Origin of the sequence: Oceanobacter sp. 1_MG-2023 (genome assembly GCF_030689025.1) — a bacterium.
Lineage (GTDB): Bacteria > Pseudomonadota > Gammaproteobacteria > Pseudomonadales > Oceanobacteraceae > Oceanobacter.
Map to the genome: position 1 here is coordinate 57,672 of NZ_JAUYWA010000001.1, position 115,343 is coordinate 173,014.

The 115,343-nt window shown below is 52.8% G+C and carries 97 protein-coding genes (1 of these 97 only partly in view); 44 read left to right on the forward strand and 53 right to left on the reverse strand.

The features are described from left to right. A protein-coding gene (locus tag Q8W22_RS00220) for a NahK/ErcS family hybrid sensor histidine kinase/response regulator (RefSeq protein ID WP_305414867.1) crosses the window boundary here: on the forward strand, positions 1-1,710 show its 3' portion. It extends 36 nt beyond the left edge of the window; 1,710 of the gene's 1,746 nt are visible here — the last part of the coding sequence; the start codon falls outside the window, past its left edge; its stop codon occupies positions 1,708-1,710. A gap of 55 nt (positions 1,711-1,765) precedes the next feature. On the opposite strand, the gene bioA is transcribed toward Q8W22_RS00220, so the two are convergent. Then, a complete protein-coding gene (bioA, locus tag Q8W22_RS00225; RefSeq protein WP_370694154.1) occupies positions 1,766-3,121 on the reverse strand; it encodes an adenosylmethionine--8-amino-7-oxononanoate transaminase in 1,356 nt (451 codons plus the stop codon). A gap of 254 nt (positions 3,122-3,375) precedes the next feature. Here bioA and bioF point away from each other — a divergent pair, with 254 nt between their 5' ends. From bioF to Q8W22_RS00250, 5 genes are all read left to right on the forward strand, one after another. After that, a complete protein-coding gene (bioF, locus tag Q8W22_RS00230) occupies positions 3,376-4,641 on the forward strand; it encodes an 8-amino-7-oxononanoate synthase (RefSeq protein WP_305451301.1) in 1,266 nt (421 codons plus the stop codon). Further along, the gene (locus Q8W22_RS00235) at positions 4,638-5,465 is read left to right on the forward strand and encodes a hypothetical protein (protein WP_305451302.1); all 828 of its coding nucleotides are present in this window, start codon (positions 4,638-4,640) and stop codon (positions 5,463-5,465) included. The genes bioF and Q8W22_RS00235 overlap by 4 nt, the downstream gene beginning before the upstream one ends. Continuing rightward, positions 5,462-6,343 carry a methyltransferase domain-containing protein gene (locus tag Q8W22_RS00240; protein WP_303433984.1) on the forward strand — a complete coding sequence of 294 codons (882 nt, stop codon included), beginning with the start codon at positions 5,462-5,464 and terminating at the stop codon, positions 6,341-6,343. Before Q8W22_RS00235 ends, Q8W22_RS00240 begins: the two co-directional genes overlap by 4 nt. Positions 6,344-6,347: 4 nt before the next feature. Further along, complete coding sequence (bioD, locus tag Q8W22_RS00245) at positions 6,348-7,175, forward strand: dethiobiotin synthase (protein WP_305451303.1); 828 nt, start codon at positions 6,348-6,350, stop codon at positions 7,173-7,175. Positions 7,176-7,490: 315 nt separating this feature from the next. Continuing rightward, positions 7,491-7,952: a cytochrome c gene (locus Q8W22_RS00250; protein WP_303433986.1), complete on the forward strand. Its 462-nt coding sequence runs from the start codon at positions 7,491-7,493 to the stop codon at positions 7,950-7,952. Between the two features lie 156 nt (positions 7,953-8,108). On the opposite strand, the gene Q8W22_RS00255 is transcribed toward Q8W22_RS00250, so the two are convergent. Then, positions 8,109-8,762, reverse strand: a complete 654-nt coding sequence (locus Q8W22_RS00255) for a cytochrome b/b6 domain-containing protein (RefSeq protein ID WP_305451304.1) — start codon at positions 8,760-8,762, stop codon at positions 8,109-8,111. 284 nt (positions 8,763-9,046) lie between these two features. Here Q8W22_RS00255 and Q8W22_RS00260 point away from each other — a divergent pair, with 284 nt between their 5' ends. After that, on the forward strand, positions 9,047-9,598 hold the full coding sequence (locus tag Q8W22_RS00260; protein ID WP_303433988.1) for a hypothetical protein: 552 nt from the start codon (positions 9,047-9,049) through the stop codon (positions 9,596-9,598). 210 nt (positions 9,599-9,808) lie between these two features. On the opposite strand, the gene Q8W22_RS00265 is transcribed toward Q8W22_RS00260, so the two are convergent. The 18 genes from Q8W22_RS00265 to pedF all read right to left on the reverse strand — a co-directional run bounded on the left by Q8W22_RS00265 (position 9,809) and on the right by pedF (position 33,678). Then, positions 9,809-11,848: a S9 family peptidase gene (locus Q8W22_RS00265; protein WP_305451305.1), complete on the reverse strand. Its 2,040-nt coding sequence runs from the start codon at positions 11,846-11,848 to the stop codon at positions 9,809-9,811. After that, positions 11,845-13,038, reverse strand: a complete 1,194-nt coding sequence (pqqE, locus tag Q8W22_RS00270) for a pyrroloquinoline quinone biosynthesis protein PqqE (protein ID WP_303433990.1) — start codon at positions 13,036-13,038, stop codon at positions 11,845-11,847. Before pqqE ends, Q8W22_RS00265 begins: the two co-directional genes overlap by 4 nt. Then, entirely contained in the window at positions 13,010-13,255 is a 246-nt protein-coding gene (pqqD, locus tag Q8W22_RS00275) for a pyrroloquinoline quinone biosynthesis peptide chaperone PqqD (protein ID WP_303433991.1), read from the reverse strand. The genes pqqE and pqqD overlap by 29 nt, the downstream gene beginning before the upstream one ends. A gap of 23 nt (positions 13,256-13,278) precedes the next feature. After that, positions 13,279-14,058 (reverse strand): pyrroloquinoline-quinone synthase PqqC, encoded by a 780-nt coding sequence (gene pqqC / locus Q8W22_RS00280; protein ID WP_305451307.1) that lies wholly within the window; start codon positions 14,056-14,058, stop codon positions 13,279-13,281. Positions 14,059-14,240: 182 nt separating this feature from the next. Then, positions 14,241-15,155 carry a pyrroloquinoline quinone biosynthesis protein PqqB gene (pqqB, locus tag Q8W22_RS00285; protein WP_305451308.1) on the reverse strand — a complete coding sequence of 305 codons (915 nt, stop codon included), beginning with the start codon at positions 15,153-15,155 and terminating at the stop codon, positions 14,241-14,243. A gap of 211 nt (positions 15,156-15,366) precedes the next feature. Further along, on the reverse strand, positions 15,367-15,438 hold the full coding sequence (gene pqqA, locus Q8W22_RS00290) for a pyrroloquinoline quinone precursor peptide PqqA (protein ID WP_283171941.1): 72 nt from the start codon (positions 15,436-15,438) through the stop codon (positions 15,367-15,369). A 365-nt stretch (positions 15,439-15,803) separates the two neighbouring features. Then, positions 15,804-19,055: a type I restriction endonuclease subunit R gene (locus tag Q8W22_RS00295; protein WP_305451309.1), complete on the reverse strand. Its 3,252-nt coding sequence runs from the start codon at positions 19,053-19,055 to the stop codon at positions 15,804-15,806. Positions 19,056-19,091: 36 nt separating this feature from the next. After that, positions 19,092-21,173, reverse strand: a complete 2,082-nt coding sequence (locus Q8W22_RS00300) for a DUF262 domain-containing protein (protein WP_305451310.1) — start codon at positions 21,171-21,173, stop codon at positions 19,092-19,094. Further along, positions 21,166-22,821, reverse strand: coding sequence for a DUF262 domain-containing protein (locus tag Q8W22_RS00305; RefSeq protein ID WP_305451311.1), 1,656 nt, complete (start codon positions 22,819-22,821; stop codon positions 21,166-21,168). The genes Q8W22_RS00300 and Q8W22_RS00305 overlap by 8 nt, the downstream gene beginning before the upstream one ends. Next, positions 22,818-23,033, reverse strand: coding sequence for a hypothetical protein (locus Q8W22_RS00310; RefSeq protein ID WP_305414853.1), 216 nt, complete (start codon positions 23,031-23,033; stop codon positions 22,818-22,820). Before Q8W22_RS00310 ends, Q8W22_RS00305 begins: the two co-directional genes overlap by 4 nt. 119 nt (positions 23,034-23,152) lie before the next feature. Further along, on the reverse strand, positions 23,153-24,019 hold the full coding sequence (locus Q8W22_RS00315; protein WP_305451312.1) for a DUF5655 domain-containing protein: 867 nt from the start codon (positions 24,017-24,019) through the stop codon (positions 23,153-23,155). 101 nt (positions 24,020-24,120) lie between these two features. Then, a complete protein-coding gene (locus tag Q8W22_RS00320) occupies positions 24,121-25,494 on the reverse strand; it encodes a restriction endonuclease subunit S (RefSeq protein ID WP_305451313.1) in 1,374 nt (457 codons plus the stop codon). After that, positions 25,494-27,872, reverse strand: a complete 2,379-nt coding sequence (locus tag Q8W22_RS00325) for a class I SAM-dependent DNA methyltransferase (protein WP_305451314.1) — start codon at positions 27,870-27,872, stop codon at positions 25,494-25,496. The genes Q8W22_RS00320 and Q8W22_RS00325 overlap by 1 nt, the downstream gene beginning before the upstream one ends. 180 nt (positions 27,873-28,052) lie before the next feature. After that, positions 28,053-29,372, reverse strand: a complete 1,320-nt coding sequence (locus tag Q8W22_RS00330) for a type II toxin-antitoxin system HipA family toxin (protein WP_303433998.1) — start codon at positions 29,370-29,372, stop codon at positions 28,053-28,055. Beyond that, a complete protein-coding gene (locus tag Q8W22_RS00335) occupies positions 29,366-29,689 on the reverse strand; it encodes a helix-turn-helix transcriptional regulator (protein WP_305451315.1) in 324 nt (107 codons plus the stop codon). The genes Q8W22_RS00330 and Q8W22_RS00335 overlap by 7 nt, the downstream gene beginning before the upstream one ends. A 320-nt stretch (positions 29,690-30,009) precedes the next feature. After that, positions 30,010-32,013 carry an ATP-dependent DNA helicase RecQ gene (locus Q8W22_RS00340; protein ID WP_305451316.1) on the reverse strand — a complete coding sequence of 668 codons (2,004 nt, stop codon included), beginning with the start codon at positions 32,011-32,013 and terminating at the stop codon, positions 30,010-30,012. A 269-nt stretch (positions 32,014-32,282) separates the two neighbouring features. Then, positions 32,283-33,245, reverse strand: coding sequence for a transporter substrate-binding domain-containing protein (locus Q8W22_RS00345; RefSeq protein ID WP_305451317.1), 963 nt, complete (start codon positions 33,243-33,245; stop codon positions 32,283-32,285). A gap of 4 nt (positions 33,246-33,249) precedes the next feature. Continuing rightward, positions 33,250-33,678 carry a cytochrome c-550 PedF gene (pedF, locus tag Q8W22_RS00350; RefSeq protein ID WP_303434003.1) on the reverse strand — a complete coding sequence of 143 codons (429 nt, stop codon included), beginning with the start codon at positions 33,676-33,678 and terminating at the stop codon, positions 33,250-33,252. A 634-nt stretch (positions 33,679-34,312) separates the two neighbouring features. Here pedF and Q8W22_RS00355 point away from each other — a divergent pair. The 5 genes from Q8W22_RS00355 (at position 34,313) to Q8W22_RS00375 (ending at position 39,636) form a co-directional block, all read left to right on the forward strand. Further along, the gene (locus Q8W22_RS00355) at positions 34,313-35,485 is read left to right on the forward strand and encodes an ABC transporter substrate-binding protein (protein WP_305414842.1); all 1,173 of its coding nucleotides are present in this window, start codon (positions 34,313-34,315) and stop codon (positions 35,483-35,485) included. 46 nt (positions 35,486-35,531) lie between these two features. Continuing rightward, positions 35,532-36,515 carry a YVTN family beta-propeller repeat protein gene (locus Q8W22_RS00360; protein WP_305414841.1) on the forward strand — a complete coding sequence of 328 codons (984 nt, stop codon included), beginning with the start codon at positions 35,532-35,534 and terminating at the stop codon, positions 36,513-36,515. A gap of 3 nt (positions 36,516-36,518) precedes the next feature. Beyond that, positions 36,519-37,283 carry an ATP-binding cassette domain-containing protein gene (locus Q8W22_RS00365; protein WP_305451318.1) on the forward strand — a complete coding sequence of 255 codons (765 nt, stop codon included), beginning with the start codon at positions 36,519-36,521 and terminating at the stop codon, positions 37,281-37,283. Then, on the forward strand, positions 37,280-38,083 hold the full coding sequence (locus Q8W22_RS00370; protein ID WP_368501390.1) for an ABC transporter permease: 804 nt from the start codon (positions 37,280-37,282) through the stop codon (positions 38,081-38,083). Before Q8W22_RS00365 ends, Q8W22_RS00370 begins: the two co-directional genes overlap by 4 nt. Positions 38,084-39,195: 1,112 nt before the next feature. Next, entirely contained in the window at positions 39,196-39,636 is a 441-nt protein-coding gene (locus Q8W22_RS00375) for a hypothetical protein (RefSeq protein WP_303434007.1), read from the forward strand. Between the two features lie 256 nt (positions 39,637-39,892). Here the strand turns inward: Q8W22_RS00375 and fabG are convergent, their stop codons facing one another. Continuing rightward, complete coding sequence (fabG, locus tag Q8W22_RS00380) at positions 39,893-40,672, reverse strand: 3-oxoacyl-ACP reductase FabG (protein WP_305414838.1); 780 nt, start codon at positions 40,670-40,672, stop codon at positions 39,893-39,895. A gap of 144 nt (positions 40,673-40,816) precedes the next feature. Between fabG and Q8W22_RS00385 the strand changes: the two genes are divergently transcribed. Together Q8W22_RS00385 and Q8W22_RS00390 are read left to right on the forward strand one after the other, a co-directional pair. After that, positions 40,817-41,821: a phosphotransferase enzyme family protein gene (locus Q8W22_RS00385; protein WP_305451319.1), complete on the forward strand. Its 1,005-nt coding sequence runs from the start codon at positions 40,817-40,819 to the stop codon at positions 41,819-41,821. Then, complete coding sequence (locus Q8W22_RS00390) at positions 41,818-43,146, forward strand: aspartate aminotransferase family protein (protein WP_305451320.1); 1,329 nt, start codon at positions 41,818-41,820, stop codon at positions 43,144-43,146. The genes Q8W22_RS00385 and Q8W22_RS00390 overlap by 4 nt, the downstream gene beginning before the upstream one ends. Before the next feature lie 14 nt (positions 43,147-43,160). Here Q8W22_RS00390 and Q8W22_RS00395 read toward each other — a convergent pair whose 3' ends face one another. The 4 genes from Q8W22_RS00395 to Q8W22_RS00410 form a co-directional block, all read right to left on the reverse strand. Continuing rightward, the gene (locus Q8W22_RS00395) at positions 43,161-43,940 is read right to left on the reverse strand and encodes a DeoR/GlpR family DNA-binding transcription regulator (protein ID WP_303434011.1); all 780 of its coding nucleotides are present in this window, start codon (positions 43,938-43,940) and stop codon (positions 43,161-43,163) included. A 276-nt stretch (positions 43,941-44,216) separates the two neighbouring features. After that, positions 44,217-44,954, reverse strand: a complete 738-nt coding sequence (nfsA, locus tag Q8W22_RS00400) for an oxygen-insensitive NADPH nitroreductase (protein ID WP_303434012.1) — start codon at positions 44,952-44,954, stop codon at positions 44,217-44,219. A 186-nt stretch (positions 44,955-45,140) separates the two neighbouring features. After that, positions 45,141-45,821, reverse strand: coding sequence for a haloacid dehalogenase type II (locus Q8W22_RS00405; protein ID WP_305451321.1), 681 nt, complete (start codon positions 45,819-45,821; stop codon positions 45,141-45,143). Between the two features lie 152 nt (positions 45,822-45,973). After that, positions 45,974-50,878, reverse strand: coding sequence for an NAD-glutamate dehydrogenase (locus Q8W22_RS00410; protein ID WP_305451322.1), 4,905 nt, complete (start codon positions 50,876-50,878; stop codon positions 45,974-45,976). A 221-nt stretch (positions 50,879-51,099) separates the two neighbouring features. On the opposite strand from Q8W22_RS00410, the gene Q8W22_RS00415 reads away from it, so the two are divergent. From Q8W22_RS00415 to Q8W22_RS00440, 6 genes are read left to right on the forward strand one after another with little or no spacing between them, the layout of a single operon-like run. Continuing rightward, a complete protein-coding gene (locus Q8W22_RS00415; RefSeq protein ID WP_305414835.1) occupies positions 51,100-52,059 on the forward strand; it encodes a MoxR family ATPase in 960 nt (319 codons plus the stop codon). A gap of 13 nt (positions 52,060-52,072) precedes the next feature. Beyond that, the gene (locus Q8W22_RS00420; RefSeq protein ID WP_303434016.1) at positions 52,073-53,050 is read left to right on the forward strand and encodes a DUF58 domain-containing protein; all 978 of its coding nucleotides are present in this window, start codon (positions 52,073-52,075) and stop codon (positions 53,048-53,050) included. 2 nt (positions 53,051-53,052) lie between these two features. Continuing rightward, positions 53,053-53,697 carry a DUF4381 domain-containing protein gene (locus tag Q8W22_RS00425; protein WP_305451323.1) on the forward strand — a complete coding sequence of 215 codons (645 nt, stop codon included), beginning with the start codon at positions 53,053-53,055 and terminating at the stop codon, positions 53,695-53,697. Continuing rightward, the gene (locus Q8W22_RS00430; RefSeq protein ID WP_305451324.1) at positions 53,694-54,752 is read left to right on the forward strand and encodes a VWA domain-containing protein; all 1,059 of its coding nucleotides are present in this window, start codon (positions 53,694-53,696) and stop codon (positions 54,750-54,752) included. Before Q8W22_RS00425 ends, Q8W22_RS00430 begins: the two co-directional genes overlap by 4 nt. Before the next feature lie 23 nt (positions 54,753-54,775). Further along, on the forward strand, positions 54,776-56,773 hold the full coding sequence (locus Q8W22_RS00435) for a VWA domain-containing protein (protein WP_305451325.1): 1,998 nt from the start codon (positions 54,776-54,778) through the stop codon (positions 56,771-56,773). Continuing rightward, positions 56,767-58,620, forward strand: a complete 1,854-nt coding sequence (locus tag Q8W22_RS00440) for a BatD family protein (RefSeq protein WP_305451326.1) — start codon at positions 56,767-56,769, stop codon at positions 58,618-58,620. Before Q8W22_RS00435 ends, Q8W22_RS00440 begins: the two co-directional genes overlap by 7 nt. 111 nt (positions 58,621-58,731) lie before the next feature. Here the strand turns inward: Q8W22_RS00440 and ligA are convergent, their stop codons facing one another. The 4 genes from ligA to Q8W22_RS00460 all read right to left on the reverse strand — a co-directional run bounded on the left by ligA (position 58,732) and on the right by Q8W22_RS00460 (position 66,492). Next, positions 58,732-60,804 (reverse strand): NAD-dependent DNA ligase LigA, encoded by a 2,073-nt coding sequence (gene ligA / locus Q8W22_RS00445; protein WP_303434021.1) that lies wholly within the window; start codon positions 60,802-60,804, stop codon positions 58,732-58,734. Between the two features lie 72 nt (positions 60,805-60,876). Continuing rightward, on the reverse strand, positions 60,877-62,091 hold the full coding sequence (locus Q8W22_RS00450; RefSeq protein ID WP_305451327.1) for a cell division protein ZipA C-terminal FtsZ-binding domain-containing protein: 1,215 nt from the start codon (positions 62,089-62,091) through the stop codon (positions 60,877-60,879). Between the two features lie 122 nt (positions 62,092-62,213). Continuing rightward, positions 62,214-65,726: a chromosome segregation protein SMC gene (gene smc / locus Q8W22_RS00455; RefSeq protein WP_305451328.1), complete on the reverse strand. Its 3,513-nt coding sequence runs from the start codon at positions 65,724-65,726 to the stop codon at positions 62,214-62,216. Positions 65,727-65,817: 91 nt separating this feature from the next. After that, positions 65,818-66,492: a GntR family transcriptional regulator gene (locus Q8W22_RS00460; protein ID WP_303434024.1), complete on the reverse strand. Its 675-nt coding sequence runs from the start codon at positions 66,490-66,492 to the stop codon at positions 65,818-65,820. A gap of 666 nt (positions 66,493-67,158) precedes the next feature. Between Q8W22_RS00460 and Q8W22_RS00465 the strand changes: the two genes are divergently transcribed. After that, on the forward strand, positions 67,159-67,839 hold the full coding sequence (locus Q8W22_RS00465) for a S24 family peptidase (protein WP_303434025.1): 681 nt from the start codon (positions 67,159-67,161) through the stop codon (positions 67,837-67,839). A 34-nt stretch (positions 67,840-67,873) separates the two neighbouring features. Here Q8W22_RS00465 and Q8W22_RS00470 read toward each other — a convergent pair whose 3' ends face one another. After that, positions 67,874-68,731 carry a DMT family transporter gene (locus Q8W22_RS00470; protein WP_303434026.1) on the reverse strand — a complete coding sequence of 286 codons (858 nt, stop codon included), beginning with the start codon at positions 68,729-68,731 and terminating at the stop codon, positions 67,874-67,876. Between the two features lie 665 nt (positions 68,732-69,396). On the opposite strand from Q8W22_RS00470, the gene Q8W22_RS00475 reads away from it, so the two are divergent. Next, positions 69,397-70,134 (forward strand): carbonic anhydrase, encoded by a 738-nt coding sequence (locus Q8W22_RS00475; protein WP_305451329.1) that lies wholly within the window; start codon positions 69,397-69,399, stop codon positions 70,132-70,134. 192 nt (positions 70,135-70,326) lie between these two features. Here Q8W22_RS00475 and fadA read toward each other — a convergent pair whose 3' ends face one another. Both fadA and fadB read right to left on the reverse strand, forming a co-directional pair. Next, positions 70,327-71,511, reverse strand: coding sequence for an acetyl-CoA C-acyltransferase FadA (gene fadA, locus Q8W22_RS00480; RefSeq protein WP_303434028.1), 1,185 nt, complete (start codon positions 71,509-71,511; stop codon positions 70,327-70,329). Between the two features lie 20 nt (positions 71,512-71,531). Further along, positions 71,532-73,706 carry a fatty acid oxidation complex subunit alpha FadB gene (gene fadB / locus Q8W22_RS00485; RefSeq protein ID WP_303434029.1) on the reverse strand — a complete coding sequence of 725 codons (2,175 nt, stop codon included), beginning with the start codon at positions 73,704-73,706 and terminating at the stop codon, positions 71,532-71,534. Positions 73,707-74,293: 587 nt separating this feature from the next. On the opposite strand from fadB, the gene Q8W22_RS00490 reads away from it, so the two are divergent. Beyond that, on the forward strand, positions 74,294-75,088 hold the full coding sequence (locus Q8W22_RS00490; protein ID WP_303434030.1) for a hypothetical protein: 795 nt from the start codon (positions 74,294-74,296) through the stop codon (positions 75,086-75,088). A gap of 402 nt (positions 75,089-75,490) precedes the next feature. Beyond that, complete coding sequence (locus Q8W22_RS00495; RefSeq protein WP_303434031.1) at positions 75,491-75,997, forward strand: NlpC/P60 family protein; 507 nt, start codon at positions 75,491-75,493, stop codon at positions 75,995-75,997. A gap of 33 nt (positions 75,998-76,030) precedes the next feature. On the opposite strand, the gene Q8W22_RS00500 is transcribed toward Q8W22_RS00495, so the two are convergent. The 3 genes from Q8W22_RS00500 to Q8W22_RS00510 all read right to left on the reverse strand — a co-directional run bounded on the left by Q8W22_RS00500 (position 76,031) and on the right by Q8W22_RS00510 (position 78,135). Continuing rightward, entirely contained in the window at positions 76,031-76,201 is a 171-nt protein-coding gene (locus Q8W22_RS00500) for a hypothetical protein (RefSeq protein ID WP_305451330.1), read from the reverse strand. A 357-nt stretch (positions 76,202-76,558) separates the two neighbouring features. Beyond that, positions 76,559-76,897 carry a YkvA family protein gene (locus Q8W22_RS00505; RefSeq protein WP_305451331.1) on the reverse strand — a complete coding sequence of 113 codons (339 nt, stop codon included), beginning with the start codon at positions 76,895-76,897 and terminating at the stop codon, positions 76,559-76,561. 593 nt (positions 76,898-77,490) lie between these two features. Continuing rightward, positions 77,491-78,135 carry a DUF938 domain-containing protein gene (locus Q8W22_RS00510; protein ID WP_303434033.1) on the reverse strand — a complete coding sequence of 215 codons (645 nt, stop codon included), beginning with the start codon at positions 78,133-78,135 and terminating at the stop codon, positions 77,491-77,493. Between the two features lie 227 nt (positions 78,136-78,362). Here Q8W22_RS00510 and Q8W22_RS00515 point away from each other — a divergent pair, with 227 nt between their 5' ends. The 6 genes from Q8W22_RS00515 to Q8W22_RS00540 all read left to right on the forward strand — a co-directional run bounded on the left by Q8W22_RS00515 (position 78,363) and on the right by Q8W22_RS00540 (position 84,759). Next, on the forward strand, positions 78,363-80,093 hold the full coding sequence (locus Q8W22_RS00515; RefSeq protein WP_305451332.1) for a proline--tRNA ligase: 1,731 nt from the start codon (positions 78,363-78,365) through the stop codon (positions 80,091-80,093). 20 nt (positions 80,094-80,113) lie between these two features. Continuing rightward, the gene (locus tag Q8W22_RS00520; RefSeq protein ID WP_303434035.1) at positions 80,114-80,683 is read left to right on the forward strand and encodes a lytic transglycosylase domain-containing protein; all 570 of its coding nucleotides are present in this window, start codon (positions 80,114-80,116) and stop codon (positions 80,681-80,683) included. 461 nt (positions 80,684-81,144) lie between these two features. After that, positions 81,145-82,410, forward strand: a complete 1,266-nt coding sequence (locus Q8W22_RS00525) for a dicarboxylate/amino acid:cation symporter (RefSeq protein ID WP_305451333.1) — start codon at positions 81,145-81,147, stop codon at positions 82,408-82,410. Between the two features lie 110 nt (positions 82,411-82,520). Next, positions 82,521-82,787, forward strand: a complete 267-nt coding sequence (locus Q8W22_RS00530) for a PGPGW domain-containing protein (RefSeq protein WP_303434037.1) — start codon at positions 82,521-82,523, stop codon at positions 82,785-82,787. A gap of 37 nt (positions 82,788-82,824) precedes the next feature. Further along, on the forward strand, positions 82,825-83,433 hold the full coding sequence (locus Q8W22_RS00535; RefSeq protein ID WP_303434038.1) for a DNA-J related domain-containing protein: 609 nt from the start codon (positions 82,825-82,827) through the stop codon (positions 83,431-83,433). A gap of 291 nt (positions 83,434-83,724) precedes the next feature. Continuing rightward, positions 83,725-84,759 carry a polysaccharide deacetylase family protein gene (locus Q8W22_RS00540; RefSeq protein WP_305451334.1) on the forward strand — a complete coding sequence of 345 codons (1,035 nt, stop codon included), beginning with the start codon at positions 83,725-83,727 and terminating at the stop codon, positions 84,757-84,759. Here Q8W22_RS00540 and Q8W22_RS00545 read toward each other — a convergent pair. Further along, a complete protein-coding gene (locus Q8W22_RS00545; RefSeq protein ID WP_305413708.1) occupies positions 84,734-85,438 on the reverse strand; it encodes a M48 family metallopeptidase in 705 nt (234 codons plus the stop codon). The two genes, Q8W22_RS00540 and Q8W22_RS00545, sit on opposite strands and share 26 nt — an antisense overlap. Positions 85,439-85,477: 39 nt before the next feature. On the opposite strand from Q8W22_RS00545, the gene Q8W22_RS00550 reads away from it, so the two are divergent. Next, on the forward strand, positions 85,478-86,053 hold the full coding sequence (locus tag Q8W22_RS00550) for a YecA family protein (protein WP_303434597.1): 576 nt from the start codon (positions 85,478-85,480) through the stop codon (positions 86,051-86,053). A gap of 99 nt (positions 86,054-86,152) precedes the next feature. Here the strand turns inward: Q8W22_RS00550 and Q8W22_RS00555 are convergent, their stop codons facing one another. Together Q8W22_RS00555 and Q8W22_RS00560 are read right to left on the reverse strand one after the other, a co-directional pair. Next, the gene (locus Q8W22_RS00555; RefSeq protein WP_303434598.1) at positions 86,153-87,517 is read right to left on the reverse strand and encodes a phosphate ABC transporter substrate-binding/OmpA family protein; all 1,365 of its coding nucleotides are present in this window, start codon (positions 87,515-87,517) and stop codon (positions 86,153-86,155) included. A gap of 277 nt (positions 87,518-87,794) precedes the next feature. After that, a complete protein-coding gene (locus Q8W22_RS00560; protein WP_303434599.1) occupies positions 87,795-88,106 on the reverse strand; it encodes a BolA family transcriptional regulator in 312 nt (103 codons plus the stop codon). A 100-nt stretch (positions 88,107-88,206) separates the two neighbouring features. Between Q8W22_RS00560 and Q8W22_RS00565 the strand changes: the two genes are divergently transcribed. After that, a complete protein-coding gene (locus Q8W22_RS00565; protein WP_303434600.1) occupies positions 88,207-88,731 on the forward strand; it encodes a hypothetical protein in 525 nt (174 codons plus the stop codon). Between the two features lie 38 nt (positions 88,732-88,769). Here Q8W22_RS00565 and Q8W22_RS00570 read toward each other — a convergent pair whose 3' ends face one another. After that, positions 88,770-88,961 carry a hypothetical protein gene (locus Q8W22_RS00570; RefSeq protein WP_303434601.1) on the reverse strand — a complete coding sequence of 64 codons (192 nt, stop codon included), beginning with the start codon at positions 88,959-88,961 and terminating at the stop codon, positions 88,770-88,772. Positions 88,962-89,130: 169 nt separating this feature from the next. On the opposite strand from Q8W22_RS00570, the gene ylqF reads away from it, so the two are divergent. Continuing rightward, a complete protein-coding gene (gene ylqF / locus Q8W22_RS00575) occupies positions 89,131-90,099 on the forward strand; it encodes a ribosome biogenesis GTPase YlqF (protein ID WP_305451335.1) in 969 nt (322 codons plus the stop codon). A 133-nt stretch (positions 90,100-90,232) separates the two neighbouring features. Here ylqF and Q8W22_RS00580 read toward each other — a convergent pair whose 3' ends face one another. Then, positions 90,233-91,090 carry an MBL fold metallo-hydrolase gene (locus Q8W22_RS00580; RefSeq protein WP_305451336.1) on the reverse strand — a complete coding sequence of 286 codons (858 nt, stop codon included), beginning with the start codon at positions 91,088-91,090 and terminating at the stop codon, positions 90,233-90,235. Between the two features lie 122 nt (positions 91,091-91,212). Here Q8W22_RS00580 and Q8W22_RS00585 point away from each other — a divergent pair, with 122 nt between their 5' ends. The 7 genes from Q8W22_RS00585 to Q8W22_RS00615 all read left to right on the forward strand — a co-directional run bounded on the left by Q8W22_RS00585 (position 91,213) and on the right by Q8W22_RS00615 (position 97,438). Continuing rightward, entirely contained in the window at positions 91,213-91,518 is a 306-nt protein-coding gene (locus Q8W22_RS00585) for a helix-turn-helix transcriptional regulator (RefSeq protein ID WP_303434604.1), read from the forward strand. Next, entirely contained in the window at positions 91,511-93,193 is a 1,683-nt protein-coding gene (locus tag Q8W22_RS00590; RefSeq protein WP_305413712.1) for a SulP family inorganic anion transporter, read from the forward strand. The genes Q8W22_RS00585 and Q8W22_RS00590 overlap by 8 nt, the downstream gene beginning before the upstream one ends. Before the next feature lie 313 nt (positions 93,194-93,506). Further along, positions 93,507-93,983 (forward strand): DUF2489 domain-containing protein, encoded by a 477-nt coding sequence (locus Q8W22_RS00595; RefSeq protein WP_305413713.1) that lies wholly within the window; start codon positions 93,507-93,509, stop codon positions 93,981-93,983. Positions 93,984-94,184: 201 nt separating this feature from the next. Continuing rightward, entirely contained in the window at positions 94,185-94,760 is a 576-nt protein-coding gene (locus Q8W22_RS00600) for a YceI family protein (protein WP_303434607.1), read from the forward strand. A gap of 148 nt (positions 94,761-94,908) precedes the next feature. Beyond that, positions 94,909-95,769 (forward strand): glutamate racemase, encoded by an 861-nt coding sequence (gene murI, locus Q8W22_RS00605; RefSeq protein ID WP_305413715.1) that lies wholly within the window; start codon positions 94,909-94,911, stop codon positions 95,767-95,769. 53 nt (positions 95,770-95,822) lie between these two features. Continuing rightward, positions 95,823-96,374, forward strand: coding sequence for a GTP cyclohydrolase I FolE (folE, locus tag Q8W22_RS00610; RefSeq protein WP_303434609.1), 552 nt, complete (start codon positions 95,823-95,825; stop codon positions 96,372-96,374). 476 nt (positions 96,375-96,850) lie between these two features. Continuing rightward, positions 96,851-97,438 (forward strand): chalcone isomerase family protein, encoded by a 588-nt coding sequence (locus Q8W22_RS00615; protein WP_305451337.1) that lies wholly within the window; start codon positions 96,851-96,853, stop codon positions 97,436-97,438. A 121-nt stretch (positions 97,439-97,559) separates the two neighbouring features. On the opposite strand, the gene Q8W22_RS00620 is transcribed toward Q8W22_RS00615, so the two are convergent. Further along, positions 97,560-98,192, reverse strand: coding sequence for an OmpW family protein (locus tag Q8W22_RS00620; protein WP_305413716.1), 633 nt, complete (start codon positions 98,190-98,192; stop codon positions 97,560-97,562). A gap of 389 nt (positions 98,193-98,581) precedes the next feature. Here Q8W22_RS00620 and Q8W22_RS00625 point away from each other — a divergent pair, with 389 nt between their 5' ends. Beyond that, entirely contained in the window at positions 98,582-100,351 is a 1,770-nt protein-coding gene (locus tag Q8W22_RS00625; RefSeq protein ID WP_305451338.1) for a hypothetical protein, read from the forward strand. Between the two features lie 103 nt (positions 100,352-100,454). Then, positions 100,455-100,958: a hypothetical protein gene (locus Q8W22_RS00630; protein ID WP_303434613.1), complete on the forward strand. Its 504-nt coding sequence runs from the start codon at positions 100,455-100,457 to the stop codon at positions 100,956-100,958. Between the two features lie 158 nt (positions 100,959-101,116). Here the strand turns inward: Q8W22_RS00630 and metE are convergent, their stop codons facing one another. From metE to Q8W22_RS00660, 6 genes are all read right to left on the reverse strand, one after another. Beyond that, the gene (metE, locus tag Q8W22_RS00635) at positions 101,117-103,504 is read right to left on the reverse strand and encodes a 5-methyltetrahydropteroyltriglutamate--homocysteine S-methyltransferase (RefSeq protein WP_305451339.1); all 2,388 of its coding nucleotides are present in this window, start codon (positions 103,502-103,504) and stop codon (positions 101,117-101,119) included. 257 nt (positions 103,505-103,761) lie between these two features. After that, positions 103,762-104,418, reverse strand: a complete 657-nt coding sequence (locus Q8W22_RS00640) for an MHYT domain-containing protein (protein ID WP_303434615.1) — start codon at positions 104,416-104,418, stop codon at positions 103,762-103,764. A 683-nt stretch (positions 104,419-105,101) separates the two neighbouring features. Further along, complete coding sequence (locus tag Q8W22_RS00645) at positions 105,102-107,147, reverse strand: NADPH-dependent 2,4-dienoyl-CoA reductase (RefSeq protein ID WP_305451340.1); 2,046 nt, start codon at positions 107,145-107,147, stop codon at positions 105,102-105,104. Positions 107,148-107,463: 316 nt separating this feature from the next. Continuing rightward, the gene (locus tag Q8W22_RS00650; RefSeq protein ID WP_305451341.1) at positions 107,464-107,706 is read right to left on the reverse strand and encodes an Rpn family recombination-promoting nuclease/putative transposase; all 243 of its coding nucleotides are present in this window, start codon (positions 107,704-107,706) and stop codon (positions 107,464-107,466) included. A gap of 106 nt (positions 107,707-107,812) precedes the next feature. Further along, on the reverse strand, positions 107,813-108,421 hold the full coding sequence (locus tag Q8W22_RS00655; protein ID WP_303434617.1) for a TMEM165/GDT1 family protein: 609 nt from the start codon (positions 108,419-108,421) through the stop codon (positions 107,813-107,815). 250 nt (positions 108,422-108,671) lie between these two features. Beyond that, on the reverse strand, positions 108,672-108,929 hold the full coding sequence (locus Q8W22_RS00660; RefSeq protein ID WP_303434618.1) for a helix-turn-helix domain-containing protein: 258 nt from the start codon (positions 108,927-108,929) through the stop codon (positions 108,672-108,674). Positions 108,930-109,191: 262 nt separating this feature from the next. Between Q8W22_RS00660 and Q8W22_RS00665 the strand changes: the two genes are divergently transcribed. Beyond that, positions 109,192-109,740: a YaeQ family protein gene (locus tag Q8W22_RS00665; RefSeq protein WP_305413723.1), complete on the forward strand. Its 549-nt coding sequence runs from the start codon at positions 109,192-109,194 to the stop codon at positions 109,738-109,740. Between the two features lie 39 nt (positions 109,741-109,779). Here Q8W22_RS00665 and Q8W22_RS00670 read toward each other — a convergent pair whose 3' ends face one another. The 4 genes from Q8W22_RS00670 to Q8W22_RS00685 form a co-directional block, all read right to left on the reverse strand. Continuing rightward, the gene (locus tag Q8W22_RS00670; protein ID WP_305451342.1) at positions 109,780-111,036 is read right to left on the reverse strand and encodes a permease; all 1,257 of its coding nucleotides are present in this window, start codon (positions 111,034-111,036) and stop codon (positions 109,780-109,782) included. A 257-nt stretch (positions 111,037-111,293) separates the two neighbouring features. Continuing rightward, positions 111,294-112,517, reverse strand: coding sequence for a formate-dependent phosphoribosylglycinamide formyltransferase (purT, locus tag Q8W22_RS00675; protein ID WP_305451343.1), 1,224 nt, complete (start codon positions 112,515-112,517; stop codon positions 111,294-111,296). Positions 112,518-112,654: 137 nt separating this feature from the next. Next, entirely contained in the window at positions 112,655-112,885 is a 231-nt protein-coding gene (locus Q8W22_RS00680) for a DUF1289 domain-containing protein (RefSeq protein WP_303434622.1), read from the reverse strand. A 72-nt stretch (positions 112,886-112,957) separates the two neighbouring features. Next, on the reverse strand, positions 112,958-113,569 hold the full coding sequence (locus tag Q8W22_RS00685; RefSeq protein ID WP_303434623.1) for a CoA pyrophosphatase: 612 nt from the start codon (positions 113,567-113,569) through the stop codon (positions 112,958-112,960). A gap of 355 nt (positions 113,570-113,924) precedes the next feature. Between Q8W22_RS00685 and Q8W22_RS00690 the strand changes: the two genes are divergently transcribed. After that, complete coding sequence (locus Q8W22_RS00690; protein WP_303434624.1) at positions 113,925-114,473, forward strand: NUDIX hydrolase; 549 nt, start codon at positions 113,925-113,927, stop codon at positions 114,471-114,473. 21 nt (positions 114,474-114,494) lie between these two features. Here the strand turns inward: Q8W22_RS00690 and Q8W22_RS00695 are convergent, their stop codons facing one another. Both Q8W22_RS00695 and Q8W22_RS00700 read right to left on the reverse strand, forming a co-directional pair. Beyond that, positions 114,495-114,818, reverse strand: a complete 324-nt coding sequence (locus tag Q8W22_RS00695; RefSeq protein ID WP_305451344.1) for an NGG1p interacting factor NIF3 — start codon at positions 114,816-114,818, stop codon at positions 114,495-114,497. Between the two features lie 23 nt (positions 114,819-114,841). Further along, positions 114,842-115,096: a YkgJ family cysteine cluster protein gene (locus tag Q8W22_RS00700; protein WP_303434626.1), complete on the reverse strand. Its 255-nt coding sequence runs from the start codon at positions 115,094-115,096 to the stop codon at positions 114,842-114,844. Positions 115,097-115,343: the final 247 nt, after the last annotated feature.

Below are 115,343 nucleotides of genomic sequence, written 5' to 3' on the forward strand. Positions count from 1 at the left end.
AACGAGCCGCAAAACAGCAACGAGCACAATGCAGAAGACCAGGCCCTGGTACAAAACCTGATTGGCCTTGGAGCCTTCTCGGCGCGCAAAAGCTACTACCCGGAATTGCTGCAAAAGATTGATGAGCTGGAAAGCGAAAAAGAACGCTATCAATGGCTGTTCGAAAACGCCCTGCACGGCATCTTCCAGGCCAGAGCCAGTGGCGGTATCAGTGGTGCCAACCCGGCCATCGCCCGTATGTGTGGCTATCGGGATGCCACCGAATTCCGCTACTCCGTCACCTCCTTGCGCCACGACCTGTTCCACGACCCGCAAGACCTGGACACACTGATGCAACAGGTGAATCAGCTCGGTCGCCAGCAATCATTCGAAACCCGCTTCAAGCGCAAACTGGGCATGGAACCAGTCGCGGTGTCGATCAACGTGCTGCTGAAAGACCCGCAACAGGGCCTGATCGAAGTCTTCGTGCATGATATTACCGAACGCAAACGCGCCCAGGCCGCCATGGCCCGTATCAATAACGAGCTGGAACAGCGTGTCGAAGTCCGCACCCGGGAACTACAGGCCGCCAAGCAGGAAGCCGAAGCCGCCAACGCCAGCAAAGACAAATACCTTGCCGCCGCCAGCCACGACCTGTTGCAGCCAATGAACGCTGCCCGCCTGCTGGTTGCCACATTGCAAGAACGCACACTGGATAACGACAACCGGGTTCTGGTTGAACGTATTCACACCGCCCTGACCGGTGCCGAAGAACTGCTGGCCGACCTGCTGGATATTTCCCGCCTCGATGCCAATGCCGTAACCCCCGATCATGAAGAGTTTGCCGTCAACGACCTGCTCAAAACCCTGTACAGCGAATTCCAGACCCAGGCCCATCAGGCCAATCTCGAATTGCATATGGTACCCAGCAGCCTGCGTATCCGCAGCGACCCGCGCTTATTAATGCGCATCCTGCGCAACTTCGTCAGCAATGCCATTCGCTATACCCCCACCGGGCGGGTACTGATAGGTTGTCGCCGCCGTGGCGACCAGCTGCAACTGATGATTTGTGACTCCGGGCCGGGGATTGCCGAACACCAGCGTACAGAGATTTTTCGGGAATTCCGCCAGCTCGACAACGCCAACCAGGGGCGCAGCAAAGGCGTTGGCCTCGGCCTCGCCATTGTTGAACGTATCGCCCGAATGATGGATCACCCGGTGGCCATTCATTCACGGGTTGGGATTGGCAGCTGTTTCTCCGTCACCGTGCCACAGGCAAGTGTTGATGACCCACAAGGCCGCCACTCCGCCAATCGTGCCGACACCGTGCCGGAAGGTCTGGCCGCCAGTGCTCGTCTTAATCGGGTGCGGGTACTGGTGATCGATAACGAGGAAACCATTCGTCTCAGTATGAAAAGCCTGTTGCAGGCCTGGGGGTGTAACGTGATTACCGCCAGTAATGGCGAAGTCGCCCAGGATGCCTGGCACAACTTCTGTCCGGATATTGTACTGGCGGACTATCATCTGGATCACGATGAAACCGGCACCGGCGTGATACGCACTCTGGCAGCCGCCGACAGCAACGTTATGGCAACTCCCCTGATCGTTATTACCGCTGACCGCAGCGATACCGTGCGTCAGGAAATCACCCGACTGGGAGCCACCCGTCTGAACAAGCCGGTCAAACCGGCCAAGCTCCGCGCCCTGATGGCCTATTTACTGGAACAATAACCCGAAAAACCCGTAAACCCGGAGCAAACACGTCAGGCCCCTTGTCTGGCGTGCCTTACGAACCAGCCAGATATTGCCCCAGAGCCGTCTGGATGCCCGTTGTCAGCGTTGCCAGATCGTCATTGCTCATCACAAATGGCGGCATCACATAAACACAATCGGCAAACGGCCGCACCCAGATCCCCTGCGCTACACACAAGGGCTGCAGTTCTGCCACATTGGCCGACTGCTCCAGCTGCACCACACCAATCGCTCCAAGCACCCGGACATCACGAATACCGGCCTGGCCTCGCAACGGCGACAAGCCCTGCTCCAACTGCTGTTCGATACGCTGTACCTGAGCCTGCCAATCCGAATCCAGCAACAAGTCGATGCTTTCACAAGCCACCCGGCATGCCAGCGGATTCCCCATAAAGGTCGGGCCGTGCATAAAACAGCCAGCTTCTCCCTGGCTGATGGTAGTGGCAATTTCGGTGGTTGCCAGTGTGGCAGACAGCGTCATATAACCACCGGTCAGAGCCTTGCCCACACACAGGATATCTGGCGAAATAGCGGCATGTTCACAGGCAAACAGCTTGCCGGTACGGCCAAACCCCGTGGCGATTTCATCGGCAATCAACAGCACATCAAACTCATCACACAAACGTCGGGCGGCGCGCAAATAGTCGGGATGATAAAAACGCATCCCCCCCGCCCCCTGCACAACAGGCTCCAGAATCAGCGCGGCCAGCTCCTGGTGACAGCTCTCCAGCTTCTGGCGCAACCCGGCAATGTCCGCCGCCAGTACCGATGCATCTTGCGGCTGGTCAGCCTTGGGGTAAACAGCCTGCGGTTCAGGGACAAAGTGCTGGGCCGTCAGGACTCCGGCAAACAGATGGTGCATTCCCCGACGTGGGTCACACACCGACATCGCCCCCATGGTATCGCCATGATAACCACGCTCCAGCGCCAGCAGTCGTTGCTTGGCCGGTTTTCCCCGCGCCTGCTGGTACTGGATGGCCATTTTCATGGCCACTTCAACCGCCACCGAGCCGGAATCGGCCAGAAAGACCTTGTCCAGCCCCGCTGGTGTCAGGGCCACCAGCCGCCGCCCCAGCTCAATCGCCGGGCCATGGGTCAGACCGCCAAACATCACATGGGACATGTTCTCCAGCTGCTCGGTGGCAGCCTGATTCAGACGCGGGTGATTGTAACCATGTACCGCACACCACCAGGAGGCCATGCCATCGATCAGCTCGCGACCATCGCTCAGGCGTAACCGTACACCACTGGCAGAAGCCACCTGCCATACCGGAGCCGGGGTGGTCATCGAACTGTAGGGGTGCCATAAATGCTGGTGGTCAAATTCGGTATCGCTTAACGCCGGGTTTGACCAGGGTTTGGCGCTGGAGTGGTCATGGCCTGTCATCATCTGCTCTCACTGAAATCAATGACAGAAAGGTTAACGGATTTCAGCCATTAACTCCGCTACAACCCGATAACAGATCGATTCAACGGCGTGATTTCCTCTTTTGAGCTAAACAGTCGGAGCCAGCCTCACCATTAGTAAACCAAACCGGGCTGACCGTATTGACCTGTTCTGTCACCGTCTTATTGTCAAGCAACCCAATACTGCCTTTTAATCGCCACCTGACCGCCACCTCATCAACAGGTTAATCCGCTCCCATGCCCAATTCCTGCTCCACGCCCTGGCAACGTCGTCTCAATCACGCCAGTCAACAGCGCCGCCAACTCGACCAATGGCGTCAGCGTTCAACCCTCAATAGCCAGCAAGGGCCAGTGGTTCAACGCAATGGGCAGCCGCTGATCAATTTTTGCAGCAATGATTATCTTGGGCTGGCGATGGGTGGTGCCAACGCCCTGGCGCAAAGCGCCCAGCGCTGGGGCCTGGGAAGCGGCTCGTCACATCTGGTATGTGGCCATTCCAGCGCCCACGACGAACTGGAACGAGCGCTGGCCAGGCACACTGGCTATCCGGCCGCGTTGCTGTTTTCCACCGGCTATATGGCCAATGTCGGCTGCATCAATGCCCTGACCCAACGTGGCGACCTGATTCTGCAAGACAAGCTGAACCATGCTTCACTGATCGATGGGGCGTTACTCAGCCGCGCCGATTTTCTGCGTTACCGCCATCTGGATTACGATCAGCTGCAACAACGGCTGATACAGCGCCAACCGCTGATGCAACAAGCGCAACAAGAGATAGCAAAACAACCACTGACACTGGTGGTCAGCGACAGTATTTTCAGCATGGATGGCGACCTCGCCGATGTCGCCCGGCTCAGCCAGATTTGCCAGCAGCAACAGGCCTTGTTGATGGTTGATGACGCTCACGGACTGGGGATTATTGGCAAACAAGGTGCCGGGGTGCGTTCGGCCTTTGATCTCAGCAGCGAACAACTGCCGGTGTACATAGGCACATTGGGTAAAGCTCTTGGCGGCTTTGGTGCCTTTGTCGCCGGTGATCAGGCACTGATCGATTATCTGGTGCAGTTTGCTCGCCCCTATATTTACACGACCGCGTTACCGCCAGCGGTGGCCGAAGCCATGCTGTCGAACCTCGAACGCCTGCAAGACGATAGCTTGCGACACACATTACACCAGCATATTGGCTATTTTCGCCAACGTGCCAGCCAGCTCGGGCTCGCCCTGATGCCGTCAGAATCCCCGATTCAACCCTTGATGATTGGCGACGAAGCCAGCGCCATGGCCATCAGTACCGAACTGCAGCAGCGTGGCCTATGGGTAACAGCCATTCGACCACCGACCGTTCCCAATGGCAGCAGCCGTCTACGTATCACCCTGACTGCAGCCCATACCACCGCCCAGATTGACCAGTTACTGACAGCACTGGATGAGCTGATACCAGAGTCACTGCGCCTCCCCGCAGCCGACATCCGGTCATCAGACCCTCAGGGAGAGACATTGTGAACCCGGCCGATATCTGGCAACCACTGGCCGCCGCCCATTCACAATCCAGTGCGGATACCGGCCCCGTATGGTACTGGCTCCCCGGCTGGGGATTCAAAGCCACCGTATTTGAGCCATTACTGAGTCGGTTGCCCGGTGTGCACCTGGGCCTCGACTATCCGGTGTTTTATCAACAACTGACCCGGTTCAACAGCACACCGGTATGCAGCGATGCCACTCGCCTGCTGCAACAATCCGCGACGGCCGATGCGATCTGGGTCGGCTGGTCGTTGGGCGGCGCACTGGCCCATGCCGCATTAAGCCAACCGTCGGCCCAGCAAACCAAACCGGCCATCAGCGCACGGGCATTGTGCACCATGGCCACGGGCCATCATTTCTTGAGCCAGCCAACAGCCCCGCAGCAGGGTATGGATGCCGCGGCCTTTACCGGCTTCCGCAACAGCCTTGAGCGCTTCCCGGCCAAAACCCTGAAACGCTTCCTGGCGTTATGTTGCCAGGGAGCGGAGCAAGCGCGCAGTAATATGACCACCCTTGCCAACGCCCAACTCGACAGCACCCAGGCCGCACTGCTCGCCACCTCGCTGGACTGGTTAACCCAATATCAGCTGGACGATGCACAGCTCGACAAGCAGCAACCCGGCATGCCCCGACTGGCCTGTTACAGCCAGCAGGATGCCTTACGCCCAGCCGGATTAACCTCCAGCCACGGCTTGCTGGCGGAGGCCGGCCAGAGCCACGCACTGCTGGTGGAAGAAACGACGATTCCTTCCCTGCAAAACGCCCTGCTCCAACTGCTTGATCACAGCGCTGGAACACCACAATGAAGCCACCCCTGATGCGTAATAAACGCCAGGTCAGCCAGCAGTTCAGCCGCGCCGCCAATAGCTATGACCAGGCCGCCACGGTGCAGCAATGGGCACAACAGCAATTAATGCACTACCTGCAACAACAGCAACCGGAAGGCCTGCACGGACACTGGCTTGATATCGGTTGTGGTACCGGTACCGCCTTTGAGCCGCTGTCGACTCTGGGGGCCGAGCATATTACCGCGATCGATATGGCCGCAGGCATGCTGACGGTTGCCCGCCAGCGACCGCTTTACCCCCATGCCGCAGCCACTGGTGAGCTGACTTCCCGCACCCTGCTACTGGCCGATGCAGACCAACTCCCGCTGCCTGACGGCCGTTACCGGAATACCGCCGCGAATGCCAGCACCGATGCAAGCCAGCAGCCCCCTTGTGGTGCCATCTCCAGCCTGATGCTGCAATGGAGCGAACACCCGCAGCAGACCCTGACCGAGTGGTATCGGGTACTGGCACCGGGGGCCACGCTGGCCATCGCCACACTGTTACCCGGCACCCACGCCGAAATTGCCGCCACCTGGCAACACATTGATCATTTCCGCCATATCAATCACTTTACCAGTGACACAGAGCTGGCCAGGGCGCTATTACAGGCCGGTTTTATTATTCAGCAACAACGCCAGAGCTGTTATCAGGAGCATTACCCGGACACTCTCAGCCTGTTAAAAGCGTTAAAAGCCATTGGTGCCACCAACGTCAACAGTGACCGTCGCCCTGGTCTGGGCGGTCGCCAGCTCATTCGCTTGTTTGACCAGTACTACCCCAAAGCGGCCAACGGCCAGTGTCCCCTGAGTTACCAACTGGGCTGGATACTGGCCACCAAACCCGATCACGGATAACCCCATGACCCATACGACTCCCCCTTCCGCCACCGGGCCAGCCCTGCCTCCGCGCCGCCTTTTTATTACCGGCACCGACACCGATGTGGGTAAAACGCTGGTATCTGCCGCCTTGCTGGCTGCCGCGACCAGAGCCGGTTATCGCACTTTTGGGCTGAAACCCGTTGCCGCGGGATGCACATGGATGGCCAGCCCGGACCAACCGCAGCAACCACAATGGTGTAATGACGATGCGCTGCTGTTACAGCGTTTCAGTAGCGTCGAGCAGCCCTATACCAGTCATAACCCGGTTGCCTTCCAGGCTGCCATAGCCCCTCATATTGCTGCCCGCCAGGAACAGCGGCCACTACATCTGGATCAGCTGACCCAGGCCTGTATAAACTCTCTCGACAGTGCCGGAGCCAATTTTGAATTGATCGAAGGTGCCGGAGGTTGGCTGGTGCCGATCAACACCAGCCATTCACTCGCGGATCTCGCCGTTGCCATCGACCGCAGCGCTGACCGTCAGCCACTGGAAGTGATTCTGGTGGTGGGTTTACGGCTGGGTTGTATCAACCATGCCTTACTCAGTGTTGAAGCCATTCGCGCCCGGGGCCTGACGCTCACAGGCTGGATAGCCAACAGCCTGAATCCCTCCATGGTGGTGGAGCAGGATAATCTCGACTATCTAACCGAGGTACTGAGCCAGCAATGTATCCCCTTGCTGGGCCATGTGCCTTACCAGAGCACTCTGGCCAGTCCAGATGATCTTTCAATCCAGCAGGCTGTCGATACCAAAGCCGAAGCCGCAGTGATGGCCAGCCAGTCACTGGCTGCCATGTTCCGGGAATAACCACCAGCCTGCTACACAAGACCGGCGTCCGGCATCATCTCCCCCTGGATCAGGTGATGCCGCCAACGCAATGCCGTGAAAGTCAACAAATGTAAAAGATCTCACAAATCGGTCGGATTCTTGCCAGCATGCTGACCATCCAACACTATGTTGTCGTATATTAGCCACATAATACGGGTGTAATAGCTACTTGGCCTGACTAACAGCCTGACCAATAGCCTGGCTGATAGCCTGAGCAGTTCTGCCATCCAAAGACAGAATCGACGGCTTAATCCCTATAACAATTCCCAATAGCAACCAATAGAAGGACTCTTGATGAATATCATTAGCAAACAACTTATGGCCATCTCTCTTGCCTCTGCCTGTACTTTCAGTGCAGTCGCACACGGCAACGACGAAGTTGAAGACGCCATTGAATACCGCCAGGCAGTATTCCACCTGGTCGCTGCGCATTTTGGTCAAATGGGTGACATGATCAAAGGCAAAAAAGACTTTGACGCCGTGGAATTCCAATACCGCGCCAACAGCCTGGATGCACTGTCAAAAATGCCGATGGAAGGTTTTACCGTACCTGGCTCAGATAAAGGCGATACCAAAGCCAAACCGGCAGTCTGGGAAAAACCGGCACTGTTCGAAGAAAAAATGACCAAGTTCCAGAAAGACTCAAGCGCATTGGCAAAAGCAGCACAATCCGGCGACATGGACACTATCAAGCCTGTCTTTATGGAAGCAGCCAAAAACTGCAAAAGCTGCCACACCGACTTTAAAAACCGCTAGTAGCTGATTCCGGGCCTGACCACGTCAGGCCGGTATGACTCAACCCGCCGACATGGCCAAACCCTGTGTCGTCGGGGACTGCGGCGGGGACTGCCCTGTTACCCGCCGCTCTGTTACATCAACATCTCACCAATATCACATCAACTTTCTGTCGACTTACCAAATCCACCAGCTGCCCACAATCAGACGGTTACTCACCACCCACAACAGCAAAAATACCACCCAGGCACGCCATGCAGGTACCAGAGTCGGTGCTTCGGCTGCGCTCAAATCGTTCCGTTTGCCGATAATCATGGCCTGCACCAGAGGCTCACCACGCCATTGATGAAACACCACCGCAGCAACATGCAAAACCACCAGCACAACAATCAGATCAAAATTCAGATGATGCCATTGGGTCAACAGTGTCGCGGTATCTGCAGAGACCATCTCAACCAGAGGTCCTTCGGTAAAAATTTCATCCGTTGCAAAGAGTCCACTGCCCCATTGCGCAGCAATCAACAGCATCAGCGCCACCACCATCAAGGCACCCAGCGGATTATGTCCGGCATGCCGTGGCATTTCCTTGCCGGTCAGCATAGTGCGGGAAAAACGGATCACAGCTTGCGGCCCCGGCACAAACTGGCTGAAACGGGCATTGGAAGAACCAAACAATCCCCACCCCAACCGCGTGATCCAGAGCGCCACCAGACACGATGCCAGGCTCATATGCCAGCCCATTTCACCTTCTTCTGCGGTCCACCAACATCCCGCCAGTAACATCACCTGCAACCAGTGATACCCACGAACAAAACTGTCCCAAACCTTCATAATCACCTTTCTCCTGTCACACCCTGTACTGTATTGCCACAATGGACTGCGGTCAGTTGTACTATCATGTTATGAAATACCGGCTCTTGCACAACACAAGAGCGCTGATTGCTATCTTGATTTGACAGATTTATCCATAATCATGGCCCTGCTGTTGCCCATAACCTGTCAATGACTGGCATAATAAACCTTATGCATGTTGAATGCTGATCGGCAATACAGGCGATCTGGCAACATGCTGATATTTTAAATGTACTGATCAAGGTTACGACATGAGGATTTTCATGAGAACAATCGTCTCGGCAAGCTGCCTTTTACTGCTGACTGCCTGTAGCCATCAATCATATATTCCGTTTACCCAAGAGTTACGTTACAGCGAAGGCTTTAATAACGCCGACCTGCAACAACTGCAGTATTATGTTTGTCCGCCCTTCCGGGCTGAACGCCAGTTCAGAATGGTCGAAAAAAACATATCCAGCGGCAAACTGATTCGTCGTCAAGGACAACTGGTGCATGAAGTGGTAGTACCATCCTGGACTCCCGGCGTTGCTGTTCAGGTCGACGAGAACTTTATGGCGGTCAGCTTTGAAGAAGGTACAGCCCTTACCTTTGGTGTCGAGCAAGGTGTTGCTCAGGGAGATTACACCTCGCTTGGGCGTAATAAAGACAATCACTTCCAGGTGTATTACGACGGTGAGTGGTACTACACCGTGGATAATCAGGCCACAGAATGTGAAGGCCAGCTCTATTCGCAACCACGGTTATGGATAGACGCCGATTCCCTGAAAGAAAAGACCACCGAACGCAAGGTTCTTCAAGGTCGCCGTATCGAATAACACGTTAGGGGTGGCACTGGCTCTTGCCGTGACGATGCCTGGTTATTGTTTTGCCTGAATAACCTGGCGTCGTCACCAGAACCGGCTTTTGCTTTTCTTTGGTTCTGGTTCTGGTTCTGGTTCTGGTATCAATCTTTTTATTACCGCTGGTTTTCTTTCTGCTGTTTTTTCTGTTGTTTTTTTCTGCTGGTTTTTCCCCGCTGTTACTGTTCAGCCCAGCCCGTCGGCATCAGCCCCCAATAACTGCTGATAAAACGCATATTCCCGTTGCAATACCATCGCCCGGTTTTTTTGCTGGCGAAAACCATGGCCTTCCCCCTTGAACAACACATAATCGGTAATGACCGAGCGCGCTTGCAAAGCCTCAAACAACTGCCGCGTCTGCGGCGGCGGAACAACACGATCCTGCTGTCCCTGAAAAAAGATCACCGGCAGCCGAAAGTGATCCAACCGGAAAATCGGTGAACGCTGGCGATAACGCTGTGCATCCATAACCGGGTCGCCGATCAACCAATGCAGATAGCGGGATTCAAATTTGTGCGTGTGGGCATTTAACAGAGCCAGATCGCTGATTCCATACAGACTGGCACCGCCTCCGATGCCAGCCGCTGCGGCACGGTCATCCGACAAGACCCGCAACACGGTATAGCCACCGGCACTGTTGCCCCGCACCAGTATTCTGCCCGGGTGTGCCCAGCCCTGAGCCTGGGCGTACTGACAGGCCAACAGCACATCGTCCACGTCTGTCAGCCCCCACTGACCGGCCAAGGCCTGTCGATAACGACGACCAAACCCACTGCTGCCGCGATAATTCAGCATCAGCAGACCATAACCACGATCACACCAAAACTGCTTTTGTGGATCAAAGCTGCTGTCCGCCATGGCCGTTGGCCCACCATGCAACTGGATAATCAAGCCCGGTTGATACGCGTTACCGGATACGTCGGTTGCAGCGGTTGGAGGGTAATACCAGCCAAACAGCGTTTGCTCCGCTGCCGCGGGAGCCGGGATCATGCACCGCTGCGGGCGCGTCAGCGTTTGCGGCATTGGGCCGATATCCAGACGGATAAGGCCTTCAGCGGTTCGATCCTCACCAGCAACAGACAAGTCCCAGCTCACCAGTTGCGTGGGAGAATCCCAGCACTCCCGCAAGGCGTAATAGCGGCCGCTGTGGGTATTCCAGCACAGGCTGTGGTAACGGGCCGTTGCCTTGTGATCCGGTGATAAGAGGGATTCAAAAACACCGCTGCGACGGTTGAGCCAACCGATGCCAGCCTCTCCTTGTTGGAAAAAGCTGGCCACCACCCCATCGGCTCCTGCCACCCAGTGACGTAACCCCAGTTGCCATTGCGCCGTTGCAAATTCAGCCGCCTGGGCATGTACCACTTCGGCGACAGGAGGTGCTGTAAGAGATGTTGCAGGAGATGCCACAGAGGGCGCACAAAGATAACGGTATAAGTTCCAATAGGATTCATCCTCGGGCTTGCCAGACAGCGCAACGTCACCGGGCTGATCCGACACCGCCCACAACTCATCCCCCAGAAAACCCGGCTGGCACAAGGAAACCTCGGCCTGTTGCGGATTGGCGACCGTCTCGACCGCCAGCAAGGCACCGGCGTTGTCCAGTTCGCCCCGTTGTAACGTGGTCGACAACCAGGGCTGATGAGGGTGATTCCAGCACAGCCAGGCCAGATAACGGCCATCGGGTGCAGGCGTCGGGCTGGCATAAAAGTCCCAGCCTTCCGCCAGCAGATGCCGCTCAGCCCGTACTGGCTGACCCGGCAGCGTGACCAATGCCAGCGCCACCAGACGATTGACCGGTTCTTGCGTGGTGCTCGAATGCGCCTCCTCAACCGCCAGCACCCGCTGGTGAAGCTCATCCCACACCAGGTCGCCATAGCGGCAGCCCGGCTGCACAAACAACCGCTGCGGAACCGGCACAGCCTGCAAATCCCCGGTCAGCGTAACCAGGTACAAGCCCTGATCGGTTTCATTCACAAAGATCAGCCCATTGGCAAACAAACACCAGCTGCCACCGCCATATTCATGCACCCGGCTACGGGCAGACATCCCTGCCGGGCTGACCACCACAGGAACTAACGGCTGTTCGTCCAGCGCAGCAACCAGCACCTGATTGGTGGCTGTTGCCGGATCAAACTCAAGCCAGCCCAGCCAGCTGCCGGCGCTGCGCAGTTCCGCCCATTGCTTGCCCTGGGCAGCAGCCTGTTGGGCACTGATGGCCGTCATCATCCGCGGGCAATAATATCGACAGCCGCCTGCTGGTTGCGTTTATTACGCGCCAGCAACGGTGACGACGGCGCGACGCCAGCCGCCAACTGCTCCGCCTCGGTACGGGCGGCCACGATCTTGCCGTGGTGCGCCGACTTGCTGCAAACCGGATCGGCATTGGCAGCATCACCAGTAAGCTTGAAAGCCTGACAGCGGCAACCACCAAAATCTTTCTCTTTTTCGTCGCAGGAGCGGCACGGCTCCTTCATCCATTCATAACCCCGAAAATGGTTAAAACCGGTCGAGCGATACCAGATATCCGCCAGCGCTTCATCCTTGACGTTCGGAAACTGTATGGGCAATTCACGGGCGCTGTGACACGGCAATGCCGTACCGTCCGGAGCAATGGTCAGAAAAATATTTCCCCAGCCATTCATACAGCCCTTGGGGCGCTCTTCGTAATAATCCGGGGTGACAAAAATCAGCTTCGGGCCACGGCCATCCAGTTGATCCCGATATTGATTGGTAATGGCTTCAGCCTTGATCAGCTGCGCCTTGGTGGGCAACAAGTGCGCACGATTAATAAAAGCCCAGCCGTAATACTGGGCAATGGCCAGCTCGACAAAGTCGGCCTGCAACTCGATCGACAGCTCGATGATTTTGTCGATCTGCTCAATATTGTCGCGATGGATCACAAAGTTCAGCACCATCGGGTAGCCCTGGGCTTTCACCTCCCGCGCCATGGCCAACTTCTGGGCAAAGGCTTTCTGACTCCCGGCGAGTTGATTGTTCAACTCTTCGGTACTGGCCTGAAAACTGACCTGGATATGATCCAGCCCGGCATCACGAAAATCCGACACCCGGCGATCATCCATCCCCAGACCCGAGGTAATCAGGTTGGTGTAATAGCCCATCTGGCGGGCTTCACGAATCAGCACTTCCAGATCTCGCCGCAGCAACGGCTCGCCACCAGAAAAGCCCAGTTGCGCCGCTCCCATTTTGCGGCCCTGCTCAAACACACTGAGCCACTGGTCGGTGGTGAGTTCGGTGCCACTGCCACTCAGATCAAGCGGGTTGGAGCAATAACTGCACTGCAACGGGCATTTATAGGTCAGCTCGGCCAGCAGCCAGAAAGGGCGGCCCGCAGCGTGGGGGTTATCCGCCGATGGCTGAATAACCGGGCTAGTCAAAGGTGATCCAGTTGTGCTCATGGGCAACTCCCAGAAATTCGATAATATCAGCGCCCAGATCACCGGCTTCCGGGAATTTCTGTTCCAGCGCCGCAATAATATCAGCCCCGGAACGGGTGCCATCCACCAGCGCCATGATTTCTCCAGCACTGCCATTCAGTTGCACCATACCTTCCGGGTACAACAACACATGGGATTGCTGGCTTTCTTCCCATTGCATCCGGTACAGGCGGTTCATAACCGGTATTTGCTCTGCCCTGATCATCGGTACGCCCCTTTGTGATAACGCACCGGATTGCCCATGCCATCGGCTTCGATATTGTGATACGGCGCGCGCTGGTAATCGTAAGCCATGGTCATCGCATCCAGCATGGTCCAGAGAATATCGAGTTTGAACTGCAGGATATCCAGCGCCTGCTGCTGCTGCTGCTGAGTGACAAAATGATCCAGCGTGACCCGCAAGCCATGCTCAACATCACGGCGGGCTTCGCTCAACCGCCCCCGGAAATACTGCAAGCCTTGAGCATCAATCCAGGGGTAATTCTGTGGCCAGGTATCCAGCCGCGACTGATGGATTTCCGGCGCAAACATTTCGGTCAGCGAAGAACAGGCCGCTTCTTCCCAGCTGGCCCGCCGGGCAAAATTGACATAGGCATCCACCGCAAAACGGACACCCGGCAACACCAGCTCTTGCGACAACATGGTCTCGCGATCAATACCCACCGCTTCGCCAAGCATCAACCAGGCTTCGATCCCGCCATGGGCACCGTCAAAACCATCGTGATCCAGAATCCGTTGCACCCACATGCGGCGCTCATCCCGGTCGCGACAGTTGGCCAGAATATTGGCGTCTTTCACCGGAATATTGATCTGATAATAAAAACGATTGGCGACCCAGCCACGAATTTGCGCTTCGTTGCATTCGCCGTGATGCATCGCCTGATGATAAGGGTGGTGAATATGATAAAGCGCCCCTTTGGCACGCAGGCGTTGTTCAAATTCTTCGCGGGACCAGGGCTGCTTGTTGCTGTGTTCTGTCATGGTATGTCTCCACCTCAGGGAGGTTACTGGTTGGGGATATTGTTATTGTTCTGCGCTTCCCCTACTCACCGGATTTTTACCGCTTGCCGGTGGATATTCTTCTTTTAATGTTCTTTTTATATGTTCTGTTGTAAATATTCTGTTTTTCTTTTGATTCACGCTCTTTTAACAGCTAACAGCAGTTAGATGTCGATTTCCATACCGTCCCAGGAGATCTCAACCCCCTGTTCCTCAACAATGGCGCGCTCGGCGGATTCTTCATTCAGGATCGGATTGGTGTTGTTGATATGAATCAGCACTTTACGCTTGTCCGGGTACTGGGCCAGTACATCCAGCATGCCGCCGTCCCCGGACTGCGCCAGATGCCCCATCATTTGCCCGGTCGACTGACTCAGACCCATATTGATCATTTCATCATCCGTCCACAGCGTGCCGTCCACCAGCAGACAGTCGGCTTGCGCCATCCAGGGCAACAGATGATCTTCAATCACCCCCAACCCCGGAGCATAAAACAGCTTGCCGCCGGTGAGAGTATCCTCAATAAACACCCCGATATTATCCCCCGGCATCGGATTACCACGGCGGGGAGAATACGGCGGAGCATTACTATCAAGCGGCATGGCAGTGATTTTCAAAGCTTCCATACCAGGAATGGAGAACGAACGGCCATCCAGCGGAATATCATGATGCCGCGGGCCACCGTTCCATTTTTTCAACATGGTAAACAAGGGAAACCCCGTGCTCAGATCCTCATGCACCGGAGCCGTGGTGTACACGTCGAGCGGCAGACCTTCCCGCAGCATCAGCAAGCCGGTGGAATGATCGATCTGGGCATCCATCAGCACAATGGCATGAATCCCGGTATCGCGATCCTGACGAGCCGGTTGTAATGGCGCAAACGAGGCCAGCTGGGCACGAATATCCGGCGACGTATTGAATAACAGCCAGCGTTCACCATCCGCAGACACACAAATAGAAGACTGGGTACGGGCGGTCGCCTTGATCGTGCCATCCCGATAACCCTTGCAGTTAACGCAATTACAGTTCCACTGCGGGAAACCGCCACCGGCAGCAGAGCCGAGAACATGAATTTTCATGAGTAAGCCTGTTTATTGTTTTTGTTAGAAACGCACCGCGCATTGTTACCGAGGCTATCGCAGCATTAAAAATGCCCGAAAAAATGCCCGAAAAAAATGCCCGAAAAAAATGCCCGAAATAGCAACTACCCCGGGCACTTTCAGCCCGCAGCGTACTCGGGCAATCAGGAGTAAACTCCCGTCTTCCAGAGCGTTACCGCTCCGGCAGACATTAGCGGTGGCTGAAGTACATGGTTACTTCGAAGCCGATACGCAGGTCGTTGTAGGCTGGTTTAGTCCACATAGTTGTTTCCTCTTATTGTTATGAAACAGGATTATTCCTGCTCCCTGAACAGCTTCCCAAAGGTGTTTGGTGTTCACCAGAGCACCTTGGGTCTATGGATACACACCGGAGGTCGTACACCCCCTGAATGGGGAATTCCGATGATGGCCACCACCAGCCTTGCAGCACACCGGCACAACGGCCAGTGACCCTTACTGATGATAGAGTCAGTGTCGGCCACCTGCCGGACAGAAAAAAGTCTACTTTAGCGCTCTGAATATAGGCCCAAAGTATTGGTTTTTGACATGCTAAAGATCCCCACAAGAACCGCTGGCCAACACCCGGGCAAAACCTCGCCCCCTATCAACCCAGCAGAACCTGCACACCTATTTTTGTTGGTTCGCCAATAAATCAAACACCACCCGTGCAAACCCTTGGGCCACTTGTGGATTACTCAGGATCTGCATCATCTGGTTCCGATGTGCGTCAGAGCTGTCCATCACCGCATCATCAACCGCCTGCGGAAAATCGCCGAGAAAGGCCTGCTCCGAGGAGTTGTTGCGAATCTGGTGCATGACCCTATCATTTTCACCCACCTTGTCCGCTACGGTGCGGGCATAGTTGAGCATGTCATCATCGGTCAGGTTATCGGTAACAAACAACTCGTTCAGGCGCTGCAGAATAACCGACAAAAGCTCCTCTTTTTTATCTTTGGCTTTGGCAGAACCAACATCGGTATTGGGGTCAAGCGTGTAATCCGGCGCATCGTCTTTCAGCTGGAGATCCTGCTGGCGAATCTTCGACAGGCGGTAATGGCTCAGGGCGACATTAGTCAGATCGACATCATCATCGTCACTGACTTTTTCCCGCAACATGGGCCGAAGGTGGCGCGCATACAGGCTGAGTTTTTCCAGCTCTTTATCGTCATAATCGACGATCTGTGACATAAACTCATAAAAACGAACAAAGCTGCCCAGATCTTTCTTGAATATCTCCAGTGCGTCTTTTTCCTGCTTGCATTCTTTAAAGCTGTTTTCCGCATTGGCAATCAGCACCGCATCACCAGACGCCTTGCAGCGCTCAAACATCTCTTTTGCTGTTTTATAGGCATCAATAGCCAAGGCGTAACGTTTTTGCCAGCGTTCAACGGCCGGTTTACAGATATTACTGATGGCCGCATTGCTCTTGTTGGGAACAAAAAAAGCCGTACAAAACTGTTCGACCTCACACCAGGTAAAAACACCCTGCGCTTTAAGCTTCTCACACAGGTCATAAACCAGATTGGGATCAGAAACATCGGTAAGTTCAGCGGTTTGATAATAGGGCTGAAAGGCGTCGAGAATATCCTGGGGATCGTTAAAAAAATCCAGTACAAAGGTGCCTGATTCGGCTTTGCCCGGATAGGTTCGATTCAGTCGGGAGAGAGTCTGGACACATTCAACACCACCCAATTTTTTGTCCACGTACATGGCGCACAGCTTGGGTTGGTCAAACCCTGTCTGAAACTTGTTGGCAACCAGCATCACCTGATAATCGTCAGAATCAAAGGCTTTACGCATATCACGCCCTTTGAGCGCGGGATTCATATTGTTTTCGGTAAACTTCTCACCAATAAGCCCAGTGGCGTTAGGGTCATCCTCGTTAAACTCAACCTCAGCAGAGAAAGCCACCATCGCAGTGATATTCTGGTATTTATTTTCGGCCACATACTTGTCAAACGCCAATTTGTAGCGCACCGCTTCTTTACGGGAACTGGTCACCACCATCGCTTTTGCCTGGCCGCCCAACAGCCCCATCACATTGGTTTTAAAGTGCTCGATAATCACCTGCACTTTTTGCGCAATATTGTAATCATGCAACCGCACCCATTGGTTCAGTTTGACCTTGGCCCGTTTGCTATCCACCTCCTTGTCTTGCTCTCGGGCTTTTTCCGCCAGGTTATACGCCACCTTGTAACTGGTATAGTTTTTCAGCACATCGAGGATAAAGCCCTCCTCAATCGCCTGGCGCATACTGTAAACATGATAAGCCTCAGGCTTATTGGTGGATGAAGCCGGCAAATCGGGATCAGGCAAGCGGCCAAACAGTTCCAGGGTTTTCGATTTGGGGGTGGCGGTAAAGGCAAAATAACTGAGGTTTTGTGAGCCTTTTCGGGCGCTGATGGTAGCGTCCAGAATATCTTCTGATGTTAACTCATCCTCAACCGGATCGGTCGAATCGGTCATCAACACTTCTTTCAGCTGCCGCGCAGTCGAGCCTGACTGGGATGAATGGGCCTCATCGGCAATCACCGCATAGTTACGTGTTTTCAGACTGACGCTGTTCTCAATCGCTTTCAGCACAAAAGGAAAAGTCTGGATAGTCACAATAATAATCGGCTGAGCATTTTCCAGCGCAGTGGCCAGTTTTTCTGATTTGGAACCCTGGCCCTCTTTGTTATTGATTCGCCCCACCACACCATCGGCATGTTCAAACTGATAGATGGTGTCCTGTAGCTGATCATCGAGTACGGTACGGTCGGTGACCACAATCACCGAATGAAAGCGTTTATCCCCCCTGGCATCATACAGTGAGGCGAGTTGGTGAGCGGTCCAGGCGATAGAGTTTGATTTACCCGAGCCGGCACTATGCTGCACCAGGTATTTATGGCCAGGGCCATTGTCACGAGCATCCCCGACCAGTTTATTAACGACATCCCACTGATGATAACGGGGGAAGATCATGGTTTCTTTCTTGCTCTTTTTACCCTGCCAGTCTTCTTTATCTTCGATTTGCAGATGAACAAACTTCGCCAGAATTTTCAGCAGATTATCGGGAGCCAGCACCTCATGCCACAGATAAGCCGTGGCATATTCATTCGGATCAGCAGGAACATCATTACCCGCCGCACCCTCGGCAGTGCCTTTGTTGAACGGCAGGAAGAAAGTGTTCTCTCCTTCCAGTTTTGTCGCCATATACACTTCGTATTGGCTGACCGCAAAATGCACCAACGCGCCGCGTTTAAAGGTAAGCAGTGGTTCAGGTTTATTCGTGATGGGGTCTTTCGGCAGGCGGGTCAGTTTGTATTGCTTGATCGCATTATTAACCGCCTGCTTGAACTCGGATTTCAGTTCCAGCGTGGCGACAGGCAAACCATTAAGAAACAACACCAGGTCGATGCGCCATTTTTTGGCCTGTTTGCCTGTTTCAGCCAGATGCGCCTCGGTGGCATAAGGGCTATACACCAATTCAGGCACCACCCGCAGACGGTTCTTCTGGTAGCGCACCAAGGTATCTGGGTTGAGATTATGATCCGGCCTGAACTGACAGAGACGGAAACGAGTGCCGCGATCTTTCAGCTCATTACGCAGCACACCCAGCGTGCCAAAGGTGCGCAGATCCTTGCTGGCGGCATTCGGGTCTGCCTTGGATAACTGAGCAGCCACCCGTTCCAAAAAGTGTTGTTCAGGGTTTTGCGGATAGAGTTTGCCGTATTTTTGCCATTGTTCTGGCTGAGTCTCTTGTACAAAACCGAGCAAGTCCTCTTCATACAGCGCCAGCTTGCGGTTATAGCCCGAGGGCTGACCAAGCAACCAGCCGTTAGCGATTAGCTGTTTGATGATGTCGTTTTGAAAAGTTGACTCGTTAGCTTTACCCATATCCCGATAATCCCTTACAGAGTAATTACTTAAAACCTATAGCGTGCTGTTATTGAACGCCGAACCTTCGTCATGAAACGCTGTTAATACATCGAGCATCTTTTGTTCATGTTGCGCCATAGCCTCATTTGTCCAATCGGAGGAATCAGTCTCAAATGTAGAAAAAATATGCGCTAACTTTAATGATTGAATTAACCCCTTTTTCAAGTGAGACACAAAAATCCCTCTTTTGGTCAGAGGGTCGGCATCACTATAGGTTGAGTTTTCGCTGATCGAAATTAAAGCAAGATTGCCAAAGCGATCAAGCATAGCCGCATCGACTTCGCCATTATTCTGGCTTTGCGGACTAATATGTTCAACCGAGTTTACCGAGCGCATACGAAAGGTCAATTGCGGGGCTGAAAGGTTGTCCGGTTTAGGGCAGAGAGTACTCTTATCGCCTGCGGATGAGTTATACCATAGCTGCCATAAACAGTATTCTAACTTATAAAACCAATAATGATGAACCTGAGTTCCCAGCGCGTTCCCCTCACTTGCCCCCAATGCACTGCTTAAGGATTGACCATTTAATATGGAGTTGGCATAGGCCTTATCATGCAGCTGCAAGGTCGCTAAAAAGCTCTGCGCAAATGCATCAGTACCGGGCGCATTTTGTTGAGCGATTAACGCGCTGAGTACAGGGGATAGCCATGTTGTCCGTTGGCCGCCATTCATCGGACTAAAATGCATCATCGATTGCAACATTTGGATAGATTTCCATACCTCTCCGGTAAACTTAGCCGGCGACTTTCTACAGGGATCTGCTAACCGTGACGAAATTTTCCAATCAGCATAGGCATTAGCAGTATCCGTATGACCTTTGATAATAAAGTTATCCAGCAATAGCCTGCATTTCAGTAAACACTCGATAAAAGCCACCCGTAGGCTTTTATCACTGTTTTCAAACACGGGTTTAAATGTTTCGATTAGCTTTTTACCGTCAAGCGAAACTGTTTTCTGTTTAACCGGCAAGTCTGAATTTTCTTTAAGGAAAATACTCAATACATGCAATAAAAAAACAGGAAAAGACACGGGACTTTTAACCGCAGGGGGCGCACTTTGTTGCGTATCAACCACCACAGATAATGAAAACTCAGGAGCTAAAATAGCCTCTAAACTCAAATCCCCCGTGAGCGCATCCCTATTGTCCGCAACTTCTACTATTTTACACGCAGAAAACAGGTCGTTTTTTTCCATGTTATGTAGCGGAGCAAAGCCAAAGTTCACTGCGGTTTGTAGTTCACTGGGTAAGTAACCATGAATATCTGCACATAAATCCCACACCCGTGCGTAAGCGACCCGTTCGTCATCATTTAAACCGGTCAGCATTAGCGCCTTCAATATTTCATGTTTTTCTAGCTGGATTCCCCGGCTATTCATGGTATCGAAAAAGCGCTCCTTATCCGTATGAGTATCAAGCTGCGTAATAACGAAGGTCGCCTTTGCCCAAATATAATCACTAAAGGCCTGCAACCTGTCATGATTCCAATCGTTAGCTCTAGCAGAGAAAAAATTAGCAATCACAGTGCGGGCATTAATCATAGCCGTATTGCTTAACCACTGTTGATTATTGGCGCTATAACGCCCTTCCTTATCTTGCCCAACATTTTGTATGAAGGTGTTAAACGATTTTATATCCGCTTCTCGCCCAGAGAATACTAATCGGGACTGCTGAGCCAAGGCAATAAATTGCTGCCATTGTGAGCGCCTTTCCAGTTCGAGTTCAGATTTAGTGACCAGCACTGATGCCAACAGCCATAATGTTGTTAAACGTTGTTGGCCATCAATCAGTTCTAACAGCACTTGACCTTCAACCGTCTCACGGGTGACGACTAAGGCACCTATAAAATACTCTTTTTGTTGATTCAGAGGCACACCGTATCGAAAGGCATCCCATAAATCATCCAACAAGCCCTGTACGTGCTCAGTTTCCCAACTATATAAACGCTGGTAGATAGGAATCAAAAAGGGTATATCCGATAGCTCAGCCGCTAGACAACCATGCCCACTCACCATAACCTTAGGGCTGAATTTAGCTGTTGTAAGCGAAGCAGGCTGCTCAGTGACGGGATTATTCACTCGGCGACTTCCTCTTTTTATGTTTCAACAGTAAGCGGGTTAACCCGTTATCAGGGTAACGAAGTGCATCACTGCTTTTATCTTCATGCCAATAAAACAGCTTGATGTAGTTTGCACTTATGCCTTTAATTCCTTCCATTAAGCGTTCGTTTAACACCTTATCAGTCGATCGTTTTTCAATAAGCTTTCGTAGCAAATTAATCGCTTGAGACGAGGTTGCCAATTGAGCAAATATTAAAAACAGTTCATCACTGCGTAACGACTTTTCAATCGAAACGCGAGACAATCGAGCCATAGCAATGCGTAAACTAAACACATATTGATCACTCAATTGTACAAAGGTGTCTAAATTCTTATCCTGCCCAAATCGGTCCACATAAAAAATAACTAATGATTGCCACACTTGAATCAAACGGGGATAGCCTAAACCTTGCCTGGCTTCAAGCCCGCGATGTAGCTGCAAATAACGCTCTTGCATGCTAACCACCTCCCCGTTGTCAGTTGCAGATTGAGTATTGATGTCAGAAGCAAATAACTGCTTATACAGTGCCACATATTTGGCAATAAAAATGAAAAACTGCTCACCGCCAATCAATGGCTGATTTAACTGTAAAGGCAGTAGGCTCACATCCTCTACATCATGGGAAATTTTCTCCCCATGCAGCGACAATTGATGGGTAAATGTAAAGGGAAAACTGTCTCTTTTCTCCGCATTATACTCAACCTGCCAATCACGACAAAAAGGCGAGTTAGTCAGCCCAGACAAGACTACTGTCGGCGTGTGCTGATGTGTTGCAGATGACGTGATCGATTGCGTAGATACAGGGTATTCAGCGTCTAGTTGTAACGTATCCACGGGTTTGCCCCGTTGCCGCTGGCGTGTGTATCCCAATAATTGCTTGGTCAAATAGTAAGCGACGGAATAGTTACGACAGCTGTTAAGCTTGAGTAATTCATACTCTTCCCAAATACGAGAGCAACCAATGCCTACGGATGGGTGAGAAACAATGCCACGCAGGTGACGTGCTTTAAGCAGATCAAACTCAGATAAACGTTTGCCTGAGCTATTTTGACTATCAAAAAAAGCAAACGCCTGATCGATGGAGTGAATCGTGATCACCACGCATTCAATACCTGCGAGCATCTGGGCTAGCTTTTCTTGATTGTTCGCCCAAGCGGCATTGTTAATATGCTGCTCTATCTGTTTAAAATTAAGTGCCAATTGCTGCTGCGCCTGATTGTGGCTAAACCTAGCGTTTAATAAACCAGGCTGCTCGATGCCCGCTAACTGATAAACATCAATGCCGTTGTTTAATCGGTTGTTATAACGATGCAGCGCAATGAGCAATAAACTCAGAGTTAGTGCCCGCTGTTGGCCATCCACTAAGTTATTACGTAGTTTAACGTCACCCTCCTGGTGCAAAATCACTGTGCCTAAAAAGAGCGGCACTTGATACTGCGCCTCCTCTCCCCCTTTGTCTCGCAATAAGCTATCAATATCCCCTAACAGTGCCGCTACTTGTGGCTCACCCCAGCAGTAACGCCGCTGATACGGAGGCAGTATCAAATTAAGCTGGAGTAACTGTGCCAACGTCTGCTTATTAACATAAACATCGGTTGGATTATCTATATGAGTCGTTATATTCATGCTTTAACCATCATGGTCTGATGAAATACAGCCCTAATGAGCACGGTCAAGATCGATAGGCTGTACTGAAACCTGTCATCAAAACCGAGCAAGTCCTCTTCATACAGCGCCAGCTTGCGGTTATAGCCAGAGGGCTGACCAAGCAACCAGCCGTTAGCGATTAGCTGTTTGATGATGTCGTTTTGAAAATAAACTTCCTTGGCACTGCTCATCTGGTTTTGTATCCCTACGGACGTTGTATTCATGCATCATAAAAAACATATCTATCCATTGCCAGCGCACGGGTTAGATGCGCTATGACACAAACGGTAACGGGCTCGCTTTCTTAAACTCAGTTGGCCTGATAACTTTGTGAAATCAATTCAAAGGCTGTGTCGAGTTCAGCGGTGCTACGCAGATTCAGCTCAATATTTCCTGTACCCCAATGGCCAATATTCGATACATCCCGTATAAACTCAGGATCATGTGGTTTGCCTGTTGGGTTAAGATTTAATAGATCATCAGTAGGTGGTAGCTTGAGGAATAACTGGATTCTGGGGTCTTTATTCTGCGGCAACACAAGAACACTGACGAAGTTCTTAATCCGCTTAAAGGCGGTGTAGAGTTTAAGCTCTTTTCGCTGCACTTCATCACCAAGGCCGCTCGCGTATTCACAGACCTGATTGTACAGGCTGATAAGCTCGGGGGATGATTCAGCCAGTCGCTCTTCATGAGTTTTATCTGCCGACTTGCTTTTGCCACCTGCTGCTGATTTGGTTGTGCTGCTTTGCGTAATCTTTTTAGGGGCACTGGTCTCAACGGTTTGGGCATTAACCAATTCCAGTAACAGCAGATCATTACCAAAATAGCGATAGCGCATCAGTTCGATATTACGATTGATCTGCTGTACCGCATGTTCATCATAACGGTTGAAATCGGCGGCGATACAGATCAGCCGAGTGCCGCCCCACTCGATGGATTCGGTTAGCTCTTTATCCAGCTGTTTCATCACCAACAGCTGGAATTCCGCCTGATGATCCAGCAACCAATCGAGGTAGAACAATCCCTGATTAATCACGTTCTCATTACTATGGCGTTTATATTCGATGATCACGGGACAGTTGTTTTCATCTAACCCCAATGAATCGATTCGACCTTTGTGTGTTTTGCCTGTGCTGTATTCACTGGCGAGAAAACGCACCCCCAAAAAGGTTTCCAATTGGCCTTCGATCAGGTTTTGCAGATCTTTTTCCAGCAGTGCGCTATGGCCTGAGAGTTCATCAACGCTATCGGCATTGATTGAGAAAAGTTTGATATCGCTCATGCGGTCGCTTCCATGCTGGATTTGGATTTTTTGGGCTGCCAGTTGCGAACGTCTATTTTTCCTGTGACAGCGGCAGAGATTAAGGCTGTGCGGCGTTCTTTTAGTAATTCTTGAGACTCTTGAGATTTACTAAGGAGCACTGCTAACGAATCAAGTTTTTTATTTACTTCTTCAGTAATACTAACTTGCTCCTTTAGCGGGGGTATTGTTGCAGTAAAACTCAACATATCTGAAATATTTAGGCTAGCTTGATTCGCTGTACCATGCGCATGCAGATCTAAATGATCACGATAGCGACTGGTTTGAAGTAATAAAAATAAGTAACCATTCTCAAGTCGATTATCAGTACAGTCGAAGACAACTGTATTTTGATTTAAAAGACACCCTGCTAATGAATTAGGAACTTTTCCAATTTGGCCAACTGCGCTATTTTTCACATCTGGTGTGCTCCCTACAGTACTCAAAACAATCTCTGAAGCTTTTAGAATAGCTTTTGGGTACTTGGAAATATAACCTATCGGCAAAGATATTTCTGGATCACGTATAGTGAGGTTTTTTATATCACTAGCTTTAGCGACAAGAACACCTTCATCGCAGAAGTCACTTGATTTAAAAGCGACACCTTTTCTGGTTTCTATATAGCCTTTCAGTAGCCTTGATTCCCAATGCTCTGGCACTTCGCCCAACCACTCAACACCTGAATCTTTCATCGGGGCGTCGGGGTTTAGGCCTTTGGTGACAGCATGGCTGATCACCGCCTGACGCTTCTCTTTCAGCAGTTTGATCAGTTGCTGTTGCTTGTCGATCAGGGTGTCGATCTTGGCGGTTTCGTGGTCGAGGAAGTTGGCGATTTGTTGTTGCTCACTGACATTAGGAAGAACAAGTGAAATAGCCCCGAATTGATCAAAAGTAATTGATTTTCCATCTCTCAAACTGTCAGTAGTAGCCTGTAAAGCTGCTATATAAGGCTTACTCTTAAACAGGTAACGATAAAAGCTTGGTTCAACTTCTTTAATAGCAGATAGCACTGTATATGCTGGTGATACACAGCCAACATAATTACTATGTTCTATTCCCCCCTCAAAACTTCTTAAACTAATAACAAAGTCATTTTTTTCAACATGACGAAATGAATTTGTACCTTTTAATGCCAACATCACTTTTGAATCATTTAATTTCATCATAAGCGATTGAGGTATAACACCGTGTTGTTGACTTGCAGCTAATTGCTCATCAGAAACTAAAGATAATTCACGGCGATTTTTAAAAAGGCGCTTTCCATCGTAAACATCCCACCCTGAAGGTATATCTCTGAGCCACTGAGTACCAGAGTCTTTATACTCAGGATAAGTTTGGTACTTACTGGACATCACGAATGAACCTCCCGCAGCAGCTCCATAATCTCTGCACTTACCTTATCCAACTCGGCATCAATCTCTTCCAGGCTGCGCGGTGGCTGATAGACATAAAAATGCCGATTAAAGGGGATCTCATAGCCGACAATACCGATCTCTTCATCTTTGGTATCCCGCTTATTGGCATCGATCCAGGCATCGGGCACATGGGGGGCCACTTCACGGTCGAAGTAGCTTTCGATCAGGGTTTCGGTGGGTTGTGACGGATCGAGGGGGACGTTTTCGTTATCCCGCAAGTCGCCATCAGGCTGGTATTCCACCACCGCGGGTTTGCCATTAACGGTTGTTTCAAATGCACCGTACTTTTTACCCTGAAGGCTGGCCTGAGCCGACCCTTTCAGCACTTTCTTGATAACGGGTTGTGCCGCTGGGTTTTTCCAGCTAATGGCATCCAGCAGTTGTTTCTTCTCTTTGACATCCAGCTTGATGCCGGTCTGCCTGATGGCGAGTTTCAGCGCATCTTCAAAGTGGTTAAAGTCATCGCAGGGTTGGTCAATAATCCTGTCTGACCCCATTGATGCGCCCAATGCCGCTTGTAGCTGATGGCCTTTATCCAGCAGGGCTTGTTGGCTCAACCAGAGTTTGCTATCCAGCAGCTCCTTGATCTGCTTCTCTTTCAGTTCAGGGTAGCTGGCCTTGAGTTCGGCCCTGATTTCGATCACAACGTCGGCAAGCTGGCCGTAATTCGTCTCATCCCAGTCGCCACCATAGGCCTGCCAGATCCACTGCATCGGCGCATTAAAGGGTTTGGGGGCAAAACGCAGTGCTTCCAGGCGTTCATCACTGAGCTGTACGGATAACCGTAATGGCCGCTCGATGGTAATACGGCGATAACCAAAATCGGTGGTATTAAATATTTTACTGGCGAAGGTTTTGGCTGTTTCTGGTTTGGGGTTGGCCGCTTGGCGACCCCGGCTGCTTTTTTGCTCGGCAGGTTTATCCAGCGACTGGTTGTCGATGGCTTCAAAACCACCAAAACAGCGGGTGATCATGCGGATATCGTCTGCGCTCATCTCGTTACGTTTGGAGCCTAGCGATTTACGCATCTTGCCGCAGAGGTTAACGGCGTTAATCAGCTGTACCTTGCCTTTGCGTTCGGCTGATTTCTTGTTCGACAGTACCCAAACATACGTCGCGATGCCGGTGTTGTAGAACATATCATTCGGCAAGGCGATAATTGCTTCCAGCAGGTCGGCTTCGAGGATATAACGGCGAATCTCGCTCTCTCCGCTTCCTGCGCCGCCGGTAAACAAAGGCGAGCCGTTGAGGATAATGCCGATACGGCCACCGCCTTCAGCAACACCTGACTCGTTTATCGAGGTATCGCGCAGCTTGCTGATCAGGTGCAGCAGAAACAGCAGCGAGCCATCCGACACCCGTGGCAGCCCAGGCCCAAAACGGCCATCATAGCCCTTCAGGGTATGTTCATCCTTAATGTCGCCCTCGACCTTTTTCCAGTCCACTCCAAACGGTGGATTAGACAGCATGTAGTCGAATTTATCGGCGTAGAGTTGATCGTTTGACAGCGTGTTGCCCAGTTTAATACGGCTAACATCCTGCCCTTTAATCAGCATATCCGCTTTACAGATAGCGTAAGACTCGGGGTTCAACTCTTGCCCAAAGGCACGCATGACCGCATTGGCATTGAGCTCATGCACATATTCCATACCACTCGACAGGAAGCCGCCTGTCCCTGCGGTGGGGTCATAGATGGTGCGGATAATGCCGTCTTTCGTCAGCGCGTCGTCATCTTCCATAAACACCAGTGAGGTGGTCAGGCGGACGATATCCCGTGGGGTAAAGTGTTCCCCTGCGGTTTCATTCGAACTCTCCGCAAAACGGCGGATCAGCTCTTCAAACACCAGGCCCATTTCGTGGTTAGAAATGGCGTCGGGGCTCAGGTCGGTATTGGCAAACTTCTGCACCACTTTGTAGAGCAGGTTGGCATCACTCAGCAGGCCGACAAACTCATCAAACTTGAAGTATTCAAAAATCTCCCGGGCATCTTTGGAAAAGCATTGAACATAGTTTTCGAGGTTGTCTTTAATGCCTGTTTCACCCAGTTTATCGAGCGACATGGGGGATGTGTTAAAGAAGTTTTGGCTGGTTGCCCGCAGAATCAGTTTCTCCGTGGCTTCCGCGGGCAGGTGCATGCCTTGTACTTTTTCGCATTCGCTCAAAACCGCTGTTTTATCTGCCTCCAGTACGCATTCCAGACGACGCAACAAGGTAAAAGGCAGAATTACCCGCCCGTATTGGCTTTGTTTGAAATCACCACGCAGAAGATCGGCCACAGACCAGATAAATGCAGCTGTTTGAGAGAAGTCAGTCATGAAATAGCTTTGCCTTATAAAACGTATTAGCAGAGCCAGCGGGGAAAGAGATGAAGCGTCCGCTGCCTCTTTTTGGTTGAAAATCAGTGTACTATAGAGAACGGCTGTTAGGTATATTTTGCGGGTAAATGAGTTACCGCAAGGCCATGACGTTTGCCTGGCTGGCCAGGCAGATCAACATCACTCAAGATCGAGGCGCAAGTTTTCTTGTATTTCATCTATCAGTGTTTTTGGTACTTCCTGTTCCTGCGCAAGCTGACGCCAGGTTGATACGTGTTCAATGGTTGTATCAATAATATCGTCGATTTTTCTTTTGTTAAAAATCGGGCTGAGTTTTTCCAGGCTATGGAAATCACTTCGTGTAAAGTGATCTCTTTTACCATTCAGGCTCATCCAGTGGCTGTTCACCCATTGACTGCCTGGTTTGTAGCTGTAGGCCAAATCATAAGCCGGTGCGAGAGACCATTTGTCTTTTTTCAGCATAAAAGCAACGTTTTTTGAGTGGTCGTCATGGTTTCTCGCAATGATGTTAAAGGTCATGCGCTTGAAAAGTTGCTCAGCGTCAAGAGCGGATAGTTTCAGCTGTCTGGCTATGCCAAATAATTCGGCGTAAGAAAATGAACCCGGTTTTTTATAGTCAACGTGGGCAAGGCCGTTAAGCGTTTGTACGTGTACCTTGCTGTTGTTAATTCGGTCAAATCGCTGGGTAATGAAGTGTCGTCGCTTGCCTTCATCGAGCAAGCGGCATGGCATCATATCGACACCGCATTTTTGGGCCATTAAATAATAAACAAACTCCATGGCACCATAACCTGATGGATCACCGAAGGTTTCTTGATGTTTGTTATGCTCACTCACGCCATCAAATTTCATCAGGTAATGAGTAAAACCGTTGGGTACGTTGGCTTGGCCAGAGCGAACCTGAGTAAAATCTTTGTTAAATGCCAGTACTGCTTTTGGTCTTGCTCCTCCTGCACTCATGCCTACAGATAACAAAGACATCATTGCTTCTCTGTCATCCTGGCCATTTTGTTTGAGTGCTACGGCAAAATCATTTCGTGAGTTGAGTATTTCCTGTGCAATTGCAACGAGCGATTGGATTTCTACCTGTTGTGACGCATTCAAGCTTCGTAGCTGTGTCGCTGGTGCATATTCCAGTGCGCCCATGCCTCGCTTTCCTGTGTATTGAAGGCGTTGCAGTGGCGTAATTTCGTTTGGTGAATGGCCTTGTCCTGCAACCCATGCGTTGAGCACTGCGTTGCCAAAATCATCCGGTAATGAATCGGCAATTAATCCGGGCAGTCCTTTAAACGTATTGAAACCCAGCTCAGGAAAGCTATAAATGCGGCCCGATAATGGCATTTTGATTGGGGACAGTTCGACGCCATTTTTTACGAAGCCAGGGTCGTATTCAAATGAGCCGAACCCCTTTTCAGTGTTAAAACTCACTGCGCCAACCAATTCGTCCTGGTAAGTTATTCTGATGGCTTCCATTACCATTCTGGCGTTTCCTCATTTTTATTGCTGCGTTGGCCAGAGGCTCTCTGCCTTTTTTTGCCGTGTAGTTTGGCCAGTTGCAGGGGAGATATTTCTTGCTGAGGGAGGAAGAGATCAATCTGTTCTGTGAGATCCAGTGCCATTAATATCGCGATCATGGTATCGAGCTGCACTTTTCCTTTTTCTGCATTCAGAACCGTTTTGCGGGCTATGCCAGCAAGCGCTGCCACTTCGGATTGGGTGAGGTCCCGGTTGAGTCGGGCTTGCTTCAACCTGTCGCCGATCTCTTCTGCCAGTGCTGTAGCGGTCTCGACTTTCATTTCAAAGTCCCGTTTTGGTTACTTTAAATCTGGTTTATTTGCTTAATGTTCTTAATTTAGGACTTTATAAAAAACCTGTCAAATATATCTTTTAATGTGCTTGATTGGTTGCATTAACTGGGTTTTTATCACCTAAAGTAACTTTTCAGGGACTTTGTACTTTTCTTGCACTTTGTTTGTACTTTATTCGTACTTTGCTTGTATTCTGCTCATACTTTGCTTGTAGTCTGTTTAACAGGGGCTGGATAACAGAAACCTGGGGGCTGGGTGGCTGGTGAATATAGCTGCCATCAACACAAAGCGGTGCAGTTCAATATTTTCTATATCTCCGGCACGACTCGGGCAGATTCCAGCCAGCGAGATACTTCAGCGTATGGCACATGCTCCAGCTGGCCAAAACCGGGCAACTGTCGAGCACGCACCTTGGATAACCAGGGCACCTGGATACCGCATAAAAAACGCGTCAGTAATTCCAGCGATGCGGCCCGGCCAAACTGTTGCTGTATTTTCTGTTGTAACGGAGCGACCAGGGTTGCTGCATCCAGCGCGGCCAATGACGCACCACTCCGGGTTGGTAGCCACTCTTTAAACTGCCCCCGGCAGACGGAGCAGATACCGCAGTCTTGCGGCATCCGTTCACCAAAGTAGGCGGCCAGCCGCCGCGATACGCAATCAGGCTGACGAAACAGGTTGAGCATATTGTGGATGCGGTTGATCTCGTTGGCCTGCTTCTGCAAAAAATGCTGATACAGGGATTCTGCCAGGCCAGGCTCGGCGAGTGCCTGTTCATTCACCCGGTACACATCCGTCATTTGTTTGCTTTCGAGCTGTAACCAGCCTCTTTCCTGACAGAATTCCAGCGCGTTTAATGCCCGTACCCGGGTTGGTCTGTCTCCGTTGCTGGCCTGCGCCCCTAACGACTGTTCCAGAGCATCCAGATTGAGGGTGTACCAGCTGCGGCCTTTGTTGCTGGTATTCAGTACCGTGGCCAAAAACTGCTGGCGTTCGCCGTTGAAGTGGCTTAATAACGCTGTTTCGGTCTGTTCGAGCTTGTAACGATATTCGGCAAAATAGCTGTATTGCGATGTCAGTACGCCACGCATCTCAAGGTTGACCAGCAGGGTTTTCAGCGGCAGCAAGCGAATATTCGAGAGACTGGATAACGGCGTCATCAGGACCTCCCACTGTCCCGCTTCTAGCTGACCGGCGACCGACTGAATCACCTGTTGAATGCTGTGTAATTCCGGCCCATCGCCGTAAACGAAGTTTTCCAACACCGTCAGCCCGCTGTCATCGGCCAGCATAATACAGTCCGATGCCTTGCCGTCACGTCCGGCGCGGCCAATTTCCTGGCTGTAATTTTCTATCGATTTGGGCAGGTCGTAATGCATGACCTGACGGATATTGCTTTTGTCCACGCCCATGCCAAAGGCGATGGTTGCCACAATCACCGGTATTTGCCCCGACATAAACTGCTGCTGGATGCTGTCGCGCTGCTCATGGCTCAAACCGGCATGGTAAGCCCGCACCGGAAACGGCACTTGCCGGGCCAGCTGTTGAGCCACGTCTTCTGCGGTATGTTGCAGGGTGACGTAAATGATGGCTGCAAAATCCTGCTGTTTTTGTGCCGATTTACGCGCCAGATGCTGTAACCAGAGGGCGCATTGGGCCACTCGTTCGGAGGTGGCGGTTGGCTGCACTAACAGGCGTAAGTTGGGACGGTGAAAACCGGTTGTGACGACATCCTCTGCATCCAGGGCAAAATGCGTTTGCATGTCTTCGATCACTGCCTGGGTCGCTGTAGCGGTTAACAGCAGCACCTGTGGCACGTTAAATTCACGGCAATAAGCGGGTAATTTCAGATAGTCCGGGCGGAAGTTATGCCCCCACTCGGAGATGCAGTGTGCTTCGTCGACGACCAATAACGAAATCGGCACCTGGGCTATAAATTGGCGGAAGCGCTCGTTTTTCAGTCGCTCCACCGACACCATCAGGATTTTGATTGTGCCGCTGCGCACTCCGTTCATAACATCCTGGGCTTCATCGCGGCTCTGGGTTGAGTCGATGGTGGCCGCGGCGATACCTCGGGATTTCAGAAACTGTACCTGATCCTGCATCAGGGCCAGCAATGGTGAAATCACCAGGGTCAGGTGCGGCAAGATCAGGGCTGGTAGCTGATAACAGAGCGACTTGCCCGAGCCAGTCGGAAAAATCGCCGCACTGGAACGCCCGGCCAGAATCGCCTCGATCACCGGCTGCTGACCAGGACGTAGCGCATCAAAACCAAAATAGTGCTGTAGTGGCTGCTGCCAGGATGATGTCATAAACCTGTTCCCTGTTGGCGTTATCCGGATAGGCCAAACAGTGTAGCGGAAAGCATCAGCGGCATGACAAGGATATGGCAATGGCGAGAATAAAGATGGCAAGAATAAAGATTGCAAGGATAGAGGTGGCAAGGATAAAGACATCCGTTGCGAACAGCGGATATATTGGCAGTCACTGTTGGTGCCAGTAAATCAGCCGGGGCTGTGTCTTGCTGGCTGGTGTCTTGCTGGCAAGCTGACGCTGCACCGGGGCAGCCGAATCAGGCTGATTATTCAGCCTGTTCCTGCACCAGATACTGCTCGGTTTTAAGGTATTCCACCCCGTATTGCGCCATCAGCCGGGTCATGTCACCACTGTTGATCATTGCTGTCACCACGTCTTCCAGCGCATACCCCAGCGCCCGATGATCGTTTTTGACTGCCATACCCACTTCCCAATAACGACTCACCAGATTCGGCATTGGTATATCGGCCAGTTGGTAACGTTCGGCCTGACTGGCACCCAGCTGTTGCATGCCCCACTCCAGCTGTGACTTCATGCCCATAACGCCGGCAACCTCTCCTTCTTTCAGGGCAGCAATGGCGTCAGCGGTGGTCGTGAAGTGCACCACATTATTACGGACTTTGCCGCGAAAGGCGCTGGTCAGGTAGAAATCCGGCAGTGAGTCTATTTCGACACCCACCTTGTCGTACATAAAGGTGGCCAGGTTTTCGATCGTTGCCAGTTGCTGGCGATCGATCAACAGTTCCCAGCGCTCCCGCTGATAAGGGGCAAAGAAATGCACCAGATCGTTGATGACTCGCCCATCCGGGTCGACCTTGAAGGCAAATTCACGGTCGTACGGTGCCCGTAGCATCACATCTGCGACGTCACGCCGTAACATGGGTTCGTCTTCGATCCGGGCCAGATAATGGCCTTTCCAGACATGGTTACGCAGGTCGTCATCCAGGTTTTCATCCGGGATCATCCAATGCAGATGCAGCTTGACGCCCAGCCCTTTGGCCAGTGCCCGTGCAATCTCCACGTCAAATCCCATGGCCTTGCCGTCCACTTCCCAGGAGTACGGCGGGAAATCACGATATACCGCCACACTGAGTTCACCGCTCTCTTGCACATCTTCCAGAGAGCGGGCACTGGCATTGCTACTCGCTAACACCCATGCCAGCAGCAAAACCCGCCACCAGGCGGGTTTCAGCAGCATACCGGATGCTTTCGCCGTCAGGGAAAACAAGGGATTACTCGTCTGCAGGACGGGTTTCGAGCCATGCCCGGATGGCCCAGAGACCTTCCTGACTGAGGAAGTCGGCCATTTTCGGCATATACGGCACGCCATTACGTACCGCGCCGTTACGTACCCGATAAACGAACCATTCATCGCCATCAAGGCCTGGCTCCAGCATCCGCAGATCCGGTGCAATACCGCCGGAAATGGCATCAAGACCATGACAACGGGCACAGTTCTGAGCGTATGCCGATGCGCCAATTTCGATAGCGCGTGGATTACCACGGTATGGGTTTTCTTCGCGCCATTCGTCGCCAAGCTTCTCAAGACCACTGACGTCAATCGCCTGAGGTGTCACATCTCCGTGCGCCCAGACAGTACCCGACGCTGCCATAAAACCAGCTAATGCGATGCCATGAAGGACAGAACTGAATTTTTTCATTATGAGTACCCGTTTGTTATTTTCTTTGAGCTTATTCTAGGTACGAGTAAAAACGGGCCACAGAACACTTTGGTAGCCGATTTTCAGTACCTTGGTACTAGGAGGGTATTGCCAATAACGGCGGTCTTCAGGGGGAGGCGGCTGGCACTGGGTTGCCATTCATCATAAAACCAGAAGGGAAAGGTGCTGCAATCATCACCGGATAACCACCGACACGACCCGGTAAAATCCAACCGTGGCCGCTATCTGACGGCGTTATAACAGCCTCTGGGGTAAAACCGGGTTCCATTCCGGCAATAACGGCCGCGGCATGGCAACAGTACCCGCGCTGCATCACATAGTACGAGAGGCGTAAATGTTGGGTACTTAATGCCTATACCTGTCTCTTGTCGGGTTGCGTAATCTCGTTGAAATAACAGTCCCGCCGATAACAATCAGGCTTTATCCGGGCTTTATTACCATAACAACAATAATCATTTTGCAACGGCGGGATACTATGACAAACGCCCGATTTCATCAGGCTTATGCCTTTTGCCTCTCTCTTTGGTCAATCTGCTCAACCAGGTCAGTCTGCTCAACCGGCTTGACCTGCCTAATATCGGGGCAAAGGTCTGCCCCCACAGGATTACCAACCTTGCTGCTCAGTTGCTGGCTGCTGTCCGTCACCACGATGGTCAACGCCGCGACTCCGGCAGCCGATACCCAATCCATCCAGATTGGTTATCTTGAATTGCAGCACGAGACCCCACCGCTGCTTTCCAATGTTTTGCCCGACCCGCAAGACAATGCCCTGCAAGGGGCGTTGTTGGGTATCAGCGATAACAACGCCGGTGGCCGCTTTCTTGGTCTCGCCTACTCTCTGGAGCAGGCCCGCAGCTATGATGAGGCTGAACTCCTGGCCGCACTCCATCGCTTTCAGCAACAGGGCATCCAGTTGTTGCTGGTGAATGCTCCGGCCCAGACCCTGACAACGATGGCCAACCAGTACCCCGAGCTGCTGTTTTTTAATGTGGGGAGTTACGACGATTCATTACGTCTCAATCAGTGTGTGGCCAATGTGCTGCACACTTTGCCCAGCCGCGCCATGCTCACCGATGCCATGGCCCAGTGGCTGATCAGGAAGAAACTGAAAAAATGGTTGCTGATCAGCGGCACTCGTCCGGAAGACAAGGACTACGCCAATGCTGTCCGGCGCTCAGCCAAACGTTTTGGGGGCAAAATTGTCGCCGCAAAAGACTGGACCTTTGATTCTGACCTGCGTCGGTCTGCCCAAACCGAGGTGCCACTATTTACCCAGACCAAAGAGTACGATGCGGTTGTGGTGGCCGATGAAGTTGGCGATTTTGGCGAATTCCTGCTTTATAACACCTGGTACCCACGTCCTGTCACCGGAACCCAGGGGCTGAAGCCCGTGGGCTGGCATCGTGTTATTGAACAATGGGGAGCGGCACAGCTGCAAAGCCGCTTTGACCGGCAAGCCAGCCGCTGGATGACCGACAAGGATTATGCTGCCTGGGCTGCCATTCGTTCCATTGGCGAATCCCTGTCCCATCAGATTCCTTATTCCGCCACTGATATTCGTAGCCATTTGCTCAGTAGCCGGTTTGAACTGGCGGGCTTCAAGGGCCGCAAGCTGACCTACCGGCACTGGAATGGCCAGCTGCGCCAACCGATTGCGCTGGTGCATCCACGGGCGCTGGTATCCCAGTCGCCGCAGGAAGGTTATCTGCACCCTTATACCGAACTTGACACCCTGGGTTTTGACCAGCCCGAGAGCCAGTGCCGACTGGTCGATCAAGCTGATTAAACCGGCCGCCACTATCTGCACCTGCCCAAATCCGAGGAGCCACAGGATGAATTCCCCTTTTAAACAGCTGTTAGTCTCTGCAGCACTGATCACCCCATTATTGCTGCCGGTCAGCGCCCAGGCGGCGCTGGCTTATGTTTCCAATGAGAAAGACAATTCGCTTTCCATTATTGATCTGGACAGTTTTGCCGTGGTTGACACCATCGAGGTCGGCCAGCGCCCCCGTGGTATCACCTTTAACCATGACTATTCGTTGCTGTATATCTGTGCCAGTGACGATGACACCGTGCAGGTGATGGACGTTGCCACACAACGTATCGTCGCCAGTCTGCCTTCCGGTGAAGACCCGGAGCAGTTTGCCCTTCACCCCGATGGCGACCGCTTGTATATCTCCAACGAAGACAGTGCTCTGGTGACTGTGGTGAACCCGTTAACCCATCTGGTCACCGGCCAGATTGATGTCGGTGTTGAGCCGGAGGGCATGGCCGTCAGCCCGGATGGCAAGTTGGTGGTCAATACCTCCGAAACCACCAGCATGCTGCACTGGATCGATACCAGTACCAACCAACTGATACACAATACCAAGGTCGACCAGCGCCCCCGTTATGTCCAGTTCAGCAAGGATGGCAACCGCCTCTGGGCCAGTGCCGAGATTGGTGGCACGGTATCGGTGATCGATGTTGCCAGTAAGGAAGAGCTCCACAAGATCCGCTTCAATATCCGCGGGATTCATCGTGACAAGGTGCAGCCCGTTGGCGTCAAGCTGACCTCTGACGGCCGTTATGCCTTTGTTGCCCTCGGCCCGGCCAATCATGTCGCGGTGGTGGATGCCAACACCTGGGAAGTGCTCGACTATTTGCTGGTCGGCCGCCGGGTCTGGCATATGGCACTGACGCCCGATGAAAAATTCCTGCTCACGACCAACGGTATCAGTGGCGATGTCTCGGTGATTGATATCGAACGGATGAAGGTCACCAAATCCATCAAGGTAGGACGCTACCCCTGGGGGCTGGCCATCAAGCCAGACTGAGTTATGACACATTCATCACAGCCGTTAGTGGAAGTCGATCAGCTGGGGCACTGCTACCCTGGCAAACAAGCACTGAAGCAGGTGTCGTTCAATATTCAGGCCGGTCAGTTTCATGCTCTGCTCGGCCCCAACGGCGCGGGTAAAAGTACGCTGTTTGCGCTGATCAGCCGCTTGTTTCAGGTGCAACAGGGTGACATCCGGGTGAATGGCCACAGCTTGCGTCATGCCCCGGCTGCCCTGCTGGGTAATATTGGTATGGTGTTCCAGCAAAGTACTCTCGATCTCGATCTTAGCGTCGAACAGAATCTCGACTACCACGGCTGCCTGCACGGCCTGTCGACGCGCTTGCGCCAGCAGCGTATCGAGGAAGAGCTGGCCCGGGTGGAATTACTCGATGCCCGGCACAAAAAAGTCCGGGCGCTAAACGGCGGCCATCGTCGCCGGGTGGAAATCGCCCGAGCGCTCCTGCATCACCCCAGTTTGCTGTTACTGGACGAAGCCACGGTTGGCCTCGACCCGCACACCCGCGCCAGTCTCAATCGCCATGTCCGTTCGCTGTGTGAACAGCGGCAGGTCACCGTGCTGTGGGCCACCCATCTGATTGAAGAAATATTGCCCATCGATCCCGTCACGCTGCTGCATCAGGGCAGTGTACTGGCCAGTACCTCGGCCCATGCCCTGTGCCAGCAAACCGGTACGACCTCCCTGGTGGAGGCTTTTGAGCAGCTGACCTCCCGCCCACCGCCAACGGATGGAACCAACCTATGAGCCTGGCCAGTTACTGGTATGCCTTTAGTGGCATTCTCAAACGTGAAAGCTTGCGTTTTATTCATCAGCGCAGTCGCTTTTTCAGTTCATTGGTGCGGCCATTGTTGTGGCTGGCGGTTTTTGCCGCCGGTTTTCGGGCGGCGCTAGGGATTTCCATTATCGAGCCTTACGACACTTACATCACTTATGAGGTGTATATCGTCCCCGGACTGGTGGCGATGATTTTGCTGTTTAATGCCATGCAAAGCTCGCTGTCGATGGTATATGACCGTGAAATGGGCAGTATGCGAGTGTTGTTGATGAGTCCGCTGCCCCGCTGGTATTTGCTACTCAGCAAGCTGGTTGCCAGCACTCTGGTCGCCATTCCACAGGTATATGCCTTTCTTGCAATTGCCTGGTTATTCGACGTTGAAGTGCCACAGGTTGGTCTGTTGTGGGTTGCTCCCGCGGTGATACTGACCGGTGTATTACTCGGGGCCATCGGGCTGTTTATATCCAGCTTTATCCGCCAGCTGGAGAATTTTGCCGGAGTGATGAATTTTGTTATTTTCCCGATGTTTTTTATGTCGTCGGCTTTATACCCGCTCTGGAAAATGCAGGAATCCAGTGAATGGCTTTATTGGCTGTGCCGCATGAATCCTTTCTCTTTTTGTGTCGAGCTGATTCGCCATGCGCTGTACGGTAAATTGAACGCTGACGCGCTGTTGGTGGTCAGTGGCTGCCTGGTGGTGTTTACCTTGCTGGCGGTGCTGACGTTTAACCCGGAACGCGGTCAGATCGGCAAACCCAACCAGCGCTGATCAATACAGACCAACATCTGTCAGTCAGTACCGGATTAATCATGCATCATGCCCTGTCATGCCTGTGACAGGGTCATACGGGTAATCTTGCGCCTCTTCGCGGCACAGCCTCTGTATGCCGTTACCTGCTGTTCTATCAGCCCTTCACAACCCTGTCACAACCGCTCTCACAATCCCTGTCACGACCTCTCTCACAACCGCTTCACAACCGCTCTCACGACCCGCCAGCTTGCTCCAGCTGACTTGCTCCAGTCGGCTTGCAGGCCCGGTGATGATCTCCCTGTATCAAACCTGGTCCTGCTGTATCGCTTCCTGCTGTATCACTTCCTGCTGTATCGCTGCTCTGGCTCTGTCGGCTCTGTCACCCGACGCCCGGAGTCCAGTAGATACTGGTCGTGGCGATTCAGGTGAACACTGCGGGTAAGAATTGAATAACAGGCACCCAGACCGATAATCAGGCATTACGGTTATAAACAGCTCATAAAAACAACTGCCATATTATAAAACCAACGATGCACATGCTGACCATGACGATGGTGTATCACCTTGACCTGCTATTTCCGATGAATAAATCAACGGCTCTTTAACCTGTCCAACGGGTCAGATAAGGGCACTTTTACTTTGGTCGTATTGGTTTCGTCAATCAACGGCAATGCTATTTGCTCCTACCATAAGCAGCCAGCGGGCCGGTCTTTACTGCATATTTTTCATAATTTACATATCCTTGCATTATTCTCACCTCTCAGATTAATGCACCTGAGTGCATATTACTGTTCCACTATTCTGGTTAAAAAATCGACGCAAGTGCAATGAAGCCATTATCCATCCCTGCTACTCACCATGTCGTTGGCGGTTTGTTGCCCCAAAACACTCACGACTTCATGTTTTTTAATACTGCTATCTTGGAACATTGGTGAACTCTGTGCTATACAGTAATCATCAGGAACACCTGAGAGTCTTGCATCTGCTCCTACAGCATAAAAAACCAACAAGGATTGCGTGTTATTGTTTATACACTACGCATTTCTTTGTTTTTTTTCTGTGTCTTTTTGCATGTGCAACATTTTTGGTTTTACCTGCCCATATTCACCATTAAACCATCAGAGGTTTGAATGACCGTATCCATTCTCGAAACTAATATCGATGAGCTGATTGAAGCCGAGCAAAAGAAACTTGCCGAATTAATTCAGGCCAAAGCCGATCAGCAAAAAAAATACGCTGCTCTGAATGACATCGCAGAAGCCTTTCAATCAGCATTAACGCAGCACGGTGTTTCCGAGAAAGAGTATTACCAGTACATTGCATCAGATCTGGAAAACTGGATTAAAAGCAATCCAGAAAGCGCTCTGTATGAATCACTGCAAAAACACTTCACCAAAGCGGCGTTAAAGGTACAGAAGACCTCCAGCCTGCCCCTGCCGAAGCTGAAAGTCGGCAAATACCGCAATCCGGCTACCCAGGAAGTTGTGGAGAAGATCAAACGCTCTCCCAAGCTGCTGGATCAATGGATTGAAGAATACGGGTTTGCTGTTGTAAGAACCTGGAAAGAGTAGTCATAACCATACACAGCCGGTAAACCTGCGGGTTGCCGCTGTGTGTGTTTTACTCTCAACAATAGCAGCAGATGTTGTATCCTCTGCTGCTATTGTCTGTTTTAGTACTTGCCCGGTACTTGTCCAGTACTGGTTGTTGAGCCTGTTATGTTGTCTATGTTGTCTGTTGTCTATGCTGTCTGTTGTTATTCCAGACGGTATTAAGCTTATGAGCTGTTGCCAATAACCTTAAATCACAGCACTTGAATCCCGACACTTAAATCTCAGCGATGGCATCCAGACTTTCTGGCAAGATCTGCCCACCATCCACAACAATTTGCTGGCCGGTGATATACGATGCTTCATCCGAGGCAAAAAACAATGCGGCATTACCAATATCTTCAACCGCGCCCAGGCGTTTAAGCGGAATGGATGATGCCATACTGTTCAAATACTCTTCTCCCAGATCCGCCAATCCTTCCGTCATAATATTGCCCGGCATAACGGCATTCATCGTCGTGTTGTAACGCGCCAGTTCCATCGCTGCGGTTTTCAGAAAACCCAATTGACCCGCTTTTGATGCACCATAATGTGACCAGCCAGGATAACCGGTTATTGGGCCAGTAATGGATGACGTCACAATAACCCGACCTTTCCCCGCTGCTTCAAAGGATGGAATACAGGCTTTTACGCACAGGAATGTACTTTTAAGGTTGGTGTCCATTACCTTGTCCCAATCGTCTGGCTCCAGATCGATCAGTTTGGTCTGTGGGAATATACCGGCATTGGCACACAATATATCAATCTTGCCAAATATATCCGTGGTGGCTGCCACCATTTCCTGTACCGATTGCCAATCGGCTACATCACACTGGCAGAAGGCGGCGATTCCGCCTTCTGCCTCGATTTCAGCAACCGTCCGCTGGGCTTCCTCCTCGCCCCGCGCAGCAATCATTACCTTGGCCCCCTGACGGGCAAAAATCTGCGCAATACCCTTGCCGATACCTTTGGAGCCACCGGTCACGATCACGACTTTGTCTTTGATGGAACTGAACATGATTTTCCCTCGATTTACAGTGAGTTGATACAGCACATCATCTCGGTATACTTTTGCTCTTGCAACATTTTAATTTGCAAGATAAAGATTTTGTCGATCTAATAACCCGACACCTTGGACATTTCCCGTATCAGAGAGCACACCATGACAGGTATTTACGACGATCAGTTTGTTAATCGGCTACAACAGGGCGTACTACAACTGGCGCCGCGCTGGGGTGCCGGAGCAGAGGCCAGCGTGCGCCTGCTCACCTTGTCGGAAAACGCTACCTTTCTGCTGGAGCAACCAGGCAAAGAGCCGTTGGTGATTCGGGTACACCGCCCGGATTATCACTCCCGTGCTGAAATTGCCTCCGAACTGAACTGGATTCAAACCCTGAGAGATAATCAGGTCGTCACGACACCAGCCCTGATACCACTGGATGACGGCTCTTTTATCGCCAGCTTTGATGATCAGGGCCAGACCCGTTACGTCGTTGCCTTTGCCTTTATGCCAGGTACAGAACCAGATGCCGATGCCAACCTGATTCCCGGTTTTGAACTGCTGGGAGCCACCTCTGCCCGTCTGCATCAGCAAGCCAGTGCCTGGACATTACCACCTGCATTCCAGCGCAAAACCTGGAATTTCGACAGTGCCTTTGGGGCACAACCGCTCTGGGGAGACTGGCGCGCCGCGCCGGGCTTGACGCCTGCAGGTCAAGATACGCTGGAGCGGCTGTGTCAGCGCTTGCAACAACGGCTGGCCAACTATGGAGAAACACCCGACCGCTTCGGGCTGGTACATGCCGATTTGCGGCTGGCCAATCTGCTGGTTAATGACAAGCAGCTGGCGGTTATTGACTTTGATGACTGCGGCTTCAGCTGGTTTATGTACGACTTTGCTGCTGCCATCTCGTTTTATGAAACCTCACCACTGGTACCGGAGCTGCAACAAGCCTGGCTGCGCGGCTACTGTTCCGTACAGCCGTTAGCCGATGAACATATCCAGATGATTCCGGATTTTATTCTGTTTCGTCGTTTGTTACTGACGGCCTGGATCGCCAGCCACCCGGAAACCGAGACCGCTGCCTCTGCCGGACACGAAACCTATACCCAGGGTACCGTCGAACTGGCACAGCAATGGCTGAACCAACAGGAGACCAACCAATGAATCAGACGGATTCTGCGGTACGCCCGATTCTCGATATGAATGCCTTTGACAGCAGCCAGGCGTCTGCCAACCCCGGTGTTAATCGGCGTTTGAACAATCTGGGAGCGGCTTCGGTACTGTTTTACCGCCAGCCGATTGAACTGGTCTCGGCCCAGGGGTGCTGGATGACGGCCGCTGATGGCCGCCGTTATCTTGATTTTTACAACAATGTGCCCAGTGTCGGCCATAGCCACCCTGCGGTGCTTGAGGCGGTCACCCAACAGCTTTCACGGCTGAATACCAACACCCGCTATCTGGTCGCCGCGGTGGATGATTACCTCGATGCCCTCAAGGCCAGGCTGCCCGGTGATTTATCCAATGTTGTCATGACTTGCTCGGGCAGCGAGGCCAATGACCTCGCCATGCGTGTTGCCCGCAAGGTCAGCGGCGGCAGTGGTTTTATCGTGACCGAAGCGGCTTATCACGGTAATACGGCTCTGGTAACGGAAGTATCCCCGTCGGCTTTTCGCCATGCATCGCTACCCGACCATGTTATAGCGATTGCTCCGCCTTCAACACAAGCATACGGCGACGACATTGCCACCGGTTTTGCCAACGCCGTACGTGATGCAATCCGGACTCTGACACAGCGTGGACATCCACCGGCGGCGTTGCTGGTTGATTCAATCTTTTCTTCGGATGGTGTGTTTGCCCAACCTGCCGGCTTTTTACAAGCCGCCGTTGAGGTTATCCACCAAGCCGGGGGCTTGTATATTGCCGATGAAGTACAGCCGGGTTTTGGCCGCCTTGGTGCTGCCTTCTGGGGCTTTGATTACCATGGCGTCCAGCCAGATCTGGTTACCATGGGCAAACCGATGGGCAATGGCTTTCCGATGGCGGCCATGGCGACTCGACCGGATTATCTGGCAGCTTTCTGTGAGGACACCGGTTACTTCAACACTTTTGGTGGCAACCCGGTAGCGGCGGCGGCGGGACTGGCGGTGTTAAATGTGCTGGATCAGGAGGGGCTGCAACATAATGCCCTGGATACCGGCCACTGGTTGCAGCAGCAGTTAACCCAGCTGGCCAACGGGCACGACCGTATAACGGATGTTCGCGGCAGTGGTTTGTTTATTGGTGTGGATATTGGCAGCGTCGATCATCCCGGCCAGCCGGACCCGACGCACACCGTCCAGATCATTAACCGGATGCGTGATGCCGGTGTACTGATTGGTGCCGCCGGTAAACATGCCTCGACCCTGAAAGTGCGCCCACCCTTGTGCCTGACACGCCCGGAAGCGCAGCAATTTGTCGATGCCCTGGCACTGGCTCTCAGTACCGACTGACAGCGGGCAACCGGCTACGAGCGCCGGACTGGTTTGGCCAGCTGGATATCAACACCACCGCTGGCCAATGCCTGGTCAAGCGGGCCTTGCGGGGCGATATCCGTCACCAGTACGTCAATATCGGCCCACTGTGAAAAACGCGCCGTGGCCATACGGTCAAATTTGGAGTGATCTGCCACAATCATATGGCGGCTGCTCTGCCGCAACATACCGGCATACACTTCGGCAGCATCCATCAGGGCATCGGTTGGCCCTGCCGGAGAAATGCCACTGGCCCCGAGAATGGCCCAGTCGACATTATAATCGAGCAGGAATCTCAACGTCTGGGCACCGTGAACGGCCCCTTCTCCGGCATGATAAACCCCCGGCGCCAATATCACTTCAATGGTCGGATTCAGTGACAAGGCGGTCGCAACGCCAAATGAGTGGGTGATCACGGTGATATTGTTCATCTCAAATGCGATCCGTTTGGCTACCTGTACCGTGGTAGCCCCCGACCCCATCATCAGCACGCTGGCACCTTTTAATAACGGCGCGGCGGCCTTGCCAATAACAGCGCGCTCCTCAACGTTGGCCTTATGTCGCTCCGACAATGCGGGTTCAGCCGGCTGGCGCAGCAAGGCACCGCCATAGGTACGGCTGATCAGCTGTTGCGCTGCCAGTTCTTCCAGGTCGCGCCGGATCGTTTCGGTGGTTACTCCCAGAGCGCCGGATAACTCACTGACCCGCATTGACGGATTGATCGTCAGCTGGTCAATAATGGCCTTGTGGCGGGTGGTTTTCTTGCGCGACATATGGCGTTCCGTGGTTCGGGCGATCAAAAGTTGATTAACAAACAGCATCAACAAACAATAACAATCAACAAACAGACACTATCAATAAACAATAACGCCCAACAAATAACGACCAACAAACGATAGCTATCAATAAATAATAACTATCAACAAACAGGCAACATCGGTTAACAGGCACTATTAACAAACAATAACGGCCAACCTCTGGAGGCCGCCACTGCGATCAGAGCGGCCTCATAGCATACAACCCAAGCAGCGTTTGCTGATGAGCCGTGATTATTTCATTTCAAAGCCTTTGGAGAATAAAAAATCTTTCATATGGGGCCGTAGTTTCTGGCTGAACATCGGCCGTAATTGCTCCGACCAGTTGGTGATTTTCTTATTACCGGTGCGCTGCTGATAATAGGCTTCCATCGCCGCATCAAATTCAGCTATCTGGGCTTCATCCTGGCTGTCATCGTAATAATCCTGCTTCAGGATACTCGCCAATGGTAAACGGGGTTTGACTTCCGGGTTCTGGGCCGGATACCCCAAACACACACCAAACACCGGGTAGACATGCGCCGGCAATTTCAATAGCTCGCTCACTTCGGCCGGGTTATTACGCAAACCACCGATATAACAGATACCCAATCCTTCAGACTCAGCCGCTACCACCAGATTCTGGGCAATCAATGCTGCGTCCGTTGTGGCAACCAGTAACTGTTCTGTCATACCGGTGACGACTTCGGCCCCGGCTCGCTCTGCCGCTCCGAACGCCCGTTTCATATCGGCGCAAAACACCAGAAACTCAGCACAGCTGGCCACATAGGGCTGGCCACCCGATAACGTCACCAGCTGCTCACGATTGGCGCGATCCACTACCCGCACAATGGCATAGGCCTGTACGTGATTGGAGGTCGCGGCGGCCTGGCCTGCTTCGACCAGCGTCTGCAATAATTCATCACTGATGGGCTGATCGGTAAATTTACGAATGGAACGATGGGACTTGAGTAAATCGATAACCGCGTTCATACAACCTCGTGTCGTGTATTGAATACAAAAAATGGACAAGACCAGTACGCAGTTGAACAAATAACGCCATCATTTGCCAATACTGTTGATATCACTTGCCATCACAAAAATAGCGAGACAGTAGCCAGGCGTCCAGCCAGAAGCCGCAATATACGGCCCTCTGCGCTGTTTGTTAGCGACCGCTGACTACTGACCTTGCGAGTGCTGCAGAATGGCCGCAACAATCTGGTCCATGCTACTGGCGTCAATATCCGGGCGACGATAAAACGGATGATAAGGAATGCCGGAGCGGTCGATATAGGCGGCTTGCATACCTGCCGACAAGGCTCCATGGGTGTCCCAGTCGTGGGTAGCGACCAGTCGCAAGGACGCGATGGGTTCGGCCAGTTTTTGCGCTGCAAAGTGATATACCGCCGGGTCCGGTTTGAAACTGCCCGTTTCTTCTACCGATATAATCTCATCAAAACAGCTTTCCAGACCGGCGTTCTTTATCTGGTTGGCTATCAGGGTTAATGAAGAATTGGAAAAGGCCACGGTGCGAAAACCATGGCTCCGCAGTGTTGCCAGTGCCGGTTTTATATCCGCATGAGGACGCAGGCTGGCGAAACCGGCCAATAGTTCGGCCCGCAGGTCATCGGTCAGGGTAATGCCATAACGCACAGCCACAGAGTCCAGCATCGCGGCGGATAATTCAGCAAAGTTGGTGCTGACTTTGGTGGCGATACACACGTTTGAGGAGTGCAGCAGTAACGAAAACCATAACGGCAAGGCACTCTCGTGGCCAAAGACCTCGGTAAAGCCGGGTTTCAGGGCACTCAGGTCCAATACGGTTTCGTTAATATCAAACAGGATGGTTTTGTTATTCATATTTTCTCACTGGTTATACCATGCTCCAGGCGCAGGAGATGGCCAGGTTTGAGGCGACTGTTTGTCCATCAGATACAGATTATCCGCGGATTCAGACAACCATACCTGGCTGCCTGAATCACTTATCAGCGTCGACTTTTTATGTTACGCCCTTATGCACCGGTATTGTTAACCGTACTTTCGTCTCCGGATAACTTATCCCCGGACACAACCCTGGCTGACTCATTATCCGTACGATCACCATACTGGATACGACTGACCTCCGCCAAATCCAGTAATTCCCGCAGAGCCACGGTCAACATGGCAAATTCCACCACATCAGCGCTTTGTAATTCCGCCAGCATACCTTGCCAGCGACCAAACATCAGAGCCTGCTCACCTTGCCAACGTTGTAACGCCTCCATCAGGGTTTCGTCAGCGGTTTTACTGGCCAGAATGGCAATCGTCAGTGAGCGCTGTTGCCAGTCCAGATCATCGCGCAGGCTTTCTCTGGCCAGGGCTTCCCAATGGCTGTTGGTCGGCAGGGTGTTGATTTGTTGCCCGACCCAGTTGAGTGACAAGTGTTCACCAATATCGAAGTACGCCGCCGCCACTTCCGCAAAGGTGCGGTCGGTTTCGGTGGCGGCTTCAATAATGCCGAGGGCTGAGTACAGATTGATGGCACCTACCGTGTAGCTGGCCAGACTCTGGGGGACACCCCGGTCAACCCGGGCCTGATAGCTGCGTTGCCAGCGCTCCAGGGATGAACCCCGCAATATATCTCCCAGATTGGCAGCAATATCTTCCACCGCTGGCCCAAAAGCGGCCACTTCGTTGGCAATATCAATGGTCGAGCGACGATTTCGCAAGAACCAGCGGGTCGCACGACGTACCAGCCGCATTAATTCCGCCATCATGTCTTCCTGGATATCAGTACCGATTTGATAATCCAGTTCGTTGATCTGCAACCAGTGTTTTTCCAGCGCAAAAATATCCCGGGCGGCAACGTAAGCACGGGCAATATCGGCAATGCTGGCACCGGTAGATTTATGCAGCCGGTGCATAAAGGTGATACCCATATAGTTGACCATATCGTTGGCCAGCTGGGTGGCGATGATTTCCTGGTGCAGGCGATGTCGTCCTAACTGCTCGCCAAAACGTTTGTCCAGCGCCTGTGGAAACGCCGTGGTCAGAATCTCGGCCACATAAGGGTCGGCGTAAATGTCCGGGCAGTTCAGCTGTTCTTTCAGATCGGCCTTGGTATAGGAAATCAGTACCGACAACTCGGGCAAGGTCAGGCCAGAGCCGGAGTTCTTGCGCTCGTTAAGCTGGTCGTCATCGGGCAAAAATTCCAGCGCCCGGTTGAGTTTGCCCTGGCTTTCGTAGGCTTTCATCAGGCGGCTGTATTCGTCTAGCCGGGTCATGCAGTCCTTGTAGGCCAGCGAAATAGCCTGGGTCTGACGGTAATTGTTCGCCAGCACCAGCTCGGCGACATCGTCGGTCAACTCCATAAAAATGGCATTACGCTGCTTGCGGGTGAGGTCGCCGTTATCGAGCACCTCGTTCAGCATGATCTTGATATTCACTTCGTGGTCGGAGCAGTCCACTCCACCAGCGTTATCGATAAAGTCGGTATAGCTGGCTCCCCCCTGCTCGGCAAATTCAATCCGCCCCAGTTGGGTTACTCCCAGGTTGCCCCCTTCCCCGATGACCTTGGCGCGTACTTCTTTGCCGTCGATACGCAGGCTGTCATTGGCCTTGTCGCCGACTTCGGAATGGCGTTCGCTACTGGCTTTGATATAGGTACCAATGCCACCATTCCACAGCAGATCCACCGGAGCCTTGAGCAAGACCCGAATCAAATCATTGGGCGCCATACGATCCTGGGTAATGCCAAAGCGCTGTTTCATCGGCAAGGATATGGCAATACTTTTGGCGGAACGCAAAAAGACACCGCCGCCCTTTGAAATCAGCTGGCTGTTGTAGTCCGCCCAGGAAGATCGTGGTAATTCAAACAGACGCTTGCGTTCTGCAAAGCTGGCTTTCGCATCCGGCGTCGGGTCGATAAAAACATGCATATGGTTAAACGCCGCCACCAGGCAAATATGCTCCGATTGCAACATGCCGTTGCCAAATACATCCCCGGCCATATCCCCAATACCAACGACCGTCACATCCTGTTCTTGCACGTTATGGCCACGTTCGCGGAAATGCCGCTGTACTGACACCCAGGCACCCCGGGCGGTGATGCCCATTTTCTTGTGGTCATAACCAATCGAGCCACCAGAGGCAAAGGCATCTCCCATCCAGAAGCCGCGACTGACGGCGATCTCGTTGGCGATATCCGAAAATGTTGCGGTCCCCTTGTCGGCCGCCACCACCAGGTAAGGGTCATTACCATCGTGGCACACAACCCCTTCCGGTGAGCAGGGTTGACCCTCAACCAGGTTGTCGGTGACATCCAGCAGTGCACTGACAAAAATCTTGTAACAGCGGATACCTTCTGCCATAACGGCGTCACGGCCACCGTCCTTGGGCAGCTGCTTGGCAACAAAACCCCCTTTGGCTCCGACCGGTACAATCACGGCATTCTTGACCTGTTGCGCCTTGACCAGTCCCAGCACTTCGGTACGGAAATCATCAATACGATCAGACCAGCGCAAGCCGCCACGAGCCACCTTGCCGCCACGCAGGTGCACCCCTTCTACCACGGGTGAGTAAACAAAAATCTCGAACATCGGCTTCGGCAACGGCATATCACCGATCAAGTCCGGGTTCATTTTCAGGGCGATATAGGGCTTGGTCTGGCCGTCGTCATCCAGTTGGAAAAAGTTGGTGCGCAAGGTGGCCTTGATCAGCTCACAGTAACGACGAATGGTGCGATCTTCATTAAGCTGGCGCACGTCATCCAGACTGTCGAGTATTTGCTGTTCAATTCTGCCGGTATCGGTTTCCCGCTGTTCGGCACCGTCCTGATCCAGACCAAAACGGCTATGAAACAGTTTCACCAACAAGGTGCTGAGCGGGATATAACGACACAGGGTTTCGGCAATATAGGATTCCGATATGCCAAAACGAATCTGTTTCATATAACGGGCGTAGGCCCGCAACAAGGCAATATCTTTCCAGTCCATCTGGGCACCCAATACCAGCCGGTTAAAGGCGTCGTTCTCGGAGCGACCTTCCCAGGTAGCACGGAACGAATCCTGAAACAGGTTTTTGACATCGGTAATACTGATGCTGTCGGCCAGGGTATATTGCAGCAAAAAGTTGTGAATCCAGACGACTTCGCCATTCTGGCAAACTATCTCGTACGGGTGTTCACCCAGTACCCGCAACCCCAGGTTTTCCAGTACCGGAATCACATCCGACAGCGGCAGAATCGAACCACGATGAAACAGTTTGAAACGCAAGTGGTCGCCATTTTCTTCCAGCTGACGGTAAAAACTCATCGACAGCTGGCCAGGCTGCTGTTTCAGCAAGGATTCCATATGCTGGATATCGGCCACCGCCGTACGGGCGCCAAAACTTTCCCGATAACCGGCCGGGAAGGCCGTGCGGTAGGTGTGATACTGGCGATTGCCCAGCTCTTCTCCTACCTGTTCAATCAGCGCATCGTGCAAATCATCCGGCCACGAGCGCACCACCTGACGGATTTTGCGTGATACCCGGGCATCGTCAAAGCTGTTGTCGCGCTCCGGGTCAAGCCGCAAGGTGTACTGCGCCCGCGCCAGTACCGACTCAGAAAAATAGGTTGTTGATTCAATATCTTGCGGCTCGAATTCGGCCTGCAACACCCCTTCGATCCGTTGCCGCAGTTCGGTGTTGTAAATGTCCCGCGGCACATACACCAGGCAGGAAACAAACTTGCTGTAGGTGTCACGACGCAAGTAAACCCGGGTCTGGCGCCGTTCCTGGATATTCAGAATACTGATGGCGGTCTTGTACAGCTGTTCCGCCGATGACTGGAACAACTCATCACGGGGGTACACTTCCAGAATACGATCTAGCTCTTTGCCGCTGTGACTGCCGGCGTCAAATCCCGCCTGCGCCCGTACTTGTGCCAACTTGTTACGAACGATAGGGATATTGTTCGGGCTTTCGATATACACCATGGAGGTATACAGCCCCATAAAACGCACGCCGCCAATGACCTCACCATCGTCGTTATAACGTTTAACCACCACATAATCAGGGTATACCGGACGATGAACACGACTGCGAACGCCGGATTTCATAAAACTGACCGGGCAACGACCGGTAATAAATTCCTGAATTTCGTCCGACAAGTCGTGCAGCTTCAGCCGCGTCCGGTCGGTCTTGTTGCGAAACAGGAAAGAGCCCAACCCCTGTTCACTGTCGCGCACCACAAAGCGGTCGTCGCCTTTCTGTTCAAAATGGAATTCATCCGAAGCCAGAAAGGTAAAGTGGCCTTTTTCCAGCCATTGCAGAAAGGCCAGCCCCTCTTCGGCACCCTCCACCTGAACACTGGCCAGGTGGTCGCTCACGACGTGAAGCCGCTGGGTAATGGCAGTAAAGCTGTCGACGCAACAGCGAACTTCTTCCAGCACCGAATGCAGCGATTCGGTCAGGTGTTGCAGCACGGCCTTGTCGGAGTGATGGTCAAACTCAATATAAATAATGGCTTCAGCTACCTTGCCCTGACCCGGCTGGCTCCAGTCGGATTCGGTATTCAGATGGCCATCGCGATCCCGCGTGGCATGCAGCACACAGTACTGGATGGTATGCAGCGACATCTGATGGGCGTTCAGTTGCATCCGCACGGAATCCACCAGAAACGGCATGTCCTGACACACCACTTCCACCACAGTGTGTAACGACTGCCAGCCGTGATTCTCATGATCCGGGTTAAATACCCGTACCTTGACTTCATTGGCTTGCCGCTGCTGAATAAAATGCCAACTCGACAGGGTCGCCCCGTACACATCGGCAATCGGACGCACAAGCCATTCGTCGACCGGTGCGTTAGCGTAATAAATATCGGCAAAACGGCTTAACACCGCGGCCTGGGTGGGTGTATTGCGGTCCATAATCGTGTTGTGCAAGGCAGTCAGCATGGGAACTATCCAATTCGGTCGTCATGTTTGTTTCAGAGTAACATTGCTGACAATTAGTTGCGTGATATCCGTGCTACTAACCATCCGATCGCCGCAGTGATTCTTGCACTGCGCTTGAACTTACTGCATCTGCCCCCATCTGAGCGACAGCGTCATCGACTCTCGCCAGTCATCCATGGCCGCTCTGATTGCTTTGAATCGTAATATGACAGGAATATTCCATGACCCAGCAAGAAGGATTTCAACGTCTTCGTACCACTTTGCAGCGCCAGATTATTGGCCAGCCTCATCTGGTTGACCGTTTGCTGATTGCTCTGCTCAGTGATGGACATCTGTTAGTGGAAGGTGCTCCGGGGCTGGCCAAAACCAAGGCCATCAATGCCCTGGCGCAAAACATGGAAGGCGATTTCAAACGTATCCAGTTCACTCCGGACTTGTTGCCCGGTGATATTACCGGCACCGAAATTTACCGCCCCGAGCACCATAATTTTGAGTTTCAGCCCGGGCCGATTTTCCATAACCTGATTCTGGCCGACGAAATCAACCGCGCACCAGCCAAGGTGCAAAGCGCCTTGCTCGAAGCCATGGCCGAACGGCAAGTAACCGTTGCCGGTGTCACCCGGCCGTTACCGGCGCTGTTTTTGGTAATGGCCACCCAGAACCCGATTGAGCAAGAGGGCACCTACCCACTGCCCGAAGCCCAACTCGACCGTTTTATCATGCATGTCCGGATCGATTACCCGGATGCCGACGCCGAGCTGAAAATCCTGCGGCTGGCCCGTGGCGAAGCCATGGATAACCCAACCGACGCTCTGCCAGCCTTGAGCCAGCAAGATATTCTCAGCGCCCGCCAGGCAGTGTTGTCGTTACATATGAGCGAAGCCGTTGAGCAATATATTGTGCAACTGGTGATGGCCAGCCGGAACCCCGGCCGTTACAACGCTGAGCTGGCCAACTGGATTGAGTACGGCGCCAGTCCCCGTGGCACCATCGCTCTTGAACGCTGCGCCCGCAGTCACGCCTGGTTACAGGGCCGCGATTACGTCAGCCCGGATGATGTCCAGGCAGTCGCCCACGATGTTCTGCATCATCGCCTGATACTGAGCTTTGAAGCTGAAGCCAGCGGCAAAACGACCGATCAGGTGATCGATACGCTGCTGTCCCTGGTTCCCGTGCTCTGACAGGCAGACTCTCATGCGCTATTCCAACGACCCGACCCTGAGCCTGTTTCATCACGGCAGTCAGCTCAACCCTGCCCAGCTGATTCGTCTCAGCCAGCTGGCTCGCCATATCCCGTTAAAAAAACAGCAACGGATACTCAGCAGTCGGGCAGGCAACCATGTATCACGGGTTAAAGGACGTGGCCTCGACTACGCCGAAAACCGCCAGTATCTGCCCGGTGATGATATTCGGGCGATGGACTGGCGCGTCACGGCCCGGACGGGTAGCCCACATATCAAGGTCTATCAGGAAGAAAAAGAACGGCCGGTCCTGCTGGTCACCGACTTGCGTGCCAGCATGAATTTTGGCAGTCGCCGCACGCTGAAACAGTTGTTAGCTGCCGATCTGACGGCCCTGCTGGGCTGGGCTGCCATCGCAGAAGGCAGTCGCCTTGGTGCCCTGCTGTTTAATGATAACGACGAACTCGATCTGCGGCCCAAGCCAGGTCGGCGTCAGCAACTGCACATTATCAACAGTCTGGCGACCCTGTACGATACCCGGCCACCGGGCAGTCATGTTCCAGCTTCAGCCCCGGCGTCACCCCAGCAACGAATCACCGATATGTGCCTGCATTTACGCCGTATCGCCAAGCCCGGCAGCAGTATCTACTTTATCAGTGACTGGCACGGCATGAATGCCGATGCCGAAGCACAGCTGTTCACCCTCAGTCGCCATTGCGACCTGACGGCGATCCAGATTTATGATCCACTTGAAGCCCGCTTGCCAGCCAGCGGCTGGCTGACGCTGACCAATGGCCAGCGCCGTGACCTGATTAACAGCTCCTCACAACGCCAGCAGCACAGCCACCAGCAACGCTTTGAGCAGCAGCAACAGCAATTGCAGCAACATATGCTGCGGCTGCAGATGCCCTTGTTGACCCTGTCAACCGCCGACGAGCCGTTACCGAGCCTGCTGGCCGGATTGGGTTTAACCAGGGTCACAGGAGGTTAACCATGGCAACCAGCCCTACCCCACCAGCCGCAACCAATCCACTGGCCAGTCCGGCGCCCTCACTGCCACTGGCCGATATTCACTTGCCCGACCCAGTGTCAAGCTGGCCCGCACCGGGATGGTGGCTGCTGGGACTGGTTGTACTGGTCGCCGTCGCGGTGGCTTGCTACGTCGGCTACCAGCAATTATGGCGACCGTACCGGCAGCGGCAAAAACAGCGGGCCATCCAGCAAGCTTTGCAGGTCCGGCTGCAACAGGCCAGAGCCGACTGGTGCCAGCATCAACAGGCCGGGCGTTATATTGCCGACCTGCAAACCACACTGAAACTCTGGTGTCGGCATTACGCCCCAGAGGCAATGACGTTACATGGCGTGGCCTGGCTCACTTTTTTACAAGGTCGCCAGGCGGAATCTCTTTTCGACAGCAGCGACAGCCGTTTGCTACAGCACGGGCATTACGCACCGCTCACTGATATTCGTGACGAACAACTGGACACCCTATACCAGCACCTGACTCACTGGCTGGCCAACGCTACAGCCCCAGAAGTAGCCTCAGAAACAGCCCCGCAAACGATTCAGGAAACGACCGCCACGACCACTACTACCGCCACTCGTCCCATCCCCCGGCAACAGGAGTCACGCGGATGAACTGGTTTTCACTTGATGCCCTGGCTTCACTGGAATGGTACTGGCCCTGGGCCTTTGTACTGTTGCCGCTGCCATTACTGATCCGCTTCCTGCTCCCGGCCATCAAGCCGGAACAGGCTGCCCTGCGCGTCAGCCAGCTGGATGACTGGACTGGCCAACACAGCAACGATCAACAGCGCCACACCAGTGCCTGGCTGGTTCTGGCGAGTATCAGTCTGATCTGGTGTTTGCTGGTAACGGCCCTGGCGCGACCTTATCAACTGGGTGATGCTGTTGCCCTGCCCACCAGCGGTCGAGACCTGTTATTGGCCGTCGATATTTCCGGCAGCATGCAACGTGAAGACATGGTGATTAATGGTCAGCAGGTTGATCGCCTGAGCGCCGTTAAAAACGTCGTGGAGCAGTTTATCGATCAGCGTCAGGGCGACCGGCTGGGTCTGATTCTGTTTGGTTCCAACGCCTACATCCAGACGCCACTGACCTTTGACCGCCAGACCGTACGCCAGTATCTGTTGGAAGCCCAGATTGGCCTCGCCGGTGAGCAAACCGCGATTGGTGATGCCATTGGTCTTGGCATCAAACGCCTGCTCAGTCATCCCGCCGACAGCCGGGTAATGGTGTTGCTGACCGATGGGGCCAATACCGCCGGCGAAATCGAACCATTACGTGCCGCTGCCCTGGCCGCTGACAACCAGGTACGGATCTACACCATTGCCCTGGGGGCCGACTCCATGGTGGTACCCGGCCTGTTTGGTAATCGTCGGGTCAACCCGTCCCGCGATCTGGATGAGCCCACTCTGACCGAGATCGCCCGACAAACCGGCGGGACCTTCTTTCGTGCCCGTAATATCGACGAGCTGAACCAGATTTACGGGCTGATCGACCAACTGGAACCAACCGAAAAAGACCCGGAAATATTCCGGCCACAACGCAGCCTGTACGACCAGCCGCTAGGGCTGGCGCTGGTGTTATCGCTGTTACTGGCGCTGGCACGCAGCGTTGATTTTATCGCGCTGCAGCAGCGGCTGCGCCATGCCGGTTCACGAGGTAAATAGCCGTTGTGATGGATTCTAACCTGATGACCAGTTTTCATTTTCTGCGCCCTGAATGGCTTTGGTTGCTGCTACCAGCAGCCCTGTTACTGTGGCAAAACCATCGCCGCCAACTGCAATCCGGCCAGTGGCAAACCCTGATGGACCCACAGCTGCTGGACTATATGGTGGAGCAGCAACCGGCCCAGGGACGCCGCCCCGGACTGATCTGGCTGGCACTGGGATGGTTACTGGCCACTCTGGCCATGGCCGGGCCAAGCTGGGAGAAACTGCCCCAGCCCGTATACAAGAACCAACACATACTGGTGATTCTGCTGGATATGTCGTATTCCATGGCCGCCCAGGATATCAAGCCGTCACGGGCTGAACGGGCGTTGCAGAAAATCACCGATATTCTCAACAGCCGCCGGGACGGACAAACCGCCCTGATCACCTACGCCGGTGACGCCCATACCGTCACCCCGGTCACCAACGACAGCGGCACCATTGCCAACCTGCTTCCAGCGCTGTCACCTTTTATCATGCCCAGCCCGGGCAGCCGCCCGGACCGCGCCATCGAGCTGGCACAACAACTGGTGCAAGACAGTGGTTACCAGCGGGCTGACCTGCTGCTGATTACCGACGGTATCCAGCCCAGAGACGTTGACCGCATCCAGCAGGTGCTGGATCAAAGGCATTTCCACCTTGGGGTGATCAGCCTTGGCAGCCCTCAAGGGGCACCGATTCCCCTGCCCTCCGGCGGCTTTTTACAAGACAGCAACGGCAGTATTGTATTGCCAGGTCTGGATACCCGACCACTGGATGCATTACAGCAACAGCTGGGTATTCCCTGGCACGCCATCAGCTTGCTTGACGACGACTGGCAAGCCGTTACACCAGCAGCGGCAACCCCGGATTCCCATACCAACCCTGAAGCGAAACACCCGGACCAGAACAACAGTCTGAATCACAGTCAGAGTCAGCCATCCTTCGACCGCTGGCTGGATGAGGGCTTTTGGTTGCTACTGATCATATTGCCCCTGGCGCTGGCCGGATTTCGCCGAGGAGTATTAAGCAGCTGGTGCCTGGTCTTACTCTTGCCGCTCGGGTTGTTATCATCTCCACCCGGCTATGCGGAAACAACCACCGACAGCAGCGCCAACACTGGCAGTCGCTGGCAAGACTGGTGGTCAACACCGGACCAACAGGGTGCCCGCTTACTGGACACCGACCCGGCCGCCGCCGCCAGCAAGTTTGAAGACCCGGCCTGGCGAGGTACCGCCGCCTATCGAGCCGGTGACTATCAGGCAGCGGTCGACGCTTTTGCCAACGACCCCAGTGCCACCGGCCACTACAATCTGGGCAACGCACTGGCGCAACAGGGCCGCTACGAGGATGCCTTGGCGGCCTACGACAATGCCCTGCAACAGCAGCCCGACATGGAAGATGCCCGCAAGAACCGGGAGATAGTTGCACAGGCACTGAAACAGCAGCAGGACCAGCAAGATCAGGAAAGTCAGGATCAGCAGCAAGATCAGGATAATCAGGGACAACAACAAGACCAGCAAGACCAGCAAAACCAGCAGGGCCAGAATGGTCAGGATCAACCGTCCTCGGACTCGTCCTCAAAGAATGCCGATCAGTCCGGTGAGCCGTCTTCCGAGCCACAGCAATCCAGCGAACAACCCAGCGAGCAATCGCCGTCTGACGCCGATAACGATGGCCAGTCAGATCAGCAACCCGGTCAGGATCAACAGCCGTCTCAGGAATCATCACCAGAAGACGCCGATGACCAGACCAGCGACGACCAGACCAACAAAGACCAGGCTAACAACGACACACCAGCCAACAACCAGGCACCACAGCGCGCGCTTGGGGATATTCCCAGCGATAGCCTCGAGCACTTGAGCCCAGAAGAACAAGCCAGCCTGCGCCAATGGCTTAACCGGGTGCCCGACCAGCCCGGCCAGCTGCTGCAACGCAAGTTTTTATATCAGTATTCCCAGCAATCCAAAGATCAGCCGCCAGAGGATGTTTTATGGTAAATCAGCGAGAATTCCGGCTGATGGCCCGCCCCGTTGTCGCCCAAGCCCAAGCTAAAGCCACCCCTGCCCACCAAAGGGACACGGCTCGTTCACTGCACTCGCTATGGCTACTGCTAGCCCTGCTCCTGATCAGCCCGCGCCTGCTGGCCGACAGCTTTACCGCCAGTGTCGATCGCAGCCAGCTGTCGGAACAGGAAACCCTGCAACTGACCCTGACCCACGATCCGCAAATACTGTTTGGTTCCCCCGACCTGAGCGCCATCCGGCAAGACTTTGAGATTGTGCAAGGGCCCAACCGCATGAACAGCATGCGCTCGGTCAATGGCGAAAGCAGCTCTCGCACCGAATGGACCCTGACCCTGATGCCCAAACGTACCGGTGCCCTGACCATTCCGGCGATTGAGTTTAAAGGTGAACGCAGTCAACCTCTGGCCATTACGGTCAAGCCGCTGTCCGACAGCGTGCGCGAACAGGCCAGCCAGCAGGCATTTTTCGATATCCAGCTGGATCAGCAACCTGAATATTATGTCCAGGGCCAAATCCTCTACACCGAAAAGCTTTATTACCGCGTTAATCACCGCGATGCCAATCTCAGTGAATTGCAGGTAGAAGATGCTCGGGTCGAGATGCTGGGAGACCCGAAACATTACACCAGCATGATTAATGGTGAACGGGTCGGCGTCTACGAACGGCGTTATGTGATTTATCCAGAAAAAGCGGGCACCCTGGTGATTCCCGGGCAACGTTTTCAGGCTCTGGGAATTGTGCAAAACGGCAACGACCCCTGGGACCGTCAGCGCACCATGATTTCGGCCGTGACCCGGCCACTGGAGCTGGAGATTTCGCCGATTCCTGCCAACTATCCGGCTGCTCCCTGGCTACCCGCCCAACAGCTCAGCCTGACGGAGCAGTTCAGTGCCGACCCGACCCAATGGCAGGTTGGCGAGCCCATTACCCGGACGTTGATTATCCGCACCGAAGGCATGTCGGCCAGCCAGGTGGTATTACCCGATTTACCCCAACCGGCTGGCATGAAGCAGTACCCGGATCAGTCAGAGTATCAGGATACCCCCGGGGAGCACGGCCTCAGTGGCCAGTTCCAGCAAGCCATTGCCATGGTGCCAACAGCAGCAGGGACCGTCGTCCTGCCGGAGATACGTTTGCCATGGTGGAACACTCATACCAATCAACTGGAATACGCCACACTGCCTGCGCGTACCGTGACGGTATCAGCAAACCCGGCCCAGACCAGTCCAAGTGCACCCAGTGGAATGACAGCCAACCAGCCCCCATCCCAGAGCAGTGCAACCAACACGACTCTTAACAACACCGCTCTCAGCAATACCAACCCGGGCACCACAATGGCCGGTGCTGCCACTACCCAGGGTATGACTACCATCGGCATTATTGGCTGGGTAGTGGCGCTATTACTGCTGTGCAGTCATCTGTTGTTGCTGTACTGGTGGAAATTCCGCTTGCCACAACCAACCACACAGGCCAACCAAACGGTTAACAGGGATAAAACGCCGGCCGCCAGCTGGGCAACGCTAACACGGGCGTGTAATCAGGGAACCATGGGAGAAATACGCGCCGCGCTACTGAACTGGCTGGCAACAGAGATGGCGAGCAGTGGTATCAGCCGTATCGATCAGCTGGCCAGCCGGGCTGGCGATCCTGAGCTGGTTCGCAGCTTGCAGCAACTGGACGCCAGCTTGTATGCACCGGAAAACGACCGCTCGAACCTGGATGGCAAACAGCTACTGCGCCAGCTGACACACTGGCGTCAACAGCAAGGTCGCACACAGGCTGGTTCCGGTTCATTGCACGACAGCCTGTATCCATCCTGATACAACGTCCTGAGATAACAGCCAAAAATAACGTTCTGGAATAACCAACGATAGACAACGATAGACAACGATAGACAACGCTAGATAACGATGGCTGTAGCCCGGCGGTTTTTATTCGACCACCAGCCCATGCTCAGCCAACACAGCCAGCAGGCGGGCTTCATCCCAGACACTGACGCCAAGATTATTGGCCTTGGTCAATTTGGAACCCGCCTTGTCTCCCGCCACCAGAAAATCGGTTTTGGCCGATACACTGCCCGTTACCTTGACTCCCAGTGTTTGCAAATGTGCCTTGGCTTGCTCACGGGACAAGGCCGACAGGGTGCCGGTAATCACCGCGGTTTGCCCGGCCAAAGGCAATGCATCGGCCTCTGACGGCTGCACCGGTTCGGCTTCTGGCCAGACCAGCCCGGCCTGTTGTAATTGCTCGATCACCGTCCGGTTGTGGGCTTCGGCAAAAAAGTTGACCACATGACTGGCCACCACGGTACCAACATCAGACACCTCCAGCAGTTGTTCAACACTGGCATCCATAATCGCCTGTAAAAAGCCGAAATGATCGGCCAGACTTTGCGCCGTCACCACACCGACCTCCCGGATACCCAGGGCATACAAAAACCGTCCCAGAGTGGTCTGCCTGGCCTTGTCGAGGGCCGCCAGTACATTGGTGGCCGATTTCTCGCCCATTCGCTCCAGGCCCGACAACTGCTCCAGTGTCAGGTGGAACAGGTCGTCGACAGAATCGATCAGGTTGGCAGCCACCAGTTGTTCTATCAGTTTGTCGCCCAGACCTTCTACATCCAGTGCCTTGCGTGAGGCAAAGTGCTTGATGGCTTCTTTGCGTTGTGCGGCACATACCAGCCCGCCAGTACAACGAGCTACGGCTTCGCCTGCGACCTTTTCAATCAGCGAGTCACACACCGGACAGCGATCAGGCATGACAATCGCTTCGGTCTGCGGCGGCCGTTCTGCCATCACCACGGAAACAATCTGTGGAATCACGTCACCGGCCCGACGAATAATAACGGTATCCCCAATCCGTACTTCCAGCCGGGCGACTTCGTCCATATTGTGCAGCGTGGCATTACTGACGATAACTCCTGCGACTTGTACTGGCTGCAGGCGAGCTACAGGGGTTACAGCGCCAGTGCGGCCAACCTGAAAATCCACCCCGATCAAACGGGTCATCTGCTCCAGTGCCGGAAACTTGAAGGCAATCGCCCAGCGTGGTGCCCGGGCCACAAAGCCCAGCTGCTGTTGTAAAGCCAGATCGTTTACCTTGAATACCGAACCATCTATTTCATAGTCCAGCTGATGGCGTTTCTCACCTAACAGCCGATAGCATTGCAGTGCCGGTTCCAGACCGCTGGCAAGACGGGTTTCCGGATTGATACGGATACCCCACCCCTGAATCTGATCCAGCACGCCCCGGTGGGTTGCCGCCAGCTCAAATTCGTCCGAGACGATCCCAACGCTGTAGGCACAAAATTCCAGTGGCCGTTGTGCTGTAATGGCAGAGTCGAGCTGACGCAACGAGCCGGCGGCAGCATTACGTGGATTGGCAAACACCTTGCTGCCGCTGGCTCTGGCCTTGGCGTTGTAGGCCTCAAAGCCGGCCTTGGGCATATAGACTTCGCCACGGACTTCGATACGCTGCGGCCAGTTCTCGCCTTGAAGGCGCAAGGGCACATTCTTGATCGTGCGGACATTACGGCTAATGTCTTCACCGGTCTGGCCATCGCCACGGGTCGCCGCCCGTACCAACAGGCCATTTTCATACAGCAAGCTGACCGCCAGACCATCCAGCTTTGGTTCACACACCAGTTCAATATCGGTGGTGGTTTTCAGTCGATCCTGCAGGCGCTGGTAAAACGCGGCGAACTCTGTTTCGTTCATGGCGTTATCCAGCGACAGCATTGGCATTTCGTGCCGGATCTGGTCAAACGATGATAACGGTTCGGCACCGACACGCTGGGTGGGTGAGTCTGTGGTAACCAGCTCCGGGAACTGTGCTTCCAGCTGCTGTAACTCACGCATCAGGCGGTCGTATTCGGCATCGGGAATCAGCGCTTCATCCAGAGTGTAATAACGATAGTTGTGGTCGTTGATTTGCTGACGCAGCTGTTGAATACGGATGCTGGCTTCGTTTGCTAACACGACGTCTTGGGAGGTATCGGAGGGCATGACTTTCTGGCTCACACTGGCAGGCGCGGTGCTTGCCGCGCCTGAAGGAATGGGTTGTACACACCGGTGACGCTAGCGCCGCCGGCCTGCTGCCGCCTGTTTTTTGGCCAACAGTGCTTGTCGACGTTCATATTCAAGAATTTGCTGGCGATCGTGCTCTACCGTTTGTTTGGTAAAGGTACTGAGCGTGCCATCCTTGAGTTCGGCATTCAGGTGATCGGCCAGCAGCCGCGCCATTTCAGACATGGCCTGATAGGCTTCCAACGGGCGCTTGGCACCTGGCAGGCTTAAAAAGAACGTTAATCCGGCAAAATTTTCATCGGCCATGGTGGCCGGATCAAAGATGCCGGGTTCGTAAGTCTGGGCAATTGAAAACTGGATCGCCCCCTGACCGTCGGCTTCTTCAAAGCGGTGAAATATTTTTTCTTCGCCGTAACGCAGGTCACAGCCATCAAACAGGTGTAAGAGTGCCAGACCGGAAAATCCTGCCTCATCCCGAGCACGGGCGTGCACAACCAGTACGACTTCTGCTGCAGCGCGACTGGACAGCTGTTCAGCATTCTCGCCAGCATAAATAATCAACTCACTGCCCTGATCCGCACCCTGTTCTTCTTGCAGGGCAATCTCATCTTCAAGATGTGGCTGCTGGTCGTCCTCTGCCTGACTGTCTGCCAATGTGGTGTCGGCTTCCTCATGGCTGGTTTCGTACCCAGTCGATATGGCCGACTGTTCTTCTGTCCTGGCCTCTGGCTCGATAATCACTTCCTGCTCACCCAGCGCTTCGACGGTCATCAACAGCGGTACCGATTCATCCAGATTCACCGGCTGGGCTTTGGGGATGATGGCGGCCGGTGGCTGCTCCTCGGTTGACTGGTCTATTTCCTGGCTACGGGCATTCAGCCAGCTTTCAATATTGTCTTGCAAGCCCTGTTCTTCTGTACTCCCGGTCTCGGGTTCCAGAACATCGGTACAGGGAGCAGCCAGATCGTCACGGTCACTGGCCCAGGCCTCGGGAACAAAAGCGTCGATATCCCCCGGGTTGTCTGTACTGCCGGAGTCGCTGGCCGTTATCGGGTCACCCTCGGATTCAGAATCCTCCACTACCCGAAAACGCCCACCCGGTAACTCAGGGTTGTGATTATCTTGCGGAAATTTGAAATTCTTGTTGATGTCCAGCTTCAGTGCCATCGCCCGGGCACGCTTCATTCGCCGTATGCCATCCACTACGATCGTCACGACTGCCAGTAACCCCAGCAAAATCATGACCGTTTTCCAGGTCAGTTCCATAACGCCCTCTTCGTCTGTGTATTATCGGGCAACTGGATTTGGTGTCTCATAAAACCCGTTGTAGGTTGCCCGCTGTATTCTGTTGTTGATTGCGCCCTTTCTGACGCCCGGCAGCTTAACGCTTATTGTTCGATCATTTCTGCCGCCGCTTCGACATCAACAGAAACCAGCCTGGACACGCCAGGCTCCTGCATGGTGACACCCAGTAATCGGGATGCCATTTCCATTGCGATTTTGTTGTGGGTAATAAATATAAATTGCACCTTGTCTGACATTGCCTTTACCAGTTTGGCATAACGTCCGACATTGGCATCATCCAATGGTGCGTCTACTTCATCGAGCATACAAAACGGCGCCGGATTCAGCTGGAATATGGAAAATACCAGTGCGATTGCCGTTAATGCTTTTTCACCGCCCGACAGCAAGTGAATAGTGCTGTTTTTCTTGCCCGGAGGCCGCGCCATAATGGCTACGCCTGTGCTCAGCAAGTCATCATCGGTCAGGTCCAACCAGGCATGCCCACCACCAAATACCTTGGGAAACAGGTCGGCCAGGCCGTGGTTGATTTTATCAAAGGTCTCTTTGAATCGGGTACGGGTCTCACGGTCAATTTTATGAATGGCGCTTTCCAATGTTGCCAGCGCGGTTTCCAGATCGTTACTCTGGGTATCCAGATACACTTTACGTTCTGACTGCAGTCGATATTCATCGATGGCCGCCAGGTTGATATTGCCAAGACGCCGAATGCGTTCACCCAGGTCAGACAGGTCTTGCTGCCAACGTTCGGGGTCCGCTTCTTCTGGCATATTGTCCAGCACGTCTTTCAGGGTCAGTTTTTCTTCCTGCAGCTGTTCGATCAGCCCTTGGCGACGAATATCCAGCCCCTGACATTCCAGTCGTACGGCTTCCAGCTGGTTACGCACTTCCAAGGCCTGTTGTTCTGCCTGACCACGCTGTTGCTCCAGCTGCCGCAATCCGGTTTCTGTGCTTTCCAGCTGGCTACGGGCTGCCTGTACCTGCTGTTCAGCCTGTTGGCGTCGGGTTAACAGTTGCTGCAGTTCTGATTTTAACTGCTCCAGATCAATATTATGATCTTGCGTTTGGCTTGACAGTATAGCCTTTTTTCTTCCACGCCACTGTTCCAGCTGCGCCTGTAACCTCTGTAGTGCCGTGTTTAGCGACTGAATACGGCTATCCAGTTCACGTTGTCCCAATGCGGCCTGATGAGCGGCTTGCTGTTGTTGTTGCAATAATGCCCGTGCATCATCCAATTGTTGCTGTTTGCTGTCTCGCTGCTGCAGCAGTTGGTCACGCTCATCGCCATATTGTTCAATCGCGGCATTGGCTTCTTGCCATTGCAGCCGGGTTTCTTCCAGTTCTTCTTGCAAAAATGCCTGTTGTTCACGGGCTTCCGCCAGGTCGTCATCGATACGCCGGCTTCGTTGTGCCGCCTGTTCGGCCCGGGCCTGGTGGGCTGACAGCTGGGTTTGTAGTGTCATCAACTGGCTGTTGACCTGCTGCCATTCCCGTTGGGCATTGTCCCGTTGCTGTTCCAGACCACGCAAGCGCATCCGCGCTGCTTCGTAATCGGCTTCCCACTCTTCCACGTCCATATCCAGCTGGTCCCATTGCTCCAGCAACAGTTCCAGCTCTTGCTGGCGACCCAGAACACTGCCCTGGCTTTCGTCCTGGCGTTGTACCCGTATCCAGTCGCGGCCAACCCGTACTGCGTCGGCAGTGATCCAGCTTTCTCCGACGGCCAGCTGGTGACGCTGCGCCAGGGCCTGGTCAAGGGAGTCTATGGTGCGTACGGAGGCCAACAGGTCGTCCAGCGGATAAGCACACTGTACCCGTTGCAGCAGGGAGTCCGGGGCCAGCGCGGTATTGCTCGCATCAACGGCGGAGTCGGACCAGAGCACCAGGCTGCCTTCCTGCAAGCTGTCCAGCCATTGACTGGCGGCGTCCAGATTATCGATCACCAGTGCTTGCAAGTAGTCCCCCAGGACTGCTTCCACTGCATCTTCCCAGCCTCGTTCAACCTGCAGCCGTTCTGCCAGTCGGGGTTTGCGCGCCAGCTGACGGCTTTCCAGCCAACGGGCCATGGCATCGCTGCCTTGCCCCAGTGCGGCTTTTTGCAGCGCTTCCAGTGTTGCCTTGCGATTGCTGAGGGTGTTGAGTTGCTGGCGACCGGTTTCTATTTGCTGTCGTTGTTGCTCGATCTCGCCCCGAACTCGCTCAGCCTGTTCTTTACTGCTGTCGGCACGCTGTTGCTGGTCTTCTGCTTGCAGCTCGTATTCGCTCACTTCTTCTTGCAGCAGCTGGATTTCATCCTGTTCCGGGCTGTTTTGTAGTTGCTGTTGCTCGCTTTGCAATTTTTGTAGCTGTTGCTGCAAGCGCGTCAGTTGCTGCTCCAGGGATTGAATCCGGGTCTGGGCAACGTCGGCCTGACGGGCTGGCTCACCCGCCCGTTGGGTAAACTGTTGCCAGTCATCCTGCCAACGGGCTTGCTCATGTTCGGCGTCTTCGAGCTGCTCTTTGGCTTGCTGTAGTAACTCGTCCAACAGTTCCTGTTCCGGTGCCTGTTGCAGACGCTCGGCTTCCAGCTGATCCAGTTGCTGCTGATCGGCTTCCAGGGCGATCTGGCAGGCTTCCAGCTCACGTTCGGCTTCGGCCAGATTACGGCTCAGTTCCTGCGACATTTGCGACTGGTGTTCTATTTTTTGTTCCTGGCGGGCAATCAGGGCACCGACTTCATAAAACTGGCCCTGCACTTCCTGAAACTGTTCGTTGTGTTCCGTTTGTTGTAGCCGTAACGATTCGGTTGTGGTGTCGATGCGCACCTGCTCGGATCGATACGCTTCCAGACGTGTATCCAGCTCACTGATCAATAACTCGCGCTGGCAGTACTCCTGATCCAGTTGCTGCCATTTCAGTGCCTGCAACTGGGCTTTTTTCTGCCGCTCTTCGGCTTTGAGTGCCTTGTATTTTTCCGCGGCCTCCGCCTGGCGCTGCAGATGCCCCAGCTGGCGGGTCAGTTCGTCGCGAATATCCTGCAGGCGTTCGAGGTTTTCCTGCGTGCGGCGCATGCGGTTTTCGGTATCACGGCGGCGGTCTTTATAACGGGAGATACCCGCCGCTTCTTCAACGTAAATCCGCAGTTCTTCCGGTTTGGCTTCAATCAGGCGGGAGATCATGCCCTGTTCGATAATGGCGTAGGAACGAGGCCCCAGGCCAGTCCCCAGAAACAGGTCGGTAATGTCTTTACGGCGACAGCGGCTGCCATTCAGAAAGTAGGTAGACTGGCCATCCCGGGTAACCTGGCGACGGACGCCAATTTCGGTGTAGGCCGCGTATTCTCCCCGCAGCGTCTGGTCGCTGTTGTCAAAAATCAGGTCAACGCTGGCTTTGCCTACCGGCTTGCGCTCGGAAGAACCATTAAAGATAACGTCGGTCATCGAGTCGCCACGCAGGTATTTGGCTGAGCTTTCGCCCATCACCCAGCGCACCGCATCAATGGTGTTGGATTTGCCGCACCCATTAGGGCCAACGATACCGGTCATATTGGTATCAAAGCTGACCGTGGTGGAGTCGACAAAAGATTTGAAGCCAGAGAGTTTGATGGCCTTCAGGCGCATAGGAATCCGGTGGAGTTGGACTGTACAGGGCAACAGCCCGAATAATACGCAATATTAATTGGAAGTGGCTAATCACGCCACTTCTACAGCGTCAGATTGACTCTTTCTGTGCATTGGCTTCGATGGCTTGCACTACCAGCAAGCAGTGACGCTTACAATATTCATTGACCAACGCCTGTACTTCATCACAGCGTTCACCCAGGGTATAGCCGATCAGGCGGGTAACAAACAGACTGGTTTCGTTCATTTCGCCCAGGTTTTTGCGTAATGCCAGGGCCAGCGCCCGATGCAGGGGAGGCTGCAGGTTGTCGAGGGCGGTTTTCAGGTATTCATTGCCGGCCGCTACCGCGGCGCTGGATATCAGTTCGAAGTTGGCATCGATAAACTGGTGAGGGTCGTGCTCGGCGGCGGTGTTACTCAGTTTGTTGACCAGCGCTTCCAGTGTTTGCTTGTCTTCTTCTTTCCAGCTCCAGGAAAGTTTCTCTGCCAGCATTTCAAGCAGGTTGCCATACAACCGATACAGGCTGCGTACACGGTCGGCATTCAGTTCGGTGACATAAGCACCCCGGCGCGGCTGGATAGTGACCAGATGCCGACGTTCCAGAATCAGCAGTGCTTCGCGAACCGACCCACGACTGACCTTCAGCTCGGTTACGATACGAGCTTCCTGGATACGCTCGTTATTGACCAGGTCTCCCTGGATAATGCGATTGGCCAGGTGATTGGCTATTTGTTCTGCAAGACTTTCGGCGACAACAAACGCCATAAATCAATTCCTCGTAAAGCGATATATATGACTCGAGACCATCCTCTGGCTCAGGCTATGCAACGTTGACTGTCATCATGCTCGGGTCAACATATTATCGGTAATCATGTTTTTTACGGATACTCCACAGCACGATTGCTGAAAACGGGAGTTTTCTCCGTCATTTGTGCTACAGAACTCCCCCATCCGGGAAATGGTAGCATAGGCATACAGCAAAACGGCTCAGGCTGTCCTGCTTAGCATAACCTGCTCCAACATCTCTGTAATCACGCGACCATCCAATAATCATCGACGCAAGAGGGAAACGACAGGGAATCTACAAAAAGAGCCCACTTGGCCAAAAACAACACTTAGTCTCTTGCCAGGAACAATAACTACCGAAAAAAGCATCTTTCTCAGCCAAAAGTACCAATTTCTACGAATGATCAATCAACTTTGTGCTTTTATACTGCCTGCTGAAAAGACCCGGACAGTATAAAACGCCCATGTTGTCTATGGAGCCGTCACTGTTTGCCCGCAATAGACAGCAGCCTCTCGTCGGTCTGGCCGGAGCATATTGACACATATGCGACCAAGTCAACAGAAGCATGCATATATGTGTGTGACAACGATATTCCGGATGAGACACAACCAGTGGTTTTTGCATACTCAACCAACAGTGACAACATGAATAGCGCATCAGCGGATAACGACAACAAAAAATCGATGGAATTCCTGACCCAGCTGGGACAACGAATTTCTACCATGGCCGATCTGGTCGGTGGCAAAAAGAAACTCGCCGATGCCGCTGGTATTTCAGAGTCACAGCTTTACCGTTGCATCAAAGGTGCCAGTGCCACCACGGTCGAACCACTGGTCGCCATGGCAAAAGCCGCCAACGTTTCCATTGAATGGGCAATATCCGGCGAAGGCCTGATGCAAGCCTGTCCTGATCAAAAAACAGCGCGCATCGACACCCCCACTCCGTGCCATACCGGCTCACTCCCCTTGTGCGACAAGCACACGACCTGCGCAGAATTTGCCCCTCCCAACCACTGGGCCAAACAACGGGGCTTGAACGACCAGAGCCTGAGATTAATAACGGCCCGGGGCGACAGTATGGAACCTACCATTACCAACGGTAGCCTGGTGCTGATCGACACCGGAAATACCTCACTGGAAGATGGTTATCTGTACGCGTTGCGAGAAGATACTTTCGAAGTCATACGGCGCATTCAGCGCAAACCGGGTCAGGGCATCTGGCTGCTGACCGATAATACCCACTATACCGATATCCTGTTGGCAGCAGACGATATCAACCCATTGGGAATCATTGGCCGAGTCGTCTGGATTGGCAGAGATGTATAAGCCCTGATACAGGGCTTATACACAACCAACGGATTCAGGCAGTGGCTTGCCGAGCCCGAATGGCAATCAGAACACCCGCCACAATCATCGCCATTGCCAGCAACATCAGCAGGGTCAGATGCTCAGACAAGACCAGCGCCCCCATTAATACTGCCAGCCCTGGCACCAACAGCTGCACCTGTGCTGCCCGATGAATCCCCAACCAGGGCAACACCTGATACCAGCCAAAATAGCCGACTCCGGACGCCACAGCCCCTGACAGAATCGCCAGTAATAACGGCCGCCAGTCCAACAGTTCTGCGACAGCAGCAAAAGGCAATAACAGCATCGACAGAATACTCGCCGCGACAAACGCTGCCTGCACATCCGCCAGCGGTGTCGATGAACCTTGTCCCAACACCACAAAGCTGGTCCAGCCCACGGCAGAAACCACCATCAGTAATACCGCCCACCAGGAATATACGGCACTCCCGGGCAGTAACAGCAGTGCCAGTCCGCTGATGGAAACCAGCATGCCTGCCACTTGCCAGCGTCCCGGGTGTTCACCGCGCCAGATATTGACCAGTTGCAGGCCGATTTGTACCGTGGCGAACAGCACAAAAGCGCCAACACCGGTATCCAGACTGACATAGGCCATGGAAAACGCCGCAGCATAAACAAATAGTCCCAACCCCAGAAACCAGAAACGGGGAGCCTTGATGCTTACTCGGTTATGAGTTGCTGCCCGCGCATTTTGAAACCACAATAACAGGCTCAACACCACGGCACCGGATACCAGCCGAATCATGGTGAAATTTTCAGGGTCAAAATTATATTCCCGCAGCGCCCAGCGGCAGAGCAGAGAATTGGCGGCAAAAGCCAGTAAAACGAACGCAGTCTGAATCACCATCATATGCTCACTTGTTGTTAATATTATTCGGGCAATTTGCTGCCGTTTTTCTTTATCGATCAATTGATAAAAATACCCGGCAGCGACTTATCATCGCTACGTGCCTCTTTCTCCACACTTATCATTGAGTCGTAGTGGAGCATAACACTAAAGTATGACACCTGAGGCTGCCGTCATAATTGACTATTCCATCGATTAAGAAAAAGTATTATCTATTCCACCAGCGCAGCGTCTGCCTGCGCCAAACCCGATGCTGACAGGCCAGGGCAAGAGTCCGTTATCCATCCGCGGCATGCGTTGATACAGCAAGCAACACGACCAGGGTTTTCCTGACAAAGAGTTACCCACGAAGGGTTTGCCTGCCAAGGAATGCATCTGCTAATCTGCCCCGTCAACGTTTGACCCCGACACCTGCTTGCTGCGCATCAGCGATCGCTCCGGCATAACGTTTCATGCCGTCACACGCCGGATGCTCGAGGTACTGGTGCACAGTAATGATCCTGCCTTGGCTGGCATACTGACCGGGTCGGCGTTAGCAATTTTGTTGCCTCTTTGCTTTGCCATGATCAATACGCCATGACACATTCACAACGCTGCAGCCGGGCGTTTTTCGCCGGATCGAGCGGTTCCGCCCGAATCTGATTCCTCAGCCAGTTCAGAGATATTTCATGATTAAACAGTCTGCCCTGATTCTGATCGGAGCACTTACCCTAAACAGCCTGATAGCCAGTGCCGACCCGTCACACAGCTGGAGTTACGAAGGTGCCAACGGCCCGGAACACTGGTCCAGTCTTTCAGACAACAACACCGCCTGTAACCATGGCTGGAATCAGTCACCGCTCAATCTGACCGCCATGATTGATGCCGATCAGTTACCGCTGGTCTTGAATTACCACCCGGGCGGCAAGGAAATCCTTAACAACGGCCACACCGTACAAGTCAATTACGCTACGGGAAATACCTTGAATGTGGGTTACCACCGTTTCAACCTGATGCAATTACATTTTCATACGCCGTCAGAAAACCGTATTGAAAGCCGCTCCTACCCGATGGAAATGCATATGGTTCATGCCACACCGGAAGGGCGGCTGGCCGTGTTGGCTATCATGTTCAAGACCGGCAAGAAAAACGCCGAACTGGCCAGAATCTGGGATGACCTGCCGCAGCCTGGCCAGCGCAGGGCATTGAAGGGCTCGCTGGATATCACCCAATTACTGCCCTCTTCACTGGATTACATTCGCTACAACGGCTCCTTAACCACGCCGCCCTGTACAGAAGGAGTCAGCTGGTTTGTACTGAAAACACCGATCGAAGCCTCCGCTGACCAGATGACAAGATTTACCCGCCTGATTGGCGAGAACAACCGCCCGCTACAGCATCTGAATGCCCGCATGATTATCAAATAGAACAACGGCCAGTGCAGGCGCCTGCTTGCCTTGCTCCCGAGCCGAACCACAAGACAGGCCAGAACAAGCAAGCAAAAACGAGCCAAAAAAAGCCCGCAGCGATCACCATCGCTGCGGGCTTTTTCATTCCATGCAACAGCAAACCGACGAGCCCTGACGGTCTGCTATGGCATTGAATGACTGTCGGTCAAATCATGCCTCGAGGCGTTCCCACACAGTGGCAATCCCCTGACCCAAACCGATACACATGGTCGATACGCCGTAACGACCGCCTTGCTGTTCCAGCACGTTGATCAGCGTGGTCGAGATACGGGCACCGGAACATCCCAGCGGATGACCCAACGCAATCGCACCACCATGAATGTTGACGTGATCATCTGCAACCGCAGTCAGCTTGAGGTCCTTGATGCAAGGCAAGGATTGTGCGGCAAAGGCTTCGTTCAGTTCCCAGTAATCAATATCGCTGGTTTCCAGACCGGCACGCTTCAAGGCTTTTTTGGTTGCTGGCACCGGGCCATAACCCATAATCGCCGCATCCACACCGGCAACCGCCATCGACACGATACGAGCACGGGGCTTGAGACCCAGCTCGGCGGCTTTTTCCGCACTCATCAGCAACATTGCTGCCGCACCATCGGTGATCTGGGAAGAAGTACCGGCCGTGACCGTCCCACTTTTGGGATCAAACGCCGGGCGCAAGGCACCCAGGGTCTGTAACGTGGTTTCCGGACGAATGGTTTCGTCTTCGCTAATCAATACCTGTTTGCCATCCGCATCGTGGCCATATATCGGGATGATTTCGTTCTTGAACTTGCCATCCAGCGTTGCCTGATGCGCACGCTGATGCGAGCGCACTGCGAAGGCATCCTGTTGGTCACGGCTGATGCCGTGCATCTTGCCGAGCATTTCTGCGGTCAGCCCCATCATGTTGGAGGCCTTGGCAAAATGCTTGGACGATGCCGGGTTATGATCAAAACCATGGGTCATTTCGACGTGACCCATATGCTCAACCCCCCCCACCACAAATACATCACCGTTGCCGGTCATAATGGCCTGGGCCGCCGTATGAATGGCGCTCATGGCCGATCCACACAAACGGTTAACGGTTTGTGCACCGGCTTCTTTCGGGACTTTGGTGAGCAGGCCAATCTGGCGCGCCACGTTAAAGCCCTGCTCTTTGGTCTGGTTCACACAGCCCCAGATAATGTCTTCCACCAGCTTGGGTGGCACTTCCGGGTTGCGGTCAAACAGTGCATCGATAATTGTGGCGGACAGGGTTTCTGCACGGACATGACGGAAAGCGCCACCACGGGAGCGGCCCATTGGCGTACGAACCGCGTCGATCACTACAACGTCTTTAGGATTCAGGGTTGTCATAAATTTCTCCAGGTTCGCTCTTATTCCGCACTGTCTGTGGTAACGGCTGCCGGGAAGTAGGACTCACCGTTGGCGGCCATTTCTCGCATACGGTCCGTCGGCTCATACAGTTTGCCCAGATGCGCAAAACGGTCACACTGCTCAACAAAGCTGGCCAGGCCCACGGTATCCATATAACGGCAAGCGCCGCCACGGAATGGTGGGAAACCGATACCAAAGACCAGACCCATATCCGCTTCTGCGGCGGTATCTACAATGCCTTCTTCCAGACAGCGGGCAATTTCGATACACATCGGAATCATACAGCGGGCGATGATGTCGTCGGCTTCAAAGTCGGTCGCGGCTGCCACTACAGGCTGAATCAGTTCGTAGGTGGTTTGATCAACAACTTTTTTCGGTTTGCCTTTCTTGTCGGTTTCGTATTTATAAAAACCTGCACCGTTTTTCTGACCATAACGATGGTTTTCAAACATGACTTCCATCGAGGTTGTGTAATCGGCTTTCATACGATCCGGGAAGCCTGCCGCCATGACTTCGTTGGCGTGCACACCGGTATCAATACCAACAACATCGAGCAGGTAGGCAGGCCCCATTGGGAAGCCGAACTTTTCCATCACCTTGTCGATTTTCTGGAAGTCGGCACCGTCTCGTACCAAACCTGCAAAACCGGCGAAATACGGGAACAAGACCCGGTTCACCAGGAAGCCCGGGCAATCGTTGACCACAATCGGGGTCTTGCCCATTTTCTTGGCGTAAGCCACGACGGTTGCTACTGCTTCGTTGGACGTTTTTGAACCACGAATAACTTCCACCAGCGGCATCATATGTACCGGGTTAAAGAAGTGCATACCGAGGAAATTTTCCGGCCGCTTGAGATCGGCTGCCAGCAAATCAATCGAAATGGTCGAGGTGTTGGAGGTCACAATCGTGTCTGCAGATACCTGGTCTTCCAGCTCAGCCAGGACTGCTTTTTTGACGTTCGGGTTTTCCACGACCGCTTCCACCACGGTATTGACCGTACCGAAGTCACCATAACTGAGCGTTGGACGAATACGGTTTAATGACTCGCCCATTTTCAGCGCGGTCATCTTGCCTTTATCCACCCGACGGGACAGCAGCTTGTTGGCTTCATTCAGACCCAGCTCAATGCCGTCTTCACTGATGTCTTTCATCAGGATTGGCGTACCTTTATAGGCACTCTGGTAAGCAATACCACCGCCCATGATACCGGCGCCCAGTACTGCTGCCATGGCCGTCGGCCTGGCGATCTTGTCGTATTCCTTGGCTTTCTTTTTCAGCAGCTGATCATTGAGGAACAAGCCGATCAAGGCCTGGCTTTCGGTGGTTTTGGCCAGGGTCGCAAAGTTTTTGGCTTCAACGAGCAGCGCTTTGTCGCGGCTCATGGAGCAATGTTTCTGCATGGTTTTGATGGCCGTTACCGGCGCTGGATAGTGGCCTTTGGTCTGCCCCATCACAAAACCCTTGGCGGTCTCGAACACCATCATGGCTTCCATGGTGTCCAGCATCATCTTGCTTGTTTTTTCGGCCCGACGCTGTTGCCAGTTGATGTCTCCGGCAATCGCCGCTTCCAGCATCAGAATAGCTTGTGGACGCAGTGCATCGGCGCTGAATACCGCATCAACAGCACCATCGGCCAGCGCCTTGTCGGCTTTCTGTTCGTTGCCCATGCAGATCCACTCGATCGCATTGTCAGCACCGATCAGACGTGGCAAACGCACAGTGCCGCCAAAGCCCGGCATGATACCCAGTTTGACTTCAGGCAACCCCACTTTGGCGGTGTCGGCCATCACCCGGATATCGGTCGACAATACCAGTTCCATACCACCACCCAGCGCAATACCGTTGATCACTGACAAGGTGGGTACTGGCAAGTCTTCAAGGGCAGAGAAAACACTGTTGGCGTAGCCGATCCATTCGATGATGGATGCTTCTGGTCCAGCAAAGTAGCCGCCGAACTCGGTGATATCAGCACCCACGATAAATGAGTCTTTACCGGACGTTAACAGCACGCCCCGGACCGTATCATTGGCAGCAATCGCGACAGTGGCAGCCTGTAACTCTTCCAGTGCGGCGCGGTTGAATTTGTTGACGGACTCGCCCTGCAGGTCGAACCTGAGTTCGGCGATGTCACCTTCGATCATGCTGACCGTGATGGCTTTACCTTCGTAAATCATCAACTGATCTCCAAGTGGTGGTTAGCGTAAGGACTGTTGGTTGACAGCCCGATCCATGGTTTGTGCCTTCGCATCATATGGTTATCTATTATGGACACGAAGCTATTTTCAAACACTCGATTAATACGACCGTTTGAATAATGAAACAACCTTCGTTGAATCTCACAGCAAAGTCAACAGCCAGATTGGACCACTCCTGGTCGCATCATCAAAAAACCACTCTGGAAAACGCTGGCCACCGGCACAAAACAGGCTGTCACCTGCTTCAGCAAACATCGGTTTATGCCATCAATACAAGGATAAACAGGCCGTCAGCAAGCATTGGGCAAAGAGCAGACATGGCCGCCTCCGGGCATGCCGCCAATCGCGCCAAGTTCGCTCGTCACCACGATAAAGTGTCTTTTCGTATCAAAACAACCTACTACTAATGTATGACGCCGCGACATTCGCGAGCAAATATCGTAGTATTGCTTGACCGGCTTTTATTGCGTTCACCCGCGGCCTGTTCGTGTGGTTGAATAAAAGCGAGGGTGTTCAGCAAGCAGACAGATGAAGACCCTAACAATAATCATAAAAAGACTGAGGTCATGATGACTAGATTCTTCCAATCGCTGGGATTCGCCCTGGCACTCACTTTGACATCCATTTCCTCCCACGCAGATGACAATGCGCTGATGGTCCAGCTTCAGCACATGCGGCTTGCTTCTATCGGAGTGATGACAGACTTTTTTATGTATACCGGTCTTGATGGCGACAGCAAATACAGCCGTCGAATGAATACCGATATGGATTCATTTAATACTTCTCTGGCCCAGGCCCGGGAAGGGGCTGATGGCCAGCAAGAGCTGATCCGTCATTTGAACGATATTGAAGACAAATGGCATCACTTCACCCGCTCGCTGAACAGCAACCGCAACCTGGTTGAGAATCAAGGTTTTCCCAGTGTGCAGATGGTTGATGAACTGGGTCGTCTCAACAACACCCTGGTGACACGTATTTCAACGGCCTATCAGCAATTGGCTGGCGAAAGTGACACCAATCCTGCCATTGAGAAAGTACGTGACATGGCCATGCTGCTGCAGGAAATGACAACTCAATATGCCGCCTCCGCAGCTATGGAGAACTCTGAGGTGTATCTCAGTGAGTACAAGAACACCATGCAAAAAATGACCTCGGATTTTGAATTCCGTCTTGCTGATCTCAAGGTCATGACGTCGCAGCGATCTACCGATATCCTGATGGATAACATCAATAGCAAGTGGCGCTTTCTGCGTAATTCCATTACCCGTCAACACGAGATGGACGTGCCTTTTCTGGTCATCAGCTATAACGACCGTATCATTCGCCACCTGGAAGAGCTGGAAGGCAAAATAGGGAGTTGATCCGACCCGCACGCATCCTGCTTACCCGGTAGAATAGACAGGCCTCGCCTCCGGGCGTGGTCCTGGCATCCGGAACAAGAGCAGAGCTCGCCCGATACCAGTGGCCGGGTTACTTACCTTCCCCCCTGATTAATTGCCTGACCTCGTGCTTGCTCTCGTCCGCACGAAACAGATGCTTTCTGCCTGCCCTGCTCCCTTCTTCCCACAAAACGCAAACGCCGGAATCCAGGTCATTGCACCGCGTGAAACCGGAGATCAATACCGATATCGGGTATATTATCTGGCTATACTGCTTGGCTGGCGATACCGCTGCATTGGGGTTCTGTTGTTTTGCCATGGCCCCTCGATCAATGATCAGACCAGTACCAGCCATTTCATCCAGTGTCATTCACAGGAAATACCATGTCGCATGCTATATATCTCGCTATTGTCATGATGTCTTTGATTGCCAGCGGTTGCAGTCAGATGAGCGCCTTACCGTCCCCTGGCGACAGTAACAGTTCCTACAGCGCTTCAGGGGCACAGCTAAACGATGACGAGGCCACCCGCGCGCGGCTGTATCAGCAATATCAACAATGGCGCGGTACGCCTTATGCCTGGGGAGGTTTAAGTCGCCAGGGCATTGATTGCTCCGGGCTCGTTTATCTTACTTATCGTGATGAATTTGGCCTGCCGGTCCCTCGCACAACGTTGCAACAGTCGCAGATTGGCTCAGCAGTCAGCCGCAACGAATTACGCCCCGGTGATCTGGTGTTTTTCAAAACCGAGAACAAGAACCGCCACGTCGGCATGTATCTGGACAACGACCAGTTTCTCCATGTTTCTACCAAGAGTGGCGTGATTATTTCCAGTTTTGAAAACAGCTACTGGGAAAATCATTACTGGCAGTCACGTCGGCTGGCGGATTAACACACACTGATTTTGTTGCCTCCCGGATCAGGTTCAGGCTTGCTTGTGGTCGCCGGGCATCAGCGCCGCAGCAGCCAAATCACTAACCCGATTACCAGCAAAAAAGGTATCGCCACAATCAAGAACCTGAATGCCACAAGCAACAGCAGCAAGCCCAGAATCAAATACACCGGCCCGACAACAACACACTTGATCAAAGTCCACACGGTCTCCTCCTTCTGACAGATATAGCCATTATTCTCCCCACCAACGAATCACCAACGAACTGTTCGGCCCTGTAAAGTGGCTATCAACTTGCCAAGAGTCGATTCAGGCTGCGACTCTATGATGATATCCAGATCAGTCGATCGACATTGATTACAGGGAAGTCCGGTAGCAATACAATCCGATGCGCCGTACTCCCGACTTTCATGGCCACATTGCTGACAGCGGCGAATAACGCAATAAATTGGCCATGGCATTGTATAATCTCCCGTATATATCCATGCACAACACACATACAAACCATATTATTTTTATATTATTCCTTAGCCATTAAATAATTTTGACCATATAAAAACATCAACCAAACCATTCCTTGATTTTTTCTTTTGCAGCATCAATATGATCCTGTTCAGTATAATCAACCATAGCTTTAACAGCAGCAGCCAGCGCCACCGTATCGTCCGTGTACCCTACAACCGGGATAAAATCCGAGATAATATCAACAGGAAAAATAAAGTAACCCAACGCTCCATAAATAATGGCTTTGGCACTGGCTGGTGTATTGCTATCTGCCGCAACGTAGTACAACGTCAAGGCTTTTTCTACCACCTCACTTCCAGCTGATTTGGCATACTTTGTTAGTTTTTCCCAAAAACCGCTATCGCTATAGCTTTCTGGGCGATGATTATCAGGCATGGCCATACTCCGTGATTTAGTCATTGATATATTCTTCCTGAAAAACAATAAAAACAAACCCACGCGACAAAAGCCGTCGCTTATATTTTTAAAAAGCATTTTTTTGAAATGTCCTGTTCCCTGCTCTACCATGCGTCACTGAGCCATCAGACAGGAAAGTCCTGTGATACCAGTGCACAGCAGCCGTAGCCGTATACTGCGACTCAGCCGCTTGTCAGAAGCCGGCCTTGATACCAGCAATCATTATTACCATGATTATCAATAGTTTCAGCAGGCTGATACGTACGGATATACGGACTTATATATACACCAATAAACACACTGATATACACACCAGCGACCAGTGCAGCATGCACCAATACATATTTGAATCAAATGGTATATATATTGAAAATAAAATATAAACCGACAGCGATTATGTCACCACAAAAATCCTGTCTGCTATTGTTTTTTTAACGTGCGATTGATCGGGTAATCAGCCCAGTATCACTATGACAGACAGATATTGTCCAGAGTCCAGATGGCATCTTTTACTCACAGCCACGACTGGCTGCCATTCATTCATTATAAATCAGGCTCCGTCGAGGTGTGCTTCAGACATATTTTTTGAACACCAGAATGCGGTTATTGGCCGGCATGGCAATATCCTTGATCAGCCGCAGCTTTTCCTTGCGGGCAGCCAGTACAATTTGCTCAAAATCCTTGATTCCGGCTTCCGGGTCAACATCGGCCTTGAGCCAGGCATCCAGCGACTTGTTGCCTTCGCTGGTAAACTTGCCATGATAGTTAAACGGGCCGTACAAAAAAACCAATCCGGCGATGCGTAATACCCGGCCAATCCCGGCCATCATGGATCGTACCTTGGGCCAACCAACGTAATGCACTACATTGGCCGAAAACACCGCATCAACTTCCTTCACTGGCCACAGGTCTTGCGATACATCCAGCACTAACGGTGGCAAAAAATTATCCCGCCCTGAACGTAAACGCCAGGCATTGATCGATGCAATCCGGGCCGCCATTTCAGAAGGCTGCCAGGTAATATCGCGCATGCGTTCACTCATAAACGCCGCATGCTGGCCAGTACCGCTGCCTATTTCCAGTACGACAGAATGTTTCGGCAACTCTTCTGACAGTACATCACCAATGGGTTGCTGATTACGTAAGCAGGATTCCGAGACCGGCAGGTCTTCATCCTGTGCAATTTGAAGCTCCGGCAGAATATTCACCCGATTCATAGCGATTCCTGTTGTCTGCCGAGACCACCCTCAGCCTTACTCGCGGCAGAGTATGTCACAGGCACCAGTCGGCAGAAATAGTGCCGCTTCGAAATAGCATGATCTTTATTGCACCATTCCATGCCCTTTTTCGAGAATCACTGTAACAGGCAAATTGCCGCCAGCCTGACTAGCCAGTAGAATCGGACGATATTTTTCGATTAATAAACCGGATTTGAACTAGCCCCATGCGTGCAACCGAATTTTTACTCGCTACAGAGAAAGAAACCCCAGCCGATGCCGTGATTGTCAGTCATCAATTAATGTTGCGATCCGGCATGATCCGCAAATTGGCCGCGGGTTTGTACACCTGGATGCCGCTGGGGTTACGTACCTTGCGCAAAGTTGAAGCCATTGTACGGGAAGAAATGAATAAAGCCGGTGCCCAGGAGGTATTGATGCCAGCGGTACAACCCGCCGAGCTGTGGGAAGAAACCGGTCGCTGGTTCGAATACGGTGGCGAATTGCTACGTGTCAAAGACCGCCACAATCGTGAGTTTTGTATTGGCCCGACCCACGAAGAAGTCATCACCGATCTGGCCCGTAACCAGCTAAGCAGTTACAAACAGCTACCGGTCACGCTGTTCCAGATCCAGACCAAATTCCGTGATGAAACCCGCCCGCGCTTCGGGGTCATGCGATCACGTGAATTTATCATGAAGGATGCCTACTCCTTCCATCTGACCGAAGCAAGCCTGGAACAAACCTATCAGGTAATGCACGGCGCTTACTGCAACCTGTTTGACCGTCTTGGCCTCGACTACCGTCCGGTCTGGGCCGATACCGGCTCCATCGGTGGTGCCAAGTCCCACGAATTCCACGTCTTGGCTGATTCTGGAGAAGACGATATCGCCTTCTCCAGCGCCAGTGATTACGCCGCCAACGTTGAATTGGCCGAAGCCGTGGCACCAGCCGGTGAGCGCCCCGAACCAACCGAAGCGATGCAGCTGGTCGACACCCCAGATGCCAAAACCATCGCCGAGCTGGTTGAACAACATGGCATTGCCATTGAAAAAACCATCAAAACCCTGATCGTTCATGGTGAAGCCGACGACAAGGGACAGTACGATCTGGTTGCCCTGCTGGTGCGTGGCGATCATGAGCTGAATGAACTCAAGGCTGAAAAAATTCCCGGTATTGCCTCGCCACTCGAATTTGCCAGTGAAGAAGAAATACGTCCGGTGGTCGGGGCTGGCCCAGGCTCCATTGGCCCGATTGGATTGACAATACGCATTATTGCCGACCGTGCCCTGAGCATCAGCTCAGACTTTGGTGCTGGCGCGAACAAAGACGGTCAACATTATTTTGGCATCAACTGGGAACGCGACCTGCCGCTGCCAGAATTTGCCGACCTGCGTAACGTCGTGGCCGGCGATCCAAGTCCTTGTGGCAAAGGCACACTGGAAATCAAACGGGGCATTGAAGTTGGCCATATTTTCCAGCTGGGTACCAAATACTCAGAAGCCATGAAAGCCACCGTGCTCAACGAAAATGGCAAGGACAGCACCCTGATCATGGGTTGTTATGGTGTCGGCGTCAGCCGGGTGGTCGCTGCCGCCATCGAGCAAAACCACGACGACAAGGGCATTATCTGGCCTGATGCCATCGCGCCGTTCCATATCGGTATTGTACCCATGAACTACCACCGTTCAGACGCCGTAAAACAGGCAACCGAAACCCTCTACGCCGAACTGACCGCTGCCGGCTATGACGTTTATCTGGACGACCGCGACAAAAAAACCAGCCCCGGCGTCAAGTTTGCTGATATGGAGCTGATGGGCTTCCCGCATCGCATTGTACTGTCAGACCGGGGACTGGAAGCCGGCACGGTGGAATACAAGGCCCGCCGTGCTGACGAGAAGCAAGACATTGCTCTCGAGGAACTGATGCCATTCCTGAAAACCAAGGTGTCATGCTAGGCCGCCAACCGGCTACATGGTTGCTGACTGCCGTACTGAGTGGCCATTGTGCCCTCAGTGCAGCAGAGGCGATGCCCAACCACGACCCGGAATTACGGTTGGCCTTGCTGAACGCTGTTACCACTGCCGAGTCGTTCCCCGACCGCTTTGATGCCGAAGTTTGGTTAATGGATATGCAATCCCGGCTCGAGAGCATGAAATGGATCAAGCTGAGAGATAAGGCCGAACAGCTTGAGTTTCTGCGGCTGGTACACCTCGAAGCCAGTCGGGCCAATATCTCCGCCGAGATGGTACTGGCCGTGATTCAGGTCGAAAGTGCCTTCGACCGTTTTGCGGTTTCCCGTGTAGGTGCCCGCGGTTATATGCAGATCATGCCTTTCTGGAAAAATGAAATCGGCCGCGATGGCGACAACCTGATGCATATGGCCACCAACCTGCGTTACGGCTGTACCATACTGCGCCACTACCTCGACAAGGAAAAAGGCAACTGGACCCGCGCGCTGGCACGCTATAACGGCAGCCTGGGCAGAACGGTTTATCCGGAAAAGGTGATGGCCGCCTGGGAAAAGTACTGGTTTGTAAACCATTGACCTGCCGGCGGAGGCAGGCAAGCCAAAACGCTCCTTGAACCAGTAATACCGGGACACAGACCGCCTCTCTTTTTACCGGCTTATCATCGTCTCGCTTGTTATCTCTCTCACCACGACACCAACCCCACGACACCAGCCCCGCACACTAACCCAAAACACGGTAATACCAGACTTCTGGCAATCAAAGCCTTTGCCATTCCTGCCTATCTTATTGATTTATAAAGGGTAGCAACCCTTATGACAGGATAGGATAAGGCATCAGAACAGCTGCTCCATTGTTCCTGTCAGGCTGACAAACAGACGCATAAACAAGATACCTGGGTGAAAACGATCACTGAGTTCTTGAAATGGCCATAAACTTTACTCAATGCCCTGAGACAAAGACCGCCGTTGCTTGGTATACCTCCCGCTCAACACCCAGCTGAATCACCGGACACCACCGGCAAGCAAGAGGACAACACGTGACCAGACACTCCATTTCCTGGCCTGGACTGAATCTGCAAATCCTGATCGCCGCCGTCGCAGGCCTGATCCTTGGCTACTGGCTGAATGGCATGGACGACTCATCCGCCCTGCGCAGTAACATCCTGTATGCCGCCAATGTGATGGGCAGACTGTTTATTGATCTGCTCAAAATGATCCTGATTCCGCTGATATTCACCTCCATTGTGGTTGGTGTGGCCAACCTGCAGGCCCATCGTCATGGTGGCCAGGTCTGGCGCTACACCCTGGGATTTTTTGCTCTCTCCATGGTCTGCGCCATGGTACTGGCGCTGGTCGTTACCGACTGGGTTCAACCCGGCAGTCATCTGCAACTCGCCATGTTTGCCGACAGCATGGAAAATTTTGAAGCCAAACAGTTAAGTGCCGGCGAATTTTTTGCCCAATTTCTCCACAGCCTGTTTATGAATCCGATGGCTGCCCTGGCGGATGGAAAAATCCTGCCCGTAGTGGTGTTTGCGCTGTTACTGGGGATTGCACTGGTCAAATCCGGCGAGCAAAAAATGCACATTCTGGTGGTATTGCAAGAATTACTGGCGCTGTTAATGCGCATGATCCAATGGATCATGCTGCTGGCTCCATTCGGCGTGTTTGCCTTGTTAACCAAGCTGTTGGCCACCCAGGATCTGAGCCTGCTGGCCAGCATGGGCGAATTTATTGTCCTGGTGTTTGCGATTACCCTGATCCACGGTGCCGTAATCTTGCCTGGCCTGCTGTGGCTCTTTACCCGTCAATCACCACAGTGGTTATGGCGGGGAGCGCGCCCGGCCCTGATCACTGCTTTTGCCACCAGCTCCAGTGCTGCCACGCTGCCGATCAGTCTGCGCTGCAGCGAAGAAAATCTGGGCGTCAGCAAAGACGTGGCCGGATTTGTCTTGCCGGTTGGCGCCACCATGAACATGGACGGCACAGCCCTGTATGAGGCCGCTGCAGCACTGTTTATCGCCTATCTGATCGGCATCGACCTGTCAGTCGGCCAGCAGATCATTGTGATGCTGACGGCCATGATTGCTTCCATGGGCGCGCCAGGCATTCCCAGTGCCGGCATGGTTACCATGGTCATGGTGTTGCAATCTGTGGGGCTGCCAGCCGAAGCCATTGCCATATTGCTCCCCATCGATCGTATTCTCGATACTGTCCGCACCGCCGTGAATGTTGAGGGGGATATTGTTGCCAGTATTGTGGTGGATCAGGCGCTAAAAAACCGGAGTGATAACGCAGGTTAAGCTGTCGGAAAAACCGGTATCTCTGCTCAATTAGTTATCGTCACCGTCATGATGAAGCAACATCGGCATGACACCTTGGTAAGTTATGATCACCACTGGCTGACTTTGCTATGGTTAAACGCAGTGCCAAAATTCTGCTCGGCATTTTTTTTATCATCGCCGGTATCATTGTGACGCCTCTTCCCCTCCCTTTTGGCCTCGTCATGATCGTTATCGGCCTGTCATTACTCGTCAGCACTGTGCCACGCGTGCGGGAATGGCTACGCCAACAACGCCATCGTTATCGGGAATTTTCTGGCCGACTGAATGCCATCAAAAGCAAGTTGCCCGGCTTTGCCCGTAAGCTGATTGAAGACACCGATCCAGGGCCTCACTGACACAGCAGGCCGTTATCAGCTGTGATATTCTGCCGCCATGCTGAATCTCAAACGCGACCAAATCAATCCTCCGGATGAAAGCCTCGATACCCTGCAAGCACTGCTTTCCAGTCAATTGCAGGATGGCCAGTGTCACACCGAATACCAACTGATCCACTGGCTCAAACAGCCAGTGCCCGGCGTTTTCCAGCCGGATGCCCTGGCCGATTCCCTGACTCTGTTTCGTTGCCACTTTCTGGTGATGCATTGCTTGTATCGTTTACGCCTGGAATGGCTGGCGCAACAGGCTGGCTGGCTGAATATCGAACCACTCGGCGTGCAATTACAGCCTTGGGATACTGAGCAGGCCAGCGATAACCAGCACGTCTGTGAAGCCGATCCGCTGGCCCGCTATTATCTTGATCTCACCCACCTCAGTACCGATCGCGATACCGTCGACAAGCTCTTGCGGGGCATCTGGCAGCAAACCCTGACACCCGATCAGCGCCGCAGCGACCTGCGCTTGCTGGAGTTACAGGAAGGTGCCAACGAATCGGATATCCGTCGGCAATATCGCCGTCTCGCCATGCGCCACCATCCGGACCGGGGTGGTGATGTCAGTCATTTCCAGGCGCTGCTGGCGGCGTATCAACGGCTGACGGTTTGACACTTTCTTCTAGAACCGCAACCAATATCCATCTTGTTGGCCAGGACAGGCTATCTTCGGCAAGGGGTCACTAGCGACGGCGCAACCGCCAGAAGGTCAACACAGAAGGAACAATATCGGCAGTCACCAACACATCAGGATGCCAAGGAACGTCACTCGAATGCCGTAGTCACAAGGGGGCATCTATTTAATCCGGTGCTCACTCTGGGCTACCGGATGGTTTCGAATCACGAAGCCGACTTGCAGGATTAAATATATGTCCCCACAGCATTCACCGAACAAGGGCGTTCCATGAAGTATCTCGTACTACTTGCCGGCCTGTTGATAACGATGGCAACCCGGGCAGAGCTGGTTATCTTGCAATACCATCACGTTTCCACCAGCACACCGGCTGCCACCAGTATCAGCCCGGCGGATTTCAAACGGCATTTGCTATTGTTGGCGTCACTGAACAAAACCATTGTCGATTTGCCAAGCGCCATTCAGACCTTGCGCCAAGGTGGCACTCTGCCGGACAACGCCGTTGCCATTACCTTTGATGATGCCTACGAATCTATTTATCACAACGCCTTCCCGTTACTGGCCCAACGTCGCTGGCCTTTCACTGTGTTTGTGAACCCGGGAACGATCGATGCAGAACACGAGGGGATCATGCCCTGGCAACAGTTGCGCGAGATGCAACAGCAAGGGGCGACCATTGCCAATCACACCCAGGACCACCCTTATCTGATTCAGCGCCCGGATAACCTGACGCTGGATGCATGGCTGACCCAGCAAGTCGATAACGCCGAACAACGAATCAAGCAGGAAATGGGGCAATCCAACCGCTTGCTGGCCTACCCTTATGGTGAGTATTCACTGGCAATCGCGGAGTGGCTCCAAGATCACGATTACCTGGCATTTGGGCAACATTCCGGGGCTGTATCCAGCCAATCATTCTGGCAAGCGATTCCACGCTACCCGGTCGCGGGTGCCTATGCCGACCCTGATACGCTCAATAACAAACTCCAGACCCTGGCATTACCCGTTGCCAGCAACTCTCTGGTCGACCCGGCACTGGGGAGCGATAACCCGCCAGAGCTGCAGCTAACCCTGCACTCCCAGGATCTTGATCCTGACCATTTGCGCTGTTTTGCCAGCGGTGAAGGCCAGATTGGCCACCAGGTCGATGTCACTGGCACCACCATCATCCTGACAACCCAAGCCACCCAACCCATTACCCAGGGCCGCAGCCGCTATAACTGCACCGCCCCCAGCCTCAGCAAACCCGGCTATTTTTACTGGTATTCGCAATTATGGATCAATACGAGCGTAGAAAACCGTTGAGGTGGTACTGATCCAATGTTTGCTCACGCAGGCGACAATCCGCCAGATGAAATGCCATCAGACGCCGAAAACCGGGGCCATGATCAAAATGCCGGATATGGCAAAGCTCATGTACCACCACCAGTTCAATCAGCGGTTCGGGCATATGAATCAGCGCCATATTCAGATTGATATACCCCTTGCGAGACAAGCTGCCCCAGCGGGTCCGCATTTTTTTCACCCGTAGCACCGGCCTCTCAACCCCATACTGCTGAAACCGGGGCCACCAGCAATCCAGCAGATCACTGAAGGTGCTGCGCGCCTGCTGCTTGAGCCAGTCATCCATCAGCGCCTGCCGCTGCCCTGCGGGCATGGCAGGCACAAGCAGCTGGTCATCACACACTTGCGGGATGGCCACGTCGGTCTCCACCAGCGTCAGGGTGCGCCCCAGGTACTTCAGCACACCTTCATTGCGACTCTGGTTTTCTTTCCACTCTCGACGACGCTGAATCAGCCAGGCTTGATGACCGTCGAGAAAACGGTTTACCTGGGCTTTACTGGCACCCAACGGAATACGCAGGTCGATTTCACCGGCCGGGTTCAGCACCAGTCGTAAACTTTTGCGTTTCATCGCCTGAATATGGAGTACAACATCCTCTCCATCCAGCGGAACAAGCAATTGTTGTTTGTAGCCTTTCATAAGCCTGCTAGCATTGGCTCCGACTTCAGGAGCACCCAAATGAATGATCTAAATAATATCCCAGCCATGACCGAGAACGAACTGGAAACTCTCGGGGTATTGCTGGAAGACGAAGCAGAACGCCAGGACAGTTTCGATTTTTTCGCCGTCCACGGCCTGATTACCTCGTTTTTGGCAGGGCCGATTGAGTTCGATATCCAGCGAGTCTGGGACTGTGCCTTTGACGAAAAACTGGGCTTCAGCAGCGCTGAAAAAGCCACCGTCACCGAGCTGCTTGGCAAAATGACTGCGGAAATCCAGGGCTGGCTCGATTCCGGCCAGGATTTCCCTGTACCTTGTGAGTTGACTCTGTCGGATGAAGAAGACGAGCCACCCATCGAAGGTTGGGCTATTGGTTTTATGACCGGTGTCATGCTGCACGAAGAGGACTGGTACCAGCGCGATGAAGAAAACGTCGCCGAGAGCCTGTTCCCGATCATGTACGCTTCTGGCCTGTTCGCAGACGAAGAAGAAATGGCCGACATCGATGATGACATCGAGCTGTCCGACCAGGTCTGTGGCGGTATTCCAGCAGCCGTCATCGACCTGTATCTGTTTTTCCATAGCCAGGGCTGAACCACAGGCAGCGTTATGCACCTGAGCCTGCCAGAACACAAAAAACCCGAAGCCTTTGCAGGCTTCGGGTTTTTCTTTGTCGCTTGGCAGCAGTCAGGCTCAAGTATTGTCCCTGAGCCACACCTCAACCCGGCGATTTTTCATTTTCCCTTCTGCCCGATTCACAGAAGCAACCGGTAAATACTCACCATACCCAACCGAGAGTTCAGGATAAATGCCGTTACGTACCAGTTCACGACGTACCGCCATGGCCCTCAGTTTGGACAACAGCTTGGAGCGTTTCTCGGTGCGTTTCTTGTCACCAAAGCCGATCAGCATCACTTCGGCATCGTTGCGGCCTTTCTGCTGCAGATAATTAACCAGCCGCTCAATATCCTTCAGCGCTTTATTGTCCAGCGATGCGCTCCCGGCCCGAAAACGGAAATTAATCGTCAAACGCTTGGCATCATTGGTTATTTCACGAAAATCAGACGGTAACTCACTATAAAACTCCGGCACGACTTCTTTCAGTTCCTGTGAAATAAAACCAGAATCCGCGACCACCTGCTGTGCTTCGTTGAGCTGAACAAAGCTCATAAACTCAACGACATACGGATTTTCCGGCACATCATCCGTGTACATGAACAAACGCCGGGACAAGGCATAATCTTCAGTGGCAACAGTCAGCTTGTTGGGTTTCAGTGCCTTGGCGCTGCCATCCGATACGGCCAGCAATTTGGCAGCACGGACCGATGACAAACCGACAAAACCGATTCCGTTATCATCCGCAGAGACCTCATCAGACAATACCGCATTGGATTCAAAACGCTTGGCCGATGCAATCAACGGCGTATTACCCAGCACCATGGATTTAAAACTGTCCCAGGTACCCGAGTTTTCATCACGGGCATACACATGAATGGCGCCAGGACGGCCGCCCACCTGCGACCAGTCGGTATAGCCTCCGGAGAAAATCTCGGAGATTTCATCAACACTGAGTTCACTGACCGGATTGGATGGGTGCACCACAATCGCCAAACCATCAATGCCGATGATATGTTCTGCCGATGGCCTGCTCATATCAGCGATGTGTTTTAACAGGCTGGCTTCCTTGGCCTTGATCGGACGGGATGAGGCGGCAATTTCTGATGAACCACTCGCAATCCCCTTGAAGCCGGTACCGGAACCATGTGCGGCGACGTCTATCGTCAAACGGGTACCAAGATCAGGCAAAAAACCACTGACCACTTTTTCATTATTAAACCGGGTATTACGAATTTGAACGTCTGTCGCCCCTTTTTCTTCCAGGTATTTTTTAGCCAGATTAGGTCCAAGTTCATCACCAATGGTATTGGAGCCCTGGATACCAAACAGACGTACTTCACCATTTTTTGGCAGGCCAGTGAAAGGAGATAAAATCCCGGCATTGGCGCTTGAAAAACCCAGAATGGCAAGCAGAGTCAAACAAACACGAATCGTAGTCATAATTCTGATTTCTGGTCGAGAGTTCGGCGCGAGTCTATGAATATTAAGTGACACTTTAGTTACAAAGTTGCCAACCTGACAGATCATTGCATGATGATATCGGCAGGAAATTGCGCACTTCCCGATCTGGTGGGGTCTTTTGGGGGTACAGCTGTTGGTGATTTGCGGCTTGTCCTATGGAATCAGGATTATGTCGCTGTTGCTCCGGGCCAGCCACCCGGACCAGCAGACTCGATCCAGCAGACCTGATGATGCATCAATCATCATCAGGTCATGATCAGTGTTGCCCGGCACATTGTGGCGACTCAGGTACAGCCGTCTGTGCCTGCCATTCCTGTGGCGAATACAAATGCAGCGCCAGAGCATGTACCGGATTTTGCAAAATATCAGCCACCAGGCCATACACCAGCTGATGCCGGGCCACCGGGCGCTTGCCCTCAAAAGCGTCGGATACCATCACCAGTTTGTAGTGGGACGTCGTCGCCGGGCCTGCGTGCATATGGCTTTCGTTCATCAATTCGAGATGAGATGGTGACAGTGATGCCATCTGCTCAACGATATACTCTTCTGGATACTCTTCAGGCTTCATAAAAACTCCGGTTACTCGCTCGGTAATGTCTGCGTATAATCCGCCGCCCCGAGGCATAACTCAAGCCCAGCCCTCTCTCCCGAGTGACCCGGAGCACTGCATGCACGAAAACGATAGTAACAACACCCAGAACCTGATCGACAGATATTATCAGGAAGAACAAGAGCGCCGTTTGCAAGAAAAAACCCAAGCTGAAATCAGCGTCAAGATCGAGCCAGCCGATCTTGCCATGCTGAATATGATTGCCCGTCGCTTCAACAAAAGCCGCGATGAAATCAGCCGCGACATCATGTCGACGGCGCTGATCGACCTGTTCAGTCATCTTGACGCTGGTGAACGCAAGTTACTGGCCCGCGATGCCGATGAAGCCACGCGCCAACTGGCAGAAGAAATTGCCGAAGAAAACGGCGTAACCGACGTGGATATCCGTCAGGGGCAATGGACCACGCATGAGAAACACTTCGTCAAACTGGAGCGTAAACGTGCCCGCGAGCAAGAAAAGCAGCAAGAATTATTAGCCAATGCCGAGCAAGTTCTGGCACAACAGCCAGTCGATACGCTTTCTGCAGAGGGTACGAATCCCTCCGATGAAGCAGAAGCAACATCAGTGTTTGCAGAAGCCTAGCGATTCCAGGGCGGCGCTTTCAGCGCCGCGCTATCACTCTATTTGCGCCAGAGACGCAATTCACGAAATTCTCCGGGACCTGCTTCCATCCACAGCACCTCGGCCTGATCTGAAAAAACAAACTTATTGCCAACCAGGAAACCGGCGCGACGACGACCAGAAACCGTTGCCGAGGCCTGACGGCCCTGACGTTTGGCACTTCGAGCGAAATCTTCTTGCAAGACATCCATACATTGTCTCCAACTTGACCAATTCCACAGGAATTTTTCGACCACAGTCAGGTTATCGAGCAAATATGACATTCAAATAACGCCCAATTGCTCTCGGGCGGTTGCTCTCACCGGGCCGATCGATACAATGTGCCGCCCTAATTTATTCAGGTCAACCGGATTACACACAATGGCAGTCCAATGGTTCCCAGGGCATATGAACAAAGCCCGCAAGAAGATCAGTGAAGCCATGCCGGATATCGATCTGGTGATCGAGGTCATGGATGCACGTTTGCCGTTCTCCAGCACCAATCCCATGGTGGACGAGCTGTGTCGCAACAAGCCCGTTATCAAGCTGCTGAACAAGCAGGACCTGGCCGATCCTGATATCACCCGGGCCTGGGTCGACTATTTCAGCCAACAGGAAAACACCCAGGCATTGCCATTGGTTGCCGAAGACAAGTCGCAACTCAAGCGGCTGTTGGCCTTGTGTCAAAAAATGGGCCGTGTGCGTTCCGGACGTAACCAGGCCATGCGCCTGATGGTGATGGGTATCCCCAACGTCGGTAAATCCACTCTGATCAATGGCCTCGCAGGACGCTATATTGCCCGTACCGGCAATGAACCGGCAGTGACCAAGTCCAATCAGTTGATTGATTTGAAAAACGGCATGGTGCTCTCTGATACGCCGGGGATTCTTTGGCCCAAGTTTGAAAATGAAAACAGTGGTTATCGCCTGGCTGCCAGTGGTGCCGTCAAGGATACTGCCATCGAATATCAGGATATTGCCAACCACACACTGGGATTTTTATTGCTGCAATACCCTGACCTGCTGATGCAACGCTACAAGCTCAAGGAAAAGCCCGCGTCAGCAGCCGAGGCACTGGAGCACATTGGTCGCAAGCGTGGTTGTTTACGCCCGGGTGGCGTGATTGATTTGCACAAGGCAGCAGAGCTGGTACTACACGAATTACGTTCCGGTAAATTGGGGCGTATTTCTCTCGAAACACCGGAGATGGTCGCCATCGAACAAGCCGCAATCGAAGCTCGCCAACTCGAAGAACAGGAACGGCAAGAAGAAGCACAACGCTTGCAGCAAGAGCAGCGCCAGCGTCGGCCCCGTCCGGCATCCCATCCAGACGATGACGCGGAGTCGTAAGCCGTCACAAAGGAAAGGGGCTGGCGACTTGATCAATACCAAGCCAACCAAGCCAACCAAACCGATACAGCCGCGCCCGGCGCCGTGATCGATCAGCTCCCCGCCCGGCTGAGCCAAAGGGTATGCGCGTTGGCTAAAAGAGATTCAACGGCAGTTTGAGATAGGACACACCGTTATCTTCTGCATCGGGCAGTGCCCCGGCGCGAATATTAATCTGCAACGATGGCAAAATCAGCCGTGGCATCGCCAATCCCGCATCTCTCGCAGTGCGCAAGGCCACAAATGCTGCCTGACTGATACCATCCCGAATATGAATATTGTGCTGGCGCTGCTCGGCGACCGTTACCGAGCTCATCGCTGGCCGTCCATCCGGGGGATAATCATGGCACAAATACAAGCGCACCCCATCGCCCAGGGCAAACAGTCGCTGGATCGAGTGATAAAGGGTATCGCTATCCCCTCCCGGAAAGTCACAGCGCGCCGTGCCGGTATCCGGTGCAAACAGCGTATCGCCAATAAAAGCCACCTGCTCATCCACCACATAACTGACGCAGGCGGGAGTATGCCCCGGAGTTGCCAACACCCGGATCTGGTGATCACCCAGTGTCAGGGTGTCGCCATCAGCAACCAGCACGTCAAACTGGTGCCCATCCGCAACAAACGTCGCAGGCTCATTGAATATCTTGCTGAACGTTCCCTGCACCTGCTTGATAGGCTGTCCAATCACAATTCTGGCCCCTGTCTGGCGGCGCAGATAATCTGCCGCCGACAAATGATCAGCATGGGCATGGGTTTCCAGCACATATACCAGGCGGCTGTTTTTCTCTGCCAGACGGTCCAGCACCGCATCGATAAAACCGGTACCGGTTCGGCCGGATTTCTGATCAAAATCCATCACCGGATCGACAATCAGCGATAGCTGCTGCTCGGTGTCTTCCAACCAATGGGTATAAGTAGATGTATCCTGATGGTAGAAACTCTGGATTTGCATGGCAACCTCCGCCTTATCTTGATCATTTCAAAACAACCCAACTATATTAGAATATTCTTATTTAGCAATATTTAATATACACTGTATCAGGTGACTTCCAGCAGCCTGATGAGATTGCGGTTATGCCTTCTTCTTTCGACACTCAACGCCAACCCGCCGTCCGTCTGCTCAAGGCGCTCGCCAATGAACATCGGCTGGCCATTCTCTGTTTACTCAGACAGGGGGAGATTTCCGTGGCCGACCTCGGGCGTCAGCTGCCACTCAGTCAATCGGCCCTGTCGCAGCATCTTGCCTGGCTCCGGGGAGAACATCTGGTGGTCAGCCGCCGCGAAGCCCAGTGCGTTTTTTATTGCCTTGCTGATCACAAGGTGGTTCGCGTTATTCGTTTGTTAAACGAGCTCTACGGAGAGAATACAAACCATGTTTAGTACTCTGCGCCACTACCAACGCGAGTGGTTCTCGGCGGATCTGACAGCGGGTCTGGTCGTTGCGATTTTACTGATTCCCCAGGGCATCGCCTATGCCTTTCTGGCGGGATTGCCGCCTCAGGCGGGTTTGTACGCTGCGCTGCTGCCCTTGTTTATTTATGCCGTGCTCGGCACCAGCCCCAGCCTTGCGGTTGGCCCAGCGGCCATTGTGTCCTTGATGACGCTGGAAGCCCTGCAACAGCTGTCGACGCCGGGCGGGGCTGAGTTCAGTCAGCTGGCTGCAGCTTTGGCGGCATTAACCGGGCTGTTTTTATTGCTGTTTTATCTGATTGGTCTGGGTCGCTGGACAACGTTTATCAGCCACTCGGTCATTTCCGGCTTTTCCAGCGCGGCTGCCATAGTCATTATTATTAACCAGAGCAAATCCCTGACCGGCATGTCAGTTCCCCGGCAGGACAGCCTGGCCGATACTCTTTGGTACGTACTGCAACATCTCGGGCAGGCCATTCCTGCAGTGGTTGTATTGTCTGTAGCAGCCATTCTGTTGCTCAAGTTATGGCCGCTTCTGTGCCGGGTATTGATTGCTGAACACTGGAAAATGTTACGTGAATTACTTGGCCGCAGCGGCCCTCTGGTACTGATTGTACTGGGCATCACGCTGGTGCCTGCGCTGCATTTACCCGCAGATATTGTAGGTGATATTCCTTCCGGTTTACCGGTATTGACGCTGCCTCAACAACTGACGATTGACCAATGGCAATCCTTGATTCCTTCTGCCTTGCTGATTGCGCTTATCGGTTATCTGGAAAGCCTGTCTGTGGCCACCGCCATGGCACGACGCGTCAAAACCTCCGGGCTGGATGCCAACCGCGAACTGTTGGCGCTAGGTATTGCCAACCTCGGGGCAGCGGTTTCACAAGCCTATCCGGTGGCGGGCGGATTTGGCCGCAGCATGGTGAATCAGGCGGCAGGTGCCCGCAGCCAATTGGCAGGGCTGATCACACTGGCCGGTATCGTGCTGGTACTGGTGGTCGCCACCAGCTGGTTCACGGTGCTGCCCAAGGCGTTACTGGGTGCCATTATTGTGGTCGCGGTATTACCGCTGATCAACTTTCAGGATGGCTTGCATGCCTGGCGCTTTCAGAAAAGTGACGGCGTGGTCTGGCTGATGACATTTCTGGCGGTGTTGGCGACCAATGCAGAAATCGGTATTTCCCTTGGTATTTTACTGTCTCTGATTTTGTATTTACGCCGTTCCAGTGAGCCTCATATCGCCGAAATCGGTCGTTATAAAAACAGTGATCACTTCCGTAATATCCAGCGCCATGATGTCAGCACCTCACCACATGTATTGATGATTCGGGTTGATGAAAACCTGTATTTTGCCAACAGTCATTACCTGAATACTTTTATTATTCGTCGCCTCGAACAGTCGCCGGATATTCACCACGTTGTACTGGTAGGCAGTGCCATCAACCATATCGATTTTAACGGTTACGAAGGTCTGCTGGAGCTGCACGAGCAGCTGCAATCACTCAATATCCTGTTGCATATGGCGGAGTTCAAAGGGCCGGTGATGGACCTGTTGGAAAACACCGACTGGCTGGAACGTATCCAGCCCGGACAAGTTTTTTTTACCGCCAGTGAAGCATTAAAGGAGCTGGGCCATGTCTGACCACACCAACTCACACTCTGAATCACACCCCGAGTCACATCCGGATCGGCTGCCACCATCGTTACCAGACCATCCGATGAATAACCCGGCGCCCCCTGACCGTCCAATCTATACGGTCTCCAGTCATCGCTCTGGCCCCCGTTTTCGGGTGCGATACCGGGAGGGTACACCGCCAGCACCGGGGTGCCGATTGTGCTCTCCCGAGCGCCAGTCATAAAGCCAGTGCCAGAATGGGCTGTTGCCAATACACGCCTTAACTTTTGTGCTGAAATGTTTATCATCCCATCACACTCTTCTGCTGGCTGTTTTTTCCATGATGATACTGATCGCTGTCGTTGGCATTGCCATTATCGCCGCCCTTTCTGTCTACGCCTGGCGCCTGACCCGTCAGGTCAAACGTATTGAGGCTGAACAACAGGCCGAAGCGGCTGCCGCAGAACAACAGCTGCGTGATTACCAGCACAGCCTGGTGCAGGATGTACGCTTTCTGGCGCGAGCAGTCTTGAGCGAGCAATGTGATATCACCGAAGGGGTCTTACGCTTGCACCACACCATTAAAGGCCTCGATCCCACGGTCTGGCAGCATGAGAACCTGGCCGTATTACGTATGTTTCACGAGCAAGTGGCTGATATGCCGATCCTTGATGCCTATAAAAAACTCCCTCCCAAACAACAGTTCGCCATCGACAAGCGTCGCCTGACCCTGGAAGACGAACATAAGGCGGCGATTGAACATGCGCTGAAATGGCTGGTCGAATTCCGCTTTCCCGGTTTGACCTTGCTGCATTAAGACCGGGACGCTGCCATATACGCCATCATATCGGGGAAGTATTCCGCAGCCTGAAGCGGTTCCGCCGGTGGGCGGCAATCCGGGATATATTGTGATGTGCGGACAGTGGCGCTGCAGCAGAACCATCGACCAGCCTTCAACCGCTCATGACATGACTGACAATACACCCATGGATATCCAACATAACGTCAAGGAGTCTGTATGACTTTTCGCACCGCACTGATAGCCCCGCTGTTGTTGACCTGCTTACCCGTCCTGGCCGACTGGCAAGTCGACAATGATTCAGTGGTCGCCTTCCAGACCACCAAGAATATTAACAAGGTAGAAAATCATCACTTCAAACACGTGTCCGGGGTCGTTAGCAGCACCGGCGCTGCCACTATCAATATCGACCTGAGCAGTGTTGCCACCGGTATCGATATTCGTGACAGCCGCATGCAATCCATGCTGTTTGATACCAGCCGGTTTGCCACTGCCGTGCTGCAGGCCACAGTTCCTGCCAAGGTCATGACCTCGCTGGAACAGGGCAAACCAACACGCTTTACTCTGTCTGGCTCCCTGTCGTTACACGGCAAACAGGCGACGGTCACTACCGAGGTACTTGCCACTCCCGCAGCGGATGCCTCTTTGGTTGTCAGCAGCCTGGCGCCTGTCTTGATTGATGCCGCCGAGTTCGGGCTTGAGGGCGGTATCGAAGCATTACGCAATATCGCCAAACTGACATCCATTACCCAGGTCGTACCGGTAGAATTCACTCTGATCCTGAAGCCGCAGTAACCCGCCTGGCCGACCGTGTCAGGCGTATCGCTTACTGTTTGTACGCCTGACTTCAGCAACCGTGGCGCGCGATCCAAACACGCAGCCACACCGGATGAAATTTGTTAAACTATCATCCTTCTGTTTCTATTATTGCTGGTAACTGTCTTTGATTCTGGTTTTTGACTCTGGTGTTGGTGGCCTTGGTGTTGTCAGGGAGATACACCAGTTACGCCCCGACCTGACAGTGCACTATCTGATGGATACGGCAGCCTTCCCTTACGGCATCCAGAATGATCAAATCCTGACCCGGCGGATTATCGCCTTGTGTCAGCAAGCAGTGGCAGCCCTGCCGGTCAAGTTGCTGGTTATCGCCTGTAATACCGCCAGCACGTTGGCGCTCGATTCATTACGGGCAGTACTGGATATTCCGGTAGTGGGTGTGGTTCCAGCCATCAAGACAGCGGCAGAGCAATCAGCCAATGGCGTGATCGGTTTGCTGGCAACACCGGCCACCATCAGTCGCTCTTATACCGACAAGCTGATAAACGATTTTGCCGCTCATTGTGATGTCAGGCGGCTGGGCAGTCGCCAACTGGTTGAATGGGCTGAAAGCCTGGTTCGTGCACCGGATCAATATCATCAAGGCTTGTCAGAGCGCATCCAACAACACCTGTCAGGCTGGATAGAACAAACACCCAGGCCCAGTCATATTGTGCTGGGCTGTACTCATTTCCCGCTGCTACGGCCGTATCTGAGTAAGCTTTGGCCAACGATTATCTGGGTTGACTCCGGTGCAGCCATTGCTCGACGAGTCAATCACTTACTCGGAGCCGCCCCTGCTGATGCCAGGCTCGGACAGCTCTATCTGTATCAAACGAATGGCATCGCCGACGCCCGATATTTGAGCCAGTTCTGGTCCGCTGCCGCGTTGCCAGAGAGTATCAACCCTGATTGGGTAAAACTGAATTTGCCAGAAACCACTGGCAATACAGTCAACATAAGCTGTACAAGCAACCCTCTTGTATGAGTATTTTTTAATTTGAGTATAGTGCTCAGGTATTTTGGAAATCTGGATAAAACATGTCAAAACTCGAACACCTTTACAGTGAGGTTCTAACCGACCTGGGAGAGGACATCACCCGTGAAGGCTTGCTGGATACGCCCAAGCGCGCAGCCAAAGCCATGCAATTTCTGACCAGTGGTTATAACGCCAGTCTCGAAGAAGTAATCAACGGCGCGGTGTTCACCAGTGATAATGACGAGATGGTCGCGGTACAGGGCATCGAGTTTTACTCATTGTGTGAACACCATATGCTGCCCTTTATCGGACGCTGTCATATCGGCTATCTACCCAACGGCAAGGTACTCGGCCTATCCAAGTTTGCCCGAATAGTAGACCTCTTTGCCCGTCGCCTGCAGATCCAGGAAAACATGACCAAACAGATTGCTGAAGCCGTCGAAGAAGTGACTGGCTGCCGTGGTGTTGGCGTCATTCTGGAAGCACAACATATGTGTATGATGATGCGCGGTGTGCAAAAACAGAATTCATCCATGCGCACATCTGTTATGAAAGGGGACTTTCGCAGCAATCCGGCCACCCGTAGCGAGTTTATGCGTTTGGTCGGGATGTAACCCGATGACTTCGTGAGCTGCCAGTCTTTTTATACTGGGTATAAAATACCTGGCGCTCCGACAGACTGCTGATCAGATCTGAACGCGCTGCTCCGTAACGCTGCCCGACTCTTTACCAGAGTCCAGATGCTGGTCAGACAGCTTCATACCCACCCAACACCAGCAACACCAGCAACCTCCCCCATAGCCATTCCCGCACTCCCTTTGTCATATCCGTATACCTGCATACTTTCTGATAACCATCAGACAGCCATTTAGTAGCCGTCTAACAGTAGCCGTCTAACAGCCGCTGATTGCTACTTCCAGAAACACATTATTCGGCTTTCTGTACCCAGCCAATGACCACGGTGTCACCCTCTGTAACAGCTACCAATAAAGCTATGTCTCTCCCCTATTTATCATTGCGATCCAGTATTACTGAGCGTAGATTCAAGGAAGGAAAAGGAGAAAAGAACCAACAAAAGAGGTAATGGATTATGAAAAATACCTGGTTAGTCACCACCTTGGTGTCGTTGCTTTCAGCGACCAGTCTGACGACTCATGCCCTGACGACTCCGCTTCCAGAGCGGTTACTGTCATTAAATGGCCACCATACCCTGCAACTGGCTGATTCATTATCCCGGGATTATTTTTATATCCGCGATGCCTATACCAGCGCTCTCTATCATGCCCCTTCCCGCACCGGTATACAGCGCCTTGAACTGACGGTTCAATCCGAGCGAATCAGCGGTCGTGGGGTTGGCTTGTCACTGTACGATACCATTGCCATCACGTCGGAATGGGAACAGATGGCCATACTGGAAGCACGCCTGAATGCGCTGGTCAAAATGATGGATACCCGTCTGATACAGGGTGACCGTATTGTTATTGAGTACACCCCCGGCCGTGGCTCGGAAGTAATGGTCAAGAATGAATATATGGGTATTATCCGTGGACAGGACTGGTTTCAGGCGCTGATCCAGGCCTCGATGGCACCCGCTGTTCCCGCTGTTCTTGTTGATGCTCCTGCGTTGCAAGTACAGCCACCACAAACCAGTAACAGTATCTCAGCGGTGTTTTTGTAGGGGGCTTTTTGTAAGTCTGGTTTCGAGTGTTGACCTTGATTATGTGACACGTCAACACATCGCAACCAGCAGATATAAAAAAAGCGGCTTGCGCCGCTTTTTTTATATCAAACCCGAGTAATCAGAACTTGTAACCAGCACCAACAAAGTAAACCAGCGGATCAATTTCTACATCAAGGCCATCAGCTGCACCGCCTTTGATTTTTGTATCGATATCCATTTTCCAAGCTGCAGCATTCACCAGCCAATGATCATTCAGGGCATAGTCAACACCTACGGAGTAAGTCAAACCCCAGCTGGTTTCCAGCCCTTTGGTACCAAGACCCGCATCATCTTCTTCATCAAAGAAGAAGGTATGGTTAACACCCAGGCCCACATAGGGTTGCAGTTTGGAATCGGCTCCCATTGGGTAATACTGTACAGAAACAGTAGGTGGCAAGTGTTTGGTTGTCGCAATCGTAGCGCCATCAATAGCACCACCATCACCTTCGACTTCGTGTTCAAAAGGCGTCGCTGCCAGCAGTTCCACACCGATCTGGGAGGTCACCATATAAACACCGGTCAAACCCAATTGGGTATCTGACAAGACATCCAGTTCACTGCCTGCAACAAGACCACTGCTATCGGCATTACCGTCTTTCGGAGAAACCGTCACAGCACCCGCCTTGACGATAATGTCACCCGCTTCGTAGGCCATAGCCGGGATAGCAGATACTGCAACAACAGTAGCCAGCAGAGTTTTGATCAGTTTCATTTTGCACTCCTTGATTCCGTGCTTTTGGTAGATGAGTGCAGGGTACCCGGCTTGATCTGCACAATTTTGATGCAAATCAAGCATTTAATGCCCCAAAATAAAGACACCTGACAATCTTGTGATAGGTCAATTTGTGTCAACCCTACAAGCTGTCCAACAGTGCTATGGCATGCTTCTTTCATTCAAAGGCAGCAAAAAAACGTTAGCTGAGATACAGTTAGCCATCCCTGATATTATTGTCACCGGATTCAGGCTGAAGTGTGACTACCATCGTGAGTGACACTGCCGTCTGACATGATCAGACCCTCTTCATTGAGGCTGATCCACTGGCCATCGTTTTCCTGTCCACCATTGTGAACAACATCCGGAGAAAATCATGGAGTTGACGTTTGATTGAGCAGTTTTCTGCGGCATTCGCTACCCGGATCGGAAGACGATTGCTTTCATACTTGCTATTGGCCAATTTCCTTATCGCCACCTTGTCTTATGGCTGGATGCTGATCGACGACTACCAGCATGGTACGCAACGCCTGCAAAATAACCTGGTCAAGCTGGAGGACAGTTATCACGACAGTCTTGTCATCAGCCTCTGGAATTTCAATTCCGAGCAGCTGCGCACACAGCTGAAAGGCATGCTCAACTTTGACGGCGTTGAGTACATCATGGTCGACAGTACCGACTTTGGTTACGTCGAAACTGGCCTCAAGCCAAACAAGGTTGATATTCGCCACCAATTCAATCTCTATTACGAAGATCAGGACAATAACCGCACCTTTCTGGCAACCCTGACCATTCTGGGCAGTTATGCACAGCTCTACCAACAACTGGAAACCCGCGCATTGAATATGCTGCTGGTACTGCTCTGCCAGACCATTACCATATCCCTGGTATTACTGCTGCTGATCCACCATCTGATTACCCGTCATATTCGCTCATTGTCTGAGTGGGCCAATGCCTTTTCCATTCAAACACCCGACCACCCAGTCACACTTGAGCACCGCACCACCAATACCATGCACAAGCAAGATGAGCTGGACGCCCTGGCCTCTGCCATCGAGAAAATGCGTCTGTCATTACTCAATGACATGCACCTGCGTGACCAGGCCAGAATGGAATTGGAAGATACCCACAATCACCTCAATATGGCGATTGAGAACACCACCATGGGCTTCTGCCGCTATCTGGTTCGTGAAGATCACATGGAAACCAACCGCAACTTTTGTTACCAGCTACGAACCGATCAAGAAACCCTGAACGGTATGGAAAACCCGTTACATGCTATTTTGGAACGTATGAATTCAGACACCAGTGCAGAGCAACGGGAACGTATTTACCAGTTACTGCAAGGACGGATCAAACGGGTCCAGGGCAAATTTTCCATTCTCAAATTCAATGGTCAGGAAGGTGTATTCGATATCAGCTTTCAGGCCATCCGTTTTCATAACAACCGCCCGAACGAAGTGCTGATCTGCAGCGTTGACCACACCAGTGAATATTATGCTCACAAGCAATTGCAAGATCTGAATCTGCGTATGGAAGCCTCTTTACGCCAGCAACAAGACGAATTCCAGCATATGGCAATGGTGCAAAGCAGCGACCTTGAACGCTTGCAGCGGGAATGTGATCACTTGCGCCATCAGGTAACCAACCGGCAACGACCCTCATTACTGGCACTGGTTGCTCCCACGCTGGAACAAGCCTCCCAGGCGACAGAGCCAGCTCTGGCGATACCACTGGCGCTGGCAACGCGATCATTTAATGTATTGACCGGGCCAGCCAAACAATCGGTAGATCTGGTGCAGTTTATCCAGCATCACTTGTCACAATCCCGATTATCTGTCGCCCTGACCACACCGCTCTCGCTGATTATCGACGTCAAACTGGTACTGATTGAATTCCTGCTCGATCACTTGCTGGTCATACCCGCCAAAGATAACGCCATCGATCCAGCCCTGACGCTCTCATTACAAGAGCAGGCCCTGACCCTGACGGTGGTACTTGGCAGTCATGCCGATAAACCCCTGCCACTACTCTGGACCCCGTTGTTACGGAATATTTGTGAAGAAATCGTCAATATGGAAATCAATGGCCACATTCTCTGGAGCGATGACCAGAGCTCGGTGACGGCTGTTATTAAATTACAACTGGAAGACCTTTGATCTGTTACTCAGGCAGCCAGCCGTCAGCAACACATGAATTCTGTTGCTGAACAGCGCTGCAAAACGTACATTCCATTTCCCCATTTCCAGATAAGAGGCAGCTGTGTCCTACCCACATTTTATTGCTGTTGATGCCAGTTCCTACGAAGAAGAAGCACATCCTATTGCGATTGCCTGGTCAATGGCCGATGGCATGATCAAAACCACCCTGCTCCAGCCCGATGATGGTTGGGATGACTGGGATTACGCCCTCGAGGACATTCACGGCATCAGCCAGGATACGCTCTATCAGCGCGGCGAAACCACCTGGGCCGTCGTGCGAGAGCTGGAAAACGATCTGGAACAAACCTTCCTGATGACCGACGATCCCGAGCGCATAGAACCCTTGCTGGCCAAAATCTACGAGGCCTGCAACCGTGAACTCAGTATCGAAGTCGGTAATCATGGTGAAGACATCACCGATCAAGCCGCTCTGGCAGAAGCCACAGAACAGCTGTTTCATCACCAGCTCACCTGTGATGAACGGGTGCTGATCATGCTGCAACTATGGGCTCAACAACATGGCATGATTGAAAAGTTACCGGTACAGGATCTGGAAGAAGACTGACACAGACGTGTCAGTTCTGGTAAGCCGTATCGATCAACCGCACCGCGAGCCACCGTTATCTGGTGAATCGCAAGGCACGGTCAATCAAGTGACCACTCAGCCTATGATGATTGTTAACGCCGGAAAGACGTTAACAATGGGTCGATATTTGTAACAGCCTAATGAACACAACACTCCTGTGCAGCAAGCGTCTTTTCCTGCTCTGGCAGGCTTTCTACCAAGCCGTCAATATCATCCGCCAGCAAGCCATTCTGGTTGATTTTGCCTTCCCACTGCTGACGCAGGGTCTGTGCAACCCGCACCATTTCTCGTAATGATGGCTCCACTTCTTCCCAGCGGCGGGTTTTCAAACCACAGTCCGGGTTGACCCACAGATGACGCAAAGGAACCACTCTTGCCGCCGCTCGCAGTATCGAGGCCATGGCACCGGCATAAGGTACATTCGGGCTATGGATGTCATAAACCCCCGGGCCAATACCATTGTGATACGGATGCTGTGCCAGACCATCCAGTAATTTACTCGCTGACCGGGCGGTTTCCAGCGTGATCACATCCGCATCCATGGCTTCAATCGCAGGCAGGATGTCATCAAAATCGGCGTAACACATATGGGTATGAATCTGGGTGTCGGCCGCCACATCGGTAGTGGCATAACGGAAACTGTTCACCGCCCAGGCCAGATAGCCAGCCCGATCAGCCTGTTTCAACGGCAGAGCCTCACGTAATGCCGGTTCATCCACCTGAATCATGCCAATACCCGCCGACTCCAGTTCGGCAATCTCAGTCCGCAACGCCGCAGCCAATTGATAAGCAGTTTGTGACAAGGGCTGGTCGTCCCGTACAAAGGACCATTTCAGCAGGGTCACAGGGCCGGTCAACATGCCTTTTACCGGGCGAGTGCTCAGACTGGCAGCATAACGGCTCCACTCGACCGTCATTGCTTGCGGGCGTTCGATATCCCCAAAAATCAGCGGTGGCTTGACACAACGAGAGCCATAACTCTGCACCCAGCCATGACTGGATACCGCAACACCCTCCAGCAACTCACCAAAGTATTCCACCATGTCGTTACGTTCTGCTTCGCCATGCACCAATACATCCAGACCAATATTTTCCTGGATACGGATGCAGTACTCCACCTCAGCCAGCAAACCCGAATGATACTCAGCAGGGCTGATCTCTCCCTGGCGAAAACGGCGGCGCAGCTGACGGATTTCCGTTGTTTGAGGGAAAGACCCAATCGTGGTGGTTGGTAACAACGGCAACTGCCAGCGCGCCTGTTGGCGCTCAGCCCGCTGCTCATATGGCAAATCGCGTTGCCACTCCTGGCTGGCTGCCGTTTGTGCAACCAGCTTGACTGCCGGCTTGTGCACAATGGCCGATTCGCGACGACCAGTAATTCGGGCCGCTTGCTGGAGCCAGACAGCGCTGCTCAGGGTAGCCTCCGTGTTCAAGGCATCGGCTAGCAACCGCCCTTCTCCCAGCTTCTGCTGGGCAAAAGCCAACCAGGGCAGTACTGCCGGGGTGATGCGGCCGCTAGCAGACTCCTCTTTCACATCATAAGGAACGTGCAACAAGGAACAGGACGTTGATACCCAAAGACGGTCATCCAGCCGTGTTGTGATCGGTTTTAACAATTGATAACAGGCATCCAGATCGGTACGCCAAATATTACGCCCGGAAATCGCACCAACCGACAACACCTTGTAAGGCCCAAGCTGGTCGACCAGGGTATCGAGATTTTCAGTTCCAGCCACCTGATCGATATGTAACCCTTGTACCGGCAACGACAAGGCCAGTGCCCGGTTACTGTCGAGGCCACCAAAATAGCTTGCCAGCAATACATTCACGCCACTAAAACGCAGACTATGGTAAGCCGGTTCAAAGGCCTGACGCCAATCGTCCGGTAGATCCAGCGCCAGAATCGGCTCATCCAGCTGCACCCAGTCGATGTCTTGCTCACGTAACAAGCGGAACAACTCGCTGTATACCGGCAACAGTTTTGGCAGCAGAGCCAGACGGTCCACTTCCTTTTCACTTTTGGCCAGGAAGAGATACGTCAACGGACCAATAATGACCGGCTTAACGTTATTCGACCGTGATTTGGCTGCTGCGATCTCTTCCAGCAACCATTCAGGCTGCAGATTAAACGTATCGTCGGCGTGGCATTCCGGTACCAGATAATGGTAATTGGTATCGAACCACTTGGTCATCTCAGCGGCATGGCAAGGTGTGCCAGAGGGCGCGCGACCCCGCGCAGCCAGAAACATCTGATCAATCAGGTTATCGGTGGTTTTGACCCGTTCTGGTAAATGCCCCAGCAGAACCGAGGTATTCAGTACCTGATCGTACAAGGCAAAATCACCAACGGTCAGAAAATCAACACCAGCGTCCAATTGACGTTGCCAGTTGGACTCACGAATCTCCGCCGCCAGCGTCAACAACTCTGGCTGACTGATATCGCCCGCCCAATAGCTTTCCAAACCACGTTTGAGCTGACGTTGATCGCCAATACGAGGAAACCCAAGAATATGAAAATTTGTCATGCTTTTTCTCTACATCATGAAATTATCACGCATTGTTGCAAACTTCATACATGAGAAAAAACGAAAAATATTGTACTTACATTGAGAAATATTAATTCAAAAGACAACGATGGCCAGTCGCAAAGCAAGACCCACGCAGTGCTCAAAACCTGGAGTCGTCAGGTCAGGTCAGGTCAGGTCAGAGAGGAAGAGAGGAAAAGAACTCACCGTGCACACCACCAGCATGCACGGTAAATATATCCATAAGCCGAAGAAAATTACGCCACCCGACGCTCTTGCTTCTGCAAACTATCCATGGTGCCGACCAGCAACGCCAACAACATCGCCACCACAACAACAGCGATCAATACCGCCAACACACCAGGGTTCAGCGTCGCCTGATACTTCAAGAGTGACAATTCACTCGCAGGGGCCGCAATATAACTGATGTGCATCGCTGCCATACCGGTGTAGTGCATGCCACAGACAGCCACCGCCATAATGATGGAACTGATGCTTCTCATCATAAAGGTATGGATATTAAACGACAGCCAGAATGCGCAAATCGCAGCCCCAACCGCAATCAGAACCGAGGCACCCACCAAGGCAGGGTCATAAATCATGTCACCTGGCATAACCATCGCTTCCATACCGGTGTAATGCATTGAAGCGACACCCAACCCGGTAACCAACCCGGCACCCAGCAATCGAGGCAAACTGTCCGGATTACGCCCGACAATAAGCAACCCCAGACCAACAACAACAACAGCCAATAGCAGGGATACCAGCGTCATACCCAGCTCATACCCATAATTGGCATCGGTGTCGAAAGCCAACATGCCAACAAAATGCATCGCCCAGACACCACCACCACCCAAGGCAAGAGCCGCTCCCACCACCCAGAACAGCACGCTTTCCTTTTGTGATGTAATCATGCCCTGCACAAGTCTTAGTGCTGTATATGATCCCAATACAGAAATGCAGAACGAGAGCAAAACCATTGCCCAGTTGTATTCAGAAGCCATTAATATCACCTCAAAATCAGATACGCGTACGCATTTTCCAGCGCACACTGATCCCATATAAAAATGTGGAAAAACACAGCCAAACCATCCTCTGGCCGCATTTAAATTGATAGAATTATCATCAATGAATAACTTCTGCATAAAGTCTGAACAAGGAGTACAAACAAGCAAAAGATCATAATCATCTGATGGATAGCTGGCAATATAGTCTATTTTTGATACAAATCAACTTCAATGACGTGAAATATCCGCAAAATCCAAGAGTTTTCTATTGACTTTATTGTAAATTAACAAAACGTTACAGATAATTAACAAATAATAGCTTACAATAATTAGTTAAAAATAAAACTTATACAAAAACAATACATGCTGAAAAACCATAAATAATCCACAACAACAACAACAACAGGAATGCATTAAACCAACCTGGTTAAAAATCATTTAATAAGAGTTATATCAATATAAAAATCAATCATTCCGAAAAACAGAAAACCAATCGGCTGCCCACGACAACATCCGAATAAACAATAACGCTGTGAAATGGCACGCTTCGGCTACCCCAAGCGAGCCGTGCAGGATTAAATAGATATCCCCTAAAGCGAAGCCGCCAGAATACTCGCCGTACGGATTGCCCGCTTGGCATCCAGCTCACCGGCAAACTCAGCCCCGCCCACCAGATGAACACCGCAGGAACCATCCACCAACAGGGCTTGCAAATCATGGTAAAGCTGATTCACCGATTCCTGCCCGGTACACACCACAACATGATCCACTTCCAACACACGTTCTTCGGTCTCCTCTCCCTTCACGATGCGGATATGCAACCCTTGATCGTCAATACGGTCGTACTGCACCCCGGCAATCATTTCGACCTGCTTCATTTTCATCGTCGCCCGGTGTACCCAGCCCGTGGTTTTGTTCAGACCCTTGCCCAGCGCGGATGACTTGCGTTGCAGCAGGTAGACCTGACGCGGTGACGCTTCAACATCAGGAGTCACCAGACCACCCCGCACCTGACTGCGAACATCCACTCCCCACTCCGAGCGCCAGTGTTCGGCATTTAATGTCGTTGACTCTCCTTCCTGAGTCAGATATTCAGCCACATCAAAACCAATTCCCCCGGCTCCCATAATGGCCACCCGAGCGCCAACTGTTACTGCATTACTCAACAACTGCTGGTACGTCATCACACTGGCATGGTCGATACCATCAACCTGAGGCAGACGAGGTTCAACACCAGTGGCCACCACCACTTCATCAAAACCGGACTGACGTAACCCGTCGGCACTGACACGTGTCGAAAGACGCAAATCAATGCCCAGTTTGGTAATCATGGTCTGGTAATAACGAATGGTTTCCTGAAATTCTTCTTTACCCGGAATACGCGACGCCAGATTAAACTGCCCGCCGATAAAGTCCCGCCCTTCAAACAGCGTTACTTGATGGCCACGCTGGGCCGCCACCACCGCACACGCCAATCCCGCCGGGCCAGCCCCAACAACCGCCACCCGCTTCACCGTCGTGGCAAGTTGCCAGACCAGTTCCGTTTCATGACAAGCCCGTGGATTCACCAAACAGCTGGCGCGTTTATTGGCAAAGGTATGATCCAGACACGCCTGATTACAGGCAATACAGGTATTGATCTCATCTTCACGGCCCTGCTCGGCTTTAATAACCCATTCCGGGTCCGCCAGAAACGGTCGCGCCATGGCCACCATATCCGCCTGACCTTGCGCCACAATGGCCTCTGCCGTGGCTGGCATATTGATACGGTTGGACGCCACCACCGGAATCGATACCGCCTGCTTGACCTGCGCAGTCGCCTCGACAAAAGCCCCCCGAGGCACCGACGTTACAATGGTCGGTACCCGGGCTTCATGCCAGCCAATCCCGGTATTAAGCAGGTTCACCCCGGCTTTCTCCAACTCGAGAGCCAATTCGATAATCTCTTCTGCAGTAGAGCCACCATCCACCAGATCCAGCATCGACAGCCGGAACATCACAATAAAATGATCCCCGGCCTGCGCCCGGATTTCACGGATCACTTCCAGCGCAAAGCGCATGCGGTTGTGATAACTACCGCCCCACTCATCCGTACGCTGATTGGTACGCTGATTCAGCATCTGGGTAATAAAATAACCTTCCGACCCCATCACTTCGACGCCGTCATAACCCGCTTGCTGAGCCAGACTGGCCGCCCGACCAAAGTGTTTGATCGTGGTACGGATCTGGCTGGCGCTCAGTTCACGCGGTTTAAAAGGAGTAATCGGCGACTGAATGGCACTGGGAGCCACACTGAATGGCGTATAGCCATAACGCCCGGCATGGAGGATTTGCATCAGAATCTTGCCATCATGCCGATGCACCGCCGCCGTTACCTTGCGGTGAAACGGCACCTGCCAGGAACTGATCAACTTGGAACCAAACGGCAACAAATCACCCGCCCGGTTAGGAGCAAAACCACCGGTCACAATCAGCCCAACGCCGCCTTTGGCCCGCTCTTCAAAATACGCTGCCAACTCAGAGAAGTGCCAGGGCCGGTCTTCCAGACCCGTGTGCATGGACCCCATCACTACCCGGTTTTTAAGTTGTGTAAAACCAAGATCAAGGGGCTGAAAAAGATGAGGATAGCGGCTCATGGATGCATGCTCTGATTATTATCGTTACCTTCAGTGTAGTGGCTGGCAGCCAGCAAACAATAACCAGACAGAGCAAATAAGAAACCCAATGGAACATTAATCCCTTAATACCAATAGACTTATGACATCAAGCAGGTGGCCATCATCATCAGGGGTTAGATGGAGGAATTATGAGGTTATGCAGAGCCACCCACTCTCAGCATATTCAGTTCGGTGGCTTTTTGAGCTTCGTAACGCCCCAGCTCCAGGACGCAGGCGACGATGTCGACCCATTGTTATTGCTTGGATTGGTCATCGGACAACTGGTTACTGTCGATCAGGGCAATGGGGCGCTGAAACAGTCCGCCAGTTGGCAGTGATACACCAGATCAGAGAGGCTTTCGGCCAATTCGGTGTCGATATAGCTGTCGTGCGGCAAGGCCAGTAAGTCGGTATCCAGCGCTTGCAACACCGGCTCCGGGGTAATAAAGCATAAAATCCAGCGCCACGGCGTGGTTTTCCATGGCGCTGCGGAAGAAGCGGTCGTGGGGATTATGTGGCTTATGGGGGGCCCGGTCATGGGCGCAGGCCGGCTCAGATGTGCAGGTGCGCGAAAGTATAGCGGATATCGGGTTGCGCTCACCCATCGGGTACCACGCCGAGCGCAGGAGCTGCTTACGTTTCCCCTAACGAACCAGAACCCACAGCCCCGCCACAATAAAGAAAATGGCCGTCACATAACGAACAGTATTCATTGGCAACCGCTGCAACAAGGCCTGACCAAACCAAATCACAGGCACATTGGCGATCAACATACCCAGTGTGGTTCCGAGTGTCACCGGTAAGGGTTGTTGCCATTCCGCTGCGAGTAATACCGTCGCGATCTGGGTTTTATCCCCCAGCTCTGCCAGCGAAAACAGTATCAGTGTAGCAACAAATGCACCCAGGGCCAGAAAGCGGGATTCATCTTCATCGTCTTTGTCGGGTACCAGAATCCACAATCCCATCACCACAAAACTGCCAGACAACAGACCGTCGACCCAGCCATTGCTTAGCCATATTGCCAGGCCATCCCCCAGCCAACTCCCAAACCAGGCCGACAAGCCATGATTTACCAGAGTCGCCAGAATAATCGCCAGTACAATGGCCCATTTATTACGGAATTTGAGTGTCAGAAACAGCGTCAGCAGTTGGGTTTTATCGCCGATTTCAGCCAGTGCAACCGCAACAGAAGAGGATAAAAAAGCCGAGGAAAACAGCTCGGAAAAGAAAAACGACTCGGGCGTTGTGATCATCTAACGTTACCGGGCGGCAAGACACCAAAGACGAATCCTGGCAGCCACCCATGGAACCAGTATTCGTCTCAGGTCTTGTCCAGCACAGTATACTTCCGGTGCCATGAGCATGAGGCTCAAGTATGTTGACACAGGATACGAACGTGATTGTTTGTAACAAACAACTAACGCCCGTCAGACTACTCCCCCAAGAGAGGGCTGCAATCTAACGCGGAAGGCCGATATTGTCAAAAATATGGGCGAGTCCGGCTTAATAGCCCATGGTGCGGGATGCACGCTGGCGAGAGTGTTCTGGCTCTGGCAACGCATTAACAAACATATCTATGCAATCGAGGGTTTTCAGTACCGCCAGCAAGTTGGATAAGCTGACACTGTCGGTGCCACCTTCCAGTCGTTTGATCGTCGAACGGCTGACCCTTGCTTCACGCGCTAATTGCTCCTGACTGAGGTTGACCATCAACCTGGCTGCCCGCACCCGCACACCCACTTCGGCCAACAGGTCCGGCATATCCAACTCTTGAAAGTTCATAACAAAACGCGCCCTTAATCTCTGTAATGCCCTGGCTCACCGCCCATGGCAATCACGGTTAAATACAGCCGAATACATCAGGAAACCAGCAGGTTTCTCTGTTCGTCTGTCTGATTCATATAATGTAGGTATAGCTGAAACCTGAAGATTCTCCAGAAAATCGCAGGGCGCAGTACAAATCGTGCTATTGAACAAACGCCAAGGTAAACTCACGGCCCGATATTCAGCTGCTGGAACCTCCATGGCCATCAAGGCAACCATTTGTAAAATCGAGCTGGCTGTATCCGATATGGATCGCCACCATTATCAGACGTACAACCTGACCGTGGCGCAGCACCCTTCTGAGACACTGACCCGTTTAATGACCCGCATTGCGGTATTTGCTTTGAATGCCAGCGATACGCTGGAATTTACCCGTGGACTCAGCACTGATGACGAACCGGAACTGTGGGAAAAAGACTACAGTGATCAAACCCTGCTCTGGATTGAATTGGGACAGCCAGACGAAAAACGCATCCGTAAAGCCTGCCAGAAAGCCCAGCAAGTGCGTATTTATGAATACCATGGTCGTACCGCTCTGCCCTGGTGGGACAGCCTCAAAAATAGCTGCGCCCGCTTTGACAACCTCAGCGTTTACAACCTCGATGCCGATGCTATCGCACAACTGACTTCACTCTACGACCGCACCATGCGCCTGCAAGCCAGTATCCAGGACGCTACCCTGTGGCTCGGTAACGACCAGGGCAGTATCGAAATACAACCACAGCGATTACATCCGCACGATAGCTGACTGTTACGAGCCAGCGCATCGCGGGAACGGATGTCCCCACTAGCTACCAACGCTGTTCATCAACCAGCCGATCAACAGTACCTGCGGCACCGTGATCAACGGCAAAAACAGCGCGATCTTCCAGCTCCGTGTCGTGTCTTTAAGCGACATGATCTCGGTGTAATCCGTTGCAGCACCCGCCATCAGAAAGGTAAAACTGTTACCTGGTGCTGCAGCACGTGTCACCAGATCGGCAGCGATTGGGCTGGAGCCTTCCGAGCACACTTCAATCACGGTGGCCGCCAGCAAGGTCATAAACATCCCGGCGGCCGTTGCGCCAAACCAGGTATTAAAGCTTTCTTCCGGCACAAAGGCCCGCACCAGCGCAACCAGCACCACGCCCAGAAATACCCAGCGCAACACCGACCGCGATTCTTTTAATCCTTGCCAGAACATGGCTGCCAGGCCTGGCAAGCTCCAGTCTTCATCGCGCCAGACCTGCTTCAATATGGCTTTGGCATTTACTGGCTGTGGCTCTTGATGGTGGGGATTGGCAGGTAACACACCCTTCACGACCAGCCGATCAAATATCAGCCCGCTGATCCAGGCAATCACTAACGACGCGGCGATAAAGGTTAATGTCCACTGCAGGCCGATCAGGCCAACCAGAATGAGCGTCAGGGTTAGTGAGTTCCATGGGCTGGCAATCAAAAATGCCATCACCTGACCAATACTGGCGCCGCGCTCATACAACTTCATACCAATCATCAAAATGCCGTGATTACAGAGATCGAGCATCAGCCCGGCCAGAGTGGCACGAAAAATACCCTGCTGCGTCCCCGCCTGTCCCAGTACCGACATCACCAGCTCACGCGGAATCCGCCCGAGCAGACCAACAAAGACAGATGCCGAAATAATCCCCCACCACATGGCGTTGACCATTTCGAACGAGGTGTGCATCAGGGTGGATACCCAGGTTAATCCGACATCGCCCAGTGACAACCAGCCCAGATAACCGGCAACGACAAACAGGCCGCTGCCCCACAATACCCAGTCAAACGAGGCACTCGGGGCACAGCAATCGGCGCCATCAGTCGATTCATCACCGCCGCCACAACAACTGGAAGATGTGGCCCTGGCCGCTGTTGCAGCCGCCGCAGGTACAAACACAACAGGGCCAGCCGCCACTGCCGGGGCACCACCACAGCAACTACCTGCCGATACTGCAGCAGGTTCGGTATTGGCTACACCTGATTCACTTAAACAAGATGACTTGCTACTGTCACTGCTACCGCAACAGCGCCCGGATTCACTCATTGTCGACTCCACCATGCCATATATTCAAATGACTATTATTCGCAGCCTGTATAGTGCCGAAAAAGTTAGCCTGAACACAATACTTTCGTCGGGGATACAGCAAGGGAATGGATTTGAACAGAACATACAAGTTCCGCCAGAGCAGCGGCAAATCGATAATTGCCGCGGTGCTTTGATTCTGAGGTGGCTGGCCACTGGCCAGCCACCAACAACCAACAACCAACAACCAACAACCAACAACCAACAACTGACAATAACTACAAACTGACCACGACCGCATCAGCGCTGCGTTTGGCCTTGTTGCGAGCTTGTTCCTCTGACTCAGCCCGAGCCAACGCCACACCGAGACGTCGCTTGCCCTGTACTTCCGGTTTGCCAAACAGACGCAGCTGGGTATCGGCTTCCATCATGGCGGTAAACAGGTTGCCGTATTGCATCGTACCTGACTGCCCCTCCACCAGCACTACCGCTGATGCCGACGGCCCGAACTGGCGAATCGACGGAATCGGCAATCCGAGAATCGCCCGAGCGTGCAAGGCAAACTCTGACAGGTCTTGTGAAATCAGCGTTACCAGCCCGGTATCGTGTGGGCGTGGTGAGACCTCACTGAAAATCACCTCGTCACCTTTCACAAACAATTCAACGCCATACAGCCCCCAACCACCCAGCTCACTGGTCACCGTGGTCGCAATGGCTTGCGCCTGTTGTAACGCGGCAGCGGTCATTTGCTGTGGCTGCCAGGATTCCTGATAGTCGCCGTCTTGCTGGCGATGCCCAATCGGCTCACAGAAACTGGTCAAGGTACCGCCGGCACCATCACTATGACGGATAGTTAACAAAGTGATTTCAAAGTCAAAATCGACAAAGCCTTCAACAATCACCTTGCCCTGCCCGGCACGCCCACCTTCCTGGGCATAACGCCAGGCCGCAGCCAGCTCGTCGGCCGTGCGGACAAAACTTTGTCCTTTGCCTGAGGAGCTCATGATGGGCTTGATCAGACAGGGTAAACCAATCGTTTCCACCGCGGCGTAAAATTCACTTTCTGAGGCAGCAAAACGATAACTTGATGTGGGCACCCCCAAGGTTTCTGCCGCCAGACAACGGATACCTTCCCGGTTCATGGTCAGCTGGGTTGCCCGCGCCGTCGGCACTACGTGAAAACCTTCGCTTTCCAGTTCGGCCAGGGTTACCGTTGCAATGGCTTCGATTTCCGGCACGATCAGAGCCGGTTGCTCCTGCTGGATCACCGCACGCAAGGCCTGACCATCAAGCATATTGATCACATGACAGCGATCTGCAACCTGCATCGCCGGCGCATTGGCGTAACGATCAACGGCAATCACTTCACAACCCAGGCGCTGCAGTTCAATCACCACTTCCTTGCCGAGCTCGCCCGAGCCACACAACAGCACCCGGGTTGCTGTCGCAGAAAAAGGAGTACCGATAACCGGTGGATTCAGGGCAGCAGTCACATCAGACATAATCAGATTCTCTAGCAGATTATCAGGCAAACAGGCCAGCAAGAGAGCTGCCACAGCAGCCGTCACTCATGGCAATAAAAAACACACCAAACAACAATGAATAAAATCGACACATCAGGGTGCCGTATGCAAAAGACTCAGGAAGGGGGCGTGATAACAAATACGTTGCCGGATGCTTGCTCTCGCTGTTGACACAGGGCCAGCACATCACGCTTTTCAGGATTGGTCATTCGTCCCCAGCGACTGATTTCCAGTCCGGTACGATAACAGCCCTGACAAATGTCCTGGTTATCCAGCACACACACGTGCACACAAGGGGATTTGACCGGTAAACCAGTTCCGGCAGATGGCGTCGTATCCGTAGACAAGTACGGCCTCCAGCAGCAGTCAGCAAAACGTGAATGCTACCTGCTGGGCCAGATCAGAACAAGACGATTGAATTACACGTCTTCAGGATCTTCTGCGGTGGCGGGCGCCACGCTCCCCAAAGCGATGTTCGAGGAGAAATAACGGTTCATCATTTCAGCGGTGATATAGGCCGTCAGCCCCCAGATCTGGAAACGCTCATACATCCAGGTAGGCATACGGATCCCTTCACGATGAAAATAATCAGAGGGCGGTTGATTAAAAAAGGTCAGCGGCACATGGAACAAGCAATCCAGCTCACGAGGGTCGGCTGTCAATGCCACATCATGTGGGATAACGGCCAATACCGGTGTCACCAGAAAGCCGAACTTGGAGACTACCTGATCCAGTATACCCACCACTTTGACATGCTCTGGAGCCAGCCCGACTTCTTCGTGAGCTTCACGCAGTGCCGTCGCGATCAGATCAGTATCTACCTCATCCCGTTTGCCTCCAGGAAAAGCCACTTCACCCTGATGGGTTGGCATGCCCTGTGCGCGACGGGTTAATAATAATGATGGCTGATGGGGGTGATCGGTAACAGCAACCAGAACCGCTGCTTCACGCAGACCGGCACGGGAGAAGTGTCGGGGTTCATGGTCCTGCCACTCCTGGGATAATCGTAAAAAAAGGTCGTATTGATTCATGTTTAACAGTTTAGTAGGGCGATCTTGTAATCGCCAAAAAAAGAGCCAGAAATTATTCCAGCACCGGACAACCGGCTAAAGCAGATTATATGCCAAAACATTCCTCATGATGAGTAAATATAGTCATTTTTTAAAAAATCAACTAGACGTCAGTCCAAACCGATGGGCACCTGATCACTCAGTATCCCGCTCCTTTACTGCGGCAGAGATACCGGGCAGAGATACCGGACAACCACCACAGCGGGATGCGCGGTTTCCGCAGCCGGGCAGGAATGAACAAGGTATACTCATGACAAGTGTCTGATTGATCGGCCAGACCATCACCAGAGCATCGGCAAATCACAATGAGGACGGGATGAAATACTGCAGCGAGTGCGCCAATATCATCGAGCGACGCATCCCCGAAGGGGACAACCATGAACGCGATGTATGCAGCGTTTGCGATACCATATTCTACAGCAACCCCCGGATTGTCGCTGGCACATTACCTGTGTATCAAGGCAAGATTTTGCTCTGCAAACGCGCTATTGAACCCCGGTTGGGCTACTGGACCTTGCCCGGTGGTTTTATGGAAAACGACGAAGGTACCGAGCAGGCAGCCTTGCGGGAAACCTGGGAAGAAGCCTACGCCAAGGTCAATATCACGTCGCTGTTCAGCATGATTTCCGTCACCCATATCAGTCAGGTGCATCTGTTTTTTCTGGCAGATTTACCTACGCCCGAGTTTTCATCCGGCCCGGAAAGTCTGGAAGTTGCCCTGTTCGCTCCCGAAGATATTCCCTGGCAGTCGCTGGCATTCGCTACCGTCGAACAGACATTACGACGCTATCTCGACAATCCACATCCAGCTCAACCACACATTTTCAATATCAGCCGCAACCGGCTGAGCAGCGAGCCGGAGTAATCCGGCACCTTGGCGCAAGAATCAGGGTAATTCAGACTCATCCACCAGCCTGACCAGATCAAATGCCGGCTCTTCGTACGGGTGTGCCAGCCGCAAGGCTGCCAGCACCGCCCGGACAGAATCGTCGGCAGAGACCAGTTCAACCCGGTATTCATCAACCCGGGTCAGCTGCCCGGACTGGCCAAGATAAGGGTTAGCCGCAGTGGACGGACAAAATTGCCCGGTTCCCAGCACTTGCCAGCAACATTGGCTGTATTCCCCCAACTGGCCACCACCAGAGGCAAAGACCGCTTGCTTCACCGATGCCAGATGGCTGACTGGCACGTAAAACCCCACTTTGTACATATACTTCTCCTGTCGGTTTCAACTCAGCTATCGGTCAGTTGCTCCAACCCCGTCAAGATGATGAGTGCCTGTTCACGGCTGTCGCCACAAAAATCGGCTTCCGCCTGAAACTGCCCGCACACCTGCGGCCGTTCCGGTGAAGCAAAGATACGGCAGAGATTATCATCTGCCAGCTGAATACAACGTTCCCCTGCCCGTTTGCCATCAGGCATACCGGGGATCGGCGCACTGATCGACGGTGCGATACAGCAAGCTCCACAACCAAGTCGACATTCCAAATACCATGCTCCTATCAACAACGATCAACAATCAGACCAACACATTACCAGGCCACTCAACCAGGCCACGCAAGCTCATACCATCCGGAAACGATACGCCACACTGACTCCCATACCAGAGGTCGAAGCAATTCACACAACGCAACAAAGCGCGGCAGCAACACCCGGCATGGCCGTTTCATACCCTTGCCATCCAGCGCCCTGTGGTTTAGCCTTCCGGCACTATTTATGTATCCAGGACGTCAAT

Coding starts and splice junctions, on each gene's coding strand:
- bioA (WP_370694154.1), bottom strand. CDS start 3,121: ATGATGACAGGCCATGACCACTCCAGCGCCAAACCCTGGTCAAACCCG.
- bioF (WP_305451301.1), top strand. CDS start 3,376: ATGCCCAATTCCTGCTCCACGCCCTGGCAACGTCGTCTCAATCACGCC.
- Q8W22_RS00240 (WP_303433984.1), top strand. CDS start 5,462: ATGAAGCCACCCCTGATGCGTAATAAACGCCAGGTCAGCCAGCAGTTC.
- bioD (WP_305451303.1), top strand. CDS start 6,348: ATGACCCATACGACTCCCCCTTCCGCCACCGGGCCAGCCCTGCCTCCG.
- Q8W22_RS00250 (WP_303433986.1), top strand. CDS start 7,491: ATGAATATCATTAGCAAACAACTTATGGCCATCTCTCTTGCCTCTGCC.
- Q8W22_RS00255 (WP_305451304.1), bottom strand. CDS start 8,762: ATGAAGGTTTGGGACAGTTTTGTTCGTGGGTATCACTGGTTGCAGGTG.
- Q8W22_RS00260 (WP_303433988.1), top strand. CDS start 9,047: ATGAGAACAATCGTCTCGGCAAGCTGCCTTTTACTGCTGACTGCCTGT.
- Q8W22_RS00265 (WP_305451305.1), bottom strand. CDS start 11,848: ATGATGACGGCCATCAGTGCCCAACAGGCTGCTGCCCAGGGCAAGCAA.
- pqqE (WP_303433990.1), bottom strand. CDS start 13,038: ATGAGCACAACTGGATCACCTTTGACTAGCCCGGTTATTCAGCCATCG.
- pqqD (WP_303433991.1), bottom strand. CDS start 13,255: ATGAACCGCCTGTACCGGATGCAATGGGAAGAAAGCCAGCAATCCCAT.
- pqqC (WP_305451307.1), bottom strand. CDS start 14,058: ATGACAGAACACAGCAACAAGCAGCCCTGGTCCCGCGAAGAATTTGAA.
- pqqB (WP_305451308.1), bottom strand. CDS start 15,155: ATGAAAATTCATGTTCTCGGCTCTGCTGCCGGTGGCGGTTTCCCGCAG.
- Q8W22_RS00295 (WP_305451309.1), bottom strand. CDS start 19,055: ATGGGTAAAGCTAACGAGTCAACTTTTCAAAACGACATCATCAAACAG.
- Q8W22_RS00305 (WP_305451311.1), bottom strand. CDS start 22,821: ATGAATATAACGACTCATATAGATAATCCAACCGATGTTTATGTTAAT.
- Q8W22_RS00310 (WP_305414853.1), bottom strand. CDS start 23,033: ATGAGCAGTGCCAAGGAAGTTTATTTTCAAAACGACATCATCAAACAG.
- Q8W22_RS00320 (WP_305451313.1), bottom strand. CDS start 25,494: ATGTCCAGTAAGTACCAAACTTATCCTGAGTATAAAGACTCTGGTACT.
- Q8W22_RS00325 (WP_305451314.1), bottom strand. CDS start 27,872: ATGACTGACTTCTCTCAAACAGCTGCATTTATCTGGTCTGTGGCCGAT.
- Q8W22_RS00330 (WP_303433998.1), bottom strand. CDS start 29,372: ATGGTAATGGAAGCCATCAGAATAACTTACCAGGACGAATTGGTTGGC.
- Q8W22_RS00335 (WP_305451315.1), bottom strand. CDS start 29,689: ATGAAAGTCGAGACCGCTACAGCACTGGCAGAAGAGATCGGCGACAGG.
- Q8W22_RS00340 (WP_305451316.1), bottom strand. CDS start 32,013: ATGACATCATCCTGGCAGCAGCCACTACAGCACTATTTTGGTTTTGAT.
- pedF (WP_303434003.1), bottom strand. CDS start 33,678: ATGAAAAAATTCAGTTCTGTCCTTCATGGCATCGCATTAGCTGGTTTT.
- Q8W22_RS00360 (WP_305414841.1), top strand. CDS start 35,532: ATGAATTCCCCTTTTAAACAGCTGTTAGTCTCTGCAGCACTGATCACC.
- Q8W22_RS00365 (WP_305451318.1), top strand. CDS start 36,519: ATGACACATTCATCACAGCCGTTAGTGGAAGTCGATCAGCTGGGGCAC.
- Q8W22_RS00370 (WP_368501390.1), top strand. CDS start 37,280: ATGAGCCTGGCCAGTTACTGGTATGCCTTTAGTGGCATTCTCAAACGT.
- Q8W22_RS00375 (WP_303434007.1), top strand. CDS start 39,196: ATGACCGTATCCATTCTCGAAACTAATATCGATGAGCTGATTGAAGCC.
- fabG (WP_305414838.1), bottom strand. CDS start 40,672: ATGTTCAGTTCCATCAAAGACAAAGTCGTGATCGTGACCGGTGGCTCC.
- Q8W22_RS00385 (WP_305451319.1), top strand. CDS start 40,817: ATGACAGGTATTTACGACGATCAGTTTGTTAATCGGCTACAACAGGGC.
- Q8W22_RS00390 (WP_305451320.1), top strand. CDS start 41,818: ATGAATCAGACGGATTCTGCGGTACGCCCGATTCTCGATATGAATGCC.
- Q8W22_RS00395 (WP_303434011.1), bottom strand. CDS start 43,940: ATGTCGCGCAAGAAAACCACCCGCCACAAGGCCATTATTGACCAGCTG.
- nfsA (WP_303434012.1), bottom strand. CDS start 44,954: ATGAACGCGGTTATCGATTTACTCAAGTCCCATCGTTCCATTCGTAAA.
- Q8W22_RS00405 (WP_305451321.1), bottom strand. CDS start 45,821: ATGAATAACAAAACCATCCTGTTTGATATTAACGAAACCGTATTGGAC.
- Q8W22_RS00410 (WP_305451322.1), bottom strand. CDS start 50,878: ATGCTGACTGCCTTGCACAACACGATTATGGACCGCAATACACCCACC.
- Q8W22_RS00415 (WP_305414835.1), top strand. CDS start 51,100: ATGACCCAGCAAGAAGGATTTCAACGTCTTCGTACCACTTTGCAGCGC.
- Q8W22_RS00420 (WP_303434016.1), top strand. CDS start 52,073: ATGCGCTATTCCAACGACCCGACCCTGAGCCTGTTTCATCACGGCAGT.
- Q8W22_RS00425 (WP_305451323.1), top strand. CDS start 53,053: ATGGCAACCAGCCCTACCCCACCAGCCGCAACCAATCCACTGGCCAGT.
- Q8W22_RS00430 (WP_305451324.1), top strand. CDS start 53,694: ATGAACTGGTTTTCACTTGATGCCCTGGCTTCACTGGAATGGTACTGG.
- Q8W22_RS00435 (WP_305451325.1), top strand. CDS start 54,776: ATGACCAGTTTTCATTTTCTGCGCCCTGAATGGCTTTGGTTGCTGCTA.
- Q8W22_RS00440 (WP_305451326.1), top strand. CDS start 56,767: ATGGTAAATCAGCGAGAATTCCGGCTGATGGCCCGCCCCGTTGTCGCC.
- ligA (WP_303434021.1), bottom strand. CDS start 60,804: ATGCCCTCCGATACCTCCCAAGACGTCGTGTTAGCAAACGAAGCCAGC.
- Q8W22_RS00450 (WP_305451327.1), bottom strand. CDS start 62,091: ATGGAACTGACCTGGAAAACGGTCATGATTTTGCTGGGGTTACTGGCA.
- smc (WP_305451328.1), bottom strand. CDS start 65,726: ATGCGCCTGAAGGCCATCAAACTCTCTGGCTTCAAATCTTTTGTCGAC.
- Q8W22_RS00460 (WP_303434024.1), bottom strand. CDS start 66,492: ATGGCGTTTGTTGTCGCCGAAAGTCTTGCAGAACAAATAGCCAATCAC.
- Q8W22_RS00465 (WP_303434025.1), top strand. CDS start 67,159: ATGAATAGCGCATCAGCGGATAACGACAACAAAAAATCGATGGAATTC.
- Q8W22_RS00470 (WP_303434026.1), bottom strand. CDS start 68,731: ATGATGGTGATTCAGACTGCGTTCGTTTTACTGGCTTTTGCCGCCAAT.
- Q8W22_RS00475 (WP_305451329.1), top strand. CDS start 69,397: ATGATTAAACAGTCTGCCCTGATTCTGATCGGAGCACTTACCCTAAAC.
- fadA (WP_303434028.1), bottom strand. CDS start 71,511: ATGACAACCCTGAATCCTAAAGACGTTGTAGTGATCGACGCGGTTCGT.
- fadB (WP_303434029.1), bottom strand. CDS start 73,706: ATGATTTACGAAGGTAAAGCCATCACGGTCAGCATGATCGAAGGTGAC.
- Q8W22_RS00490 (WP_303434030.1), top strand. CDS start 74,294: ATGATGACTAGATTCTTCCAATCGCTGGGATTCGCCCTGGCACTCACT.
- Q8W22_RS00495 (WP_303434031.1), top strand. CDS start 75,491: ATGTCGCATGCTATATATCTCGCTATTGTCATGATGTCTTTGATTGCC.
- Q8W22_RS00505 (WP_305451331.1), bottom strand. CDS start 76,897: ATGCCTGATAATCATCGCCCAGAAAGCTATAGCGATAGCGGTTTTTGG.
- Q8W22_RS00510 (WP_303434033.1), bottom strand. CDS start 78,135: ATGAATCGGGTGAATATTCTGCCGGAGCTTCAAATTGCACAGGATGAA.
- Q8W22_RS00515 (WP_305451332.1), top strand. CDS start 78,363: ATGCGTGCAACCGAATTTTTACTCGCTACAGAGAAAGAAACCCCAGCC.
- Q8W22_RS00530 (WP_303434037.1), top strand. CDS start 82,521: ATGGTTAAACGCAGTGCCAAAATTCTGCTCGGCATTTTTTTTATCATC.
- Q8W22_RS00535 (WP_303434038.1), top strand. CDS start 82,825: ATGCTGAATCTCAAACGCGACCAAATCAATCCTCCGGATGAAAGCCTC.
- Q8W22_RS00540 (WP_305451334.1), top strand. CDS start 83,725: ATGAAGTATCTCGTACTACTTGCCGGCCTGTTGATAACGATGGCAACC.
- Q8W22_RS00545 (WP_305413708.1), bottom strand. CDS start 85,438: ATGAAAGGCTACAAACAACAATTGCTTGTTCCGCTGGATGGAGAGGAT.
- Q8W22_RS00550 (WP_303434597.1), top strand. CDS start 85,478: ATGAATGATCTAAATAATATCCCAGCCATGACCGAGAACGAACTGGAA.
- Q8W22_RS00555 (WP_303434598.1), bottom strand. CDS start 87,517: ATGACTACGATTCGTGTTTGTTTGACTCTGCTTGCCATTCTGGGTTTT.
- Q8W22_RS00560 (WP_303434599.1), bottom strand. CDS start 88,106: ATGAAGCCTGAAGAGTATCCAGAAGAGTATATCGTTGAGCAGATGGCA.
- Q8W22_RS00565 (WP_303434600.1), top strand. CDS start 88,207: ATGCACGAAAACGATAGTAACAACACCCAGAACCTGATCGACAGATAT.
- Q8W22_RS00570 (WP_303434601.1), bottom strand. CDS start 88,961: ATGGATGTCTTGCAAGAAGATTTCGCTCGAAGTGCCAAACGTCAGGGC.
- ylqF (WP_305451335.1), top strand. CDS start 89,131: ATGGCAGTCCAATGGTTCCCAGGGCATATGAACAAAGCCCGCAAGAAG.
- Q8W22_RS00580 (WP_305451336.1), bottom strand. CDS start 91,090: ATGCAAATCCAGAGTTTCTACCATCAGGATACATCTACTTATACCCAT.
- Q8W22_RS00585 (WP_303434604.1), top strand. CDS start 91,213: ATGCCTTCTTCTTTCGACACTCAACGCCAACCCGCCGTCCGTCTGCTC.
- Q8W22_RS00590 (WP_305413712.1), top strand. CDS start 91,511: ATGTTTAGTACTCTGCGCCACTACCAACGCGAGTGGTTCTCGGCGGAT.
- Q8W22_RS00595 (WP_305413713.1), top strand. CDS start 93,507: ATGATGATACTGATCGCTGTCGTTGGCATTGCCATTATCGCCGCCCTT.
- Q8W22_RS00600 (WP_303434607.1), top strand. CDS start 94,185: ATGACTTTTCGCACCGCACTGATAGCCCCGCTGTTGTTGACCTGCTTA.
- folE (WP_303434609.1), top strand. CDS start 95,823: ATGTCAAAACTCGAACACCTTTACAGTGAGGTTCTAACCGACCTGGGA.
- Q8W22_RS00615 (WP_305451337.1), top strand. CDS start 96,851: ATGAAAAATACCTGGTTAGTCACCACCTTGGTGTCGTTGCTTTCAGCG.
- Q8W22_RS00620 (WP_305413716.1), bottom strand. CDS start 98,192: ATGAAACTGATCAAAACTCTGCTGGCTACTGTTGTTGCAGTATCTGCT.
- metE (WP_305451339.1), bottom strand. CDS start 103,504: ATGACAAATTTTCATATTCTTGGGTTTCCTCGTATTGGCGATCAACGT.
- Q8W22_RS00640 (WP_303434615.1), bottom strand. CDS start 104,418: ATGATTACATCACAAAAGGAAAGCGTGCTGTTCTGGGTGGTGGGAGCG.
- Q8W22_RS00645 (WP_305451340.1), bottom strand. CDS start 107,147: ATGAGCCGCTATCCTCATCTTTTTCAGCCCCTTGATCTTGGTTTTACA.
- Q8W22_RS00650 (WP_305451341.1), bottom strand. CDS start 107,706: ATGACCGGGCCCCCCATAAGCCACATAATCCCCACGACCGCTTCTTCC.
- Q8W22_RS00655 (WP_303434617.1), bottom strand. CDS start 108,421: ATGATCACAACGCCCGAGTCGTTTTTCTTTTCCGAGCTGTTTTCCTCG.
- Q8W22_RS00660 (WP_303434618.1), bottom strand. CDS start 108,929: ATGCCGGACCTGTTGGCCGAAGTGGGTGTGCGGGTGCGGGCAGCCAGG.
- Q8W22_RS00665 (WP_305413723.1), top strand. CDS start 109,192: ATGGCCATCAAGGCAACCATTTGTAAAATCGAGCTGGCTGTATCCGAT.
- Q8W22_RS00670 (WP_305451342.1), bottom strand. CDS start 111,036: ATGAGTGAATCCGGGCGCTGTTGCGGTAGCAGTGACAGTAGCAAGTCA.
- purT (WP_305451343.1), bottom strand. CDS start 112,517: ATGTCTGATGTGACTGCTGCCCTGAATCCACCGGTTATCGGTACTCCT.
- Q8W22_RS00685 (WP_303434623.1), bottom strand. CDS start 113,569: ATGAATCAATACGACCTTTTTTTACGATTATCCCAGGAGTGGCAGGAC.
- Q8W22_RS00690 (WP_303434624.1), top strand. CDS start 113,925: ATGAAATACTGCAGCGAGTGCGCCAATATCATCGAGCGACGCATCCCC.
- Q8W22_RS00695 (WP_305451344.1), bottom strand. CDS start 114,818: ATGTACAAAGTGGGGTTTTACGTGCCAGTCAGCCATCTGGCATCGGTG.